Genomic DNA, 115,343 nt, shown 5'->3' with positions numbered 1-115,343 from the left:
TCGTTTCCGCCGACGCGAACGCCGATCCCGTCGCCTTCGTCCTCACGTCGTACGTGCCCGGCGCCAATCCCGTCACGCTCGTGCCCGTAATCGCCGTCCACTCGCTCTCGCCGCTGGCCCGATATTCCATCTCGCTCGTGACGCTTGTGATGAAACCGTCGCTCGCACCCACGGCCGTCTCGTCCGTCTTGCCGACGCCGGTCGGCGCGTCCGCACGGCTCGGTACCGCCAGCGATTGCGCCGCGCTGTCCGTCGTCGTGCCGCTGCCGACTTTCACGATGCTCAGCGTCGTGCCCAGCCAGCTGCTGTCTAGGGCCAGCTCGCCGTTCTCATCCGCCGTTTGGCTCTCGCCGCTCACCGTGTAAGCAGCGCCCGGCGTCAGCCCCGTCAGCTTTTCGTTCGCATAATCGACCGTCGCCGCAGGCTTCGCTTCCGGTGACGTCGTGGCCGCGTCGATCGTCACGCTCGTTTCCGCCGACGCGAACGCCGATCCCGTCGCTTTCGTCCTCACGTCGTACGTGCCCGGCGCCAATTCCGTCACGCTCGTGCCCGTAATCGCCGTCCACTCGCTCTCGCCGCTTGCCCGATATTCCATCGCGCTCGTGACGCTTGTGATGGAACCGTCGCTCGCACCCACGACCGTCTCGTCCGTCTTGCCGACGCCGGTCGGCGCGCCCGCACGGCTCGGCACCGCCAGCGACTGCGCCTCACTGTCCGTCGTCGTCGTGCCGTTGCCGACTTTCACGATGCTCAGCGTCGTGCCCAGCCAACTGCTGTCAAGGGACAGCTTGCCGCTGACGTCCGCCGTTTGGCTCTCGCCGTTGATCGTGTACGAGACGCCCGGCGTCAAGCCGATCAGCTCTTCGCTCGCGTAGTCGATGCTCGCCGCGGGCGTCGTCTCCGGCGTCGCCGTGGCCGCGCCGATCGTCACGCTCGTTGTCGCCGACGCGAACGCCGATCCCGTCGCTTTCGTCCTCACGTCGTACGTGCCCGGCGCCAATTCCGTCACGCTCGTGCCCGTAATCGCCGTCCACGCGCTCTCGCCGCTTGCCCGATATTCCATCGCGCTCGTGACGCTTGTGATGGAACCGTCGCTCGCACCCACGACCGTCTCGTCCGTCTTGCCGACGCCGGTCGGCGCGTCCGCACGGCTCGGCACCGCCAGCGACTGCACCTCACTGTCCGTCGTCGTCGTGCCGTTGCCGACTTTCACGATGCTCAGCGTCGTGCCCAGCCAGCTGCTGTCAAGGGACAGCTCGCCGTTCTCATCCGCCGTTTGGCTTTCGCCGTTGATCGTGTACGAGGCGCCCGGCGTCAAGCCGATCAGCTCTTCATTCGCGTAGTCGATGCTCGCCGCGGGCGTCGTCTCCGGCGTCGCCGTGGCCGCTGCGATCGTCACGCTCGTTGCCGCCGACGCGAACGCCGATCCCGTCGCCTTCGTCCTCACGTCGTACGTGCCCGGCGCCAATTCCGTCACGCTCGTGCCCGTAATCGCCGTCCACGCGCTCTCGCCGCTTGCCCGATATTCCATCGCGCTCGTGACGCTTGTGATGGAGCCGTCGCTCGCACCCACGACCGTCTCGTCCGTCTTGCCGACGCCGGTCGGCGCGCTCGCGCGGCCCGGCACCGCCAGCGACTGCGTCTCACTGTCCGTCGTCGTCGTGCCGTTGCCGACTTTCACGATGCTCAGCGTCGTGCCCAGCCAGCTGTTGTCAAGGGACAGCTTGCCGCTGACGTCCGCCGTTTGGCTTTCGCCGTTGATCGTGTACGAGGCGCCCGGCGTCAAGCCGATCAGCTCTTCGTTCGCGTAGTCGATGCTCGCCGCGGGCGTCGTCTCCGGCGCCGCCGTGGCTTCTTTAATATCCTTGATCTCAAAGTCTTGCAATTCAACATAACCACTAGCCGTAATCGTTACTTGGCTTACATCGTTAACCGAATGATCAAAGTTATTTATAATGGAGTATCCGCTCGAACCATCCTGGGTTACCGGATATTCAGGATCGTAAGCCACTCCCCCGGATGTATAATTTACTTGAATATCATCAACTTGTGAATCAGCAGCGTATTTGAAACTCGATAAATCAAACGTGTAACCGTCCTGCGCCTGAATAGTCAGTGCAACCGAATTGCCGTCTTCGGATATTGCATATAAACCGCCGGGAAAAGTCCCCGCATTAACACCAACATCAACGACTTCAAGATATACAGGTGATTGGAAAGCAATATCGGCGGTTTCGCCGTCTGTCACCGACCTCGTAAGGCTGTAAACCCCTGTATCCGAATCTACTTCAATATTCCCGTTATCCTCCAAGGTCGAAAAACTGACATCGTTAATGTCGGTTACGGTAATGGAAACATCTTGAACCGCGCTTCCGTTGCTATCGGTTGCCGTTATCGCAACCTCATATACGTTATCTCCATTCGCATCCGCAGGCTGTTCATAATTAGGAGCGCCTTTGAAAACCATATCTCCGGTGGCAGGATCAATCGAGAACTTGTCCTGATCGTTCCCGCCGGTGATGGCATAAGTGACGGCTCCGGTGCCTGTTGCTGCTGCCTCGTAAACTGTTCCGGATTGATTCTCGGCAAAATTCGCCGCAGCCGCAGAGGTGAACACAGGCGTGCTGTTCTGCGGCGGTGCGTCCGAGGAATAATCGTTCGAAGTTACGGTAACGCGTCCAACTCCATTGGTGTCCGTAACGTCAACCCCGACTTTTCCCAAAATGCTGGCAGAATAGCTGGTGATGACCAAATCATATTTAGACCCTGCTTCCAGAGGAATCCCGCTAAGCGAAGATCGATAATCTGCGACATCGATGTCATCGTTCGCATAGAGCAAGCCTTCCGTCGGGTCCGCCGGATGAAACGGATAGGAATAAAGAAGCATCACCGTATCGTTGGGATTGTTCCAATCTTCGTCACCATCAACGTACGACGGTAAATTGGTGCGTTCCGAATCGGAAGACACTTCAATCGTATAGTTGCTTGTCGTATCGGGTTCTAAGGTACGGGTAAAAAACGAATAGCTGTCGGTCATTGTCTCTTTTTGATTATTACCATCCAGAACAATGTTGCTAGCTGTTTGTAAATTCGTGTAATCCGTTGGTTCGGGTGAAGCCAAATCAAACGGAAATTTGGGTCTCTTAAAGGAATAATCCGCACTATCGGCCACTAATTCGCCATCTATCTTCTGTGGCGTCGCGGCAGACTCTGCCTCCGTATGACGAGCGAATAAAATGAAATTGCCCATACTGAACATGCTTAAAAAAAGAATAACGGCAAAAAAAGCGCTTAGTCTCTTCAAAAAACAATCCTCCCTTGCAAACAAAATATAGATTCTTCCAACCCCAGCCATATATCGTAATTGAATCTAACTGCTAATTTTCGATTCCAAATCCAAGGAAGCTGTAATTTCTTCAAAACCCTCTTTTAGTCTCGGATAAGAAAATAAATTGGTTCTGCAATAAAGTTTCCTGCACTTCCTTCATGCCTTCAGAGGATAGACACCCTCCAGAGCAATAATAAAATGAAGAGCCACATAAGGCTGCATATTGTTATGAGACTGATTACCTCCAACCGCATTCAAAGCAATTGGGTTCATCGGAACGGATGGCGTTGCCGAATAAGCATCCGGCCCCGGCTTTTTACCCGACCTCGGAGTCGCAGCCCAAACCGCCCCTGTCGGGCTCTCGGAGTCGGCGACCGATTGGGCGTTCGGCGTATGGCTATGGACCGGCATCTGATCCATGGTCAGCGTAGCGGTCGCATCCCCGCCTGCCTTCCCCAGGTTGCGGGGAGTCAATCCGTTGCCGGGTCCCCAGTGAATCGGCACTCGGTTTTGCATATCCGGGAGATTAAACACGGTCTTCCCATCTCCTCCGTATGTCGTCCCGATAATGGTAAATAAGGCTTGATTCCCTACTACGTTCAATTGCTGTCCATTGCAAAGCGCCCATCCGGACGGCGCATAATCGCCCGCGAACAAACGGATTTCACCAATATAAGGATCCATATCGTGTCGTCCTCCTCTTAATTTTTCGGGGGGAAAATTCCTTGAATGGCAATGCAATAATTGATTGTGAGATACGGCTGCATATTGGAATGCGCCTGACTTCCGCCTGCCGTGGCCAGAGCATTGGCAGACATCGTCGTGTTCGACTTGGCGTCATAGGAAGAAATGGTCGAGGAAGTTCCCCACGAGGCGCCGCTCGGACTGGAAGCCGTCGCGTCGGCGCCGGCCGAAGCCTGATGGGTATGGTTCGGCATTTCGTTGATCGTCAGGATATGGCTCTCTTCGCCGCCGGCGGTGCCGACAGCAACGGTCGGACTTGCGACGAACGGAGCGCGGCCTTGCAGATTGGGCAACGCGAAAGTCGTCTTTCCGTCGCCGCCGAAGCGAGTGCCGAGAATCGTATAAAGGGCCTGGTTCTGTGTAATTTGCAGCAGTTGCCCGTTGCACGCCGCCCAGCCGGACGGAATGATCCCGAAAGAGAAGGAACGGATTTCGCCGAGAAAAGGTTCTGCCATCTTTCATTTCCTCCTTAAAGTAAATTTTAGCCTTGCGACGGATACAAACCTTGAGTGGCAATGATAAACGTCACCGGAAAAAAAGGCATCATATTGTCATGCTCCTGGTTGGCGCCTTCGTACGAAACGGCCGCTGCGCTCATCGTCAAGTTCGGAGCCGCTGTCGAATACTCCTTAACCGTGCTCGTAGCCCAGAAGCTGTTGGTGGGGTTCGTGTTCGTGCCTGGCGCCGATTGGGCGTTTACTGTATGCGTATGCGCAGGCAACTGCGCCTCCGTCAGAGTGACCGTCTCCGTTCCGCCCTTCTGGCCAATGGCAAATTTGGTTCCGGACTGCGGGCTCGTCCCGTTGTGGATCGGGACACGTCCGCGAAGATCCGGCAGGGCGAACGTCGTCTTCCCGTCTCCGCCGTATGTACCGCCGAGTATAGAAAATAAAGCCTGGTTTTCGTTGACGCTCAAGATCTGCCCGTTGCAGAATGCCCATCCTTGCGGCGCATAATTGCCGGAAAACATGCGAATCTCTCCAAGATACTGGTCGCTCATTCGGAGATCTCCCTTCTATATTCTTATTTCTTACTTCAACGAGTTTGGCAAATATTGTCGAACTATCATTCATGATACTTGCCCCCGCTTAACAAACACTGAAAAATCACCTACAAAAGTCCCGCAATAAGACCAAAAGACCTATAAAAACGCAAAAAAACCGCTCTCCTTTCGGAGAGCGGGAAGTCGAGAAACCCTGGAGTTCAATCTAGACAATAATACGGACTGGCGTCATATCGAACGCTAGTCCGTTTCTGTTTGTTCATTTTTCGCCTCCTTGAGCCGCTTGCGCTCGACATGGGCCGCTCCCCATTGATGCAAGGATTCCAAAATCGGAGACAGGCTCTTGCCGTATTCCGTGATGGAGTATTCCACTTTCGGCGGGATTTGCGGATAAATGACCCGCTTAACGAGCTCTTCCTCCTCCAATTCGCGCAGATGGAGCGTCAGCATCCTTTGCGTGATATCGGGCAGCAATCTTCTTAGCTCATTGAACCGCAGCGGTTCGCCCTGCAGCAAATGATAAAGGATCATCGGCTTCCATTTGCCGACGATCGAATCCAGCGCCGCAACGAATTGACATTGGACAGGGTTCTTTTGCATTCGTTGGCCTCCGTTACAGTACCTTTTTTCATACTATACCACATTATTGTGCGTACTTCACATTGAATTTTATATACGCTAAGATCAACCTAGAAACTGTATTAAAACCAATTACAGAAGGGAAGTTTTGATTCATGGCAACGGTACTGTACATCACCGCACATCCCCTCGATCCTCAGGATTCTGTTAGCCTCACGGTAGGCAAACAATTTATTGAAGCTTACCGCGAAGCAAATCCAACGGATGAAGTTGTTCATTTGGATCTGTACAAAGAGAATATTCCGCAATTAGATGCTGATGTTTTAAAAGGATGGGGAAAGCTCCGGTCGGGTTCGTCTTTCGATCGACTGACGGATGCGGAGAAATCCAAGGTGGCTCGTCTTGAGGAAATTGTCGATCAATTCGTGGCTGCCGATAAGTATGTATATGTTTCCCCCATGTGGAATTTCTCGATCCCGCCGGTGTTGAAGGCATACACCGATGCAACTTCAATTCCGGGCAAGACCTTCAAAACGACCAAAAGCGGATATGTAGGTCTGCTGTCCGGCAAGAAAGCCTTACACATTCAAGCTAGCGGTTCCGTTTATTCGGAAGGTCCTCTTGCTGCAGTCGAAATGGGATACAGCTATCTGAAAAAGATTTTGCGGTTATATGGGATTCCATCTATGGAGGCCATATTAGTTGAAGGAACGGCATCATCGGAGCACGCTCCGGCTATTAAAGAAAAAGCAATTGCACATGCCAAGGAAGTTGCCAAACGTTTCTAACAGGAGGTTCCCAAAATAAAAAGCCTGTTGAAGTTTCTCAACAGGCTTTTACCATTCAGTGCCCCGCCGAAGCTCCGCCGCTTTCCGCCGAAGCGTCCAGCTTCTGGCTGCCCATGAAGATCGAGGCGAGCAGCGCCAGAACGACGGGAACGAGCGCCCACGCGAACGTGTAGACGATAGAAGAGGACAGCAGCTTCGAGATCGAAGCGAGAATATCCGGCGGAAAAAGGGCGCGGGTGGCCGGCGACAGCAGCGCATGCGGATCGCTCAAGTCGAGTCCGGCGGGAAGCTTGGCCGCATCCGCGGCTCCCGTATCGCCGCCGGCCGGCAGCACCCCGGCCAATCGTCCGGAGAATCGGTCGCTCTGGAGAATGCCGAACGTCGTAATGCCGATCGTCATGCCGAGCGAGCGAAGGAAATTCATCGTCGCGCTGGCCGAACCGCGCTGCCGGTAAGAGAGTCCGTGAATGGCGGCGCTGCTGAGCACCGAGAACGACGCTCCGATGCCGAGCCCGATCAGCACCATGTAGAAGGTGACGATCAGCCGGCTCGAATCGGCCGTCAGCGTCGTGACCAGCGCCGTGCCGACGGCGAACAGCGCCATTGTCGGAACCATAATATTACGGTACGGGATCTTGTTCAAGAAGGCACTGCCCACTGAGGCGGTGATGACCGAAGCCACCATCATCGGCAGCAGCACCAGACCGGAATTGGTGGCCGAGCCTCCCAATACGCCCTGGATGAAGATCGGAATGTAGACGGAAGCGGCGATAAAGGCTGCGCCGCTGAACAGAGCGCATAGAACGCTGGTCGTGTACAGCCGGCTTTTGAACAGAGCGTACGAGATGATAGGTTCCTTCGCCTTGGTCTCCGTGACGAGAAAAGCAGCCAGCAGCACGGCGAAGCCGGCGAACAAACCGAAGCTGGGCGCGGAATTCCAAGCCCATTCCTTGCCGCCGAGCTCCAGCGCGAACATGAGGCAGACGACGGCGCCGAGCAGCGTAAACGCCCCCAGCCAGTCGATCGGCTGCTTGGAGTGCTCATGCGACTCCCGGTAGAAGAAAGCGACCATGACGAAGGCGATGACGCCAAGCGGCAGATTGATATAGAATACCCACTGCCACGCGATATGATCCGTAATGTAGGCGCCGAGCAGCGGGCCGAAGATGCTAGACAGTCCGAAGACGGCGCCGAACAAGCCGCCCATTTTTCCGCGCTGCTCCACCGGAATCGCGTCGAACATAATGGCGAACGCGATCGGCACGAGCGCGCCGCCGCCGATTCCTTGCACCGCCCGGTAGAGGGCAAGCTCCGTGATGGTGTGCGCCGTTCCGCACAGGGCGGAGCCGGCCATGAAGACGATGATGCCGAAGACGAAAAACCGCTTGCGCCCGTACATGTCCGACAGCTTGCCGAAGATCGGCATGCCCGCCATCTCCGCCACCATATAGGCGGACGTGACCCAGACGAATTTATCCATGCCGCCTAGTTCACCGACGATATTGCCCATGGCGGTGGCCACGATCGTATTGTCCATCGACGCCATCAGAATGCCGAGCAGCAGCCCTGCGACCACGATGGGAAGACTCTGTTTGCGAGAATTCAACTTTTGCACGCTCCTCGATTTCTCTTTTTACTCCTAGCATCAGTATAGACAAAAAAGCATGACAACTAGGTGTCATACTTTGGCGTAAAGAGATAATGTTTTTTGCAATTGTTCTCGCAGCTCCTGCCGCAGTTCGGCCGGCTCCAGCACTTCGACCCCGCTGCCGAAGCTTAACAGAATCGGAACGATCCATTTCGCCTCCGGGTAATGGTAGATCCGTGCCTTGACGATCAGCGAGCCGTCGGGGTTGAAGCTTTTATCGAAGCGGTGAAAAAAATCCAGCGCCCGGGCCAGCGAAGCGACCGAGAAATGCAGGACGGCATCGATGTACGGAGCGTCCCGGGGCATCTCGCGCGGCGAATTTGCGGACGAAGGCGGAAGAGGATGCTTGTGGCGGAACGGCTCGGCCGTGGCGGACAGCTCCACCATACGCGGCACCTTGAATTCGCGGTAATCGCTGCGCGTCCGGCAGTAGGCGTACAAATACCAGGCATCGTACCGGTACGTCAGCTTGACCGGCTCCACGACGCGGTCCGTTTTCTCTCCCTTGGCACTGATGTAGACGAACTTCAGTACGCGCGAATCCTTGATCGCGGCGCGCAAAGTCCGCAGCGCTTCCGGATCGGCTCTGCCGATTCCCATCTCCATGGACAGTCCCGGCTTCTCGTGCCGGCCCTGGATCGTCTGCAGCTTGTAGGCCGTCTCCATCGCCTGCTCGTCGCCAAAAACGGCGGACATGCTCTGCAGCACGGAGACCAGCGCTCCGACATCGTGGGCGCCAAGCAAGCTTCTGTCCATCTTGTACTCATCCATGATGCCGAAGCCGCCGTTAACTCCCTGGTAGGAGACGACGGGAATGCCGGCCGCGCAGATCGCCTCGATGTCCCGGTAGATCGTCCGCGGGGAGACGTTGTATCGCTCGGCCAGCGCCGTGGCGGACACCACTTCGTGATTGAGCAGCATGTATACCATGGAGATCAAGCGCTCCAGCTTCATCCGGTTCCTCCTTGCGGCGCCTCCGTGCTTGTCAACCCGCGGGCAATCCAACGGGCCAACAGATTCATCGCTTGATCGAACAAGCCCGGATCGAAATGGCTTCGCTGATCATTAAGCAAGAAGAACAATTGCATAATCGTGATCAGAACTTCGGGGTCGGCCGGAATGACCTTTCCTTCCTTCTGCAAACTCTCGAATGCGGGCGTGAAGTTCCGATATCCGGACCGAACGTGGGCGTTGATGTCGGCTTCGGCAATGGAGAGCATCAATTGGTTCAAGTCGCTTCCCAGAAACAGCCGTTCCAGAAACGGCTCCTCTTTATAGAGATTCATCATCGTGGCGAACGCATTTCGAAAGCTGGTCTCCGTCGAATCGGAATCCGGGTCTCGGACCTGCTCCAAAATCAAGTTTTGCATGTTCAATGCTTCTTTTTCAAAAATAAAGAAGTAAAGCTCTTCCTTGGATGCGAAAAATTTATAGAACGCCGCGGGCGAAATGCCCGCCGCTTCGGTGAGTTGGGCGATATTCGTTTTCTTTAGTCCATACTTGCCGAACAGCCGCTTACCTTCTCGAATCAATTGATTCCGGATGGCTTCTTTCTGGCTTTCCGTAAATCCGCGCGCGATAACAATCCCTCCCCCTACCACTGTAATCGAAGGTCCATTTCAATTCAACATAAAAATAAATGAATATTTTATTTTTATATTTATAATTTTTTTGTATAATCAAAAATGCAACCCGCCGTCAAAGGCTCAATTCGAAAGGAGATGCATCGATGGAACCGACGACCCCGCTTCCCGACATTTGCAAGACCCGCACGCTGGACGATCCGATCCAGAAGGTGTGGGAGGCGATCGCCACAAAGGATGGAATCGCGCTTTGGTTCGTCCCTAACGATTTTCTGCCGCGCCAGGGGCATGAGTTTCATGTGGAGATGGACGAACCTCAGGGCAGGACCGCCTGCAAGGTGACGACCATCCTTCCTCCTGCCCGCTTGGCTTACCGAGTAGGCGAAGATTGGACGTGGTCGTTCGAGTTGAAAGAGCTGGATGGTCGGACGGAGCTAACGTTCCGGTGGTCCGGATGGGATCCAAACAAAGCCACGCCGTTCGGCATGCCGTACCCGACGCTGCACGCTCATTTGGTAGACGGAACGAACGTCCTGATCAAACGCTTGACCCGATCGATCCGCAAGCTGCCGGCCTCGACGCCATCCGAAACAGGGGAGGAATCGCGTTGAAAGAAACGACCTTGCACATTATCGGAATGTCATGCGGCCACTGTATCGAAAAAATCGAGAACGTTTTGAAGGAGTCGGGCGCAGAGGGGGAAGTCAAGCTCGGACGCGCAACCTTCCGATATGACGAGAATCGAGTATCGTTGGAGGAAGTGAAGGCCGCAATCGAAGATCTGGGATACGATATCGCTTAGATCGGTAACGAGGCCGCTCCCCAGGTCCCGTCGACCCGGCGGAACGGCCCCGACGGCCTTTTCCCGCTTAGCGCATGATCTTGCAGATATTGTTCGTGAACTCCACCGGATCCTGAACCGGCAAGCCCTCGATCAGCAGCGCCTGATTGTACAGCAGGTTCGTGTACAGGCTCAGCTTCTCCCGGTCATTCTCCTGGGCGTTCTTCAGCGATTGGAACACGTCGTGATGGACGTTGATCTCCAGCACCTTGTCCGCTTGCACGTTCTCGCTGCCCGGCATGGCGCGAAGGATCTTCTCCATCTCGACCGTCAGCTCGCCTTCCGAAGACAAGCAGACCGGATGCGTCTTCAGCCGCTTGGAGGCGATGACGTTCTTCACCTTGCCGCCGAGAAGCTCCTTCATCTGCTCGAACAATTCCTTGTTCGCGCTCTCTTCGGCTTCCGACGGCTTCTCGCTTGCCTCCTCTTCGATGCCGAGATCGCCGCTGGAGACGGAGCGGAACTCCTTCTCCTTGTAGTTCATCAGCATCTTGATCGCGAACTCGTCCACGTCGTCGGCGAAGTACAGAATCTCGAAGCCTTTGTCCAGAACGAGCTCGGTCTGCGGAAGCTTCTCGATCCGCTCGATCGATTCCCCGGAAGCGTAATAGATGTACTTCTGCCCTTCCGGCATTCTCTCGACGTACTCGGCCAGGCTGACCAGCTTCTTTTCCTTGGAGGAAGAGAACAGCAGCAGGTCTTGAAGCGTGTCCTTGTTGGCGCCGTAGTCGCTGTAAACCCCGAACTTCAGCTGGCGGCCGAACGACTTGAAGAACTTCTCGTATTTCTCGCGGTCGTCCTTCAAGAGGCTCTGCAGCTCGCTCTTGATCCGGTTCTTGATATGGCCCGCGATCTGCTTGAGCTGGCGGTCCTGCTGCAGCATCTCGCGCGAGATGTTCAGCGACAAGTCCTCGGAATCGACCATCCCTTTGACGAAGCTGAAGTAGTCCGGCAGCAGATCGGCGCATTTGTTCATGATCAGGACGCCGTTGGAGTAGAGCTCCAGGCCCTTCTCGTATTCCTTGGTATAGTAGTCGAACGGCGTATTCTCCGGAATGTAGAGGATCGCGTTGTAGACGACGGCTCCATCCGCCCGGATATGGATATGCTTGATCGGCGTGTCGAAGCCGTAATGCTTCTCCATATAGAAGTTGTTGTAGTCCTCGTCCGTCAGCTCGTTCCGGTTCTTGCGCCAGATCGGAATCATGCTGTTGACGGTTTGAACTTCGCTATATTCCTCGAACTCATTGTCCGCGCCTTCCTTCGGACGGCTGCTCGTTACTTCCATCTTGATCGGATAGCGGATAAAGTCCGAGTACTTCTTGATGATCGCCTTCAGCCGGTACGGCTCGAGAAAATCGTCGTACCGTTCTTCGTCGGCGTTTTCCTTGATTTTCAAAATGATGTCGGTACCGATCGTCGCCTTCTCGCAGGGCTCGATCGTGTAGCCGTCCGCTCCCTCGGATTCCCACTTGTACGCGGTGTCGCTTCCGAGCGCCTTGCTGATAACGGTTACGACATCCGCGACCATGAACGCCGAGTAGAAGCCGACGCCGAACTGGCCGATGATGTTGTGGCCGTCCTTCGCTTCGTTCTCGTTCTTGAAGGCGAGCGAGCCGCTCTTGGCGATAATGCCCAGGTGCTCTTCCAGCTCTTCCCGCGTCATCCCGATGCCGGTGTCGGAGATCGTCAGCGTGCGCTTGTCCTTGTCCGGCGTCACTTGGATGTAGTAATTGTCTTTATCGAACACCAACGCGTCGTCGGTCAGCGCCCGGTAGTAGATCTTGTCGATCGCGTCGCTGGCGTTGGAGATGAGCTCTCTAAGGAAAATCTCCTTCTGCGTATAAATGGAGTGGATCATCATCTCCAGCAACCGCTTCGATTCCGCTTTGAACTGCTGCTTGACCATCGGCCGAACTCCTTTCGGGTATCATGTTCCTGACATTTATTTTAGCACTCTATCCTCATGAGTGCTAACTGTTTTTTATATATCATATCCCGAAAAGGCATGTCAACCGAGCAATAATACGACGTGCGGGTTTTCTGCTTCCGTTCGTACCTTCGTTGAGGGAGCGGAGGTCACGATTTGCGCCTGCCGTTTGCGGGTAGCCTTCGTATTCGAGACATCCGCCCCATTCATCTCGCGCATTCCGCTTTGCTTATGGAAAATATCTACCAGAATCTGCGGACGAATTTGAGCGTCGTCTCCAGCGCATGCCCGATCTCTTCATCGGACGCCCGGTAATTGAACAGCGCGAAAGCATGATCGCTCCCGGGCAGCAGCTCCAGCCGGACCTCGACTCCGAGTTCGCTTACCTTATCCGCGTAGGCCGCGCTGTCCTCCGGAAGCACGACCGCATCCTCCAGTCCGTGCATGATCAGCAGAGGCGGATGCCGTTCCGTCAAGCTCCAGAGCGGCGACAACCGGCGCGCCCTCCGGAAGCGGGCCAGCCGCCGGGCGGCTTCTCCTTCCGCGACGGGAGGCTCGTCCGGAAGCGGCGCGTCCTGCACCCAATGGCCCCATTTGCCCGCAAGCTGAGTGATCGGATTATAGGCGACCAGCAAGTCCGGCACGCAAGAGACCGTCGTGTCCTCTCCCGGCGCTTCCAAATCATGAAGGGCGGACACCGCGCAGGCGAGATAACCGCCGGCCGATTCCCCGGCAAGGACGATGCGGCCGGGATCGATTCCCCATCGGTCGGCGTGCCTTCGAACGAAGCGCACCGCCGCCTTGCAATCGGCGATACACTCGTCCAGGGTCACGCTGTCCGCGGCCGGCCGTTCCTCTTCCATCTTCATGAGGCGATAATCGGCCGTTACGCACGCAAAGCCTCGCTTCGCGAACCAGCGGCATTGAGGCAGCAGCATCTCGGCCTCCCCGCCCGTGAAGCCTCCGCCGTGAATGAAAATGATGCAGGGGCTCGAACCCGGCTCGCTTTGATCCGGCCGAAGCAGCAGCAATCGCAAATCATAGCCGCCGATACGGCGATAAACGATCGTTTCCGCCCGGTCTTCGGGCAGCAATTCCCACTCTCCGGATACGTCCAACCTCGTTCCTCCGCTCCCGGCTTACGAATGCTTGTCCGCCGAATGATAGAACTCGCAGTCCACGGTATGGTCGTTGACCATTCCGCACGCCTGCATATGGGCATAGCAAATCGTCGACCCGACGAACTTGAAGCCGCGCTTCTTCAAATCCTTGCTCATCGCGTCCGATTCCGGCGTCGTCGCCGGAACCTCGCGTATCGTCCGCCGGCGGTTCAGGATCGGCTCCCCGCCGACGAACCGCCACATGTACGCGTCGAAGCTGCCGAATTCCTCCTGCACCTTCAAGAAGCATTGCGCATTCGCGATCGCCGCCCGGATCTTCGCGCGATTGCGAATGATCCCGGGATTGTCCATCAGCTCCGCCACTTTGGCCTCGCCGTATTCGGCCACCTTGCGCGGATCGAACCCGTCGAACGCCTGCCGGTAATTCTCGCGCTTCTTCAGCACCGTGTACCAGCTTAATCCGGCCTGCATTCCTTCCAGCACCAGAAATTCGAACAGCTTCCGGTCGTCGTGAACCGGAACTCCCCATTCGCGGTCGTGGTAATCGATGTACAACGGATCGTCGTTGACCCAGGCGCAGCGTACGGTCATCTTGGCAGCTTCCTTTCCGATCGGGGATGGTCTATCGTTAATCGGATTATACCATACGCGAGATTTTAAGAGGTTGCCGGTTCCCCCTCCCGCTCCAGGCTTCCGTCCAGAGACTGTCCCAGCGACGCGATTTCCTCCCGAAGCCTCGGCTGTCCGGCGAGCGCGGGAAGCTCCGGCATCGGCAGCGGATGCCCCCAGTCCGCGCTTTGCGCCATCCTCTCCAGCGCGAGCAGCAGCAAGGCGAGCTCCCCGTCCTCCATCGTCTCCCGCCACGGATCGCGGGCGTAGGCATTCAACAGATAGCCGAACTGATCGATCGACCAGACCGTCGGCAGCAGCCGCTTCAGCTCCTTCTCGTTCCTTGGAATTTCTCCCGTCGCCGTAGCGTAGACCGTTGCCAGATTGGACAGATGGGTTTTCATGTCCCTCGTCTCCCTGCTGTCCGAGGGCGGCTTCCCCGCCGGCCGCTGCGTGAAGATCAGCGCCAGGAGCCGTGCCTGGCTGCGAAGCGTACGGGCCATCAATTACGGGATTCGGCTGGAAGCGGACCTCCTGCCGATCAAGAGAACGCCGGCGAGCCCGATCAGACTTCCGACGAGCACGTCCGTCAGCCGGGCGCCGGCGAAGCAGACCGTGTCTTGGATACGGCTGTTCGCTTCCGCCATGAGCAGGGCGTTCGGGGTAACGAACAGCACCGTAATCGCGTAATTGCGAACGAGAAACAGCTCGGCCCCGAAGGTGAACAGCATGATGGCAAACGAGACGACGTACCCTTCGGGTCGGAGCGACAAAATGGCGCTCGCCGCCAGGATGCCGATCATCGTGCCGATCGAACGCTGGATCGCCCGATGAAACGTGGCGAGGACGGTCGCCCCCAGCATGACCGACGCGCAGGATAGCGGCACCCAGTAGGAGCGGTTCAACTCCAATCCGCGGGCGATCAGCGCGGCGAAGGCGAGAACGGCGGCGAACCTTAGCGATAGCAGGAGCACGATGGAGTTGCGGTCGAGCGCGCCGAGCAGAATGGTCCGCAGCGGCGTCCTTCTCGCGCAGGGTTTGCTTCTCTCCTCCGGGGGCGCTGCGCCGTTCCAGATGCGCGCCGACTGTCGAATGCTTCCCGTCAGCTCCAACCGTTCCAGGCCGTCCGCTTCCGGAAGCTCCCTCACCCGATCGGCTCTTCCCCGCCGAACCGCATTCGCGATCGCGCCGGCCGCCTGTCCCAAAGCAGGCGGCAGCGTCCCCCGGCTCGCCGAAGCGAAGCGGTTCATCTCCAGGTAGATGGCGTTCGCCTGCCGGAACAGCGCCTGCAGCTTCCCGAACGTCTCATTGGCCCTCCGGGGCACCCATGTGGAGACGAATATCGCTTCCGTCTCGTACAGCTGGAGCAGAGCGTCGTGCCTCGCTTCTTCATAAGAGGCGGTTCCGACCGCATTCAGCGCCTGCGCCAGTCGGCCGTATAGTCTCGAGATCGCCTGTTCCTCCGGCGCGCGGGGACCGGCGAACCAGCCGAGCATCCCGATCGCCCAGGCGAGAAGCCCGCCCGCAAGCGCCAGCCCTCCCCGCTGGAAAGCTTGAGAAGAATCAACCGGCATGGCGGACCCCAGCAAAAAGGCCATGACGAAAAACAGCGCCCCCGGTCCCTTATAGGACAAAGCGCCGAACAGAAACGTGACGAAGCCGCCGAACGCTCCGAGATAAAGAGCCGCCAAAACCGGATTCGAAGCCAGCAGCGTTCCCGACGCAACCGACAAGGCCAGGCCGAGCGCGGCCCAGAACAGCTTCTTGGACCGGAGGGCATACGGTTCCTTGCCGGCGTACAAGTAGGCAAAGCCGCCCGTTCCCGCCAGCATGCCGGACGGAAAATCCCCCAAGACGCAGCCGACCAGCGACGGCAAGCCGAGGCTCAACCCCGCTCCGATCGCCCGGCCCCAGGGCAGAGCGGCTCTCTTCAGCTCGAACGCTTGCCGTATGATCGATGCCCAGGCGGCGACGCGCCCCGCCCTTCTCTCCATCCCGCCAGCCTCCCTGCCCGAACGGCGAAACTCCCGCCGACAAGGCGGGAGCGATTCCAATTGTTAGGTTGTCCTCGCCGGGATCATGATGGCGATTTTCTAAGACTTTTTACGCGGATCGAGCACATCGTTTTTTTGCTCCGCGTTTTGATCAACCCGCTGTTTATCGCCTGAGAAGAGAAACTTCGGGCGTCGCCACATCGATCTTAACGGCGCACGGACGATCAGGTCCTTCATGCCCTGAAAGCTGCCGGGAGTGTATGGGGCTAAGTAGGGAACGCCGAACGATTTGAGCGATAACATATGGTTGAGGATGAGGATGAGCCCGAGCATAATCCCGTACAAACCGAATGTCCCGGCCAGAATGACGAGCGGAAACCGCAGCAGCCGCAGCGCCAAAGCTGCATTAAAGGCCGGAGTCGCGAAGGATCCGATCGTCGTCAGAGCGATGATGACGACCGTGATCGGGCTGGCAAAGCCGGCCGATACCGCGGCTTGGCCCACGACAAGCACGCCGACGATGGAGAGCGCTCCGCCGACTTGCTGAGGCAAGCGAATCGTCGCTTCCCGCAGCACCTCCATCGACACTTCCATCGCCAGCACCTCGATGACGGCCGGAAACGGCACGCCGGCGCGCCCCCCCGCCACCGCGACCGCGAACTCCGTCGGGATGAGCTCCGGGTTGAAGGAAATGATCGCGACATATAACGACGGGAAGATGAGCGAGAACACGAGCGCAAGCATCCGTGCCAGACGAATCGCGCTCATCAGCAGAAAGCGTTCCGTATAGTCCTCGACCGTCTGGTAGAACTGGTTGAATACGGTCGGAACGACCAGAGCGAGCGGCGATCCGTCGACCATTATGGCGACTCTTCCCTCCAGCAGATTGGCGACGACCTTGTCCGGCCGTTCCGTATACTGCATCTGCGGAAACGGAGAAAAGTGATTGTCCTCTATGTACTGTTCGAGATAACCGGAGTCGAGCACCGCGCCGATATCGATCTGGGAGAGGCGATGATTCACTTCCTTTATCAGATCGGGGTTGGCAACGCCCTCCAGGTAGCAGATGGCCACTCTGGATCGAGTTTCGCGGCCGATCGTCATCGATTTGATTTTCAAGTCGCTGGTTTGCAGTCGATACCGAATCAAGGAAAGGTTCGTATCCAGCAGCTCGATGAATCCTTCGCGCGGACCCCGAATGACTTGCTCTGTCGCCGGGGTTTCGATGGCCCGCCTCTCCAGGCTCCGCGTATTAATAACGAAAGCTTCATCCACCCCTTCGACCGCGACGACTGTCTTGCCGCGCAGGATTCCGTCGATAAGGGAGTCTAACGAACGCTTTAAAGTTACCTCGGTATGAGAAAGCGAGTCCAGAAATATGGCTTCCTTTAGCCGTTCTCCCGAGATGTCGTCCCGTAACCGCGGCGCAGGGTACATAAGCGCTTTAAGCACGTCTTTATTGATTTCCAACTGATTGACCATGTTCGTAAAGTAAAAAATCGCAGCGGGATAACGGCCGAACACGTGAAGACGGCGAATAACGAAATCATCGTTTGCCCCCAGCAGACGCTGGATCGCTTCGACGACTTCCTCCAGCCTTCCGCTCAGTTTGGCATCCCGGAACTCCTCCTCTTGACGGCGATTCGAAGAGTCCGCATGGGAAAAAGTGGTCTTCTTTGGGGCTCTTCGTCTGAACATTCCTCGTCTGAACACTCCCGACCACTCTCCCTTGTTGAATGAGCTAAATGGTTTTATGATGCACGTCCTTCATTGTTTGGTTTAACACGATGATTTAAACTCTCCAGAATGGATAAAGCCATCGACGGTGTCAAAAACTAAGAAAAACAGGAGGAGGTGCGGCTTCCGTGATTAAGCTTGAATCCTTGCGCGAAAACCTGACGACTGAAAGCATGTCCTCTAAATTAACCTCGGCCGAAATCGGGAAGTTATGGGCGACATACATGGGGAATAACATGGCCTGCCGGATTCTGCCTTATTTTCTCCAAAACGTGGACGATCGCGACATTCGATCCGTTTTGGTCGAGGGCCTTCGGGTAGCCGAATGGGCCACGCAAATCGTCGCGGACCTGTTCGACCGCGAAGGCTATCCGCTTCCGGCCGGCTTCAGCGAGCAGGACGTGAATATGGGAGCGCCCCGGCTTTTTGACGACGAGTTCTATCCCCATTACTTGAAATATACGGGCAAAGCCGGGCTCAGCGTGTACGGAATTGCCATACCTTTGGTAAGCCGGCCTGACGTTCGCGACTTTTTTACCGATCTCCTCGTGGCGACCATCAAATTGATGAACGATGTCAACCAATTATTGGAAGAGAAAGGTTATTTGATTAAACCGCCCCTCATCCCGACGCCCAAAACAATCGATTTCGTCGAAAAGCAATCGTTTATGAACGGTTTTTTCGGGGATGTTCGACCGCTTCAGGCGTTGGAAATCACCCATATTTACGACAACGTCGAGAACAATGCGATCAGCAGCGCCATTCTGACCGGCTTCTGCCAATCGGCCAAAATCGAACAAGTCCGCCATTACTTCCAAAGAGGAAAAGGGATCGCCTCCAAACACATCGTGGTTTTAAATAAAGTGCTGCAGAAAGACGACTTGCCGTCCCATCCGAGTCTGGACCACTTGGTCACGGACTCCACCTTCTCCCCGTTCTCCGATAAAATCATGCTGTTCCACAAGATCGACATGTTCATGGTACGGATCCGGTCTTACGGCAACGCCCTTTCGTTCAGCGCGAGACATGACTTGGCCATGATCTTCGCAAGATTTATGGCGGAAGTGGGAAATTATGTCGAAGACGGCGCGAACACCATGATCGACTTCGGTTGGATGGAGCAGCCGCCGCAAGCGGCGGACCGCGAAGCTTTGTCTTCCAAATAACCGGCGAGGCGAGGGAACGCCCATGCATAAATCTTCTCGCGTCGCCGAAGCGATGTTGTGGAGCATCGCCCTGCCCGGATTCGGCCAGTTCCGCAACGGCAAATATATCAAGGGGACGCTATTGATCGTCATGGAATTTCTGATCAACGCCCAGTCCAACTTGAACCTGATCATTATTTCCAGCTTTCATGGGGACATCCGGGGAACGATCGACCAGACGGATTATCAATGGCTGATGTTCTACCCCTGCGTTTACATGTATGGGATCTGGGACGCCTTTAAGGATGCAGGAGGGGGCACGAAGCCTTATGCCGTGTTCCCTTTTGTTTTCGGGGCATTTTTCGCTACGATCGGAGTCATTTATTCGCCCTACTTTCTTGGCGCGATGTGGTTGGGGATATTGGGTTTGGCCGTGGGAGTGGCGGTCGGCATGGCGCTTCAATACGCGTTTCGGAACCGATTCGCGACAGATCGGAACGGTTCCTGAATTCGTTATCCAATGATGAACCCGCGAAGAGCTCCTCCGCCCGCCCCCCGTTCCTCCAGCCATCGCGCCTGTCCGCGGGTACGCCTCAATCGCCCGGCGGTTTCGGGGCGGACAGCGTAACCGGTCCGAGCAGTCCGGACGGAGCGGGCTTCTCCCTGCGGAAATGGTCGTCCCGGAAGGAGCTGCCGAGCGTATTGGTCACCGCCACGCGGATCCGGGCGCCTTCCCGGAGAAGCGAGACCGGAAGCTCCCAGCGGTAAGGCGGACAAAGAAGAGGAAGGAACGTCTCGTGCACGCCTTCGAGGGTCAAGACGGCGATTTCCCCGACCTCGCCAAGATTCAGCTCGACGGGCGAGTCGTCCTGCGGCAGCGACCGAGCCTGCTCCGGGGCGAGAGTCGTCTCGTAGACGACGGTGCCCGAGAACCCGGCGAGCTCGGAACGCTCCTGCCAGTCTCCCAAGCCGAATGCGCTCAGGTCGTCCGGCACGGAGACCGAGTCCAGCGGCGTGCGGATGTCTACGACGTCCCACTTTTCCAGCTTCGGCGCCGAAGCCGTCTTCGCAACCGCTGCCCGATGCGAGGACGAAGGCCGATCCGCGGCCGAGAACGCCGTGCGCGGCGATGAACCATTCGCGGCAGGGGCCGCGGGACGCACGACCGCGAATACGGCCTCGTAAGGCTCAAGCCGAAGCGGAACGACCGTGCGGCCTTCTTCGATCCGGTAATCGTCCGGCTCCTCGATTCGCCCCGTCATCGGATGCCAAAGTTCAAGATTGCCTGCGGCAGGCAAGACGATGGCATCTTCCAAGACCGCCGCCATGCCCTCGTTGCGCAAGAAGAAGACGTCGCAGTCTTCATGCCGGTAATGGCAGTACCGCAATTCCGGGAAAAACGACCCGGCGGCGATTCCGGGCTCCAGCTTCCCGCGAAGCTCCCGGCCGAGTTCGGCGATCGGAACGGGTCGCTTCGGGAATGCCGGACCCGACAGCGCCGCGGCCAATTCCGCGTGGCGTCCGCCGCATTCGAATTTCGCCGTCTCTTCTACCTCCAGCACGTGCCCTCCCGTTTCCGCGAATTCGGCGATCCGCACGGCCGCCTCCAGCGGCAGCGTCTCTAAGCCCGGCAGCACGACGGCCCGGAAAGTCTCTTTGCCGATGCGAAGCGCGCCGTCTTGAATCTTGCACCGCTCGCGATCGGCCAGCAGGTCGCACGATAAAATATCGAAATCGTACTGATGCTCGGCAAGGGCCCGGCAGACGTCGTCAAGACGATCCCGATCGCCGCACCAATGCGATTCGGCCGGATACAGCACGGCAACGGAGGCGATATGGTCCGCACCCTTCAGCATGAGGCACGAGCGGTTCGCATAGTCCGCCCATTGGCGGAAAAAGGGCCACTGCGGATTGCGGCCTCCCGCATAGAAATGCGGGGGGCAGTCGGAATCCGGAAACAACGGCGAGAAGGCATGGGGGACGTACCAGTTCGTTCCCCGGGCCGTCATCCAGTCGGTCAGCCATTTCATCTCGCGAAGGCCGAGGTCCCAGCCGTAAGCGCCGAAATTCTCGCACATGACCAGATCGGTCCCGAGCTCCAGATGGGCCGCGGACTGCGCCAGCTTGGGCAGCGTGAAGTGGAAGAAGTTCCGGTAGGGCTCGTCCCGGTACGTCTGGAATTGCGGATAACATTCCTCGTACGGCGCCCGTTTCTGTTCCGAGTCAAGCTGACGCAGCACGAAGTCGTAGCCGCCCATATCGAACCGCTTCGTGCTGCGAAAAAAGTGGCCGACGCCGAACCCGTGGTGCATATGCGCATGATTGTCCTCGACCACATGGCCGATGAACGCGACGCCGTTGCGATGGCACCACGATTGGATGCGTCCGAAGAAATGATCGGAGAACAGCTTCGTCATCCGGTCCATATAATCGAAGCGGACCGGCCGGTCCTCTTTGCCGTCGACGTCGTACCAGAGCAAGTCGGCCCAGTCGAGCAGATCGTAGCCTTTGGCGTCGCGGAACGACGACTCCAGCAGACGGGTCCAAGGGAAGCAGGGCGTCTTCTCTCCGAACAGCATGTCGTAGGAGGCGAAATTTTCGAAGCTCGTCTCGTCACCGAAAAAGCCTTTGATCGTCGTTCCCCAATAAGGAGCCAACCGGCGCTTCGTCTCCTCGTAGGTGATGGAGATGAACCGGTCGGTCACCTCCGGATCGATATAATCGACCATTTTCTCGAACATGCGGCCGCTCCACGACGAGGTCAGGCCGATTCGATGAACGTTCCAAGCCCGCCCGGGTTTCCCTTCCTTGCGAACGGCTTCCCGCCAGGCGCCGAACTCCTCCTCCGTCCGAAAAACGACCCGCTCGTTCTCCCCGGAGCCGCCGGTCGCGCAGACGATTCGAAGCAGCTTCTCCATCGGACGCTCTTCGGCCGGCGGCGCCCAGTCTTCCGCTTCGCGCCACTCGGCGCTTTGCTTGATCAGCACCTTCATCCGGCTCTCCGGGTGCCCTTCCAGCACTTTGCCTCCGGCGATGCCGGACGGGTAATATTCCTCGTCGAATATCCAGACGTCCAAGCCGCGCTTCGCGGCCTCGTCCAGGCAAAAGCCGACGTCGCGCCACCAGCGCTCGCCCAAGTAATCGTTGTGCGGCCGCGATTCGATAACGAAGCCGCCGGCGCCGCCATCGTCCATGGCCGCCACTTCCGCCCGGATCGCCTCTTCGGTTTCCCTTTCGTCTCCATGCAGCCACAGCAGGGGAAACAGGCTTCGCGGCGGATGGGCGGATGCGAACGAGGCTCGCAGCTTCTCGTATTCGGACATGGAGAACTCACTCCTTGTTCTAAGTCGTCTTCCTCAGGTCGAACCCGAGGCGCGTTTCCGGTAATCGAGCGGCGGAGCGCCCGCATGCTCCAGGAATAAGCGGGAGAAATAGCGCGAATTGGGAATGCCGACCCGCTGAGCGATCTCGTATACTTTCAGATCGGTTGTTTCCAGCAGCTTGCGGGCTTGATCGAGCCGGTATTGCTGTACGTAGTCATGGAAGCTGCGGCCCGTCTCGTTGCGGAACAAGGCCGCGAACCAGCTCGGGCTCAAGTTCACCCGGCGCGCCGCCTCGCCAAGCTCGATGTCCGCATACTGCCGCGCGATCAGGCGCAGCGCCTCCTTGATCTCCTTGCGCATGCTGCCGCCCGGATACCGGCGGGCGAGCAGATCGGCGAGCGCGCCGGCTTCTTCGAGCAGCGCTTTGGCGTGAAGAGCCTCGTTCGCCTTCCGCCTCAGGCGCTCCGTCAGCCCGGGGGCCGGCCCGGCTTCGTCCGGTGACGCCTTCGCGAAGCCGTCCAGCCGGTCGGCCAGCTCGAGCGCCATCTGCCGCGCCTGCCCAGGCTCCGGTCTGTACGCCTCGGAGACGGCTGCCATCCATTGGCGCAGCAGGCCGGCCGCCTCCTCGCCGTCGCCGGCCGCCGCGGCGCTGCCGATATCCGCCAGGAGACGGCGAAAGGATTCCGCCGGGTAGGGAACCCACGAGCGGCCGGGATCGCCCTCGATCCATTCGCCTTGCTCCTCGTAGAAGCCGGCCTCGCTTCGCTCCCAAGCGCACCGATACGCGGACGGAAGGTCCTCCGTCCGATAACAGATGCCGCTCGCCGCCGCAACGAAGCCGCCGGCCGGCTGCTCCTTCCGCAGCCGCGAGCCGATCCGCGCGCATTGCGCTTGATACCGGCCATAGAACTCGCCGTCCCGGACATGCGGGGCGGACCGGAATACCAAGCACCATACGCACGCGGACATTTGAACCGGCAGACAGCGCCCTTCCCCCGCGGCTTCGGCGAACAGCTCTTGTTCGGCGTAGCCGGACGGCAGCGGCCGCTCCGTGCGAATCACCGCGATCGCCGCCTGCCCGGCGTCGAATCCGGCCCGCTTCAAGGAAGCGGCGTTGTCCTCCGAGGGATACAGGAGCAGCTCCCGCAGCTGCAGCCGCAGCAGACGTTCGGAGCCGGCCATTTCCTTGCGCAGCGATTCGGCCGTTTTTTCCAACGACTTCACGAACTCCTCCTCGCTGAGCAGCACTTTGGTCAAGTAGTCTTCGGCGCCGTAGCGAATGGCCGATTGCGCTTTGGCGAAATCCTCATAGCAAGTGAGCAGCACGACCTTGGGGGGAGCAGGCTTGTCTTGAAGCCTCCGCAGCAGCTCCAGGCCGTCCATGACCGGCATGCCGATGTCGGTGACGACGATGTCCGGCCGCAGCCGGTCGATCGCCTCCAGCGCCTGAAGTCCGTTCTCCGCTTCGCCGACGACGACGAAGCCGCGGGAAGCGAGCGAGAAACTGCGCAGGCGCCGCAGCGCCAGCGGCTCGTCATCGACCAGAAGCAGCTTGAAGGCTTGATCCATCGTATCCATCCTCCGTTTCGATGATTCTCAGCCGGACGGTTACGGTCGTTCCGACGTCCGGCTCGCTATGCACGCTAAGCCCGTAGCCGGCACCGTAATACAGCTGGATGCGTTCGTGCACGTTGCGCAGACCGATGCGGAAGCCCCCGCTCCTTTCCTGTCCCGCTTCGGAGCCCTCCCGCCGCGAGCTTGGCCGCAGCCGCAGCAGCTCGCCGATTCGGCGCTTGGTCATGCCGACCCCGTTGTCCGCGACGGCGATGATCAGATCCGAACCGCTTCGCACCGCCTTCACGCTCAGCCTGCCGGGCCGACCGGTCAGCGAATGCAAACCGTGAAAGACGGCGTTCTCCACGATCGGCTGGAGAATCAGCTTCAGGATCCGGGCGGAAGCCAGCTCCGGCGGCGCGTTCTCGACCTCGAAGGAGAAGCGGTTGTCGTAACGGGCGGACAGAATCGTCAGGTAATCCTTCACATAGGTCATCTCGTCGCCCAAGCTGCGCAGCACCGACGTCCGGTCCAAACCGTATTTGAGCAGCCGGATGAGCACGGCCATCATCCGATGGATGTCGTCCTTGCCTTTGAAGTCGACCATGATGTCGATCGTATTGAGCGTATTGTATAGAAAATGAGGGTTGATCTGCGACAGCAGGCTTTGAAGGTCGGCCTGCCGCTTCTGCTCCTCCGTCTTTTTCAACGTCTCGATCAAATCTTGGATCGTCCGCATCATCCGGTTGAATTCCCGGGCCATCTCGCCGAATTCGTCCGGGCGGGCCACTTCGAACTGATGGTTCAAGTGCCCTCTGGCGATGTGCCGGATGCCGCGCGTGAGCGAGACGATCGGCTTGGTGAACCACCACGAGACCGCGAAATAGAGGACGATCAGTCCGGCCGATCCAAGCACCAGGATGAGGATGGCGAACCGGACGATCGGCCTGTACTTGTTCTGCAGCGTCTTGACGTCGCCGACGACGACCGCCTTCCAGTAAGGCGCCTGCTTCATGTCGGAGATGACGTAATACTGCCCGCTGCGATCGAAGTAGGATTTGGCCGCTTCCAGCGTCTCCGTGTTGCGCTCGGCGTATTCCAGCGTCTCGTAGCTGTTGCGGGCCACGATCGTGATCGAATAGATAAGCCGGTCGTTGCGGTCGTACAGCAGCGTTCGGGTATCGTAATTGCCCGCGAACGCCGCGCCGCGCTGCACGATGTTCGTGACATCGGTCACGAACGCGAGCACGCCCATGCTGCGGCCGTCGTCGTCGGCGACTTGCTTGGTGACGATGCTGACCAGGCTGTTGAGACCGGTCGCGCCCATCGTGGAGGAGAACGGTTCCGACCAGACCACCCCGTTGTTCGGATCCTTGGTCTGCTTCCGGATGATGCCGATCTCCTTGTCGGCGAAGCTGTCCCAGAAATATTCGGGGTACCCCGCCACCAGACCGTCGTTCCCGAGGTAGACGATCCCCCGCACCAGCTCCGGGCGGGTCATGACGGCCGTCTCCATCGTCCGAATCCAATCCTCCGGCTTCGTTCCTCCGTATACGATTTCTTTCTCGATGCCCAGGACGTTGAGCACCAGATCGTTCATCTGGCTCTCCATCATCCGAACGGACTGCACGACCATTCCGTCCAAGGCGCTGTTCTGCGTCTGACGCAAAAAGGACGTCGTATTCGACTGCGCAAGCCAGATCACGGCGGCTTCCAAGATCAGGCTGGGCATAATGAGCCAGATCAGCAGCTTCGTCCGCGCACCGATTCGTCCTCTTCGCATCCGCATCCCTCTTCCCTTCATCAGGCGGAGCCCGGAGCCCTCCCGCTCCGCATCGATTCGGAAGAAGCCCGAGGCACGGATTATTTCCGTGCCCCGGGCCTTTCCTTCGTCTGCGGGGAAGGCCGCCCGCAGCGTCTTCCGGCGGCGAGCGTTACGGCATGGCGACCTTCAGCTGTTCAGCCGCCTGCTCCATTAATTTCTGGCCGCCCGTTTTCTTCCATTCTTCCACGTACTTATCCCAGTCGTCAAAGCTTCTTTTGCCGAGCGCGAAGGAGATTTCGTTTTTCTGCATGAAATCTTTGAGTTTGGAGGACGTCGGACCGTCCAGATTCAACAGCATGTCGTAGTTCGTGTAGCGCGGATACGACCGCACTTCGTCCTGATATTTGTCGCCCGGCGCGTTGTACGGCGCGTCCGGCGTATCCTTATGCCGTTCCCAGAGGAGCGTATAGCCGAGCGACTGCCAATCCATCATTCCTTTCAGCTCCGGCTTCATCTCGTTCTGCAGCTTGACCATGTCGGAATCGTAGTAATAGGTTCCGTCTTGCGGATTCTGGACGACCTTCGTGTAGTCCGGCCAGATCTCCGGGCCGCCGCCCTGGTTGCCGACCCAGTAATACTTGTTCGGATACTGAACGGCATCGAGGAAGTGGGCGAGCCGCTTCAGCTTGCCGGGATCGTCCCCGACTTTCTTGGAAATGATGTACAGGCCGCCCGGCGCGCCTCCCGCCGCGAGCTTGGCGTCCGGGTTCTCCGCCGACGTCAGCGGCGGCATCGGTTTCCAGTAATCCAGCGTGGCGGCGTTGTTCTGCGAAGCCGAATACTGCTCCTGCAGCAGATTCCAGCCCGGATAGTTGACCATGCCGATCTTGTTCTGCAGGGTATACGCCTTGAACTGCTCCCATTGGACCGTATACCAGTCGGGGGCCAGCAGCTTGTTGTCGTTCAGCTTCTTGACGAACTGCAGGAAGTTCTTGGTCGTGCCGTCCAGCATCGGGTGGTTGATCTTGCCGTCCTTCACGTTCCAGCCGTTCTGGCCGAACATGTCGATCAGCCCCGCCAGCATGCCCCATCCTTGACCGCCGCCGGCCGCGCCCATGAACCAGGTGTCGGCCTTGCCGTTGCCGTCGGGGTCTTTCTCCGTCACGGCTTTGGCGTACTCGAACAATTCGTCGGCCGTCTTCGGCATCTCCATGCCGAGCTTCTGCAGCCAGTCTTGCCGGATGAAGTTGCCCCATACGTCGGGGAACGTCGGAAGGCGCGGAATGCCGATCATATGGCCGTCGTCGGTCGCCCACTGAGCATATTCTTTCGTCACGTAGTTCATGATTTGGGGCATATACGGGAGAACCTCGGTCGCATCCAGCAGCTGGTTCTGCTTGAACAGCGTCTGGGCGACCGAACGGTCCCCGATCAGCACGAGATCGGGCGCGTCGCCCGAAGCGAAGCGGACGTTCGTCTTGTTGACCAGATCTTCTCCCGTCAGATTGGTGAACGTGAGCGATACGTTGAACGTTTTCTCGTAAAATTGCTTGATCATATCCTGGGTCGCCGGCTGGTTGATAAAGCCCGACAGCATAATATCGAGCGAATATTTCTTGCTCATGTCGTCGTAAGCGTAGCTCGAATCGTAATCCACCGCTTTCGGCGCGCTCGGGAACGCATCCGGGAACTGAAGCCCGGCTTGAGCCGAATCGCCGCCGGAACCGGCCGATGCGGACGCTGCGCCTCCCGAGCCTTCCGAGCCGCCCCCGGTTCCGGAATTGGCGGATTTGTCGCTGTTGCATGCGGATAAAAACAAGGTGGCGGCCATCAGCAGGGAAATTGTCACGGCGGTACCTTTACGGATCATATTCATCCCCTTTTCCTTCATCTTGTCATCATCTATGCCAAGAAGCCCGCGGTGCTTCGTCAGCATCAATCGGAAGCTGGGTCAGCCTTTGACGGCTCCTACATAAACGCCTTGCACGAAATACTTCTGCAGGAACGGATAGACGAGCAGGATCGGCAGCGTGCCGACGACGACGGTCGCCATCTTCATCGATTCCGGCGTTACGGCGTTGCCGTTCAGAATCAAGGACTCCATGGCGTCGCTGGAAGCGGAAGCCAGCATATTTTTCAAGATCAGCTGCATCGGGAACAAATGGGCGTTGTTCAAATAAACCATCGCGTCGAACCAGCTGTTCCAGTGGAACACGATGCTGAACAGCCCGATGGCGGCCAGCGCCGGAGCGGCCAGCGGGATGACGACCCGCGCAAGCATCTGCAATTCGCCGGCTCCGTCCATTTTGGCGGCTTCGATCAAACCGTCCGGCAAATTCTCGATGAAGATTTTGATGACGAGCAGGCCGAAGCTGTCCACCAGATAGAGCGCGATCAGCGACCAGAGCGAATTGACCAGGCCGAGCTGCTTGACGACCAGATAAGTCGGGATCAGGCCGGCGTTGAACAAGATGGTCGAGACGACCAGCAGCAGCAGGAAGTTGCGTCCGGGCAGCGTGCGAACGGACAGCACGTAAGCGCCGGTGGCGGTCAGCATCAGCATGAGAGCCGGGCCGACGAAGCTGCGGAAGACGGAGATGCCGAACGACCGCCAGATGAGCGGCGAGGACAGGATCCGCTCGTAGGCGGCCCATACCGGGTCGTGCGGAATGATGACAAAGTAGTTGCGGCTCATCATCTCCGCCGGACCGGTCAGCGACATGCCGAGCACGTAAAGCAGAGGGAATACGGCGGAAGCGACGACCAGCAGAACGATCGCGTGAATGACGATCTGATAGGTTCGTTCCGATCTGGAGCGGTACATCATGAGTCAGCCTCCCTTTACCAGATGCCGCGGCCGGACAGCCGCTTGGCGACGAAGTTGGAGCCGATGACGAGCCCGAGGCCGATCACGGATTGGAACAGCCCGACGGCGGTAGCCAAGCTGAATTGCAGGCGGGCCAGCCCTTCGCGGTATACCCAGGTGTCGATGACGTCGGCCGTCTGGAAGACGGCATCGTTGTAGAAAAGCAGAATTTGCTCGCCGCCGGCGCTGAGCAGGGAGCCCAAGCTCAGACAGAGCACGAACGTCACGACGGACAGAATGCTCGGGATCGTAATGTGGCGCATTCGCTTGAGCGGCCCCGCGCCGTCGATGACCGCCGCCTCGTAAAGCTGGGCGTCGACCGTCGCCAGCGCGGCCAAATAGATGATCGTGCTCCAGCCGATCTCCTTCCACAGCGCCGAACCGATGAGAATGGGACGGAACCAGGCGGAATCGAGCAGAAATTCATGGCGCTCCATTCCGAGGCCGCTCAGCACGTTGTTCACGAAGCCGAACCCCACCGAGAAAAAGCCGAACACGACCCCGTATACGATGACCCAGGAAAAAAAGTGGGGAATGTAGACGAACGTTTGAAGCCACTTTTTCAACCGCCGGGTCGCCATGTCGTGGAACAGGATCGCCAGAATGATCGGCGGCAGGAAGCCGACCGCCAGCCGGAGCAGGCTGATCTCGACCGTATTGCGAATCACGTTCGGAATGTCCGGCGAATAGAAAATATCCTTGAAATTCTGCCAGCCGATCCATTCGCTCCGGAAGACGCCCGAACCGAGCTGCAGATCCTTGAACGCGACTACCCATGCCAGCAGGATCGGCCAATACTTGAACAGAACGAAATAGGCGAATACGGGAATGAACAGAAAATACAAGTTCCGATGACTGTGTATGCGTTTCCAAATCGACGCGCGAAGCACGGCGTCGGTCGGCCCCTTGCGAAGCGGACTTTCGGCCGTCGCCGCTTCCGGCCCTGTCTTTCCTCCTTTGACGGACATGCGCCGATCCCTCCTCATCCAATCGTTCGTTTGATATGACAGCGCTTTTTTTATTCTAGCACGGCTCCGTCGGGCCGATGTTCATTAGGCGATTGAAAATGTGCACCGTGCGACTTTCCGGTAGTAACCCCCCAAAAAAAGTGACGTGATGCTTTGAAGTTAACTCCGATTACTTTTGGGGGAGCCCCCGGATATCCACAGGAAATTAAATCGTATCATTTCCTAAGCAGAAAAAAGGCTGTACCGGGACCTTCCTCAAGGTCGGGGTACAGCCTCTTCCTTTTAGCGCGCACTGCCGGCGATTCAGGCCAGCACCATCGGATACGGATGATCCTGCACGACCGGAATCGTCTTCTTGATCGTTTTCTCGATATCCTTCAGGTAAGGAAGCTCCTCCGTCTCGCAGAACGAGATCGCGACCCCGCTCTGGCCCGCCCGTCCGGTCCGCCCGATACGGTGGACGTACGTCTCCGGGACGTTCGGCAAGTTGTAGTTGATGACATGCGACAGCTCCTCGATGTCGATGCCCCGTGCGGCGATGTCGGTCGCGACGAGCACCCGCACCGTTCCGTTCTTGAATTGGTTCAGCGCGTTCTGGCGGGCGTTCTGCGATTTGTCCCCGTGAATGGCCTGGGCGGGCACGTTCGCCCGGTTCAGGCCGCGCGCCACCCGGTCGGCTCCGTGCTTGGTGCGGGTGAATACGATAGCCGACACGATGGACGGATCCTTCATGAGATGAATCAGCAGTCCCATCTTGTTCGGCTTATCCACCAGGTAGACGGATTGCTCGATCCGCTCTACCGTCGTCGCGGCGGGAGTCACTTCCACCTTGGCCGGATTCGTGAGCAGCGACTGAACCAGCTTGGAAATTTCGGGCGGCATCGTGGCGGAGAAGAACAGCGTCTGCTTCCGCGCGGGCAGCTTCGCGATAATCCGCTTCACATCATGGATGAAGCCCATGTCCAGCATGCGGTCGGCTTCGTCGAGCACCAGAATTTCCACGCTCGTCAAGTCGACCAGCTTCTGGTTCATCAAGTCCATCAGCCGGCCAGGGGTGGCAATCAGGATGTCCGTTCCCCGCTCCAGCGCTTCCTCCTGCGGCTTCTGGGAGACGCCGCCGACGATCGCGAGGCTTCGCAGGCTGAGAAACTGACCGTAAGCTTTGACGTTGTCCAGAATCTGCAGCGCCAGCTCCCGCGTCGGCGTCAGAATGAGCGAGCGGATGGGCCGCTTGCCCTTGCCGGCGGGCGGGCGCTCGCTGAGCAGCTGCAGAATCGGCAGCGAGAACGCCGCCGTCTTTCCGGTGCCGGTCTGGGCGCAGCCGAACAAATCCCTTCCGGCCAGCACGACCGGGATCGCCTGCTCCTGAATCGGAGTCGGCTGCGAGTAATTTTCCTTGCGAAGTGCTTTTAAAAGTTCCGGCTTCAGCGCCAGTTGTTCGAATGTCATTCGTTCTCCTCGTTCCGTTCGGTTTGCATACAAACTTAAATTATAGCATAGTTGCTTCCATTCTCCAATTCTGCCTGCACCAGTCGGTCAGGACGCGAACGAATTCCCGGGTCGCCGGCGCAGCGTCCGCGAACGAACGCGCGATGACGGCGATTTCGCGCGCAACGGGCGGGTCGATCTCCTTCACCTTCAACCCGTGCGCGGCGACGGACGCGAGCGTGAACCTCGAGACGACGCCGATCCCCAGACCTCGCTTCACCATATGAACGAGCGTCTCGGCCGTCTGGACGGTCAAATTCTCCTCGTAATCGATGCGATGGTCCCGGAACGTACCCTCGATGGCCGCTTCATGCCCGCCTTTGCAGAAAATCAGCTCGCTCCGGTTCCGTTCCAGGCCGATCCGATCCGCATTTTCCAGCGAATGCCCGGGCGGCAGGGCGGCAACCATGCCGTCTTGGATCAATACCTCGGCTTCATATTCTCCGAATGGGGATGCGACGATTCCGACGTCGACCGAATGGGCGTCGACCCAAGCCTTGATCTGGTCGGAAGTGCCCTCGGTCAGCTCGATTCGCACGTTCGGATACCGGTTCCGGAAAACGGCGATCGTCTCCGGAAGCAGGTTCGCGGACGCGGCCGGAAAAGAGCCGATGGTCACCTTGCCCCTCAGCAGCCGGTTCTCGCCGCCGGCGACCTGATAAATTTGGTTCTCGATCGCCTTCATCTGCCGGGCCAGCCTCAGGATGTCCTTGCCCGCTTCGGTAAGCGCCAGGCCATGCGGTTTATCCCGGACGAACAGCTTGACCGACAGCGATTCTTCGAGGCTTTTTACCGCTTTGCTGACGGCAGGCTGGGAGATGAACAGCGCTTGGGACGCTTCGGTCATATTCATTTTGTCCGCCACCGCGATAAAGATCCGGAGATGGTTCATGTTCATCGCGGATTCGTTCGGCATAACCATTGTGTTATCTCCTAAATAAAAAATCGGTATTTCAGTTATATCACAAAATCCCCTAAGATGACATTGCTCGGATCTACAAACGTAAGGAGGAGTTGCATATGGAAAAAGTGTCCGCGGAACGGGCCGTTCGTCCAAGATCCGTCTGGGTCGCCGCCTGGATGGTGACGGCCGTGTTTATCCTGTCCAATTCCGCCACGCCGCTCTACGTGCATTGGCAGCGCGGGATGGGCTTCTCGAACGGAACGCTGACGCTTATCTTCGCGGCCTATATCGCAGGGCTGCTCGCGGCGCTGCTCGTCGCGGGGCAGCTCTCCGACCGCTTCGGCCGGAAGCCGGTGCTGTTCCCCGGGCTTGCCGCCGCCGCGCTGGCCTGCCTTCTATTTATTTTCGCGACGTCCGTAGCCGAACTGGTCGCCGCCCGGCTGCTGACGGGCATCGCCGTCGGCGCGATCGTCTCGGCGGGCATGGCCGCGGTTGTCGACGTCGGCGGGCCGCAGCGCCGGTCGCTGGCTTCGCTGGCCGCTTCCGCGGCCATGGTGCTCGGCGCCGGACTCGGCCCGCTGCTCGCAGGCGCGTTGGCGCAGACGCTCGCGCATCCGATCCTTCCCGTCTTTGCCGCCGAGCTCGCCATCCTGGGCAGCGCCTTCGCCGTCGCCGCCTCCCTGCCTGGGCGGCAAGCCGGTTCGCGGGCGGCGGATCGCTTCCGCCTGCGATTGCCAAGCGTGCCTGCTGCCAATCGCCTGCACCTGATCTTTGGCATCGCCGTCTTCGCTCCCGGCCTTACGGCGACTTCCTTCATCCTGTCGCTCGGCCCCTCGCTGCTGTCCAAGCTGCTCGCCGTGAACAGCCCGCTCGTCGCGGGAGGCACCGCCTGCCTGATGTTCCTGACCGCGACCGGCATCCAGTTCGCGTTGAAGAGACTGCGCATCGGAACCCAACTGCTGGCCGGCGCCGCCTCCACCGTCCTGGCTATGCTCGCGGCGGCCGCCGCCGTCCGGGTATCGTCCGCCCCTCTGCTGGTGCTGGCCGCGATTTTCGCCGGGGCCGGGCAGGGGCTCGGCCAGCTCGGCGGGCTGACGCTGATCGGCCTGCGCGTCCCGGAGCGGCGGAGAGCCGAAGCGAACGCCGTCCTCAACATGGGCGGATACGTGCCCGCCGCCGTCCTGCCGGTGTGCGCGGGATACCTGATCGACGCCGCGGGCTTGGCCGCCGGTACTACCGCGTTCGCGGCCGTCCTGACGGCCGCTTCCCTCGCGGCTGCGGGGTTCGTGTCCGTTCGGCTGCGGGAGAAGGATTAAGCTTGCTTTCGTCTAACGCGCAAGCAAAACGGGTTTGCGGCGATTTCGCCGCTCCCGGATTCGTTCGAAAAAAGAAAAGGCTGCCCCGCTTACGGGCAGCCTTCGCCTTAGAAACCGTTATGCTGCACGAGATCGAACCGGTTGCCGTACAGATCCTCGAAGACAACCTCCACTCCCCAAGGAACGTCGCGCGGTTCTCCGAAGAAGCGCACGCCGCGCTCCTTCATCGCTTCGTAATCCCGACGGCAGTCGTCGGTATGAACGACCAGGAACACATGGTTTGCGGCTTGGCTTCCCACCCGCTCCCGCTTCTCCGGCGTATCGGCGGCGACCAGCACGATCGCCGTCTCGTTGCCGCCGGCCGGGGCGAGAGCGACCCACCGCATGCCGGGACCGAACGTGTTGTCCGCGAGCAGCGCAAACCCCAGCTTCTCCGTGTAGAACGAGATCGCCTCGTCGTAGTCGTTAACCAGCACCGTCACATGACCCAATTTCGTGAGCATTGGCCTCAACCTTTCGTTGACTTGTCCCCTTCATTATAGAGGGTTGCCTTCTTGATCGTCTTGTAAAAAACCGATGCTTATCGCACATAGAGAGCCGAAAGCGAATCCGGATTCCGAAAGAAAGAAGCCGGCGTCGTCCCCGTCAGCCGCGAGAAATGCTTCGGAGACACGCCGACCCAGCGGAGGAACTGCCGCTCCAGCGATCTCTCGCTAAGCTGCGCTTCTTCGGCCAACCGGCGTATCGGCACACGACCTCCGCCGGATGCCGGCACTTCCGCGGCGTATCGGACTTCCGCCCGGACCGGCGGCGCATCGGACATCCGTCGTCCATATTCCAGAACGACCGCGAAACCTCGCGCATCGATATTCCCGGCAGGAGAGCGCGCTTGATCGCGGTCGGCTTCATCGCTTGTGCAGAGCCCGGCTGCAGTTGGTATAATTCAGAAGGAAGGAGTGATGATCGGATGCGCATCATGGACCGATATATCCGCAATGAACAAGAGCAGGCTCGGGCCGATCGGATCGAGGCGCTCGCCGCCCGGTTCGCGGAACGGGCCGCGGAGCATGACCGGGAAGGATCGTTCCCGTTCGAAAATTTCGCCGACCTTCGGGACGCCGGGTATTTGAAGCTGACGGTTCCGCAAGCTTACGGCGGGGATGAAATCTCGCTGTACGAGCTTGTCCAGCTGCAGGAGCGGCTGGGCTACGGCGACGGCTCGACGGCACTCGCCGTCGGCTGGCACATCGGGCAGGTGCTGCACCTGCGAACGAGCCGGAAGTGGCCGGAGGAGCTGTTCGCCGAGCTGTGCCACGATATCGTGCGCGACGGCGCGATGATCAATACGTTCGCCAGCGAAACGGGGTCCGGCAGCCCGAGCCGCGGCGGCAAGCCGGAGACGACCGCCGTTCGCGCGGACGGCGGGTGGCGGATAACGGGCCGCAAGACGTTCAGCACGCTGTCGCCGATTCTCGACCGCTTCGTCGTTTCGGCTTATCTTCCGGAAGAAGACCAAACGTCGGACTTTCTCGTTCGCCGTTCGGAGCAGACGACCGTCGTAGAGACTTGGGATACGCTCGGCATGCGGGGAACCGGCAGCCACGACATGGTGCTTAGCGGCGCCTGGACAGCCGATAACATGCGGCTATCCGGCAAAGGGGAAGACGACGGCGGCGGCTGGCTGCTGCATATTCCGGCCTGCTATGTCGGCATCGCCCTCGCCGCGCGCGACTTCGCGCTCGAATTCGCGCGCACGTACCGGCCCAACCATCTGGCCGATCCGATCGCGGCCCTTCCCGCCGTCCGGCAGTCGTTCGGAGAGATCGAAGCCGAGCTGCGGACCGCACGCTCGCTGCTTTATGCCGCGGCCGACCGCTGGGACCGCGAGACGATGGCGAACCGCCCGTCGCTCAAGTCCGAGCTGGGGCTGGCCAAGTATGTGGCCGTTAACGGCGCGATCCGCGTCGTCGACCTGGCGATGCGGATCGTCGGCGGAGCCAGCCTGTCGCGCAAGCTGCCGCTCGAGCGGTATTACCGCGACGTTCGCGCCGGCCTGCACAATCCGCCGATGGACACCAACGTCCTGCAGACGCTCGCCGCGGAAGCGTTAAGCGAGCGAGCCGAGCGTTAAACGCCGCGGGCGACGCTCCATTGACCGCCTCAACGTTTCAGAACAACCCGCGCGCGCCGCGTCCCGCCGCGTCCGATGCCGGCGCGGGAGCGGCGCGCAAGAAATACTCATGCGAGCCGAAGCGGCTGAGCGCCTCCCGGTCGGAACGCCATACCCATTCGTCGATCTCGGACTGGCAGCGGTGCGCGCGGAAAGCCGCCAGCTTCGCCGGCAGATGCGCGCTCACGTCCACCTTGACGACGTCGCGTCGGGTATAGCCGTACCGCTCCGGCTGCTCCATCATGCCGCCGAACGAGATGAAGTAGAGAGACTCGAGCCTTCCGGCGCGTCTGCATGCTTCCGTCGTCGCCCATCCGATCGCGCAATGGTCCGGATGTCCGCCCAGCTTCTCGTGGAACGTCAGCATGACGTCGGGATCGAGATCGCGAATCAGCGCTTCGATCCGCGCCACGAGCGCTTCGCGGTCGACGAATTCCACCGTCTTGTCGCGAATGTCGAAAAACCGGAGCTGCCGGATGCCGAGACAGTCGCAGGCGTTCTTCAGCTCCTGTTCGCGCGCGGTGGGGATCGTCTCCCGGTTCAGGTAAGGCGGATTGCCCATGCGACGACCCATCTCGCCGCGCGTGGCGCTAACCAGCGTAATGTCGACGCCCTCGGCGGCGTACTTGGCCAGCGTCCCGCCGCAAATGAACGATTCGTCGTCCGGATGCGCGAATACCGCCAACAGCTTGCGTCCTTGGTTTTGCCCCTTGTCGCTCATTCCGGAAACGGCCCCCTTCCCAGATGCAGGGCGACGTCCATCCGCCCGCGATCGTCGAATCCGGCCAGCAGCAGCCGGCCCGCCTCGTCCGTCTCATAATGGGTAAGCCCTTCCATCCGCAGCCAGCCGTGCCCGTCAAAGCGCAGCGCTACGCGATAAGAAGGGCCGTCTCCGGCGACGAAGGCTTCGGTCAAGCGAACTTTGAAATTGCGAACGAACACATAGGACGTCGCTTCGCTGTGTACGTAGACGTCAGAGCCGACGAACTTCCGCAGCTCCGCCTCCGTTTGTTCCCTGTTGATTCGGATCATCGTGCATTCATCCCTTTTCCGATTGGTGGACGGTTCGGCGGTAATATTCGATCCCTACGCGGTCGATATGTTCTTTCAATTCCCGGTGCCGCAGGGAACCGTAATCCGCGACATCGGCCATATAGGGAACAGGCAGCTCCTCGTCGATAAGCGATTTTACTCTACCCTATTCTGCATTCTGCCTTTGACCTTCTTTTCCTCTTTTCAAACCGAGAAAAAAAAGGCCGCCCCGCCGTTCATCCGAACGAGCGAGGCAACCCGCACAATTCAATCGAAACGATAAGTCCAGAACCGCTCGGTTCCGAAACGCTCCTGCATGGCTTTTTCCAACGGAACGTCCCCGCTGACCCATTCGGCCACCTGGAATTGCGAACGGTGCGCCTGGATGGACGCCAGCTTCTGCTTCAAATTGGCCGAGACGTCGCGAACGACGTCGGGTTGGCCGATGCCTTGCTCCAGATTGTTGGCGAAAGCCAGGCACAGCACGACCGGCCGCTCGTTCCGCGGCAGCCTCCCGATCGTCCGGACGACGGCGGCGCCGGTCGCGTCATGGTCCGGATGGACGCTATAGCCCGGATAGAACGTATAGACGGTCGTCGGGCGAAGCTCCTGAAGCAGGGCGTCAATGTCCGCGTCGAGCTTATCCTGGTCCTCGAACTCGATCGTTTTGTCATGGTAGCCGAGCATTCGCAAATCCCGGATGCCGATCGCGCGGCAGGACTCTTCCAGCTCCGCCTTGCGGATCTCGGGCAGCGTCACCCGGTTCGCGAAAGGAGGCACCCCCATGTTCCGCCCCATCTCCCCGAGCGTCAGGCAGGCGTATGTTACCGGATCTCCGTTGCGCACGTGTTCGGCCAGCGTCGCGGACAGACCGAACGCTTCGTCGTCCGGATGCGGCAGCAGCACCAATACTCTTTGCTCCATATCTATCTGCTCCTCTCTCTAAGATTATTCCGGGGTCCCCGCAAAGTACCTGAGCAAGCTTCGAAGCTAAGCCCCGCTTTGCGGAGAAATGTTCAGAAAGGTTGAGGGCTTAATTGCAAGGCGACGACCAGCTTGCCTTCCCGGTCATGCCCCGCCATGATGAGCCGCTCGGAATCGGTCTCCTCGTAATGCGTCAATCCTTCGGAATAGACCCATCCGTGCGGCATTTTCAAGCCGACCCGGAACGGACCGCCTCCCGAGACCGAGCCGTGGGAGAATCGGATGAGCGCGTTGCTGATAAAAGTGGCGGCGGGATGCTTGGAGCTGTCCCGATGAGCCGCGTAGGCTCCGGTCGTCATCTCCAGGTGGATATAGAGATCCCGATCCCGCAGATTGTCGATTCTGTTCTGAATGACCGATGGATCGATGGGTTGCATAGCTAGCCTCCTGTCCGGCTTTATTCAAACCGTTGCTTCGTTCGAGATTTCGATCAGGTTCCGGTCCGGATCGCGAAAATAGACGGAGTCGATCGGACCCATGGCTCCGGTTCGGCGAACCGGCCCTTCTTCGACGGCTACTCCGCAAGCGGACAAATGACGGACGACCTCGCCTAACGGCGTGGAAACGAGAAAGCACAGATCCGCCGACCCGGGCGTCGGCCTTTCCGCTTTCGGTTCGAATTCGCGCCCCTGCTCGTGCAGATTGATTTTTTGCCGGCCGAATTTCAGGGCGTAGCGCCCGCCGGCGAATCGGATCGGCTCCATGCCGAGCACGTCCGCATAAAAACGAACCGTCTTCTCCAAATCCCGCACCGTCAGCACCAGGTGATCCAGACTTTTCACTTCAATGGGCGACATCGGTTTAACCTCCGCAATGACCGACGTGGGCGACAAATGCTGCATGTCCAGAAATTATACCTCAATCTCGGCCGCCTTTGAAGCGCCGCCCTTCTATCCGCCTCCCCATCGTACCTGTTATAGTGAATTTATTGATACGGTCCTTTGGAAAAGGAGCAGGAAAAATGGATGCCTCCCAAGAAGAGCAGCGGCAGTTGGTCGAACGTTCCCGAGACGGGGACCGCGAGGCGTTCGGGGAACTCGTCGGCCGGCATCGGCTGCAAGCCGTTCAGTGGGCCCGCGCGATCATGAAGGACGCTTATTGGGCGGAAGACGTCGCTCAGGACGCGTTGATCCGGTCGTACTTGCAGCTGGAAAAGCTGGCGGACCCGGAGCGCTTCATCCCGTGGCTGCGGACGATCGTTCGCAACAAGGCGCTGGACGTTCTTCGAAGCGGCAGGCGCCGCGGCGGACTCGAACGGAGCCTCGCCGGAGCGGAAACCGCCCCGGATTCGGACATGCCGGAGATTGTCGCTCTCGGCAAAGAGTGGCTGGAATCCGTGACCGCGATGATGGACGCTTTGCCGGTGCGGAATCGCGGCATCGCCGAGGCTTTCTTCTTCCGTCGGCAGACTCCCGAGGAGATCGCGGAGACGTTCGGCATCGCGGTCGGCAACGTCTACAACATTCTATCCAGATCCAAGCTGAAGCTTCAGGAGGAACGCTTCCGCAGGGCGGCCGCGCGAAACGCGCAAAAGAGCAAGGCGACGGGCCGGGAAATTCGCCGCGTCCTGCCTGTTCCGCCCTGCCGGTCGGCCTACGCCTCCCTGGGCCATGCCCTTCACGAATCGTTTTACGGCGAATATGAATTATGCGACGTTCTGGGATTCACGGGCCAGGCGTTCCGAATTCAGACGACGGCCGATTGCGGCTTGAGCGGCAGCCTGATCTACGACTGGGGATGGGCGCTGGAACGGTCGGCGGCGGCGCTCGGAGGCAAGGCGATGCGGATTGGCCGGCCGGGCCGCGCGCCGACCCCCGATCTGCTGGTTCAAGCACTCGATATGATCCGGCAAGCGATCGGGCAAGGGACGCCCCCGATCGTCTGGAATCTGAACCCGGCCGAATTCGGCTTGATCTATGGCTACGACGACGAGCCGGAGTGTTTCTTCTACCGGGACGCCGCGGGCCGCTGCTCGGCCATCCCTTATTCGAAGCTGGGCCGCACGCTGGATAATCCCGAGCTGTTCGTCGGCTTCATCGAACGCCCGAAGCGGCCGGCCGAGCCGTCTTTGGCAAGCGCGCTGGAGACGATCGTCCGCCATGCGCGGGGACGGGAGCCGGCGGTGCCCGGCTATACGGCCGGATTGGCCGCCTATGCCGTTTGGTCGGAAGCTTTCGGCCGGGAACGGGCGCAGCCTGTCGGGCATGCCTATCAAGTCGCGCTTCTGACCGAAGCCCGCGAGCAGGCCGTCGCATTTCTATGCCGCTGGGAAAAGCATCCTTCCGTTAGCGCCGATCCGGAGACCGCCCGTCTCTGGCGGGAGGCTGCGGATGAGTATCGGACGCTGCTCCGAACGCTGGGCCTGCTGTATCCCGCTTTTCCCTACGGCATGCCCGGCGCTCGCCTCGACATACGCGAGCGCTCCGTGCAGCTGATCGCGAAGGCGCGGGAAGCCGAAGAACGGGGCATCGAACGGCTGGAGCAAATTTTCGCCGGAATGGCGCCTCGCCTTGATAGATTTCGCAGCGCCCGGACGTCATGATAGGGAAGGCGTCCAACCAAGGGAGGAATCGAAAGATGAAAACGTTGACGGAGCAAGGATCGGGAATACGGGTAGCGGGGGGCGTCATCCTGCATGTCTCCGATTTGCCGGCCATGACGGCCTGGTACGGAGACGTTCTGGGCATCCCGGTCGGGGAGACGGATCCGGAGCGGCCTTTTTACGAGTTCGATATGGACAACGGAGTCAACCTGATGCTGGACGATCACCGCAACGTGCCGGGGCGTCCGCATCCCTTCTGCATGTTCAAAACGCCGGATATTCGCCGATCCTACGAGTGGGCGCAGCGCAGCGGCATCCCGATCGAGCTGGACATCCGGCACGTTCATGAGGGGCTCGACTTCTTCCATATTCGCGACTCGGAAAATAACGTATTGATGATCGTTCAATCCGACTGGAAAAATCCGAATCCGATCCGCCCGTATCGGAACGACCTTCCGATTCGCAACCGGATTCAATCGATCGTCGTGCCCGTGGACGATCTGAAGCGGGCGACGGAGTGGTATGCCCGCCTGCTGGGGCACGCCATCAAGCCGGAGCGCCAGGACGGCGGTCCGATCTACTGGTTCGAGCTGGAGAACGGAACGCACATCCTGCTGGACGACAACCGCCACCATCGGGAGTGGGAGAAGTATCCCACCTTTATGCTGAATGCTCCCCGCATCGAAGAAGCCTATCGCTTCATGAAGGAGAAGAACGTCCGCATCCTCCACGAGATCGAGTTCGACCATCATTTTTTTGCCGCCGATCCGGAAGGCAATGCGATGATCGTCTGCATGTAGTCCCAGGGCGCTCGCCTTGTGCGATTCGTCGAAGAGGGTAACCAGTTTGCTCTCATGGAGGGGAGAGCGGCGAAGCGGGCGGAAGAGAGCAACCGGTTTACTCACTTGAGCGAGAAATCGGCGAAGCGGGCGGAAGAGAATAACCGGATTACGTACATGAGGCGGAACTTCGAAGGAATGGGATGAAGGAATGCACGCAAAGACGCGCACCCTGCGACGAATATCATCGCAGGGTGCGCGTTTGGTTGCAGTCGGCCTAACCGAGAAGCCGGCGCCGACCGTCAGTTCGCCAAAATGCGATGAAGAGCGGCGGCGTCTTGCAGGAACTGCTCCGGATCGTCGTCCTTCACGAACTCCATGAGCGCATAGCGGGCCCCGCCCGGCTCGGCTTCGGAAGCGGCGGCGAAGTATCGCCGCCATTCCTCCTGCCCGTCCGCCAACGGACAGCGCAGGTTCGGCAGCCACTGGAACACGTGCAGATTCGCCAGCCAGGGCAGCGCTTGGCGGAGCGCCTGCTCGTTCTGTTCCGGGGTCAGGCTTGTCTGGGGCTGCCAGTGGCTGCGAACGTTCGGATGGTCGATGGCGCGATACAGCCGGACCGCCGATTCGGCCGTGTCCGTCAACGTGTTGCCATGGTACTCGAAGCCGATCGAGATTCCTTTGGCGGCAGCCAGATCGGCGATGCGCCGGGCATCCTCGGCGACCAAAGCGCGCCACTCTTCATCCGCCGACGCCGAACCGCGGTCGCCCGCCCAGACGCGGATGGCCGGAGCGCCGAGCGCTTCCGCCGTCTCCAGCACCCGTTCGAACTCCATCGGTTCTCCCTGTCCGACATGCCGGTTGCCGACGCGGTAATACGAGCCGTAGGAGGCCGTTTCGAGCCCCGCCGCGCGGGTTCGGAAGCCGACTTCCTCCGCGCGCTTCGGGTCGCCGTGGGGAACGTGAATGTCCCCGCCCCATTCGATCGCCTTCAGGCCGGCTTGAACGGCCAACTCGATAATCCGCTCCGGAGGAAGCTGTCGGAACGTGATGGAGATCAGACCAGGTTTGAACATGTCCTCGCTCCTCCCGTCTAAGCCATGGTGGCCAGCATGGCCGGCGTCACCTGATAGTTCACGGTCTCTCCCGCCAGATAGTGCCGGCACTCTTCGACCATGAATTCCGCCATCCGGACGACCTCCCGTTGCTGGCTTCCCGCCACGTGGGGAGTCAGCCACACGTTGTCCAACGTCAGCAGCTCGCTGTCCGGAAGCGGCGGCTCGGGGTAAGTGACGTCGAGAAGCGCGGTTCGGGTCGGCACTTCCCTCATCGCCCGGATGAGATCTTGCTCCGCCACTTGCGCGCCTCGTCCGGTATTGATGAACGTCGCGTACGGCTGCATCCGGCCGAAATGGGCCTTGTTCAGAATGCCGACCGTTTGCGGGTTGTTGGCCAAGTGATTCGAGATCGTCTGGCACTCGGCGAAGATCGTCTCCAGATCGGTTTGGCGCACGCCGGCCGCCTTCGCGCGCTCCTCGGTCAGGAACGGATCGTATACGTAAACTTCCAGCTGGTAAGGACGGAGCAGCTCGACGACCTTGCTGCCGATCATGCCCATCCCGAGAATGCCTACCTTGGTGCCGTAATTGCCCGGATAGTTCTGGGCGAAGCGGTCGGCTTCCCCGCGATCGTGCTTGCAGCGGGACAGCGTCGGCAAAATCCCTTTGTTGGCCAATAGAATTTGGGCCACCGTATATTCGGCGACCGGGATGCTGTTCGCGGCCCAGGCGCTGACGACCATAATCTGCCGGTCCAGGAACGGCCGGGCGAAATATTGCACGGAACCGGCGGCATAGAACACGGCTTTGAGATTCGGCAGATAGCGCCCGATCTCGTCGGGCGTCAGCTCGAACATTCCCCAGGTGGAGAAAGCGATCTCGGCCTCCCGCAAAAGATCCCGATGCTCTTCCAGCAACCCGCGGTCGATGATGTCCGGATGGAGATCCACCAGCTCGTTCAGTTGCCGCATCATATCGTCGTTATACACTTGCTGAATCGAATTATGGTTCCGGTTCGCCAGAAATACCGCTTTCCTGCCCATTCGTTTCCCCTCCGTACACCTCGAACGAATAATGTCCCGCCGACACGCCGGGCGCCAGCCCGTTGTAGACGATCCGGACAAACCGCGCCCGCTCCTCGAAAGGATCGATCCGGATCTGCCCGCTGTCCGTCTGGCCGGTCTGATTGACGGCTACCCGCCAATCCGCCCCGTCGTCGGATACCTGGATCACGTACAAGTAATGGGCCGCGTGCGAGAATTGCACCCGGGTGCCGGCAATGTGCCGGACGTCCCCCAGATCGACCTGCCACCAATGTCCCGGCTGATCGTCCGCCGCGCGCCATAAGGTATGCCCGATTCCGTCGTTGCCCTTGCCGGCCGAGTAGCCGGCGCTCATCTCGCTGGATGCGGCCGCTTCGCGGCCGGTAGCCAGCTCTTCGCCGATCAGCTTCCGGGCCTGATCTTCTGCCCGCTCGCGCCCCTGCAACAACCGTCGCAGTTGCTCCGGCGCAAGCTCCGCGTCCGGCATGAAAGTCTCCCGCTCCATATAATCGAGCAGGCTTGCCCGCAGCTGGCGCGCGGCCGGACGGGCTTCCAGCCGGCTGGTCAGGTCGATGGAGCAGACGAGCGCTTTGCCCTTGCCCACTCTGCATTCGAACAGGTTCGCGAGCCGCTGGTTGTGGTAGAAGTTCGGAACGACCTGAACGATCGGTTGTATGTCCGCATCGATGATATCCAAGCTCAGCGAGGACGAGTTGTCGAGCAGGTCCTTCCACGGATAGCTGGCGTAGGCGCCGGTCGGAAACAGCCGGAACGCCGGATGGCCGGCCTGCGCATAAATGCCGCACGGATCCTCGCTGGAGAAATGCACCGGACTCCAAAACACCGGTACGAACTTCCCGGGATTCGCAGCCTCCCGCCCCGATTCGAACGGCAGCAGCAGCGCGCTTCCTCCGCGTTCCAGATGGGCCAGCGTCGTCTTGTCCAAGGTCCGGGCAACGATCGTGCCGCCCTCGCCGGAGACGGCTTCGGCATCGCTTACATAAGCCGGGTACACCCAGATCTCCCAAGCGTTCGCGATGTCGGTTCCCGTCACGCGGACGTCCACGCGCAGCTTCTCCGGCGCCGCCGCTCCCGCGAGCGCATCCGACGAGACGTCGCCCAGCTTGACGGTGCTGCCTTGAGCGACGGCGGAAATGTACAGCTTGCCTTCGTCCAACGTCATCCCGCCGGCCGTGCGAATGGACCATACCGCTTCCGCATCCGCGAGATCTTCCGCGCCGTAATGAGATATCTTGATCGCAGCGCGCCATGTCTCTTTCTGAGTATAAATTCGTTTGGGCATTTCTAGCAAGACAATTGTCGGTCCGCAGAACTGCCGGAACTCCCCGGGTTCGATCAGTCCCTTCGAGTCCCAGAAGGCGTCGAGGATGCCGACGGTCGCCGTGCTCTGGCCGGGAAAATCGTGCAGGTCGAGCAGTTGAAACCCGCCCATGCCGGGCGTCCGCAGCGCCGCCTCGATCTCGTCCCGGTACAGCTGCACCGCCAGTTTCCCGGAGCCTTCCGTAAACTTGGGAGCGTCCTGCAGCAGCCGGCGGGCGGTCAGATCGCGCCGAATCGCTTCGAGATTGGTCGGCTTCAGGCAGCCCGTATACTTGGCGATCTCGTCCATATTGGGATACACCGTGTACTGGCCGACTTCGTGAGAGATGACGGGCACGGGCCGCTTCGCCACCGCCTCGCCGTATTCCAGCTCCGTCGTATCCGTCAGCCGGTCCGGGAAATATTGGCCCCGCACGCCGACCCCGTCCACCGTCTGGGCGATGAAGTAATCGTCCGCCGGATCCAGCGGGCGGTCCCAGTTGGCCGTAAGCGTAAACAGCTGTCTCGGCCTGGGATGCCGCCCCTTCAACGCGACGACGATGTCGTGCAGCAGCGTAAAGTCGCCGTTCAGTTCGTTGCCGTTACTATAGAGACAGAAGGAAGGATGATTCCCGTACGTATCGATAATCCGCGCCGCTTCTTCCGGCAAATAGCGGTAATGCTCGGGATGACTGCCCACCGGCAAATTCCAATTGTCCATCCACACCGGGCCCTCTACCTGAAGGTAGACGCCGAGACGGTCCGCCGCCCGGAAGGCGGCCTCCGGCGGACACCACGAATGGAAGCGAACATGGTTCAAGCCGTAATCCTTCACGATTCGGAAAATACGATCCCAAGGAGCCTCCTCCATCGGCGGATACCCGGTCAGCGGATAGATGCAGCAATCGAGCGTGCCGCGCAGGAATGTCCGCCGGCCGTTGACCGCGAACTGCGTCCCTTCGGCCGCGAACGTTCTCATCCCGAACGAGACGGTCCGCCGGTCTTGCAGCCGCCTGCTCTCGCCGTCTGCTTCCAGCGATACGGTCAGTTCATGCAGCGCGGGCGAAAATTCATCCCACAGCGGGCAATCGTTCCCCAACGCGAATTCCAGCTCGAAGGATTGCGACGCCGACGGCGTCAACGCAAGCCGGAAAGAGGCGGATTGCGCCTCCGATCCGCCGCGGCGCACCGACAGCTTCACGTCCGCCTCCGCTTCCGTTCCCGTACGATTTTCCGCCTTGACGTTCACCAAGAGAGTCCGGGCCGCCGCATCGGGATAAACCTGCACGTCTTGCAGCCGAATCCGTTCGGAAGCCTGCAGCTCCATTCGGCCGACGATTCCGTTCCAGATCGTCTGGGTCTCGTCCGTATAAGCGCTCGGGTAAGGCCCGATATGCCGGCAGTCGCGGTTGTCGACGCGAATCGTCAGCCGATGCGTACCGCCCGGCCGAAGCAAGCCCGACACGTCGAACCGATGGGGGACCGACAGACTGTCCTGCATGCCCGCTTCCCGCCCGTCGATCCAGACGCGCGATTCGAACATGACCCGCTCCAGGAAAAGCGTCGCCAGCTTATCGGACCAGTCGTCGGGAATCCGAATTTCCCTTTGGTACCAAACGGCGCCTACGTAACGGTGCCGCTGCCTGAGCGAGCGTACCGTCTCTTTGTTCAGCTCGGCCGGGAAAACCGGTTCCTCGCCCACTCCGTTCTCATTGGTCGTTCCGGGCAGGCGAAGCCGATCTTCCTCGTGAAAAGTATCTTCGTACCATCCTTGCTCCAGTCCGGCATCGGCGGAATCCAGGCGGTACCGCCACTGCCCGGATACATCTAAAGTTGTAGGAATCGGCTGCGATAAAGTTGTCATACGGAACCTCCAAATCGTGCCATTGGTCAATTTTTCAACATGCAAATGCCTATTATCTATTGATATTTCTTCTTTCCCGGTTGTAGAATGAGACCGAGCGAAAGGAATGATGAAGATGCCGATTCACCCTCACGATCCGGCTATTCGCGAATCTTGGACGCACCCTCCGGGAATTCTCGTGGCCGAGTACTACAACCAGCCGTACGGGTATACGTGCTTTCGTTCCGCGGGAACGAAGGATTGGCTGATCATGTATACGCTGTCCGGGAAAGGCCTGATCGAGAATAACGGCAGCGTGCTGGAGAGCAAGGAAGGGGACATCACCGTCATCCCGCCCGGTACCCCGCATTATTTCTACACGGCTCCGGACAACGCGTGGGAGAAGCTGTGGGCTCATTTTATGCCGAACGAGCGATGGCTGGATTGGATTCGGCTGCCCAAGGCGACGCATCCGCTCATCCATATGCCCATCCGGAACAAAACGCACAAAACGTACATTCAGCACGCTTTTATGCGGACCATTCGCTATAATCTGGAACCTCTTCTGTCTCATCGGGAAGAACTGGCGATGAATGCGCTTGAGGAGATCATCCTGCTCATCTCCAACGAGGATACGAGCGACAAATATATGGACCCGCGGGTCAAGGAAGTGCTGACCCTGCTGTCGCAGCGGTACATGGATTCCCACCAAATCGAGGATTTGGCCCAGACGGTATGTCTGTCTCCGTCCCGCCTGACGCACCTGTTCAAGGAACAGGTCGGGGAATCCATCATCGACACGCTGCTCAAATACCGCCTGAAGCAGGCGGAGAAAAAGCTTGCTTTTACCGAACGAACGGTGACCGATATCGCGCTGGACGTCGGCTTTAATTCGCCGGACTATTTCACGAGGCAGTTCACCAAGTATTTCGGCATGAACCCGTCGCAGTACCGCAAGTCTCTCAAAGAGAAAAGCCGGCTCCCTCCGGAAGACTCCCGTGAAGCGTAACGATAGACCGGCCCGGGACGGCGAGCGGCTCGGACGGACGAACGGCGCCGAAGCTGCGCAGATCGTCCCCTTCGCGGTCCGACGTCAAGTACCCGGTCATCTCGTCCGGCCAGCCCGGCTCGCCGGCCAAATCCACGTCCGCTGCTTGTTCCGCGTAATTGAGCAGGACGACCGTCAGCGTCCGGTTCGCGGGATGCGCGTAGGCGGACGCCATCAGCCCGTCCTTGTCGGACGGGCCGGCCAGCTCCACCCTCGCCGCTCCCGGACGAACGAAGCGGCTGTAATGGCCGAGCGCCCACAGCGTTTTGGAAGGCAGCACCGTCTCCGGATCGCCGCGACGGGCGAAATCGGTGTAGATCAGCCCGTCCTTGAAGTCGTGCGGGGACAGCGCCAGCCACCAGCTCCACGCCGACGCCCGGGCGACCGTCAGATCGTGATGGATGACGCGGGCGGTGAACAGCGCGAGCCCCATCCCCAAATCGCGGACCGCTCCGTCGGCGTTCAGGTTGCAGTACTCCGTCTCCCACAGCTTCGCCGCCGGCGCATGCCGGTCCAGCGCCTGTCTCAGCCGCTCCCGATACGCCAGCAAGCGATCCCCGTCGTTCGCATGATCGGCCCAATAGGAATGATAAGAGAGCTTGTTGCCGATCATGAGAGCGAAGTCCGAATCCCCGAGGAAGTCCTTGATATATTCGCGGTATTTGCCCCCGTGTTTGGCTTCGTTGCCGTGCCCCTTATAAAAAGAAAGCCGCGGGTCGAACGCCTGCACGTCCTCGTCATCCAGCAGGGCGGCAATCTCCGCGGTTTCGGCGATATCGATCTCGGTCGGCAGGTTGCGCCTCCGCAGCTCCCCGTGCAGCGCGCGCACGAGCAACTTGATCTGCTCGTTCGTGTAGCGATTGCCTTCCTGCCGGCTATCGTCCCAGCACCAGGAAGGCTCGTTGACCGGGCTGATGACGTCGAACGGAATCTCTTCCTCGGCGAAATGCCGGACGATATCCGCCAGGTAACAGGCGAATTCGCCGATCCGGTCGTCGGCCAGATTGCTCTGTCCGACGCTCTCGTCCGGCGCGATCCGCCCGTTCTTGGCGAGCCATCTCGGCGGGGAATACGCCATCGCCACGATTCGATCGACGCCGCGAAGCTTCGCCGCCTTCAAGAACCAGCGCTGGCCCTCGTGCGTGCTCCAGTCGTACGGCAGATGCGACGTCGGCTTGAACGTGTCGGAATGCCCGCGCCACAGCAGCGGCTCCGGATAGTCCGGGTTGCCCTCGCCGCCGCCCGACCCGATCGCGAAGCGCCAGCCGCTGAGCCCGATTCCTTTCTCTTGCGAGAAAAGGAGGTCGGCGACTCGGGTTTTGCTCTCCTCCGACCACATCTTCCCGATCGGATCCATCGACCAGGCGCCCGAAGCGCCGAAATGGTCGATCGTCTGATACGTCCGGCCGAGATCCAGCGAATACCGGTTCGTTGTCTTCTCTGTCATCGTACGCTCGCCTCCTATCGGCTGCCGGCGAACCATTCGCCGAGCAGGTCTTCGGTCCACTCCGTCCGGGGATCGAACCGGTCGGACTGCGCGTAGCGGAGCAGGCTGGCCATCAGCTGCTTCGCCTCCGGCTTGTTGCGCAGCGCCGGGAGATCGATCGTGCAGACGAGCAGCTTTCCGGGGCCGGCCTTGCCTTCGAACAGGACGCCCAATTTATGGTTCCGCCCGAAGTTGTCGATCGTCTGGACGATCGGGCGGTACCCCGCCGGCGCGCGGTCCAGAATGACGGAAGGCGCGAACGGAAGCAGCCGCCCCCACTGCCAGTCGGCGTGCGAATCGGTCGGAAAATCGGCGAGCGCCGGATGCGCCGGGTCGCAAAGGATGCCGAGCGTGCCGGGCGCGACCGGCATCCGCTCCGCTTCGGCGATCGACTTGAACATCGAATAGTTCCAGAAATCGGAGGCGAACGTCCCTTCCACCCGTTCCCGGATCGCGTTCCGTTCCGGCAGCAGGAGGACCTTCTCGCCCTGCCGGAGCAGATCGAGCGCCGCCCGGTCCAGCTTCCGGCGAACGTGCACGCCTTCCGCCGACCACTCGCCCGGACGGTCCGGATAGATCCACAGCGGATAACGGTTGCGGAAGCTCGCACTCGTGCCTTTCAGGCGAATTTCCACGAACCGCTTGGCCGGCGCCGTGAAGCTGCGCAGATCGAGTTCGATCAATCCCAGCGTTGTAAGCTGCCCTTGAGGAACGTTCCGCGACTGAAGCGTTCCCGACGCCAGCTCGCGGCCGTTCTCGTCCAGCAGCGCCCACTCCGGAACGGCGCCCGAGACCGCCGATTCCCCGTAATTCGCGATCTTAAACGACGCCTTGAACGTCTCGCCCGTATGCCATACATACTTCTCCATTGTCAGCAGAAGGACGGTGGCCTCGCAGAACTGCCGCCATTCCGAAGGTTCAATAAGCCCTTTGGAATCCAGGAAAGCGTCCAGGATTCCGACCAGCGCCGTTCCCTGCCCCGGGAAATCCTGCAGGTCCAGCAGCTGGAACCCGCCGAACCCCGGCGTGCGCAGCGCCGCTTCGATCTCCTCGCGGTAGCAGGCGACCGCCAGCGCCCCCGAAGCGCGGAAGAAGCCGTCGGCTTGATCCGCCATGCCGGCCCGCTCGAGCCGGTCCCGGAACTCCCGCAGATTGCGCGGCTCCAGCACGCCCGTATACTTGTCGATCTCCCGGTAGTTCGGATAGATCTGATACTGGCCGATCTCGTGTCCGACGACGGGCCCTTGGACGCGCTCGATGCTGCTCCGATAGTCGATTGCCGCGGACGGTTCGTTCACCTGGACGTGTCCGAGCGGCGGATTCGCCGTCGCGAACGAGCCGCGAACCGGGAAGCCCCCGATGCCGGTTCTCATCGTCACCCAGAAATCCTGGCCCTCCGCCCAATCGGGCGTACTGTAATTGTTGTTCGAACCTTCCGCGTATAGATGTCTGCTGTCGAACTCCCGGAATCGCCTCACCAGGTCCATCAGCTCCCGGCGGCTGCCGATCAATTCGTTGCCGAGCGCGAACATCGCGAACGACGGATGGTTGCCGTATTCGGCGAGGATGCGTTCGCCTTCCCGCAGCAAATACGCCTTGACGGCGGGATCATACCCTTCTTCGCCAGGTTCGAGCAGCGGGTACCAGAACGGCAGCTCCGGCTGCAGGTAGATGCCGGCCCGGTCCGCCGCCGCGAACGCCGCCTCCGGCGGGCACCACGTATGGAACCGGTAATGATTGATTCCATACGATTTGGCGATCTCGAACACGCGCGTCCACGCCTCCATGTCCATCGGCGCGTAGCCGGTGAGCGGGAACACGCAGGCGTCGTTTTTTCCGCGCAGGAAGACCGTGCGGCCGTTCGCCGCGAATTGGGTGCCCTCGGCGCGGAATTCCCTGACGCCGAATTCGGCCTCGAGCGCGTCGGCAAAAGCCGCCCCTCCCCTACGCGCGGATAAAGACGCCGTCAGCCGGTACAGCTGCGGGCGGAACTCATCCCAGAGCCGGACCTCCTCCGGCTTCAGCTCGCAGTCGATCTCGAATGTCTGCATCCCGCGGGCGCAGACGATCTCCCGCTCGGCCGGGAGGATGCCGCCGTCGCTGCCGCCATCGCCGTTCGCGGCGGCAAAGCTCAGCGTCACCCGCCCCGCCGCCTCCGCTCCGGACTCGTTCCCGATGCGCAGCCGGACGCGAACCCGGTTCTCCCGAGGCTCCGCGTACACCTGCGCATCGTCGATCCAGAAACGGTCGGTGGCCCGCAGCTCGATCCGTCCGACGATCCCGTTCCAGTTCGTCTGCGTATGGTTGCTGATCTGGTGCGGATCGCCGATGGACGGATGGTCCGCGTTGTCGATCCGAACGCTGAGGCGGTGCTTGCCGGGCGTCAGGAACGGAGTCAGGTCGTACTCATGAGGGGTCGTCAAACTGTCGCCCTCCCCCGCCCGCCGTTCGTCGACCCAGACCGTACTGCTCTTCGTGCGTTCCATGAAGAAGACGATCCGCTTGCCGGCCCACTCCCGCGGAATGTCCACGTCCGTCTGGTACCAGGCCGGCCCTTCGTACGTCCATTTTCGGCTCAAGTGATTCGTCTCGATCTTGTCGTTGCGTTCGCCCTTGGCGTTCTCGTCCGTCGTCCCCGGAAGACGAACCGCGTCTTCCAGCTTCCGCGCGTACCACTTCTCCCGGACCCCGGCGCTGCCGGGATCCGGGGAGAAGCTCCACACGCCTTCGAGGGGGAGGACGGAACGACCGGGCGCTGCGGTCGTCGTCATCGGCGAATCCCCTTACTGCTGGCTCTCGATCAGCTTTTTGTAATCGTCAAGCTGTCTTTGCAGTTCGGCCATCACCTTGTCGTAACCGGCCTGCTTCAGCTTGTCGCGGAAATCCTGCACCGCTTTCTCCGGATCCTTCATCTGGCCGAACGACAGCGACGGGCCCATCTGGCTCGACACCTGCGAGATCGCGGCCAGCTCCGCCTGGACTTTCGATTTGTCGAAGACGAACTGCCCGTAAATATAGGGCTTCTTGTACGAATCGTATTCCTGGTACAGCGTGTCGATCTTATCCCACGTCTGATCGGACGGGATCTCCAGCTTGTCGTTGCGGCCGCCCCAGAAGTCGGAGTAGAACGCGTCTCTCGTCTCGTCGTAGCCGGCGGGAAGCACGCGCTTGTTGTCCTTGATCTCGTACTGAGTGCCTTCGATGCCGTAGTTGATCAGGTCGTAAATCTCTTTGTCGTTGCGCAGCAGGTCGTAGACCATGAGCGCGCGCTCCGGGTTTTTGCTGTGCGCGCCGATCGAGGTGCCGCCGTGCGTGATCGACGTCGCCATCAGATTCTGGTTCGGACGCGCGAACGGGAAGAACTGCAGATCGGAGCCCGGCTGCTTCTTGTCCATGGTGGGGCGAAGCCCCGAGAATTGCGAAGTATGGTGGCTCATCAGACCGGTCAAGCCGGCTTCCAGCTGCGTCGTAATGTCGACCTTGTTATTCAGCACGTCCTCGCGCCAGAAGCCTTTGTCGGCCCATTCCTTCATCTTCTTCACATAATTCATGAACGTATCGTCGAAAATCGGGGACACCGCCGTGTACGGCTCGTCGTAGGACTTGGCGTAGAACATCGGCAGGAACCCGGATGTGACCGGCAACGGCAGATTTTTCGTGAACGACTGGTCCCAGCCGTCCCAAATCATGTTCAGGCTGCCGCCGGCCGCGACATCGAACGGGACGACGTCCGGCTTGTTATCCTTGATATATTGCAAATACTTCTCGATCTCGTCCCAACTGGTGAGTTTATCGGGCAGGCCGGCTTCCTTCGCCCAATCCCCGCGATAAATAAAGCCGTGATTCACCCATTGCGTAAATTGATTCTCCGGGAGGATGACGACCTTGCCGTCGTACTTGGTCTGCGCCCATTCCTCCGGCTTCACGTTGGCGTAGGTCTGCGGAGCGTATGTTTTCAGCATGTCATCGCTCAAAGGAAGGAACGCGCCGCGCTGGGCGTTGCTCCACGTATCGAGCCAGTCGGTGCCGACGGTGATCAGATCGAGCTGTTCGCCGGACGCCAGCAGCAGGTTGTACTTCGTCTGCCAGTCGGCCCACTCCACCCATTTCCACTCGATCTGGGCGTTCACTTTGGCCTTCAGCAGCTCGTTGACTTTGGCGAGCACTTTCTCGAACTGGCCGTTCTTCGGCTTGTCGCCGAGAATGACGTAATTGACCGTCACGAACTTGGACGTGTCCGGCTTGCCCGCGTCCGCCGACGCCGATGCCGAGCTTGCGCCGCTTGCCGGCGCCGTAGCGCTGCCGCTTGCCGAATTTCCGCCGTTGTTGTTGCCGCCGGAGCACGCCGCAAGCGCAACCGTCAACGCGGATGCCAGCAGCAGCGTTCCTGCTTTCTTGGTCTTTACCACGGTAAAACCCCCTTAGGTATGGATAAATCCGGTTCGGACTCTCTCGCGAGAGCCCGTATATATGCGATCAGGCCGGAACAAGCGCCTGCACATATCACCCTTTGACCGCGCCGACCGTAATGCCCTTGATGAAGTAGCGCTGCACGAGCGGGTAGAACAGCATGACGGGGCCCGTCGCGACGATGGCGGTCGCCATCTTCATCGTCTCCAGCGGCACGTCGCGGAGCGGAACGTTGGACATCGCCGCGGAATTTTTGATGAAGTCCGAGCTTGTAATGACGTTGTACAGGAACAGCTGCAAGGGCCTGTACTTCACGTCGGGAGACAGGAAAAGCATCGAGTGGTACCATTCGTTCCAGTAGCCGAGCGCCAGGAACAGGCCGATCGTGGCCAGTGCCGGCGTCGTCATCGGCAGAATGAGCCGGAGGAAGATGGTGAAGTCGCCGGCGCCGTCGATCTTCGCCGATTCCGTAATGGCGTGCGGGATCGAACGGACGAAGCTCTTCATCATGATGATCAGGAACGGCGTCATCAGACCGGGAAGGAGCACGGACAGGTAGTTGTCCTTGAGATGCAGGTACTGTGTAATAAGCAGGTAGAACGGCACCAGTCCGCCGGTAAACAGCGTCGTAAAGTAGATAAAGAACGACACTTTGTTGCGGTATTCGAAGTCGGGGCGCTGCAGGGCGTAGCCCGTCATGGCGACGATGAGCAAGCCGACCGCCGTGCCGACGACCGTCAGCCCGATGGTGACGGCATAGGCGCCGACGATCTGGCCCGGATTCTCGAACACGATCTTGTAAGCGAAGCCGCTAAACTCGCGGGGCCAAATATTGAAGCCGTGCTTCTGCACCGAGGATTCGCTTGTCAGCGAAGTGCCCAGCACGAACAGGAACGGGAGCAGGCAGCTCAGCGCGAACAGGCTGATGGCTGTGTAGCCGATGGTTTTGACCGTGATCTCCGACGCGTCCATGCGGATTCGCCGGTTTTTGACGCTATTTTCCACTGCGCACCCCTCCTAGAATAGCGAATTGTCCGGCGAGACCTTCTTGACCAGCCAGTTGGCCGTCAGGACGACGAGGAACCCGAACACCGATTGATACATGCTGACCGCGCTGCCCATCGAGAAGTTGAAGTTGGTCATCAGCGCCCGGAAGACGTAAGTCTCGATAATGTCCGTCGTCGGGAAAAGCGACGAGTTGCTCGCCCCCACCAGATTGAAGAACAGCCCGAAGTTGCCCCGGAGAATGCCGCCGAGCGAGAACAGCAGCAGGATGACGAACGTCGGCTTGAGCCACGGCAGGATAATGTGCCGAATCCGTTGGAACGCGTTGGCCCCGTCGATCTGCGCCGCCTCGATCATCTCGTGATCCATTCCCATGATGGCGGCGAAGTAGACGATCGAACCATATCCCGTCGACTGCCACAAGTACGTTAGGACGATAATGAAAGGCCACACGTTCGGGTTCGAGTACACCTTCGCCTTGTCGAAGCCGAGCGACTGCAGAATGCTGTTCAGCACGCCGTAATCGTAGCTGAGAATGTTGTAGGCGATGAGGCCGACCAGAACCGCCGAGATAAAATACGGCAGGAACATGAGCGTCTGCGCCGTCTTCTTGAACCACTTCGCCCGCATCTCGTTGAGCAGGATGGCGACCGCGATCTGGACCACGTTGCCAAGCAGGATGAAGGCGATATTATAGGCGATCGTATTGAACGTCAGCCGCCACAGGTCGCCGGTGATGACCAGGAACCGGAAGTTGTCGAAGCCGACGAATTGGCTGCGGAAGATGCCGTCGGTGTAGTTGTAGTTGATAAACGCCAGGTAGAGCCCCGGCATCGGGAGATACGCGAAGATCAGGAAAAAAACGATCGCCGGCAAGCACATGAGCAGCAGGCTGCGATTCCGCATCAAGCGTTGAAAGCCGGATCGTTTGGGCTGCGCGGGCAGCGATGGATGAAGGGAGTCCAATGGGGTAACCTCCTGCGAAATGAAAGCGTTTGTATGTTTCCATTATAGATCGGGCACCTGTCCCGGGGATTTCACAAAGTCGCTGATTACCCGCACGATCGCGCTATATTCGATCGCCAATATTTGGCCGTCGGGACCCCGTTCGGAAGTAGGATTCCACTCCCTGGACAGGAAAAATCCGGACGCCTCCTCGTCGGAACGTCCGGATTCGGATGAGAAACGGCGTCAGCCGCCGGTAGAAAAGCAGATGTCAAGCGTCCGCCCGCCGGCCTCGCGCGCATCTACGGCGAGCCGGATGACGGGCGCGAGGCTCAGGACGGAGATGGCCGGGTCGCGGGACAGAACGGCTTCCGCTTCCCGGGCGATCTCGAGACCGATGATCCCGTCCTTGCGGAACGTCGGGTCCGAGATCGCCACGTCCAGACGCCCCTCCCGCTCTATCGTCAAGACGGACGATGGCCGGTCCGCCCGGATTCCGCCGGCTTCTGCGCCTCCGTCGATCCAGCAGTTCATGCCCGTGACGCGCAGCTTCCGATGCCGGACGGCATGAACCTCGGCGGTGTTGGCGAGCACCTCGATGGCGGGCGCTTGGGCGTAACGCTCCGTCTCGTCGGCCGAACGATTCGGCAGCAGCACGTAAGCGTAAGACGCGTGCCTCGGGGCGGCGCCATGCTCCAGCCAAAGGGCGAGATAAGCTCTCGTCAGCGCAGGGTCGCTTTCGGGCTCGAAGCGGTTGATGTCGTGCCATCTTCCGCTTCTGGATTCGCGAAAGCCATGCACCGTCGCCGGTTCCGGGAAAAAGTAGCCGATGTCGGACCCGGGGACGCTGCCCTGCAGGTGCATCCATCGGGCGCCGTCCATCCGTTCGGACCATCCCGCACGATCCGGCTTCGGCTCGCCGTCGACCGTCAGCCGGTTGTTCCCTTCTCGGTTCAGCATGCGGTTCTCGACGATCGTCTCCGCCATGATCGGCTCTTCCGCGGAAATGTCCGAGCCGAGCGCCGCGATCTCGTCGTCGAACAGGAACCAGGACTTCCGGGCGGCGAGCGATTGGCCCGGAGGATGAAGCTCCATCCCTGCCGCGCCGTATGCGCCCAGCAGCTCCGTCCCTCCCGCCCAACTCCGATCGCTTGGACGGTTCGCGGGGACTTCCGTCCCTCGCAGCACGGTCGTCCCCGGCAGACGAAAGCTGTCGACGGTCGGCCAGAAGGCGTCGGCGTATTGGCCGAGATCGCCGTTGTACAGATACGTCATGCCGTCCGCCGTATGCCATCCGCGCAAATGCTCCCGGTTGATCGACTCGTAATTGGAGATCCGATCGGAATGCATGCTGATCGCGAACGCGAATCCCGGCCGATGGTGAACCGTCCGCGCCATCCGAGCGAACGATTTGTGCATGCGAAGCTCGCCTCTCGGCGGCACGTCCGCGTCATTCTCGATTCGCTTCGCAGCGACGGCCGTGCTCAGGCCGGCCGCGGAATAGAAGTTCAGCCACTCGTTGGCGCGTATCCATTCCTTGGCCATGCTCTTCAGCGCGACGGCGTCGGAACCCTCGGCAACCTGCGACAGCTTGACGACGGAGCTGACGATGATGTGCCCGACATTGTGGTTCTGCTCCTCCTTCCGCGAGACAACCCGACCCATCGCCATGTCCATCATGAGGCCTTTGTACATTAAGGGCTCGTAGGAGTCGAAAATCCACCGGTACGCCTGCTCCCGATCGTCCTTCCCTATCTCCCACGGCGAGCCGTCGAGCAGGACGATCAAGCTGCTCAATTCTTGCAGCAAGCTCTGGCCGTATCCGCCCGTATAGGCGAACGTGTCGTGCTGGATGTACGAGCCGTCCCGGTAGAAGCCGTCCTTCTCCTCCGCGTAAGGGAACACGGGCCGCAGTTCGTCCCGCGCTGCGGCAAGCTTCCCGCCGTCCTTGCCGACGATCCCGCGCACGGCGATAATCCGGCACTCCCAGACGCGGTTGGCTCCCGTTGCCGTAGGCGCCACATGCGGCTTGAAATGGTCGATCGCCGCCAAATAATCGGCCCGCTGCCGTTCGCTCAAGCGATCGTACAGCAGCGTCATGCAGTCCAGCAGCTTCATCGGCACGCCGATGTGCCAGTCCCACCAATTGCCGTACATCTCGGCGCCGGCAAAGTAATGGTTCGCGCGCATCCAGTCCAGCGCCTCGATAACGTCGCGCTCCCATTCGGGACGCCGGTACAGCGGCGAGCCGAACGTGCGGCAAGCCAACGCCATCTGCCAGATGCGCGTATAGTTCGAGGTCAGCGCGGCCGTGTTGCTCCAATCGTTCAGGTCGTCCCACAGGCAGGAGCAGTCTTCCTCCCTTCGCAGCGACGTTCGCCAAGCTTCGGCCGTCTCCGTGATTCTCTCGATAATGCCTGCGAATTCCGGCACGAGGGGATCGAAGTCCGTCCCCCCGGTCAGCAAGCCGCTCCACCTCAGACGCAGCTCGTCATAACGGTCGAGCACGCCGCGAACCGGCTCTTTCTTCCCGTTCCTCTCTTCTTCCTCCGCTCGGTCGCTCACTCGGCAGCCCCTCCTTTCGAGTCCGGTGCGATGCTAATCGAACAGACGCAGCAGTTCCGCCGCGACCAGCTCGTGTCCCCGGCGGTTCGGATGGTTCGGCCACGACAGCAGGTCCGACAGATTTCCGGCGCCCGATACGTACGACTCGAAGGCGGCAAAGCTGTCGGCCAGTCCGACCCGGTACCGGCGAGCCAGCCGCCTGATCTGCTCGGCGTGCTCGCACAAGGCAATCCATGGTTCCGCATCCGCGGACTCCGTTCCGCTATTGTCGTGAGTCGGCGTGAGCAGCACGACCGGGATGCCGCGGGACAGCGCCGCCTCGATCATGCCGCTCCAAGCGTCTTCCGCCGCCTTCAGACCGATCCCCCTGTCGTTCAGCCCGTAATCGATCGTGACCGCGTCCGGCCGCAGCAACAGGACGTCCCGTTCGAAACGTTCGTGCCCGCTCGCGGAATGCTCCCCGCCGATGGCTGTCACCGTCACGTTCAGGACCGCGTTCGGGTAGCGTTCTTTGAGTCCCCTGTGCATCAAATGCGGATAAGCGTCGAACGTCTGCACGGCCGGCGTCGCGAAATATCCGGCCGGCACGCTGTGCCCGTGGCAGACGATCGTGACCGTCCGGTTGTCCGGCCATTCCCGCCGCAGCTCTTCCCCAAGCCCGGCCAGATAGGCCCCGCCTTCATTGGACATCTCTGCCCCTCCCTTTCGGATGTAAGCACTTGCAAAACTTATTATAGCTCTTCCCGGGCGAAGCCGCTCGATATATGGAGCCGGCCATCCGCACGATCGCGCTGCCGCATGAATTTAATTCCAGCTTCCTGCTCAGAATAGGAGATGGTCTTTGCAGCCGTAGGGCATCTCGTTTATTACCGGAGGAGACAAAATGAAGCAGGACCCGATCGGCGGCTCCGTTGCGAATGCCTTGAACGATTTGACGCGTCGGTTCGCGGATAACGACTTGTTCGTGATCCGGGACCTTGATATAGAGGAAGGCCGGCCCACTGCTTCCTTTGCCTATTTAAGAACCATTGTGGACGAAAAGAACCTCAATCGGGAACTCGTCGGCGTCTTGAGCGATGGCCATAAGTACGAGGAAGGCCGAAAGGATGCTTTTTATATAGAGTTCATGAACCGTTTAGGCTCGGCTAAGCAGTTACGGCATATGGAGGAAGTCGAGCAATTTATTTCGGCGGCAGGAGTCGTTTTTTTTATTGAAGGCCGCTTCATGGCGTATGGAATCGTCATGCCGGGCTATGAGACGCGTGCGATCGAGGAGCCTAAGATCGAGGTGAACGTGCGCGGACCGCGCGAGGGGTTTACCGAGGACATTCAGAAAAATTTGAGCATGGTGTACCGGAGACTGAAGACGTCGGAATTAAAGTCCGTGCCGTTCCAGATCGGTCGGCAAAGCCAGACGACCGTCATGGTTCTCTACCTGAAGAACCGGGTAGACGAACCGGTACTCGCGGAAGTGTTGAAGCGGCTCCGCGACGTTCAGATGAATGTTCTGATCGACAGCGCCCAGCTGGAGGAGTGGATTCAGGACAGCAAGTATTCGCCGTTCGCCCAAATTCTGAATACGGAGCGGCCCGATCGGATCGCCTCCGCCCTGAATCACGGGAAAACGGCCATTCTTATCGACGGATCGCCGAACGCCCTGATCGCCCCTTCTTTGTTCACCGATTTCCTCCACCCCAGCGAGGATTTGTACGAACGGTTTTATTTCGCCAACTTTTTGCGGATGCTGCGGTTGATTACTTTGATCATTTCCTTGTTCGGGCCGTCCTTGTATATCGCGCTGACCACGTTTCACCTAGAGATGATACCGACGCCGCTCATGCTTGCTTTCCTCTCGTCCAAGGCGGGAATCCCGTTTCCCACCTTTATCGAAGCCTTGATCATGGAGATTGCTTTCGAAATTCTACGGGAGGCCAGCCTTCGCCTGCCTCGCGTATTGGGGCAGTCCGTAAGCATTGTCGGCGCTCTCATTATCGGGGAAACGGCGGTCGATGCCGGCGTCGTCTCGCGGCCGATGGTCATTGTGGTCGCCATGACCGGAATCGCTTCGTTTACGATCCCGCAGTTCAGCACCGCCATTTCGCTCAGGCTGCTGCGCTTTCCCCTTATGTTCACGACTGCCGTGACAGGCGTATTCGGCTTGTCTCTCGGGATGTTCGTGATCTTCCTGCATTTGTGTTCGCTGAAATCGTTCGGCAAGCCGTATGTCCCTTTATTCGACGGGAGAGAGTGGCGGAAGGTGATCGAAAATTATGTTCTGCTTCCCATTCAGCACAGGAACATCCAATCCTCAGGGTCTAACCGGCGCGATGATGAGACCGGTTAGATGGGCGCTGCTGTTTGCCGCCTTCCTGACGATCGCGGCCGGATGCTCGACGGACATAACGGAGATCAGCGACGTCGCCTTGGTGATGATCACCGGCGTCGATTATGACGAGGAGCGCGGCAAATTCATCTTCACGGCTTACTGCATCCTGCCTTCGGCCACGAGTACGGAAAAAACGGACAAGCACCACGAATGGGTGGCTAGCGCGCAGGGCGACTCCATCCTGGACGCGGCCCGCAATCTGCGAAGCCGTGCGGGGAAGACGATGAACTGGCAGCACGACAAGTTTTTTGTTATCGGCGAGGAAGCGGCGAGACATGCCTTTTATGAAATTGTCGATTATATGACCCGATCGCGCGATATCCGCTTGACCAGCTATATCTTGGTCAGCGAAGGCAAGGCGCTGGATACGCTTAAAAATAAATCCGAGACCAACGACCTGTTGGCGAACGATTTGCTCGGAAGAACGATCAACCAGCATTTATGGGGCAAGAGCATCTCCCTCACTCTGAAGGACATTTCGAACTGGTTTGCCGATCCGTACCGCGGCTTCGTCACGGGGAGACTCCGCACGAATCACGGGGCCGGCCGCTCGGAGGCCGGGCTCGTCCTTAGCGGCGGTTCCGCCTTCCATAAAGGCAAATTCATCGGCTGGCTGAACGGACAGGACACATTAACCGTTTATATGCTCTCGAAGAGAAAAGAATGGAACAAGCTGGAGTTTGCGCTTCGAGTTCAATCCCGCTCCGCTAATGTGACCCTGCTCATGCACGCTCCGAAAAAAAAGTTTCATTTTCGCCAATCGGATCAAGGTCCGGCGATGGACGTCGACATGAACCTCAAAGCCACTCTAATGGACATGGACCGGCCTCTGCAGATCCAATCGCCGGAAACCTTGGAGCAATTGGAGCGAGCGGCCGGCCGGGAGATCGAAGAGATGATCGAGGGCAGCCTGAGACGATTTCAAAGAGATTTCAAGGCCGATCTGCTGGGCTTATCCGATTTTATCCGCCAGTATCATTCCAAGGAGTGGAGCCGGATGAAAGACAAGTGGGACGAACTCTATCCGGCCATGCCCGTGAAGATTCATGCGAACGTGAAGCTGACGATTATCGGAATGAATCAAAGTCTGGAGGGGAATTGACATGATATCCGTTCTCGTCTGCATCGCTAACCTGGTTTACGGGACAAGTCAATCGATCCGGATATGGAAAAAAAGGAGGAGATCCGACGCGGTGTTTCTTCTCGTCTTAACCCTCTACATCACGGGGTACTTCGTTCCGTTTACCGCCCCTTACTGGCCGACCGTGCAAAAAGTGAACCGCGCTCTCTTCCAGCCGATATCCGATTTCCTGCTCCACTTTCTGCAGATTCGAACGGAGAATCCATAATGGCGGATACTTTGAAAATAAGCAACTTCCAATTCGGATGCATCTGCTTTACTTATTTGTCCGGCTTCTCGACTTTATTCTTTAATGAAGCGAAGATCCTGCAGCAGGATGTATGGATGGCGAACGTCTCGGCGATTGTCCTCAGTATTTTGATTCTGTGGCTGATGAAGCATGTGCAGGTTCAATACCCCGACAAAACCATGACGGAAATCTACCAGGTTTTACTCGGAAAATGGCTCGGAAAGGCGGCGGTCGTCGGCACCCTGCTCTACGCCGTCAGCATTACGGTTTTGACCCTTCGGGCGTTGTCGCTGTTTTATACGACGGCCATTCTTCCGCATACCTCGCCGGAGCTTATTATGCTGATGCTGGTGCTGACGACGTCTTATTCCGTTTACCTGGGGCTGGAAACCATCGTTCGTACGGTGCAGGTGATGCTCCCGCTGTTCCTGATCTCGATTACCGTCATTTGTTTGCTGATGATCCCCAACGTGGAGACCAACCCGTTCCTGCCGGCGTTTCACAGCCGCTTGCCGGAGATCGCTTACGGCACTTTGCTGTCTTATGCCTTCCCGTTCGGGAAGGGGACCCTTCTCATCTTCCTGTTCCACCGAATCGGCAATAAGAAGAGGCTCATGGCCGGCACCTCTATCGGGCTCGTCCTTTCGTGCGCTTACCTTCTGATTGCCACCTATCTGGCCATCGGATCGCTTGGCACGAACCTGATGAAGTCGGCGACGTTCCCCTTCTTCTCCTCCATTCAATTGGTGAAAATCGGCCTCTATTTGGAGCGGATCGAGATCGTCATCATCGGCATTTGGACGGTCTTCACCTTGTTCGAAACCATTGTTGCGCACTATCTGTTCACGACGATCGTCAGCGAATTGTTTCGGATCCAAGAGCCCAAGCGATTCATATTGCCGTTTGGGCTGCTGTTTTTCGCCATCGGCACCCGGAGCTATGTCCGTCCGACGGAACTTGAATTGTACAACACGACGATCCTCCCCTTTTCCACCCTTCTGCCTACGTTGATCCTGCCGCTTATTCTCGGGTTCTTGACCCTTTTCAGGGGGCAAAACGGCAATCGTCGTCTCCGTGACGATCCCTAAAATCGGGGAAAGTCTGCGAGCGGGTTCATGAGCTTGAGTAAGGAGCAGCTCTCTATTATTACGTCGGTAATGATCTCTTCCGGCCAGTCTGCCAATTGACCAGGAAGATCCCAAGACAGATGAGCGCGCCGCCCGCGGCGACGTACCAATGCATCGGCTCACCGATCATCGCCCAGCCGCCGAGCACCCCAAAGAAAGGCGCCAGAAACAGGAATGCGCTCGTGCGGGCAGGATCCGTTTTCTTCAGCAAGTAGAACCAAAGCGCAAACTGGACGATCGAGCTGAAAAGAACCAGATACGTCAGGACGCCAAACGACGTCGCATCGGCAGGCAGGCGCGGATGCTCGGCCATCGCGCTTAGGCCAAGCAATACGAGGCCGCCGACAAGCATTTGGTAACCGGCCAGCACGAACGTATCGAACTCGTCGCCCCAGCGCTTCGCCAGCAGTGTCCCCACAGCGAAAAACAACGCGCTCAACAACCCGATGAACGTTCCCGTTGACACGTTGAGGCCGGTGCCAAAAGTGATGACGACGCCGGCAAGACCGAGCACCGTACCGATCCATTGCCGAGCCCGATAGCGCACGGCCAAAAAGAGCGCGCTGATCACGATCACCAGCAGCGGATTGGTAAACGTCAGAATGGCCGACTCTCCCGATGTGATCCAACGCATGCTAAAGGATGCGGAGCCCATGACGCCGGCCATGTTGACTACTCCAAGCAAGACGATTTTCCCCCATTGCTTCGCGCCGCGGGGTTGCGGTCTTCGCATCATGGCCAGCGCCATGATCCCTCCCGCAAAGAGGAAGCGAACACCCATCAGCATAAATGGGCTCGCGCCGTCGTTCATGCCGATGCGGACAATCGGAAACGAAAGTCCCATCATCAAGGTGATAGCGATGATGAAAACCGAGTATGTCATACGATTCATATCTGTTTCTCCCATTCGTCGAGGATCTCTAAGCTGCCCTGTTTCATTTATCGCTTGCGACACCCAGATCATACTGCACTTTTATACATAAGTAAAATAAATGTTTGGAATATACATGATACCATTTTTGATATGACAACCTTTCGATATCGTCAATCGTGAATTCTGTCCGCAATATGAAAAGCAGGCGCCGCGGCGCCTGCTTTATATTTTGTGATCGGGCTGACGTTCTTCCGTTTCGTTTCCAGCCGGCAAATTCCGTTTATCAGCAACTGCGCCGTCTGCGGGACTGCGAAAAAGTCGCAATGCGGTTTCGATAAACATTTTAGCGGCTATCGAGCTTTCATCGAATGACGATACCGCCAAGTAAATATCACGATAGCCGGGAGGATCAAGCCTGCGTATCTCCATATTATCGGGCAAATTCATAAGCGACAGCTCCGCCATCACGGATATTCCCATTCCCTCTTGAATGAATTGAAGCGTGGTCATGTTGTTGTAGAGGCTATATTTCGCTTTGATCGATTCTCCTGAACGGTCAAACCACCCCATGACCGGGGACTCATATCCTGCCGTGCAAACGATTAGCGATTGATCCAGAAGATCGGCAGCTTGAATGACCGTCTTTGCGGTCAAAGGATGGTCGTTTCTAAACACGGCATAAAGCTCCTCGCGATGCAGATGAAAGGCATCGAACTCGTCAATCGGCGGAATAATAAACCCGACGTCAATTCGGCGGCATTCGATCCACTCTTTAATTTCCGCGATGGTGCCTTCTAAGATTTCAAATTTGATATTGGGATATGAATTGGCGATTTGACTCAACAGTTTAGGAACAAAATAAGTGGAGGCAACGGGAAACGCCCCGATTCGAACCGTTCCGGTTTCGAGTCCCTTCTCGCGGGCCGCCTCCTGATCGACTTTCTCGTATCCATCCAATATTCCCCGGAAAAGACGAACGACTCGTTCCCCAATATCCGTCAGCATAACCCCCTGGCGCCGATTCCGAATCAACAAGGTTACGCCGAGTTCCGCTTCGAGCATGTTAACCGCACGGCTAACGGCAGGTTGAGTCATATTGAGTTCTAGACCGGCTTTCGTGAAACTGCCCAATTCGCTGATTTTAACGATAAGCTGCAGCGTCGATCTGTTCATAACAATATTGTTATGCCCCCTCGTAGTGAACCACGGAATGGTTATGTTTTACTCATTGTAGCTATATTATTAAGCGAAAGAAAGAGACAGCCCGATCCCGGACTGCCTCCATTATCCTTATCTCGCGGTATCTCCAAAGACGAGCACAATTTTTATCGGCCCAACCGGCGCCATGCTTCGATGAATTACCACGCGTAAGCGCGCGGAGCATCTCCTCCCGGTCCGGGGAAAATTTCATCGAGCCGCTTCAATGTCGATTCGTCCAGTTCCAGTTCTACCGCACGAAGCGTGCGCTCGAACTGCTCCATGGTCCGGACGCCGGTAATCGGCGCGGTCACTGCCGGGTTGGCGAGCAGCCATGCCAGCGCCACAACGTCCTCGCGCTCCCCAAGCTCGCGACACAGCTTTGCGAAAGCTTCGAGCTGCGGCCGGTGCTTCTCGACCCGCTCATTATCGGCGCTACGTTTGCCTGATTCGCCACGCAATGCGTTACCTGCAAGCAGGCCGCCGTCAAGCGGGCTCCACGGAATAACCCCCAGGCCAAGGCTTTGAGACGCAGGCAGCACTTCCAACTCCGGCAACCGGCAGAGCAGATTGTATTTATGCTGCTCGGATACCAGACCGATATTACCGCGCGCTTTTGCTTCGCCCTGCGCGACCGCGATATCCCATCCGGCAAAGTTGCTCGAGCCGACGTAACCGATTTTCCCCTGATAAGCGGCAATTTCAAACGCGTTCCACAATTCGGCCCAGCTAACGGTCCGGTCGATATGGTGCATCTGATACAACTCGATATGGTCCGTTTGCAAACGGCGCAGCGAGCCTTCCAAGTGGCGGCGGATTTTATAGGCGGACAATCCGGCTTCCCGGTTCGGTCCGTCGTTCTCGTCGTGAATATCGTTATAAACCTTCGTTGCCAGAACGGTACGCTCTCGACGTCCGTTGCCCTGGCGAAACCACCTTCCGATTATTTCTTCCGTTTGACCCAAAGCGTATTGGTTCGCCGTATCGAAGAAATTGATGCCGGCGTCGAGAGCGGCATCCATGATGCGGAAGGCTTCCTTTTCTTCCGTCGTCCAGCCGAAATTCATCGTGCCCAGGCACAGCCGGCTGACCTTTAGACCCGATTTGCCCAAAGTCGTGTACAACACTTACTCATACCTCATTCCTTGTTGTAACCTTTTTCCGTACAAGGCGCCAAACTTATTTTCCAACGTTCACTCCCAATCCTTACACCCTAACATTATACAAATCGGACACCGCGGCTTTCAAGTTGAGAACAAGGTTCACGCCTGAAGCTGCATGATTACCGGTTAGCCGATATTCGGGGCTTGAACCTCCTAGCGGCCAGCACCAGCGATACGACGATCGATGCGCCCGTTGCCGCGGCCAGGAAGATGAATGTCTGTCGGCTCGACGAGAACGCAAAGAACTTCGGAACGGCGTTCATGAAAACCGGACACAAAAACTGGAACAGGTAAATGGAAGCGAGCAGATACGAGATGGCCTGTGTCAACCGTTCTTGCGGCACGACGGCTGCCGTCTTGCCGAACGACATCGGGAAAAACAGGCCTTGCCCGAATCCGATCAGAACGACGGCGGCAAATACCGGAAACGCCGAATGCGCCGTACCAACCAGCAGAAAGCCCAGACCGTATAGCAGCAGGCCAACCGTCACGAGCGCGCCCTTCAGACGCTTCGTCAGCACCGGGAAAACAAGACCGGCGATAAAAATGCTCAGTAGCGACAGCGCCGACAAATAACCGACCGTCTGGGCGTTGCCGATGCCGCTCTCCGTCAAAAACAGGGGAAAGCTCGTCGGAATCGTAAAGTAAAGCATGACGTGAAGCCCGCTTAGCAAGGCGATGACGTAGAAGGTGCCCGGCAGTCTGGTTGCCCCCGCCGTGACGCGCCTTCCCGCAGGCGGAATCCGCGGAAGGAACAGGACGACCAGCGCCAGCAGCACAAGCGCGTACAGGTAGCATAGAAAAACGCTTCGCCATCCGAACGAGGCGATGAAACCGCCGATCGACAGGAAAACGGCGCCCCCGATCCCGTTGATGGCCGTTACCAGTCCGTTCATTCGGGCACGCGCTTCCCCCCGGAAATGCTCGGCGATGAGCGAGTTGAACGTCGGTGACACCAGCCCGATGCTCAGTCCGAGAATCGCCCGAAATACGAGAATCCAAGTCATGGAATTCACGAACGACGGTCCGACTCCCCCGATCAGGTAGCCAATCAGCCCGACGATCAGAATGCTCTTCTTCGAAAAACGCTCCGACAAATACGAGACCGAGAACAACGTCGGCAAAATAAAAATCGACGACAGCGTGATAACCCACTGAATCAGCAGCGGACTGACATCCGGAAAGTCCGTCGACAGCAATTTGACCGCCGGCGCCGCCAGCATCGGGGCGAACGTGGCGGTCACCGCCAGAGACAGCAAGGCGATGCGAAAGCTGAGTTTCATACCGTTCCCTCTTTTCGATCATCTGTTTGGCCTGACGGGAACAGAATAACATGCGCCGGAGTCAATGTAAACACTTTTTATATATTATGTCTATTATGACTTTTTTGTTTGTCCTCACAAGACGATCGTGTATAATGATAGAAAAGCCTCTAATAGGGAGGGAAACGAGACATGAGCCCGCAGGAAGAACTCGGCCAAGTGCAGGCGAAGACGAAATTATTGAAAAAGCTGAACGCCTATGTGACCAAGGAAGGGTTTCAGCATTTGCGGATGGAAGATATAGCCAAACGAATGGATGTCAGCCGGGCTACGATGTATAAGCACTTCTCCTCCAAGGAGGACGTGATCGAAGGAGTCGAGAAGCTTTACGAGGATTACATCGCGCAGCTCGTTCTGCAGCCCGCCGAGCGGGACCCCTCCTCCTTCGGCGAGCGGTTTCAGAAGCTTTTCGAACAGTCGGTGCAACTGGTGGGCAACATTACGGACATCTTTCTGAAGGATCTTCAAGCGGCGTTCCCCGTTCTGCACGAACGTCTCATGGAAGCGCTGCGACGGCGCGACCGGGAAGCGGCCGCCTTTTACCGGGAAGGCATGGAGCTCGGGTTGTTCAACCAAGTCAACGAGAAGCTGATCGTCACACAGGACAATCTCCTGCTTCGCGAAATTGTCGACGTCAAATTTTTGATGCTCAACCAAGTCACGCTGGAACAGATGCTCCGCGATTATTACACGTTTAAAAAAGTTCAGGTGATCAGGGCGGATCAAATGTCCATTGTCGACGATACGAAGATACTCCCGGTGATCCAATACATCGTAAAAAAGTTTAGCCAATCTCTGTAAGAGCCCGGCAGGCTGCATTTTGTTAAGCCGAGTCTGACGGGCGGCTTTCACCTTCCGCGGCATGAAAACGGGAAACGGCTTTCGCCTGCGAAAGGCGAAAGCCGTTGTAATGACTCCCCGACGATTACTCGTCCCATTTGGAATGAAGGACCTGGTGGCAAAAGTTGGGGCGCTTATATCCCGGAAGAAGCAGCTCGCATATGTCGGCGTTAATCGTGCCGTAAGTCGTTTCCGGTTTGTGTCGGAAGCCTTCCAGGAATGCGTGCAAGATGTCGTGTTTGAACCTTTCGCGAGGAAAAGCGTCGACGACTTGCTGCCGCGCTTCCGCCGTGATGAGATCGAAGTTCTTTCCCACCACGTCATAACCGACGCCAAAATTCATAAGCGCCGCTTCGGTTTCTTTATATTCGACGATTCCGACGGTTGTATGCAGGGCAACGGCATCCCATACAAGCCGAATGGAATCTTCCGGGACGCCGCGGCTTTTAAGAAAATCGCGCGCAGCATTCGCCCCGTCGACTTCAAAGCGTTTGTCCGGGCTTCGGAATGCGGGAGTAAGGCCGATATCGTGGAAAAGCGAACTGATATAAAGCAATTCAGAATCATATTTCATTTGATTCTGGTTGCCCTTCATAGCCGCAAACAGAAAAACCCGGTTCGAGTGATTCCACAGGAGGTCGTCGCCATGCTCACGCAATAATTCGGCGGCTTCAACGGCTAATTTACTATCGGGAATCTTTATATCGGCAATGATATTCGTCATCTGCAATTACCCCCTTCTTCAATCGATAGCTTACATTATCGGACTTGGCCATTGAGAGATCAATACGCCAGTTTCTATTATAACGATAGAACAATTCAATGAAGCTGGGCAATTTGCTCGCCACCTTTTATACTTTCCACTTGCGGGACCGAATAATCGGAACGCTTCATGCAAGTAATTCCCATTCAATCAAGGACCACAAAAGGCCGCCCAAACGGACGGCCTTCATGATTCGATGCTTCTGTAATTAAAGCATTTGTCCGCCCGATACTTCGAGGCGCGTCCCATTTACCCAACCAAATTCATCCGTGCACAAGGAAGCGACAACGCCGCCGATATCGTCGGCTTCCCCAACCCGGCCTAAGGCGATATTCGAGGCGACAAACTCCCTCATGTGTTGATTGTCCCTTACCGAACCGCCGCCGAAATCCGTCGCAATCGCTCCGGGGGCGACTACGTTGACCCGTATGCCCCGTTTGCCCCATTCCTTGGCCATGTATTTCGTTAACACTTCGATTGCGCCTTTCATCGCCGAGTAAGCGCCGAAGCCCTCGATCACGAAGCGGGTCAATCCCGTCGAAACATTGACGACCCTTCCGTTGTCGGCTATACGCGGATATAGCTTCTGGGACAGGAAAAATACTCCTTTGAACTGAACGTTCATAAGGCTGTCGAATTGTTCCACAGTCGTATCCGCAACGGAAGCGTGAATCCCGAAGCCCGCATTGTTGACCAAAATATCGATTTGCTCCCGATTCCATTTTTCGTTCAGCAGTTCCGCCAACGATCTCGTTTATTCGGGATCATTCGCCATTTCATTTTACTGGCTGTATCCAATTTTCCAGTCTTCCAAGCTTTAGAACAGGCTTCCCGCACTTCAGCATTTCACTTGCCGCTTACTAGAGATACAGGCTCCGGTCTTCCGCCTCTCGAATCCACACCTGCATAAAGCCTGCCTCCCGGTTATCCCAGGCATAGTAAGGAATCAAAACGCATGGTTTTCCGCTATGCTCTTTGCCCGCCAAGACCGTTACCCCGCCAAGCAGATCGGGACGGTAATGAAGATGCAGCGGTTCTCGGGCGGAAAGGGTGAAGTCGTCGTAGGTCAAATCCGGATTGTCGGCCTGCTCCACGCAATAAACAACGGGTCCGCGTTGAACGGCCATTCGGCCGCGATCGGCCTCGACTTCCGCCCTGGCGCGCACCGCCTCCACAGGCATATCCAGCTCAAGAACGATGGAATCCCCCGGCGACCATTCCCGGTCCAGAACAAGGTAGCCCCGATCCGTCAGCGCTTCGGCTCCGGAGACGCTCTCGCCGCCGACCTTTAGCTTATAGCCTCTGCACCACCCCGGCACGCGCAATCGAACGACGAATGATCCCGTTCGTTCAGGGTTCACCGCAAGCTCGACTTTGCCGTCCCACGGGTAATTCGTCGTCTGCTTCAGCTTGACGCGAAGCCCGCCGCCCGCCTCGAATTCCGCCTCGCCGTTCAGGAATTGATTGACGGCGAGTCCGTCGTCGGTCCTCGCATAAGCATACTGGCCGATGGAAGGCAAATACCGCACCAGATTGGTCGGGCAGCAGGATGTGCCGAACCATTCCACGCGATGGTGATCGCCCTTCGAAGCCAGCGGATTGACGTAGAAAAACTTGTCTCCGGACAGCGAAATGCCGGCCAAAGCGCCGTTGTACATCTCCCGCTCCACCACATCGGCATACTTCGCATCGCCGAACAGCAGGTTCATGCGATGGTTCCAGAACGCCATGGCGATGGCGGCGCAGGTCTCGCAATAGGCGGTCTCGTTCGGAAGATCGTAGTCGTGAGTAAAGCCTTCATTATGCCTGGAAGGCCCGATCCCGCCCGTCACGTACATGTTGCGCTCCACGGTGTGCGCCCACACGCGATGCAAAGCGTCGACATAGGCCGGATCGCCGGAAGCGTGAACGACATCCGCCATGGCCGTGTACAGATACATCGCGCGGACGGCGTGTCCGGTCACCCTCTCGATGTCCCGAACCGGAACATCGTCCTGACAGTATGCAGGCCCCCATTCCTCTTTGTCCCAGATCATGCCTTTCCCGAGACCGCGGCCGCGCTCCTCCAGCAGCCAGAGAGCGAGCTTCCAGTAGCGCTCCTCCTGCGTCACGCGATACAGCTTCACGAGCGCCAGTTCGATCTCCTCATGTCCTTCCACCCAATGCCGCTTTCCGGGTCCGAATACGCTGTCGTAATGGTCTGCCAGCCGGCAGGCCGTATCGAGAAGCTTGCGTTTGCCCGTCGCCTCATAATAAGCGACCGCCGCCTCGATCAAATGGCCGCCGTTGTACATCTCGTGCTTCTCCATATCCGTCCACTTGCTCTCGGGCGCGACCAGCGTATAGTAAGTGCACAGATAGCCGTCCGGCTCCTGCGCGGCGGCGATGAGCTCGATGATCCGGTCGGCCTCCGCCTCCAGCTCCGGATCCCGGTTCGACATCAGGAGATAGGCTGCGCCCTCCAGCACCTTGTACACGTCGGAGTCGTTGAAGTAGATGCCTTCGAATTCGCCTTCCATGAGACCGGCGGCCTTGGCGAAGTTCGCGATGCGCCCGGTTTCTTCGCATTGGGCCAGGCAGGCTTGGATCGTGACTTCGCGGAGCACGTCGAGGCGCGGACGCCAGAAGACATCGTCGATCTTCACTTTCGTAAAAGGGACGGTCTGCCAATTCATCAACGGGGCTTCATCCTTTCAATCCAGTCAAAGTAATTCCTTCAAGGAAGTAGCGCTGCCCGATGAGGAACACGACGACGCAGGGGAGCACGACAGCCGCCGAGGCCGCCATGAGCAGATCCCATTGCGCGGTATAGGTTCCTTGAAACATCTGCAGCCCGAGCGCCAGGGTAAAGAGCCGGTCGCTTTTCAAATAAATGAGCGGCCCCATAAAATCATTCCACGTTCCCAGAAAGCTGAACAGGGCCACCACGATCAGCACGGAACGGCTAAGCGGCATGATGATTCTCCCGTAGATCTGAAAATAATTGGCTCCGTCCACGAAGGCCGCCTCGTCGAAATCCCGCGGAATGGTCAAATAGAATTGGCGCAGCAGGAAGATATTGAAGATGCCGCCGCCGAAATAGGCCGGCACGATGAGCGGGTAATACGTATCGTAGAAGCCGAGCGTCTTCCAGCCAAGGAAGCTGGGAATCAGGGTTACGGCCGCCGGCAGCATCATGCCGGACATCAGAATGCCGAATATGGCGTCCCTTCCTTTCCAGCGAATCCGCGCGAACCCGAACGCCGCGATGCTGCTCGTCACGACCGTGCCGATCAGCACGCCGACCACGATGATGAACGTATTGGTGAAAAAAGTGCCGAACGGCAGCGTCGTGAGCGCCCGATGGAAATTGTCCCAGTGGAAAGGCCTCGGAATCCACTCCGGCGGCATGGTGAAGATCTGCGACAGATCCATGAGCGAGCTTCGCAGCAGCCAGACGAACGGGATGATGAACAAGGCCGAGATCAAGAACAAGGCCGCATATCCCGCCGAAAGCGCAAGCTTCGATTGCCTCATGCGCGCTCCCCTCCTTCGTAATGCACCCAGGATTTCGAGGTTTTGAACACGATAAAGGTGAAAAACAGGATGATGATGAACAGCACCCAGGCCAGCGCGGACGCGTATCCCATCTCCGTATCCTGGAAGGCCGTTCTCCAAAGATAAAACACGTAAAACAAGCTCCGGTTATTCGGTCCGCCCTGCGTCAAGATGTACGCTTCGTTGAACACCTGGAAGGAACCGATAATCGCCATGATGGTATTGAAGAAGATCGTCGGCGTGACCATCGGAATCGTAATGTGGCGCAGCTTGCTGTACCACCCGCCTCCGTCCACTTCGATCGCCTCGTAATATTGCTTGGGAATGCCCGACAGCCCCGCGAGGAAAATGATGACTGTTCCGCCGATTCCCCATAGCGTCGTCAGGACGACGGACGGGATGACGCTGCTCTCCGAATACAGCCAGTTGCTGGTCGGCAGGTGAAGCCATCGGAGAGCGGAGTTGATCAGCCCCAGATCGGGATTGAGCAGCCACATCCAGATCATCGCCGAGGCGACCGCCGGGACGATGCTGGGCAGGTAGATGATCGTGCGGAATACGGCTCTTCCCTTTACATTCATATTCAGAAGGAGGGCAACGACAAAGGAAATGATAATAACGGCGGGTACCCTCAGAAGGACAAAATAGAACGTAATGCCGAGCGATTTATAGAAAAGGTCGTCTTCCCCCGAAAACAGCCGGGAATAATTGTCGAATCCGACGAAGGCGGTGTGCGCTTTGAATACGTTATAATCCGTCAGGCTCAGCCCCAGGCTGGCCGCCATGGGACCCAACGTGAAGATGATAAATCCGAGGATGGCCGGCGAAGTGAACAGCAATCCGTACAACAGTCCTTTTCTCATGCATGCCTCCGATCTGAAAGCTTTCCCTTCGGGAGAACGGCGTTCTGAAGGAAGAACGCCGTTCGGTCCCTTAACCCTTCACGTCGCGGCGGCCCTGAACTTGAGCTTGCGCTTTGGCCGCGATGGAATCCAAGGCCTCCTGGGCGGATTGTTGCCCGAGCCATACCTTATCCAAAGCCGGATTCACGATATCCATGATCTTGTTGAAGTTTTTCACATAACCCGTCGGCGTTTGATGGCTGTCGTTCAAGAGAATGTCTACGACCGCGTCTTTATAGCCCGACGGCCGGGAATCAAGGTTTTCCGTCCATTTGGCGAGCAGGGTCGGGTCCGTATACCAACTTTTGTAAGAAGGCATCCAGGTCCCGGCGGTCAGCAGGTCGATCGCCGCATCCGGGTCGAGCAGCGCCTTTTCCAGCTCCCAGGCTTCCTTCGGATGCTTGGTGGATTTGAAGATGGAGAACATCCCGGAGACGACGGTCGTCATCGGTTCCTTCATGACGGGAAGCACGCCCACGTTGAAATGGACTTTCGATTGCGCCAATCCCGCGGTCGCCCATTGCCCGTCGATGGCCATGGCCACCTTCTTGGTCTGCAGCGCGATATTGGTCGCCGGAATGTTCTTGGCTTGAACCGGAGAAGGCGCCACATGATAAACATTGATCAGATCCGCCATTTTCTGAATGGCTTCAACCGCAGCCGGTTGATTCAGAGCGAACGTTTTCCCGTCTTCGGAGACGAAGTCCCCGCCGTTCGAGTAAACGAAGTTGCTGTAGTTGCCCCACCAGGTTCCGATGTTGACGCCGTACTGCTTGATGTTCTTAGGGTCAAAGCTGGGATCGGAGGCGTTTCGGCCCTTGGAGTCGATCGTCAGCTTCTTGGCGACTTCGACGAACTCGTCCCATGTCCACGCTTCCGACGCTTTGGACGGAGGAGGCGTCAAGCCCGCGTCTTTGAAAATATCTTCGTTATAGAACAAGGCGAAGGTCTCCGGTCCCGGCCCCAAGCCGATGACGTTGCCCGGCTCGAGCGAATACGTAATATTCGGAACCAGATCGTCCTGCTTGATCTCCGGATCGGACGAGAGGAAGTCCTGGAGATTGTAGAATTTGCCTTGCTCGGCCAACGGATAAGCTATGCTGGCGGACTCCATCTGCGCGACGTCCGGCTCGTCGTTGCCCGCTACCATGGTCGTAAGCTTGGTGTCATAGTCGGTGGGAATATGCTGGAGATTGACCGTGATGTTCGGATATTTCTTCTCGAACTTGGCGATGGCCACCTTGTAGGCAGCCACTTCCTCCGGCGCTCCCCATACCGTCATGCGAAGCGTGATCGGTTCATTCGATTTCTCCCCGCCGGCCGAATCCGAGCTCGCCGAGCCGGATGGAGAGGCGGGAGAGGCGGAATTGCCGCTGTCGGCCCCGGAGCCGGAGTCGGACTTCGTGCACGCGGATAGGATGGCGACCGTCATCAGAAGAAGAGCAATCAGAACGGATACGGATTTCTTTTGTCGTGACATCTTTGGACCCCTTTCGAATTCAACCCTGATTCATAGCTGCAGTCTATGATGCTCCCATTATAAGACCGCATGCAGCGCTTACATAACCCGAGTCACATTGGAATGGTGGACTCCTATTGGGTGTTTACAGCGGAAGCGTGATGGTCACTTTCGTTCCGGAACCCGGCACGGAGGAGATGACGACTCCATATTCCTCTCCGTAGGTCATCCGAATCCGGGCGATCGTGTTCTTAATGCCGATGGAAGACGATTCCCGGTATAAAATCGCGTGTACCGTATCGCTGGTCATGCCCCGTCCGTTATCGGCGACTTCATAATACCGGATGCCTTCGTCGATCCAGCCGCGGATGCGGATCCGTCCGCCCGATTCCGTCTGATCGAACCCGTGCAGGATGGCGTTCTCGACGAACGGCTGGAAGAGAAGCCTTGGCATCTTGTAGTCGTAGAGCGCCGAATCGATCTCGTAGCTGACCGTGAATTTGTCCTCGAACCGGACGGACATGATATAGAAGTAGTTTTTCATCCATTCGATCTCCTCGGACAGATGAACGGCCCCCCAATCCTTCCGCGAAGTATAATGAAGCATGTTCGAGAGGCAGACCAGCATTTTGCTTAGTTCCTTCTGATCGTTCTCGATGGCCGTCCAATTCATCACGTTTAACGTATTGTAGAGGAAATGAGGGTTCATCTGCATGTTCAGCGCCTGAATCTCCGCTTCCTGCTCCTTCAATTTGATCTCGTAATTTTCCGATACCAGCAATCGAATCCGATCGTTCATCCGGTTAAATCGCTGCAGCAGAATGCCGAATTCATCGTTGGTGCTGACCGCAACCTGAGTCTGGAAATCCCCTTCGCCCACGGACCTCATCGCGCCGAGCAGCTTTTTGATCGGATTCGTAATTTTGCCCGAAATAAAATAAGCGAACATCAGAGAGACGATTCCCATAATGACGGCCAAAAGGGTGGTCGAAGCCCGGATGATCGGAACCAGATTGCCGGCAAGCGCGGATTCCGGCGTCATGACGATGGACATCCAACCGGTCACTTGCGAGCGGTCGAAGCAGACGATCGTATTCACGCCGTCAAGCTTTATTCGCATGGTGCCGCTGCCGGTCCGTTGAACCTGATCCACCCACTTGTCCTTAAAAACTTGCGTGATTCTGCCTTTCTCGCTGCCGGCCACGATTCGGTCGTCCGGATCGAGAACCAAGTAACGGGAACCTTCCGGAATGCTTTTCTCGTACAGGGAATTCAAGGTGTCCGATTTGAAGCTGATCGTCAGCACGGGCCGCTCGACTCCGGGATCCAGCTTCTCCAGGGTCGTATTGCTTAAATAGGAGAAATCCAGGACGCGAGTCGCGGAGAACAAATAGCGGAAATCGATGGTTCCCTTCTCCAAGTACGGTTGATCGAACATGTCGACGAAGTCGTAGGTCGGATACCATACCATCTTGCCTCCCGCCTGGCGTGCCTTGCGGTAAATATCCGAACGCGTCGGATCGCCTTGGGGCAGCGACTGGCCGAACGTAAAATAAGACGTCCAGATCTGATAAACGTACACATCGTCGATTTGCGAGAAATATCTTCTCAAAGCGTCGGACACCAGACGATCGGCTTCGAGCAGGTCCGCCTTGTTCTCCGGCTTCAAGCCGTTGAAGACCCGGAACAAATCCTTGTCTACGAACATGGCCGCGCTGTTCTGGTCGATAATCCGCAGCTTGTTGTCCATAATCTCGTTATTTTTCTTGACGATCTCGTATACGTTCTTCTGCGCTTGTTCCGTCACGACGCGCAGGCTGGTCCGATAGAAGAGGGTCCCCAACACGATAAGCGGGATCGCAATCAGAAAGATATAGCTGGCCAGCAACCGGGAGCGGAAGGTCATCTTCATCCCTCGCCGCTCCTTTGCGGGAAGGAAGTGTGCTTGTACGCTTCGGGAGACATGCCGTTCTGCTTCTTGAACACTCTGCAGAAATACTTCGTATCCTGATAGCCGCATTCGGCGGCGACCTCGTATATTCTCCTGTTCGCCGCAAGCAGTTCCCTTGCCCTCCGCATTCTGGCCTCCGTCACATGATCGGAGAACGTCTTTCCCGTACGGCTTTTGATCAGGGTGCTGAAGTAGGAAGCATTAAAGAAGAAGTGTTCGGCAGCCCGCTCCAGCGTCAGTTCTTCCTTGGCGTTCTCCTGAATCCACCTCAAGCACTCGTCAACGATCCTCTCGCTTTTATCCGACTGTGACTGCCTGATCGCATCGTGTACTTCCCGGAGACGAGTCTCCAGAATCGCCATCAAATCCGTATAAGCGCGGCAGCTTGGGACCTCATCCAGAGCCGAATGGGTGAGAACGCTTCCAATCCGCCGGTCGACATAATCGCGAATTCTGCTTTTAATCTTCATGAGGGTTAGCGCGGCGCATTCCTTAATCAGATTCGGAGCCGCATGTCCGTCGGCGGCAAGTTGAACGAACGCAGCCCGGCACATCTCTACGGCAGCTTCCGCATCTCTTCCTTGCAGCGCTTCGAACAGCTTCTCTCCGTCCGGAAGGACGGGATCGCGGACGGACAGCAGTTCATCTTGAAACACAATGCCTTCCCAGCGATCATGGAAATTATATTGATGGGCCGTTTGCGCCGCCCGGTACGCTTGAGGCGCCTCCATCCATAAGGACCGGCAATCCGGGCCTATCCCGTGGGTAAATCTTCCGTACTTTGCCCACTCCGTTCCCAAGGATGCGGCCATTTGGCGAATTTCAAGCTTTCTTTCTTGGGCAGGCCGGGAGGTTCGGACGATCGTAACCGCTTGGCAAACATCCTCCCGAGGAGCGTTCAAGGAAAACGTATTCGCTTCGCCGAATTCCGCCCATGCCTGCTCCAGGCGCCGCAGCCAGGCTGCGGGATCCCATTCCGCTTGAGGCCCCGGTTCGAATCGGAATTCCGAGAAAACGACCATTCCGCTTCCTTGCATCTCTTCCAATGCTTCGAGCTCTTGACGCTCCGTATCCGTCAAGCTCCCATTCAACCAGGACAGAAAAAGGCCGTTGCGATAGGCGGAGGAAGTGAGGCTTAACCGATGCTTTAACGCTTCCGATTCCGAATGCTGCCGGAATTCCGCGGCAAGCTGATCTTCCAGGCGGCGCAATACGTCTTCGACTTTCTCGGCATCCACAGGTTTCAAAAGATAGTCATAAGCCCCGTGACGAATCGCGGTCTGCGCATATTCAAACAGATTGTAAGCCGAGATCATGACAACCTTGGTCCGAAGGCCTTCGTCTTCCAGCAGCTTCAGGAAGGAAAGTCCGTCCAGATTGGGCATTCGGATATCGGTCAACACGACATCGGGCTTCTCGGATCTGACGAACTCCAGCGCCTCTGCCCCGTCTTTCGCGACAAGAACTTGATCTTCGGGCCGCAGGGCATGAATCATGTTCGCCATTCCTCTGCGGTGTCTCGGCTCGTCGTCCACGATCAATACTTTCATCCCGCTCAGCCCCTTCGTCTATGCATTTATGATTCAACTATAGTCTGTAATCCGCATGCTTGGAACCCATAAGATAACCCCACAAAGCGGGGCTTCGCTTCGAAGCTTACTCAGGTACTTTGCGGGGACCCCGGAACTTATATATATTGATAAAAAAAAGCCCCCCTTATTGTGAACAGGCGGCTTGGATTTCTCGTTTCGTTTATTATAGACGAATACCCGGCTTGCGAAAAAGCGGATAATGATTGGATAAGTGGACTATGATTGGGAGTTTCGGGAGCAGAGTCCCTATTCCGCGATAAGCCGTTTCAGCTTGTCCGCCGTATCGGTGCCCGGCCGAGGCGTGAACACGGCCATCATCAAGTTGCGATCGTCGCCAGCCGCGAAGCTGTTGTATTCCAGACTGATCTCTCCGAGCAGAGGATGGCGCATTTTCTTAAAACCTTCCAGCGATTCCAACACTTCGTGCCTCGGCCACCATTCGGCGAACTCGGGGCTCTTCTCCTTCAGCTTCTCCACCAGTTCGACGTACCATGGATTGTCCGCATAGTTCCCGTAGTAATTCCGGAACTGCGCGAGCAGCAGCTTGCCCAGATGCTCCCATTCGCAGAACAATTGTTGATGGGCCGGATTGGCGAACAAGCGCCAGATTAGATTGCGCTCCAAGGCGTCTTCTTCCTTCCGGTAGCCGAACACGGCGGAGGCCAGCCGATTCCAGGCGACGACGGTAAACCGGCCGTCCGCGATAAAAGCGGGATAGTCGCGAATCCCGTCCAGGACGAGCCGCAGGGAAGGCGGAAGGCGATCTTCCTCCGCGGCGGCGGGCGAAGCATCGTCCGGCGGACGCTGCCCGGCCATCTTAAACAGGTAATCGCGCTCGTCCCGATCCAGCTTCAAGGTGCGAGCCAGACTGGACAGCACTTGTTCGGATACGCGAATCAGCCGCCCCTGCTCCAGATACGTGTACCAGGCCAGAGAGACGCCGGACAACGCCGCGACTTCCTCCCTCCGCAAGCCGGGCGTGCGACGCCGAGCCCCGTCAACCGGCAGACCCGCCTCCTGAAGGGACATCCGCATTCGCCTCGTCTTCAGGAAATCTCCTAATTCTTTATGCTTTGCCGAGTTCGCCATAAGGTGAACCTCCTGCCGGAAGACTATTATTCTTACTCCCACGATAAACGCCCTACTCTTTATTATACAAAAATCGGCTTACAATAAATACGTTGGCGGGTGACTTGAAAGCATAAGGAGCGTGAGTTTGAAATGGCAAATAACGCTAATGAGCGGGCCGTGTTGATCACAGGCGCGAACGGCGGTATCGGCATGGAACTGGCGAGAGCGATGACGGGCAGAGGATGGCGCGTTTTCGCGGGAGTGAGGGACCTGGAGCGGGGAGCGATGCTGAAAAAGACGATTGCCGGCAAGATCGTTCCGATCCGGCTCGACATCACGAGCCCCGATTCGGTTCAGGCGGCGGCCCGTGAGATTGCGGCATCGCTTGGCGCCGGCGGATTGGACGGACTGGTCAACAACGCGGGCTGCATCGTAAAAGGACCGCTGGAACTGATCCCGCCGGATGAATTCAAGCGTCAGTTCGACATTAACGTCTTCGGGCAGATTGCAGTGACCCAGGCCATGCTCCCGCTGCTGCGCAGGAATCGCGGCCGGATCGTCAATATCGGCGCGACGTCCGGCAAGCTGGCGTTCCCTTATTTCGGAGCCGTCTCCGCATCGAAGCATGCGTTGGAGGCGATAACGGACGCGTTGAGGGTGGAGGTGAAGCCGTGGGGCGTGAGCGTCTCGCTCATCCAGCCCGGAGCGATTCAAACCTCGATCTTCGAGAAAGCCAATGCGGAATACGACCGATCCCTGAGCGGAATTCCGGCGGACAAACGGGCCTTGTACGAAGAGGCCATGGCGGCCTTCGACTCCGCCATGGCCAAGCAGTCCGCTTCGCCCGCAAGCGTCGTCGCGGATGCGGTCGTTCACGCCTTGACGTCCGCCAAACCGCGGACGCGTTATGCTGCGGGCCGGGTAGCCCGCATGATCGTGATGCTCGGCCGCAGATCCGACCGCCTGCGGGACTGGCTGCTGATCCGAATGCTCGGCCTCTCCAAGCTGATGCGGGAGACTCGGTAGAAGCGCTTGCGCGGCGATACGCCCGGCCGCTCCGCCGGCTTCCGAAGGATGCCGCTTACCCGACCGGCGTCGCCGTGATCTCCACGATAGCAGGGTCCAGAAGCTGGACGGTCTTCATCGAAAAGCCGATGTTGAAGTGCTCATTGTTGCGGAAGATCGTCTCCAACTCTTCATCCGTTCCGGTATTGGCGTTGCTGCCCTGCGCCAGCAATTCCTGATGAATCAGCACCCTGTCCTTATTTTTGGGCTTATACGAGTCCGTTTTGTAGGCCGGAAAAGTTTTTTCCAAAATTTTCATCAACTTTTTCTTGTCCACTTTAAAACGAACGATCACTTCCTTGACCTCGACCCCGGAGTGGACGACGTCTTCGTTGGTGAAGGCGAAGGAATGGGCGTTGCTCGTCGACAGCCACTTGCGGCTGTTATTATCGGGGGTCACTTTCTCCAGCTTCTTCTTCTCGTTCACCTTCCCAAGGAGGTTGTATTCGTCGACCGACATTCGGCGGTACAAGTAAGCGTAATGATCGTCCCATTCGGTAATCGTCTTCGCCCGCTCCGGCTCCTTGTAGGAAGCCTTTTGTTTTTCTTCCTTATAACCGTTCAACTGGTTTCGGCTCTCCAAAGTGAGCTGGTGAACCTCCAAGGAGCGGTTCAATTCATTGCGCATGTCCCGAAGCGAGACCATGGCTTTCCTAAAATATTTTTGGGCGTTGCTGCCAAGGGCGCTGAAGTCATTTACCGCGATGGCGAATTCCGACGGATCGTCCGTATCGGATTTCTCCTTTTTAATTTCCTCAAGCAGCTTGGTGTAGTTCTCCAGAAATGTACTGCGCAATTCGGCCAACAGCTTGGAGTTGGCCGTCTCCTCATCGTGAAGCTCTTCGAGTTGTTCGTCGATCCGGTCCAAAAAACCCATGAGTTGCGCAGGGGTCACGATGGATTCCTTGTTAACGAAAGCAGCTAACGTGTCTCTGACCCTCTGGATCGGAGCCCCGGCCCCCGGATAAGCTGCCGGTTCGACCGGCGGGAGGGCGCTCTTCGGATCGGGAAGCACCCGGCGCTGCCCTTCCGACGCCAGAAGCTGCAGCACCGCCTGGTTCCCGACGGCGCTTTGCAGCTGCATCAGCTGCCCTGCGGGAGTTGGCGCGCCTTGCGGCCCGGCCATTCTCTGCAAGGCCGCCCCGGCTCTGGCGGCCGGAGCTTGCGACCCGCTTTTCGACGCGGGCGATGACGTCTCCCCCGACTTGGGAGAAGAGAAGGATCTCATCATGAACCTCCTTTCCGTAATCGTTCTTTTTCTATAAAATTCGGATCCGGTTTCCGAAATTCCTTCCGCCCCTTTCCAGAAAGTGCCGCCGAACGACAAAAAGCGCCCGGATGGACGACCCCCGGCACGCTCAGAATGCCCGTCGTCCGCAGCGAAGGCGACGTCGAAACCCCGCTTCCTTGCAGCGGCGGATCTGCCATTCGATCGGACGATCGGATCAAAAACGTTCAGGGATGCGGTGAGGTTCATGGCAGCCATGCCCGTCCAGTCCGTTCGGGCCGATGTAACGCCGATACGGCTGTATGACTTCACGATTCCGCTGAGTTGGGCTCTGTGAACGTTCCGGGGATGCCAAAAAAATAAGGCAGACAGTCTTGACGACTGCCTGCCTTATCGTAATTCCGCTATCTTTCCGTCTTCGCTCGTCGACCGGCGGCGAGCTTAGCGCGTCGCGCACCATTCCAGACATCCGCCCAGAAGCTTCAGGAACGACGGGTCGAGCAGACCCTCCCGGCGGTGCGCCGGCGTCAGGCAGAGAACCTTGCCCTTGCCGTACGCGTGGCGCCAACCGGCGATCGAGGAGCCGTCCTCGGATTCCGAACGAAGGAATACTTCGGTATCGTTCTCGTCGCAGGAGACGAAATAATGCTCGTCCACGAACCCTAACGCTTCGCCGGACCGGCCGGCAGCTTCCGTATGAACGGGAACATACCGCACCGGCTTATTCTGCGCCGGATGCGACAGGAAAAAACCTCTGAGCATCTTCACATACTCGTACTCCTCGGGATACGACGCGAGGCCTGCGTGCCACGCCAGCCAAGCGCCGCCTTCCCGGACGTAGCTTGCGATCGCGGACGACACCGCTTCGTCCATCCACAGCTCGACCTTCTCGTCCTGCGGGTTCAGCCGGTTCTCCTTGAACAGCACGACCGCATCCGGACGCTCTTCGAGCACGCGAACCATGTCCTTCGTCCCGACAAATTCGAGCGCGCGCTCCTCATCCGGCGGAATCGCCTCGAACGCTTTGACGAGCGACTCCCTGGCCAGCGACTCGTCGTGATAGTAATCGCCGACGATCGCCACGATTCGCTTCATGCTCACAACCGCCTCCTCTTCTCCTTGACGACTCCTTCTTGATTCTACTCCTTAACCGAGCCGAGCGTAATCCCGTGAATGAAGAAGCGCTGCAGGAAAGGGTAGACGACGAGAACCGGAATCATCGCGATAAAGATCTTCGCCGCATTCAGCGTGCGGTTGGACAGCTGGCTCATCCGCTGCAGCTGATCCTGCGACATGGTCGACGGATCGAGCATGACGACCACCTGCTGGATATAGGTTTGCAGCGGGTAAAATTCCTGGCGGGTCATGAAGACCAGGCCGTACAGGAATTCGTTCCAGTGGTACACGATGCTGAACAAGGAGACCGTGGCCAGCACGGGCGCCGCCAGCGGGACATACACTTTGAGGAGAATGTACCAGGGTCCCGCTCCGTCCACGAGCGCCGCCTCATCCAGCTCCCGCGGAAGATTGCGGAAGAAGTTCATGGCCAGAATGACGTTGAACACGAGCGTCTGCGCGCCGCCGACCAGGACGAGCGACCAGATGCTGTTGAACAGATGGAGCTGCTTGACGGTCAGATACAAGGGAATGAGGCCGCCGTTGAACAGCATCGTGAAGATGAGTACCCACATCAGAACGTTGCGAAGCCGAAAGTCCTTGATCGTCTTCGACAGAGGATACGCCATCAGCGGGACGATCAGCAGGTTCAGGCCGGCGCCGAGCAGAACGCGCTTGACCGAAGTCCAGAACGAGACGAAGAACTGATTGTCCTGCAGCAGCTGCTTGTAGGAATTCAAGTTGAAGCCGACCGGCCACAACGAGACCTGACCCGCCGCAGCGGCGGATTTGGTGCTGAGCGACATCGCCAGCGTGTACCATAACGGAAGCACGCAGGTGATCGTGACGGCGATCAGGATGACGATAATCAGAATGTCAAACGCTCGGGAGCCGATCGTGGTATCTCGAACCATGTCCCTCCCTCCTCTCTGTTAGAAAATCCGATAGTTGGTCCATTTGTAGGCCGCGAAGTAAGAAATCCCGATGAGGATGAAGCCGACGACCGATTTGAGCAGACCGACGGCCGTCGCCAGCTCATACTGCATGTTGAGCAAGCCTGTACGATAGACCCACGTGTCGATGATATCCCCGGAAGAGTAAACGAGAGGGTTGTACAGATTGAAAATTTGATCGAAGCCGGCGTTCAACACGTTGCCCAGCGCCAGCACGGCGAGCAGGGAAGCCGTCGTGCGCACGCCCGGCAGCGTGACGTGCCAGATCCGCCGCATTCGCGACGCCCCGTCGATCCCTGCCGCCTCGTACAAGGCCGGGTTGATGCCGGTGAGCGCCGCCAGGTAAATAATCATATTGAAGCCGAATTCCTTCCAGACATCGGTGCCTACCGCCAGGAACGGAAACAGCGACGCTTTGCCGAAGAAATTGATGGCGTCGATTCCGAACACATGTAAGATCTGGTTCGCCGGGCCGTCCAGGGAAAACAAGTCGAGGACGATGCCGCCGAGAATAACCCAGGAAAGAAAGTGGGGCAGGTAGACGATCGTCTGCACCCATTTTTTCATCACGACGATGCGCAGCTCGTTCAGGAGCAAGGCGAAAACGAGAGGCACGACCAGATTCGCGATAATTTTCATGATCGCGATAAAGATCGTATTCACGAAGATGCTCTTCGTATCGTTCAGCGAGAACATGTAGCGGAAGTTTTCCAAGCCGACCCAATCCGAACCGAACATCCCTTTAACCGGACTGAAGTGCTCGAACGCGAGCACGATGCCGAACATGGGAAAAATACCGAATACGGCAAGCCATGCGAACCCCGGCAGGAGCATGAGGTAGTAATGCTTGGCAAAACCTTTTGTTTTCACGAATCTTCCCTCCTCCCCGCAACCGTTATCCGTCAACCGAAGGGTGATTGATCGGTTGTCGGGCTTTATGGCCGGGAACAGAGAGGCGCTTGCCGCCAAGCGCCTCTTGTTATTCCTTCATTCGGTCTTACTTGATGGCCTCGGCCACTTCGGAGGTGATTTGATCTCCGCCTTGCTGCTTCCAATCGGACACGAATTTGTCGAACGAATCGAGCGGCGCGGCGCCGACGATGATCTTGAGGAACGCCTCGTCTTCCAGCTTCTGCAGGTTGACCCAACGGCTCTCCATCGTAGGCGTCTGGGAGTAGATCAGGCTGCTGACTCCGTTCCCTTCCAGATCCATGAAGGGAGAGACGCCGACCATCAGCGAATAGAGACGGGTCCAAGCCCCCAAATCCGCATTCGGATTCCAATATTGGATATCCATCTTGTCGTAAGGCTCCGTCTTCACTTTCTTAATGTTGGCCAAGTCGCCCGCGAGCAGCTTGTACTCCGGCTTGTCGCTGAAATCCTCGGGCTTCTTCGTGCCCGCGAGCACGTCTTGCAGCGCTTTGACCGTGAATTCCGACTCGTCGGAAGGACCGAGCGCCAGACGGACGGGATAGAAGCCGATCGATCCCTTGGACAGATCGAACTTGCTCTCGTCGCGAAGCAGCAGGTTCTCCAGCTTGACGACCGCCTCCGGATTTTTGTACCCTTTGCGGACGACCAGGAATTGCCCGGCCGGCGCGCTGAGGTGCGGCTTAAATTGGCCGCTCGCGTCCAGCGGCAGCGCATAGGCTTGCCAATCCGCCTTCGGGTTCTGCTTGACGGCGTCGGTCAACGGGCCGTACCCCATCCACCACGGTGCGAAGAAAATGCCTGTCTGGCCGCTGATGACCGGCTCGCCGGAATCCTGACGAACCGAAATTTGCTGGTCGATCAAGCCTTTGGAATACATCTCGGCCAGCTTGCCGAGCGCTTGCTTCGTCTCCGGCGTAGTCGAACCATATACGGGGTTGCCGTTGGCATCCTTCACCCAATAACCGGGATACGCGTCAAACGCCGCGAAGACCGGATCGAACCCGTACAGGTTGTTCGCGGACTCCAGGAAATTCGCGTACAGCTTGCTGGCGTCGCTGCTGTCGGGAGCGGCAATGCCGATCGTGTCCTTCTTGCCGTTGCCGTCGGGATCCTGATTGACGAACGCGTCGGCGACCTTCTCCAGATCGTCCACCGTCTTCGGCGGCTGCAGGCCCAGCTTGTCCAGCCAGTCCTGGCGAATCCACATCTCGTGGACGCCGGCGTCTTCCGCTTGCGGCAGCGCCATGATTTTGCCGTCGACCGTCACCGTATCCATCGCCCGCTTGTTGGAATCCGCAAGCACGCGCTTCAGCTCCGGAGATGCGTATTGATTGAACGCGTCGGTCAGATCTTCGAGCTGACCGTTATCGCTCATCTCGCGGAATTGCTGGGCGTTCACGATCATGGCGTCCGGCAGATCGTTGCTGGAGATCGAGAGGCTGACCTTCTGGTTGTAGTTGGTCGGCGATGCCGTGAACGCGTCCTTCACGTCGATATTCAAGTTGTCCTTGATATATCGAGTGTACTGGTTGCTGTCCGGCGTATCTCCGGCAGGCAGCGTCGTATCCGACGGATCGACCTGCTGGCCGACGCTCAGCGTGACCGGATCGGCATATTTCCCGAACGGATCCGCGGGCGCCGCAGAAGCGGATGACGAACTGCTTCCGGATGGAGCCGCGTCGCTCGCAGCGGAATTGTTGTTGTTCGAATTTCCGCAAGCGCTGACGACGAGCGCCAGGGTCGCCATTGCGATCGCGATGCTTTTCTTCTTGTGTCTCAAAGAGTCCCCTTCTCTCCAAGTGTTTTCGCTTCCTCGTTAAATGTAACACAGCCCCTTTGGCCGTTAGACGGAAATCGGTTGCGTAATAAGGGGGAGAGATGACTCCCCGCTCGCCGAATCGGACGTTTGTCCCCACGACTTTCGGACTACTGTCTCCCCGAACGCGCGTTTACAACGAAAAAAGTCGGTTGGTGTCCGATTCGAGATCGGCTATTTCCCGTTCTCGCGACGGTATGCCTTGCGGAAGGCGCTGGGCAGCAGCCCGGTCTGATCGCGGAAGACGCTGCTGAAGTATTTGCCGTCCAGGTACCCCGTCTTCTCCGCAATCCACAGAATCGGCCGATTCGTATGAACGAGATACTCTTTCGCCTTGTCGACCCTTGCCTGACGGACATACTCGTTGAACGTCTTGCCCGTAATGTCTTTGAAGCATTGGCTGAAATAACTCCTGCTGATATTGACTCGCTTGGCGATATCGGCGACGTGCAGCTGTCCGCTTAAGTCCTCCTGGATGAACCTCTCCGCCTTCTTGACCGCATCCCGGACGTCCAGGGAATATTGCGGGCCGTCCAGCAAACGGCTCAGCGCGCCGCGCGAGTCGACGAGCCAGCTCTCGGCCTCATCCCAAACGTCGACGGTCCGCGGCGGGTTCAGTCTGTCGGCCGCCTCAAGCCCGTACTGCTCGTTCCAGCTCTCGGCCAGATCGGCCAACACGCGGGCCAATGTCTCTCCCGTCAGCCCGTACGTCTTAAGCCGCTGCAATCGCTCCTCGAATTGGCCGTCATCATAGATCCAGCCCAGGGCCGACCACCGTTCGGTCTCCTCGTCGACCCCTTCCGCTGAGGCCGGCTTGGCATCGTCCGCAGCCGGGGTCATTCTTGGACCGGACTCCGCTTCAACGGCGGAAGCGCCTTGCGTCAGAGGTCCCCGCTTGCTCTCTTCTTCCGTAATCCGCGCATGGATTCGCTGCAGGATTTCGTGGAATCGGTCCTGCACCAGCTCGACTTTGGCGATATAATCGATCGCTCCGAGACGAAGCGCCTCCTGGATGTACTCGAAGTCCTGGTGCAGCGTCAGGACGATGATGTACAGATTGGGGTAGCGTTTGCGAACGATCCGCATCAGCTCGATGCCCGACATGACCGGCATCGCCAAATCGGTCAGCATGAGATCCGCTTCGTTCTGCTCCAGAAACTCGACGGCCTTCTCCCCGTTCTTGGCTTCCCCGACCACCTGCATACCGAACGCTTCCCACGGCAAAGAAGAGATGATGCCCTGTCTGACCAATTTCTCATCGTCGACGATCAGTACCCGAATCATTGCAAGTCCTCCTTTTTTAGTATGGACAAAGTTAAATAAATGGAGGTGCCCTTTCCGGGCTCGCTCTCGATTCGGAAACGCGCTTTGCCGTTATAAAAAACCTCCAGCATCCGTTTCACGTAATTCATGCCGATGCCCATCCCGACCTTCTCCCGATCGAGCTGCTCGCTGTTCAGGAGCTTATCGATCTCCGCCTGAGACATGCCGGAACCGTTATCCTGAATCGAGATTTCGATCATTTCCCGCGCCACGATGCGCACCTCGATCATGCCGTTGTCGCTAAAGCCGTGATAAAGCGAATTTTCCACCAGCGGCTGCAGGATAAACCGGGGAATCGGCGTATCGAGAATGCTCGGGTCCACCTCGATATTCACCTGGAATTCGAAGTCGTACCGGACCTTCTGCAGGGTCAAATATTGCTTGAGCGCGTCGACCTCATCGCGGATCGTCGAGGTCTGGCCGAGCTTGCCCAGATTGTAATGGAGCAGCTTGTTGAGCGAAGAGACGATCCGGTCGATCTCTTGCTGTCCGTTCATGACGCTCAGCCAGTGAACCGTGTCCAGCGTATTCATCAGAAAGTGGGGATTGATCTGATAAAGCAGCTTCTCCACTTCCAGATCGGCTCTTCGTTTCTCCTTCTGCTGAACTTCATTGAACAAGTCCCAGATCTGTCCCTTCATATCGCGGAACTTGTCGAGCAGTTGATCGAATTCGGGAATGTTGGTTTTGATCAGCGGGGAAGGAGCCTCGTTGCTGGTCAGCAGCTTGATCTCCTTGTTGAAGTTCGAGAGCGGCCGGTAGACCATCTTCCATAACAGCCAAGCGAGCAGCAGGCTGACCGCCAGGAAGAAAAGCGACGACCCGATAATTTGCAGAAACCATTTGTTCATCTCCTTGTCGTACTCGGCCTTGGAGATAATGGAGACGATGCTCCACCCCTGATTGCTCGTCTCGTTGAACCAATAGTAATCCCGCTGCAAGCCATGGGAGACGTTCGCGATGTCTCCGGCAAAAACCGAGCCGGCCGGGAAGGTGTCCGGGATTTGGCTGTAGGTGATCTTGTGGCTGTTGTCGAGGAACAAGTATTGAACGTTCTGAACCTGCTTGCCTTTGTCGAAAATCGCCTGGGTGAGCTTATCGCTGCTCTCCAGGTAGACATAGACGTCGTTGCGTCCCGGCAGCTTGACCTGCTTCATGGCGGACATCACCAAGTTGTTGTTGAAACGGTCGAAGCTGGGATGCGGGCCATAATAGGTAATGCCGTAATATTGGGCGAACAGCGGCAAGCCCGTGGGATCGAAGTTCGGCTTGACGCCGGAATTGGGAAACCGGATCTGGCGGTCCTGCTGGAAATAGTACATCGTCAAGCCTACGTTCGGATTGGTGAACGTGATCAAGTTCATCTCGCTGTTGATCTCGTCGTTCATCTGCGAACGGACGTAAGGATCTTTGGACGTAAACAGCGTATCCAGCTCGCGTCCGATCGTTCCGCTGTAGGCGAGCTGCTGGGAGACCGAATTCAAGTTGCCGATCGCGTTCTCCATCGAAAATTCGGCCTGCCTCAGGTTGCTTCGGATGCTGTCCTGAATTTTGTTCGTCAGAATCGAGTAAATGGTGTGGTACGAAATAAAAAAGACAAAGACGAACGGGATCAAAGAGCTGATGGAGAACAGAATCATGATTCTCTTCTTCAGCGTCAACGTTCCTGCGTTCGCGAAACGATTCCAAAAAGAACTTCTGTTCATTGCGGTGTCCTCGCTTCGGTTGGGAGTGCGTCCCCTTTAACATGCCACGATTCGACAAAAGGCGCAACTCGGCAAAAAAAAACCTACCCGGAAAGGTAGGTTTTTCGGCGCTTAATCCTCCCAGACGCTGGCGTACGCATAGTTTCGAATCGTGCCGTGCCAGCGGTACCAGGGGGAGCCGTTCTCTTGCTGGGCGTAGAACAGCGCCACTTCCGCCTCTGGATCGATGACGACATAGCAGCCGCGGGCGCCGTCCCAGCCGAATTCGCCGTTCCGGCTGAGCGAGTTGTTCTCCTCCCGGTCGACGAGCGTCCGCACGCCAAGACCATAGCTGTAGCCGCTCTTGCTCACGCCGCCGAACTGGGCGAAATCCCGCTGCGCCGCTTGGTTCAAGCGCTTTTTCCTCATCTCGTTCACGGTCTCTTCCCGGAGTATGCGCTCGCCGTTGGACGCCAAGCCGTAGTTGCACAAAGCCTCGGCAAACCGGATGTAATCGGGTACGGTAGAATACAGCCCGCCGCCGCCGCTCTCATAAGATTTCCCCAGCTGGATCGCGATGGTCTCGCCGACGCTCTCGGCCGTATGCGTCTTTCCGTTGAAACGATTGTAAAGCTTGCAGAACCGCTTCTCGTCCTTCAGAACGAAAGAAGTGTCTTTCATCCCGATCCGGTCGAAAATGTTTTCCTTTAAATAAGCGCCGAACGTTTTGCCCGACAGCACCTCGACCAGCGCTCCCAACACATCGTGGCACGCGCCGTATTTGAAGCGGGTCCCCGGCTCGAAGAGCAGCGGCTCCTTGGCCAGCGCCCGGATCACCTCGACCGTCGGGGCCTCCCCCCTCGTCGTCTCGAGCACTTTGCGCGTCTCTTCGGTATCCCGTCCGTCAATCCCCGCCGTCATGCTGAACAGATGCTCGATCGTAATGGCGTTCCGCGCGGGGCGGATTTCCGCCGAACCGTCGTCCCGAACGTGCCGAACGGTCATATTCTTGTACTCGGGGATGTACAAATACAGGGGATCGCTAAGTTTGAACATTCCGGCCTCATACAATTGAAGGAGCGCCGCGCAGGTAATGACCTTGGTGGCCGAATAGAGCCGGAAGATCGTATCCGGTCCGAATTCGATCCGATTTTCAACGTCGGAATACCCCGTATAATGCTCCAAAACAGGCTCATGCTTGGAATACATGGCGAGCCCCGCGCCAGGAATGTTTTTCTCGACGTAAAAACGATCCAAATAAGCCTTCAGCTTCGAAAAATTCATCATTTCCTCCTCCTTCCGCATTGTTTTGATCATATCCTTTTTCCAGTAATAAAAAAACAAAAATAGGGGCTTTACCCGCTGATAATTATGGTATAATCACGTCTGTTTGATAAGAAGGAACCATGCGAACAGAACGAATAGACCCTACGAAGACAGGTGGACCCCATGTTCGAAATCAAATGGTTGTGGCAGAACTTGCAAGGAAACCGAACGCGATATATTTTGGCGTTGTGCCTCTCGGTCATAGGCTCTTCGCTTACCATCGCGAATCCCTATCTCGGCCAGCGCATCATCGATACGTTCATCGCCGGCGACGACGCGCGCCAGAATCTGATTGACCAGAGAGGACTGCTGATCGCGCTCTGCCTCGGCATGATCGGCTTCTCCCTGCTGCGCACCGGCCTAGCTTACTTGACGACGATGCAGTACGAGCGATCCTCGCAAAATACGCTGTACAACGTCCGCATCTATCTGTACAACAAGATCCAGGGCCAGGATATGGAGTATTACGACCATAACCGGACCGGAGACCTGATGACCAAGATGACCGGCGACCTGGAAATGGTTCGCCACTCGATGGCGTGGATCATCAAGACGATCATCGAATCGCTTACGATCTTCGTCGCGGCGCTCATCTATTTCTTCTCCATCGATGCCGTCCTGACGCTCTGGCTGCTCATTCTCGCGCCGCCGGTCTTTGTCGTGGCCTTCCTGTTCGCCAAGCGGGTCCGGCCGATGTATATCGACCTGCGCGAGCGGCTGTCGCAGCTTAACTCGACGACGCAGGAGAACATCGCGGCCAATCGCGTCATCAAGGCGTTCGCCCGCGAGGAGTTCGAGATCGAGAAATTCACGGCCAAGAACGCCAATTTCTCCAAGGCGAACAAGACGGCGGCGCTCGTCTGGCTGGATTACTTTCCTTATCTGGAGACGTTCGCGCAGGCGTTCAACGTGATCCTGATGATCGCCGGGGGCTATCTGGTGATCAAAGGCCGGATCACCTTCGGCGAATATGCGGCCTTCTCTTCCCTGATCTGGGCCGTCTCCAACCCGATGCGCAATATCGGCATCATTATCAACGACATTCAGCGGTTCTTCGCCAGCCTGGCCAAGATCGTGGAAATCTACTATGCCAAGCCCGGCATCGTCAACGAGCACCGTGCCGTGGAAAAACGCCGCTACGACGGAAACATCCGGTTCGATCATGTCAGCTTCAAGTACGATGGCACGACGGTGCTGCACGACGTCAGCTTCAGCGTACAGGCCGGCGAGACGATCGCCATCATGGGTTCGACGGGATCGGGCAAGACGACGATCGTCAATCTGATCCCGCGCTTCTACGACGTGTCCGAGGGACGGGTGCTGATCGACGGCGTCGACGTCCGCGAGCTGGAGCTCGACGAGCTGCGCGGCAACATCGGCATCGCGACGCAGGACGTCCTGCTGTTCTCCGATACGATCGACGGCAACATCGCCTATGGCGACCCCGAGCTTCCGGAGGAAGAGACGGTCCGGTATGCCGAGCTCGCTGCGGCGCACGATTTCATCCGCAAGATGCCGGACGGGTACGACACGATCGTGGGCGAACGCGGGGTCGGCCTGTCGGGCGGCCAGAAGCAGCGGATCGCGCTCGCCCGCGCCATGGCGGTCCGCCGTCCGATCCTCATTCTCGACGACACGACCTCCGCGGTCGACCTCGAGACGGAGACGCACATTCAGCAGAGCCTGCGGAGTCTGGATCACGACTGCACGAAGATCATCATCGCCCAGCGCGTATCCACGACCGCCAAAGCCGACCGTATCCTCATTCTGGACAACGGCCGCATTATCGAGGAAGGAACCCACGCCGAGCTGCTGGCGAAGCGGGGCTACTACTACGACGTATTCATGCTTCAGAACGAAGGCCTCGGAAGGCAGGTGGCCGTGAGTGGCTAGAAATAAATTCGACGTCGACGAGAACCTGGAATCCCCGTTTGATATTAAGCACTTCAGGCGGGCCATGGTCTATATCAAGCGCCAGAAGAAGCCGATGCTCATTGCGTTCGCGCTTAGCGCCCTGTCGGCGGCCATCGGGCTGTCGGCTCCGCTCATCATGCAGCACGTCGTCGACGTGACCATTCCCGCGAAGGCCTACGAGCCGCTCGTCGGCTGGTCGGCCTTGATGCTGCTGACGATCGTGGTCAGCGTCGTTCTGGCGACGATTCGCTCCCGCATCATGACGAAGGTCGGACAGGACATTATTTCCGAGATTCGCATCGATCTGTTCAAACACTTGCAGCAGTTGCCGTTCAAATATTACGACGACCGTCCGCAAGGCAAGATCCTCATCCGGATCGTCAACTACGTCAATGCGGTCTCGGACGTGCTGTCCAACGGCATTATCAACTTTATCCTGGAGATCGTGAACCTGATCTTCATCGCCGCGTTCATGTTCGCCGTCGACGTTCGGCTCTCTTTCGTCACGTTGGCGGGCCTGCCCGTGTTCCTCGGCGTCATGCTGCTGATCAAGACGCGTCAGCGCCGGGCGTGGCAAGCGGTCTCCAACAAGAGCTCCAATCTGAACGCCTATACGCAGGAGAGCATCAGCGGAATCGGCGTCACCCAGATGTTCTCCCGGGAACAGCGGAACGAAGGCATCTTCACGCGCCTGGCCGCCAATTATCGGTTCGAGTGGATGAAGGCGATGCGTTTCAACGCGCTGATCCCGTTCTCCGTCGACAATCTGTCCACGATCGTGACGGCGCTGATCTATCTCGTCGGGCTGCTGGCGCTGGGTCCCGCGGACATCACCTTCGGCGTCATTCTGGCGATGAGCAGCTACGCGGCCCGCTTCTGGCAGCCGATCCTGAACCTGTCGAACCTGTACAACAGCTTCATCAACGCCGTCGCCTACCTGGAGCGCATCTTCGAGACGCTGGACGAGCCGGTCACCATCCGCGACAATCCCGGCGCGAAGGCGCTGCCCCCCATTCAAGGGCAGGTGACATTCGACAACGTCACGTTCGGCTACGATTCCGGACTCAACATCCTGGAGAACCTCAGCTTCGACGTGAAGCCGGGCGAGAGCATCGCCTTGGTCGGTCCGACCGGGGCCGGCAAGACGACGGTCGTCAACCTGATCTCGCGCTTCTACGACGTCAGCGGCGGCAGCATCCGGATCGACGGCCACGATATCTCGCAGGTGACGCTTAAGTCCTTGCGCAGCCAGATGGGCATCATGCTGCAGGACAGCTTCATCTTCTCCGGCACGATTCTCGACAATATCCGGTACGGCAAGCTTGACGCGACCGAGGAAGAGATTATCGCCGCCGCCAAAACGGTTCGCGCCGACGACTTCATCCGCGAATTCGAGCAAGGCTACCTGACCGAAGTCAACGAGCGCGGCTCGAAGCTGTCGCAAGGACAGCGGCAGCTGATCTCGTTCGCCCGGACGCTGCTCGCCGATCCGCGCATCCTTATCCTGGACGAAGCGACCTCGTCGATCGACGCCAAGACCGAGCGGCTGCTGCAGGAAGGCTTGAACGAGCTGCTCAAGGGCCGAACCTCGTTCATCATCGCGCACCGGCTGTCCACCGTGAAGAACTGCGACCGCATCATGTACGTCTCGAACAAAGGCATCGCCGAAGCCGGCTCGCACGACGAGCTTCTCGCCCGCAAAGGATTTTATCACCGGCTGTATACGGCTCAGAAGATGGAAGCATAACGATATGTCCCCGATTGCGTTGGAATCGGGGGCTTTTCTTTGCAAAATTTCCGTTACCCTTTGCCGCATCGGCCCTGGCGTCAGTTTGCCTTCGAATGTAAACCGGCGCTCGAAACGGAACCGATTTCAAAGTTCAACGTATTCCTCTATGGACGACTCCGGCAAATGACTTCAAATGACTTCAAACGGCTCCAATGCCTTCGCACAGGGGAGTCCGAATCCTTCTAAATTTATTTACATGAATTTAACATTTCTAGGTTACGATCATTATAGATCCTGGGACCTTAGGAGGAAGTTCATTAATGAAAATCGTTGTGGCAGGCGGAGACGGGTTTTGCGGGTGGCCGACCGCATTGTATTTATCGAATAAAGGGCATGACGTCACGATCGTGGACAACTTGATTCGCAGAAAGTGGGATCAAGAGCTCCATTCCAATTCGCTGACCCCGATCGCCGGGATCGAGCAACGGATCGCCCGTTGGCGGGAGCTGACCGGACGCTCGATCGGTCTTTACGTCGGCGATTTGAATCAATACGATTTTCTGCGCACGGTGCTCCTTCAGACCAAGCCGGACGCCTTCGTGCACTTCGCGGAGCAGCGTTCCGCCCCGTATTCGATGATCGACCGCGAGCATGCCGTATTTACGCAAGTGAACAACGTTGTCGGAACGCTAAACGTCATCTACGCCATCAAAGAGATCGTTCCCGACTGCCATATTATCAAATTGGGCACGATGGGTGAATATGGAACGCCGAACATCGATATCGAGGAAGGATACATCAAGATCGCCCACAACGGCAGGGAAGACGTTCTCCCTTATCCCAAGCAGCCCGGCTCCATGTATCACCTTTCGAAAGTCCATGACAGCCACAACCTCATGTTCGCCTGCAGAGTGTGGGGCCTGCGCGTAACCGATCTGAACCAAGGAGTCGTGTACGGATTGCATACGGAGGAGACGCTGCTCGATCCGGTGCTCGTCAACCGCTTCGATTACGACGCGGTATTCGGTACGGCTCTCAACCGCTTCCTGATCCAGGCGGCGATCGGCCACGACCTGACCGTCTACGGGGAAGGCGGCCAGACGCGGGGCTTCCTCGATATCCGGGATACGGTTCGCTGCATCGAGATCGCCGCGGAGCATCCCGCCGACATCGGGGAGTTCCGGGTGTTCAACCAGTTCACGGAGGAATTCTCCGTGCTGGAGCTCGCCGAGAAGGTTCGGAAGGTGGCGTTGGACGAGGGTCTGGCATGCCATGTCTCCCATCTGTCCAATCCGCGCGTCGAGAAAGAAAAACATTATTATTACGCCAAGAACACGAAGCTCAAGGATTTGGGACTGGAGCCGCATCTGCTGTCCGATGAGACGCTCCGGGGCATTCTGCAGACCGCCGTGGAGCATCGAAGCCGCGTTCTGACGGAGAACGTGCTGCCGACGGTCACTTGGAAATAAGATAGGGAGCTTGTTTACATGAAGATTGCCATCGTCACCGAAACGTTCCTTCCGTCAACGGACGGAATCGTCACCCGGCTGTGCGCGACGATCCGATGGCTGCGGGAACAGGGCCATGACATTGCCGTCATCGCTCCCGATTTGGGCGTTTATGATTTCGAAGGCGTAAGCGTCCTGGGGATTCCGGCTCGGACATTCTTTCTATACCCGAGCAAGAAGCTGTCCTTTCCCAATCGGCGGGTAGGCGATCTGCTCCGGAAGCTTCGGCCGGACCTGGTTCACGTGGTCAATCCCGCGATGCTGGGCGTTGCGGGAATTTATTATGCCCGCCGCCTCCGTCTGCCCTTGGTCGCCTCTTATCACACCCAAATCCCGAAGTACGCCGACTACTATCGCCTTCCTTTTCTGAAGCCGATCTTGTGGCGGTACTTCCGGACGCTGCACAATCGGGCCGACCTCAATCTATGCACGTCCCAATCCGTGCTGACCGAGCTAAGCGACAAAGGCTTTCGCCGTGTTCACCTATGGAAGCGCGGGGTCGACGTCGATCAATTCGGGCCGCACCGTCGCGATTCCGAGATGCGGGACAGGCTCTCGGGCCGCCGGCCCGAGAAGACCGTTCTGCTGTATGTGGGACGGCTGGCCCCGGAGAAAGGGATCGAACAAATTCGCGACGTTCTCGCTTCGTCCCCCGGCATCTGCCTGGCGCTTGTCGGAGACGGTCCGCACCGGGCGCATCTGGAAAATTATTTTCAAGGAACGAATACGGTGTTTACCGGCTTTCTGCACGGCGAAGAATTGGCGAAGGCCTATGCGTCCGCCGACCTGTTCGTGTTCCCTTCCACGACGGAAACGCTCGGTCTCGTGATCCTCGAGGCGATGGCCTCGGGAGTGCCGATCGTCGCGGGCCGAAGCGGTCCGACCTGCGAGCAGATCGAGGACGGCGTGACGGGGCTTCTGTTCGATGCCGACCGGCCGGGCGGCTTGGCCGAAGCGGTAGCCCGGCTGACGGACGAAACCGTTAGGGAGCGGATCGCCGCCCAAGCGTACGGGGCCGTTCAACGGTTAGGCTGGTCCGAACCGTCCGCGCAGCTGCTCGGTTATTATCAAGACGTTCTGCAGGAGAAGGGGAAGCTTTAGCGGCGAGCGGCAAATGTTTTGTGCCGGCAGCCTCTACTCTGAGAGTCGAGACGGCTCAGCGAACGGGAAAATCTCCCTTTAATGACGCCAAAGTACGCCTCCTGAACCGGGTGAACGGGAAATGCTCCCCCTATTCGGGTCACAGACTGCGATTTTGCGAATCGAGGGCCGATTAAAGGGAGCTTTTCCCTCTCAGACCCTGAAAACGCACTTTCATGAGCCAATAAAAGGAGAAAATCCCGTTCATCGGGCGCTTTGAGAGGATGGAGGCGGTTGGCGATATAGGCGAGGAGCAGAAAGGACGGGAGCCTCCTCCCGTCCTTTCCTTTTATTGGCCGGCGCTGCGCTGCTCGTACGCCGCGGTCATTTCCTCGCTCATCTTGGCCATATTCGGATCGTTCTTCAGGTCGTTCACGAAGCTGTCCCACGCGGTGATCGGTTCTCTGCCAAGGATGATCTTCGTCTTCATATCCTGCACCTTCTTGTCGATCTCGGGCAGCTCCTGCACCGCCGTCGCCGAATACAAGCCGATGCTGATGTCCGCCACGCTCGATTTCGCCCGGTCGTCCTGAATTTTCTTGTACAGATCGTTGACCTCTGCCGGAAAATAGACCTTCGTCGAGCTCGCATACGGGTCGGCCACGTACACGATCTGATTGAAGGACGGTCCGCCGTCTTTCTGCAGCTGATCCGTATCGATCACCTTTTGGCCGTTCTCCACCTTATAGTCCGTGCCTTCAAAGCCGTATTGCTGAATATCGAACACGTCTTCGTTCATCCAGGTGTCCATCATCTTCAGAATCCGCTTCATCTTGTCTTCCGGCACGCTCTTCGGAATCGCCATCATGCCGGCGAAGCCCGCCCCCTTCGGGTTGTAGCCGTTGATGCTCGTGACCGGATAGAAGTCGGTCTGCTTGAAATTCGGATCCACGGTCTTTAAAGTGTTGTAATGGTCGGACATCGTTCCGGCCTTATCGACGATAATGCCGGCCTTGCCCGAATCGAACAAGTCTTTGGATTGCGTCAGCTTCATCGAAGCGACGTCCTCCGGAATGAGCTTCTCCTTATACGCTTTGGCCAGATACTCCAGCGCCTGGCGGGTTTCGGGCAGCAGAGCGGAGTAAACGAGCTTGCCGTCCTGCAGCTTCCACTTGCCGTTGACGCCGGTGAAGCTCTGCTCGACCTGGCCTAGCGGCCCCATGTCGCTCGGATTGATATAAGCCGTCAGCGGAATCGTATCGTTCTTGCCGTTCCCGTCCGGATCCTTCTCCGCGAACGCTTTCATGACATTGTAGAGCTCGTCGGTCGTCGTCGGCACTTGGAGGCCCAGCTTGTCGAGCCAATCCTTGCGGATGATGAAGAACGGGTCGGCTTCGGACGGCCGCGGGCGGGGAACGCCGTAGTTTTTGCCGTCGGCCATCTTCGTCAGGTTCCAGGCGGTCTCCGATATTTTCGAGCTCAAATTCGGATAGTCCTTGATGTAAGGGGTAAGGTCCCAGAATGCGCCTTGCGACACCGCGTTGCGGAATACCGAGGAGAACGGGTCGTCGATGTAGGTGAGGTCCGGAATGTCGCCCGAAGCGAGCGCCACGTTCAACTTGTCCGTATAGTTGTTGCCGGACACCCAGTTGATCTTCATCTTCGCATTGACGGCTTTCTCGATCGCCTGCTTGATCTTGTTGTCGTCCGCCGGCGCCGTCGGCGTCAGCAGAATGGCCATAATGCTGAGCTCGAGAGGCGACTCGGATTGGCCGCTCGCCCCGCTTCCGGCGGTCGACGCATTCCCGCTCCCGCCCGAGGCTCCGTTGCCGCTCGACCCGCAGGCCGACAGAAGCAGCGTCAGGGACAGCAGTCCGGCGAGCGTGACCGCCGCGCCGCGCGATTTCGTCTTTCTTTTCATGGACGTGATCCTCCCTTTGGTTGGTTTCGATGGACGCGATATCTGCTCGCCCGAATCCTTCTCCAACGTAATCGCTGGATAACTTGCGCACAATGACACTCTTTTGCAGCCGGGCTTCCGCGGCGGTTGCAATTTGTTGCACGGGTTGCACTTCTCTGCTTCCTTGCTTTAGAAGGCGTCAGCCGGACGGCCTCCGAGGAGCGAGCGCGGACGCTAACGAATCTCGGCGGCTCTATTCCGGCAAAATCAAGGACGGGCCAAACGTAACGAACCGTATAGACTTCTAGACCCGGTTCAGCTCGCGGTAGTGACTAGGCGTGATGCCCTCGTACTTCTTGAAGATCCGGTTGAAGTACGTATGCCGGTAACCGACCTGGTCGGCGATGTCGTTGATCCGCAGCTCGCTCTCGCGCAGCAGCGATTTGGCCTGATCGATCCGGATCTGGGTCAAATAGTCGATGAAGTTGATGCCCGTCACCTGCTTGAACGCCCGGCTGAGCGTGTAAGGGCTCGTTCCGAACCGTTCGGCGCAGGAATCGAGCGACAAGGCTTCCATATATTGCGTTCTCAAATAGGCGACGACCTTCTCGACCATCTGCTTCAAAAAGAAGTCCTGGCGGCTGATCAGCTCCTGCACGAACACGGCGACGACCTTATGCTCGAACCAGCGCAGCATTTGCTCCGGCTCCTTGATCTGCGCCAGCTGGTCGAACAGGTTGACCCCGCCGAACAGCTGCACCGGGTTCAAGCCGGACTGGAGCGCGGTATAGCGAATCCCGGCGAGCAGCTGCAGCATCCCCTGCTGCACGCTCAGCTCGGTCGCGCCCCCTCGGGACAGCTCCTCCAGAAACTGCCCGATCAAATCCACCGCCTCCGGCTCCAGGCCGTTGCGGATCGCGTGAATGATCTCTTTCTCCAACGAAAACGGGTAATGGCTTGCCATCGCGCTCGCCTCCGATGGTTGTCCCGCTTGAATGATCTGCAGGTCGTCGGACAAATCCCGGAACTGGAGCGCTTGCTGCGTCTCCTCGAAAATGCGGGGGATCTGTTGGACGAATTCGGTCGGGCGGCTGAAGGAAGCGGTGACCTGCATGCGCAGCAGCCGCTTCAGCGTATGAACGACGTTCGTGCAGAACGCGTCCAGATCTTCCGTCAGCCAACCTGCCGGATGATCCGCCGGGAACGACAGCAGCAGACCTACGGAAAAGTCGTGAAAATTGATGACGCCGACCTGCTCGTACTGCTCTCTCGCCAGCTCCTCGACGATGTTGGCGGCGGCGAACGTGACCAGGTCCTCGTCGTCGGCCGAGAATCGGCCCTGCAGGCTGGAGAAGCCGTTCAGCTGGAACAGGATCGCGATGAACTGCCGCTCGTCGGATTGCCACCCGTACATCCGCAGCTTCTCGCGAAGGCCGCTCTCCTCGTGCGACAAGAAATGCCCTTGCACGAGCTGCAGGAAAAACCCTTCCCGCAGCAGCGGCAGCTGTTCGTCCAGCCTCGAACGCATCGTCTCCCGCTCCCGCGACAGCTCGGCAAGCTGCTGCTCGAACAGGCCGAACTCGTCCTGTTGGGAATCGTTCCTGGCTCCTCCCGTCAAATTGCGCACGAGACGCTCGATCGGCACATAGATGCGCTTGGAGACGAGCCAGGAGAGAATGAGCGCCAGCGCCAGTCCGGCCAGGCTGATATAAATGATCGACTTGGACATATTCATGATCGGAGCCGTAATCGCCGTCAGCGGCACCGCCGAAATATAGCTCCACGTTTTGCCGAGCCGCTTCAGCTGGCCGTAGGAGACGGAATACGTCTTCCCTTTGTAGGAATACAGGAAGGAACCGGCGTCCGTCCGCTTGTCTTCGACCTTCTGGCGAAGCGCCTGATCCAGAGGAGACAGCGAGCCCGCTTGCCCGCCGCTCTCGGACATCGCCCAGCTGCCGTCCTCCGCGGCGACGATCGTGTCCCCCTCGTTGTACGGGTTCAACGTGCCGAACATCTGCATCAGCTTCGCCGAATCGACGGTGGCCACCAGCAGGCCGAACGGCTGAAGGCTGCCGCCGGGCAGCTTGTTCACGAGGGAAAGGGAACCCTTCTCGCCGCCGCCCGGAAGCGAGTCGTCGGTCCAGAAGACGGCCCGGTTGCTCCCGCTCATCAGCGCTTCGTACGCTTTGATGTCATTCGCCGCGCTCAAATACCGGTATTCCGATTTGTCGAACACGAGCGGCTTCGGCTTGTCCAAATACAGCTCCACCTTGTTCAGCAGAGGGTGCGAGCTTTCCATGATCAGCAGCATCCGGTACAGCTCCTGCACCCGCTCGAATTGCAGCGAGATGTTGAGATGCTTCAGGTTCTCGTCGAAGGTCGGTTCGAACTCCCAATGGGAGAAAGTCAGTTCCAAATAGGACAGCTGGCTGTCGATATTGGCGGCGCGCTCCTCGATCTGATTCCGGTGCAGCCGCTGGAGTTCGCCCTCCAGCTTGCTCCCGGACACGACATAAATGCTGGTGCCGATAATCGCGCCGGGAATGCTGGCGATCAGCAGGATCAGCACGAGGCTTTTGCGGAAAAAACGCCGGTTGTATTTATACTTCGCCAGATCCCGAAACCAACTTTTTACGAATCCGCCCATCGGAGTTCCCCGCCTTTCAGCCGAAATAGTTCTTTACCCTTTCGACATCATTCGTCAAATCCCCTGCGAAGTCGGCGTTTTACCCTTTTACGGAACCGACCATCGCCCCTTTGGCGAAATGCTTCTGCAGAAACGGATACACGCACAGAATCGGAACGGTGGCGGCGACCACGGCCGCCATCTTGAGCGTCTCCGCGGGCGGAGGAGCCATGAACGCGTCGGCCTGCAGCTCCGTGTTGTCGGCGTTCAGCAGCATGTTCTGCAGCATGACCTGAATCGGCCATTTGGCGGCGTCGTTCAAATAAATCAGCGCGTTGAAGAACTGGTTCCAGTATCCGACGGCATAGAACAGACCGAACGCGGCCAGCGACGGGAGCGACAGCGGCAGAATGATGCGGAAGAAGGTCGACAGATCGTTGCTGCCGTCGATCGCCGCCGATTCTTCCAGCTCGGCCGGGATGCTGTCGAAGAAGTTTTTCATCAGAATGACGTTCCACCCGCTCGCCAGCGCCGGCAGGATGAGCGACCAGAGGCTGTTGATCAGATGCAGCTGGCGGACGAGCATATACTGCGGAATCATTCCCGGATTGAACAGAATGGTGACCAGGATGAGCAGCAGGATGACGTTCCGCCCCCGCAGCCGCTTGCGGGAGAGCGCATAGGCGAGCGAAGCCGTGACGACGAGGCTGCAGATCGTGCCGACGACGGCCAGAAAAGCGCTCACGCCGAGCGAGCGCGCGAACGCGTCGGTCGACAGCAAGTAGCGATAGGAAGCGAGCGACCATTTCTCGGGAAATAAAATGAAGCTCTTCCGGATATATTCGGCCGGGTCCGTGAACGAAACGACGACGACGTAATAGATCGGAAAGATCGTCAGAATGGCGACAATGCCTAGAATCAGCCAATTGGCGACGTTGAAAATCCGGTCTCCGACGCTGGATCTCATATCGGCTGTCCCTCCTTAATAGATGCCTTCTTCGCCCATTTTTTTGGCGATTCGGTTGGCGATGACGACCAGGACGAGTCCGACGACGGATTTGAACAAGCCGGCCGCCGTGCTGTAGCTGAACTGTCCTTGCTGAATGCCCACCCGGTAGACGTACGTATCGAACACTTCGGCCACCTCCGACACCGCGCCGTTGTACATGAGGAACACCTGTTCGAAGCCGACGTCCATCATATGGCCGAGCCGCAGAATGAGCAGGACGACGATCACGCTGCGAATGGCGGGAAGCGTGATGTGCCGCATCTGGCGCAGGCGGCTCGCTCCGTCGATCCGGGCCGCTTCGTACACCTGCGGATCGATGCTCGCCATGGCGGCCAGGAACAGAATCGTTCCCCAGCCGCATTCCTTCCAGATCGACTGGATCGTCAGCATGATCCAGAACAGATTCGGGTTGGTCAGCACATCGACTCGGCCCGCTCCGGCCGCTTCCAGCATGTTGTTGACCAGACCGTCGCCCTTGGCGAAGATGATGAACGTAAGCCCCGAGATGATGACCCAGGACAGGAAGTGCGGCATATAGACGATCGTCTGCACGGCCCGCTTGTAGAACAGGCTGCGAACTTCGTTGAGCAGTAGCGAGAGCACGATCGGCAGCGGGAAAAAGCAGACGAGACTCAGCAGGTTGATCCCCATCGTGTTGCGGAACAGCATCATGAAATCGGGATTCTCGAAGAAGCGGCGGAAGTTGTCCAGCCCGACCCACGGGCTTCCGCCGATGCCGGCGAACGGCGAATAATTCTGGAACGAGATGACGATGCCCCACATCGGGACGAATTTGAACAAGAGGAAAAAGACGAGTCCCGGCAGCGCCAGCACGTACAAGTATCTGTCGCGCTTCAGGTCGAGCGCGAGACGCCGGAGCCGGGAGGTTTCGCCCCCGGGGCTCCAGGCGCGCGGGACCGCCCCCGCGCGCGGTTCATGGGCCGGCATCGGCTCACAGCTCCTTTCGGTCGCGGACCGGCCGGACGGCGTGCCCGCGATAGTCGAAGAATTGGCCCTCCAGCAGGCCGATCAACGTGTTCGTGACGCGAACCTCGAGGCGATTGGCTCCCTTGCGGATCATCGATGCGTCGCCGATCCATCGATAAGGCGACCAGGCACGGACGCCCAGGGACCGGCCGTTGATCAGCACCTCGGCGCAATCGTGGAAGTCGGGATCGAGATCCGGGAACGTCAGCTCGAAGGCGGAACCTTCCGGCGCGTCCGGCCATTCGGCCGTCTTCGCGAACGAGAAGTCTCCGGCGTAGTAGGGGTAGCCCGGATAAGGCCCCGCTCCGAGCGCCGGTACGGGCTGAGCTTCCTCCTCCGTCTGGATGGCGCTTAGAACGGGCTGCGCCTGCGGGTCGAACCGGACGCGGAACGGCCCGGCGAGATACAGCGCGTCGACGACGCCTTCCCAGTCGTTCTCTACGTCGACCTCGACCGTTAGCGTGTTGACGGTGCCCGGCAGCAAGCGCCGGGAGACATCGGCGGCGACGTTGTTGTGGTCGTACAGGAAGGCGGGGCGGAACTCTTCGCCCGCTACCGTATGGCCGTTCAGCCGGATGACGGCCGTTCCGCCGATGGCGCTGCGGTCCATCAGCAGCTCTGCGCTCCGCGGCGCCTCTTCGACCGCGAACTCGGCCGTATAAACGGCCTTGAGCGGGTAAGCGATCCCGACGCGCATCGGCGTCCCGAACGTCTGCCGCATCTGAACGGGAAGACCGCCTGCTTCCGCCAAATCCGCGCATTGGTCGATGAACGTCTTGACCATGACCGTTCCCTCGGCGATCGGCGCGTGATCCGCGGCAGCCGGCCCCGCGGCGCCGTGTCCGTAAACCGCGAGACGGAACGTGTCCAGCCGCAGCGCGTTCGGTCCGAGCGCCTTCATCTCCCACGGTCCGGCAGCCGACACTTCCCATCTCGGGCACTCGGCGCTTGCCGGATCGGCCACCTTCGCGGCGGCCGTTCTGTCGAGCTTCAGCTCGAACAGCCGGGCCTCATAAGGCGCAAGGCGCAGCGGGAAGATTGCGGCGGCGCCGTCCTGCCGAGCGTCCGCCGGCCGCAGCGGCTCCCCGGCCTCTCCGCTGTCCAGCGACAGCTCGCAGGCGCTCAACACGGCGGAGGAGGCGGGCGATTCGGCTTCCTGCACCTTTAACCCGAGCAACTGCGGGTCGACGTACAATTCGGTCTCGCGTTCCTCCCCTTCCTGGTTGCTGACGAATACGAGCGCCGTATCGTCCTGGACAAGCCTCGTTTGCATCAGCAGCCCTTGCTCCCCGCAAGCGGGCGAGAGGCGGACCGGCAGCGGATTTACGCGGTCCAGCAGCTCCGTCATCGCCGGCAGCACATCCTTGGCGTCCGCCTTCGCCGGGAACGGCAAATAGTAGGCCGCTCGCTCGCCTTGCCGCCAGGCCGGCCGCTCCTCTTCGCGAGCCTCCAGCCAGAAGCGCGCCTCAGGCTCCTCCATGTTGAACGCCGCGGCGGCCGAACGCGGGTCCCAATCCGCCTCGATGCGCTCGTAAGGCAGCTGCCCCATGGCGACGACGGTTCCGCCGCTCCTCAGGAACGACTCGATCCGGCGCCAGGCGGCGCCTTCCAGATTCGTCATCGGCGGCAGGATCAGCACCGAGTAGCGGGCCCGGCCCAGCTTGATCCGCCCGTCTTCGATCTCCGCTTCGGCCAGCAGCTCCGGATCGAGGTGATCGAAATCCCGGCCCGCCATCGTCAGCTCCTTGCAAATTCCTGCCCACCACGAGAGCAGATGCTCGAGCCGCTCCTTCTCGTCCGCGCGGCCGCCGCCATAATCGAATCGGTGCAGCGGGTTGCCCATCTGCGTCCACAGCGAGGTGGTCGGCTGCAGCACCGCCGTCTCGATGACCGCTTGGCCCGTACTCATCGCGAAGCCGATCCGTCCCGCGTAGTCGGCCAGCCGGCCGAAGTGCTTCCAGTACGGATTCTGCCAGAACTGCGACGGCGGAGCGTCGTGCTGGGCCAGCCCGTCGACGGTATAGAAGAAGGCGTGAAAATTGAAGAAGTTCGTCCCGAACGCCGCCATCCGGTCGATCATCCAGCGGGCGTCCTGCAGCGTCATCGACCAGCCGACGCTATGGAAGCACTCGATCAGATTGCGCTCGCGGCCAAGCTGACGGGCGAGCGAGCTGACCATCTTCGGGTTGCTGCGCAGGTTGACGGCGTTCTTGTCGAGAATCCACTCGAGGGAACGTCCCAGCTTCTCGTGCGCGCTGTCTCCCCCGGGCACGTGGCTGTACAGCTGCGTCGTATGGCGAACGGCCGGCACCTCCGCCACGTATTCCAAGCCGTGCCGCTCGCACCAATCGTGCACTTGCTTGTGGTAGGAATCCCGCAGCAGCAGGTGCACCGACTGGTAATAATCGTAGCGGATCGCCGCCGCGTTCTCGGCGTCCGGATCGAACAAGGCGTGCAGATGATCCCGCAGGTCGTAGCCGCACCGCTCCCGGAAAAAATCGACCAGCCGCGGGGACCACGGAATGCGGCCGAGCAGTCCGATCTCGTCGGTGAACATCCCCTTGATCGTGGTGCCGAAGTATTCGCCGAACCGTTCCGCATACTTGTCGTGGGTCAGGCGGATGAACGCCGCCATCGCCTCGCGGTTGCACGGATCGACGAACGTGCCGTAATATTTGAAATCGTCGATTTCCTTCTCCTGCACGATCAGAAGCTCCCACTCGCCGGCCGGCGCCGTCCAATCCAGCTTTTGCACCGTTCGATAGGTAAAGAAGCGCTTCTGGTTATACGCGGTCAGCCCCGTCTTCTGGAACACCGGCTCCGCCTGGTAGTTGCCGATCGCCGAGCGGACCGGGACCGCTTCGTCCCACAGCCGCCGGCCGTCCGGCGCCACGGGTACCGCTTTGGCGTACAGGATCTTGGCCCACGGCAGTTCCAGCGACACCCTGTCTCCGCCGGCGACGGCCTGCGAATGGGAGACCAGCGTGCGGTGCTTCGCCTCCGGATATTCCAGCGTTACTTCGCCCCCGGCGATGCCGCTCGGGTACGGATATTCGTCGTACAGCCAGACGTGAAGCCCGTGCCGCGCCGCCGCTTCGACGGCCACCCGGACTTTGTCGAACCATTCGTCGGACAAGTAGGAGAGCTTCATTCCCTGCCGGGCGCAGATAAAAAAACCGCCCAGTCCTTTGTCCGCCATCTCGTCGATCTGACGGCGGATTTGCTCATCCGCCATTTCTCCGTTCCAGAACCAGAACGGATGAATGCGGTCGGCCTTCAGCGGCCGGCGAAATCGTTGACGATCCAACATATCGTTCCATACCTCCCGGTCTTGGTGTCTTGGGATGCCGCACCGAACACCTTCACTGTAGGCGGCGGAAGATTTCCCGGCAATGACACTCTTTTGCTTCGCTGGGCGCAAGCGCCTTGCACATCGTTGCAGAGCTTGCACTTCCTGACGGGAACCGCCGCAGAGGCCCTACAGGTCCGCCTCGCCCGGGTCCACCCTGCGCTGACCCGACGGACGGGAAGCGGCCGGTTCGACGACCGGCGCCGTTTCCCCGGCTTCGGTCATGCGGCGGATGAGCCGCTCGCGAAGCTTGCCGGCGACTTCCCGGTGCGATTCCATCCCCGCCAGATTGGTCAGCTCGTACGGGTCCGCGTACAGGTCGTACAAGAACTCCTCGGCGTACCTCGCGGCTCCCGGGTCCGCGATCGCGTCGCCCTCCGGCGCCTTCACGCCGTACTTCCAGCGCTTCGTGCGAACCGCCCGGCCGATCTGGCTCTCGCTGATCTGCACGAAAACCTCCTCCGGCCAGTCGTCGTCGTCTCCCCTCAGCAGCCGCAGCACCGACCGCCCTTGCATGTGGGGCGGCACTTCGATGCCGGCGGCATCGAGCAGCGTAGGGGGCAGATCGATCAGGCTCGTCAGCTCGGTCACTCGGCCACCGCGATTGAAGCCGGGGCCGCGGACCGCGGCCGGAACCCGGATCGAGCTCTCGTGGCAGGAGCGCTTGTATTCTCCGTTGCGGGTTTTGAAATGGCAGCCATGATCCGACGCGAACAGCACGATCGTGTTCTCGTCCAGAGACAAGCTTCGGAGCGCGTCCAAGAGCCGGCCCAATCCTTCGTCGAGGCGCTTGACCATCCCGTAGTAACCGCCCAGGTGCTGGTGGGCCGTGCCTCCGAGCGCCGCCAGATCGGGCGGCACGTACCGGCCATGGTAACTGTCGCGATAGACGTCGGGCGCCGGATAGTCGTCCCGGTGGTTCTGATGGTGCGGCTCCAGATACGACAGGAAAAGAAAGAACGGCCGATCCTTGCGCTCGGCGATATAACGGATGGCCGCGTCCGTCAGCGCGTCGGTCCGGTAGCCGGGCAGCTCCACCGGCCGGTTATCGTTGTCGTACAGCACCGTCCGGTAGGCGTCGGACGTATGCTCGAGCGCGTCGGCCGCCAGCCAATGCTTGTAGCCGCCGCGCAGCCGCTCCGGCACCGGCTCCGTGCGGGTCGCGGCCAGATGCCATTTGCCGATATAGCCCGTCTCGTATCCCGCTTCGTTAAAATATTGCGCGATCGTCGGAACGTCCTCCGGCAGCGGAATTCCGTTGCGGTAGCAGCCCGTCTCCGTCGCATATAGCCCCGTCTGCAGGCAGGACCGCGCCGGCCCGCATACCGGCTGGCAGGTGAACGTGTTGTACAGATGCGTGCCCTCCGCCGCCATCCGGTCGAAATTCGGCGTCAACCCGAGCGGATTGCCGTGAACGCCGGTCGTGTCCCAGCGCTGCTGGTCGGTAAAGAACACGACGATATTCGGTCTCTTCTCCGCCATGCGTCATCCCTCCATCCTCTTTGCTCCCCCACCATAGCCGACGTCCCGCTTGCAGGCAATGACACTCTTTTGCAGCGAAAAAAGCCCCCGCCGGCCGTTCCGGCCGGGGGAGCTATCCTTTGTTGCGCGAGTTATCCTTTCTTGCCGTCACACATCCGTGTACTCCACCTTGCGTATCGACCGATAAGCGATGAAAACCCAAATATAAGCTCAGAAAATCACGAAATAGATCCATTAGCCGGTCTTTAAGATGCCCTTCGCGATGTTTCCGAACCATCTCGGTCAGCAGCCCGTTATAGGAACTGCCAACGTGCAGCAGTACATGCTCCTTCTTAGGAAAATAATCGTCCCTTTCGCGATTCCGCATAATTGGGTAATCTCCTCGACCGTTACGTTGTCATATCCTTTGTCTTTGAACAGTTGGACGGCGGTGCGTACGATCAATTCCTTTGTCTTCTTTTTTCGGGGTTCTCTCAGCATGCCAAGCATCATCCTTCTCTATCAACAAAAATGACCTCGGTCATAAATGACCAAGGTCGTTTTACGCGTGTTGCAAACAGTAAGCAGGGATTAACCCAAGAACGCAATAGAACGTTTTACTTTTCTCGCAAAGGCGACGGGATTATCGATCGATTCCCAGTGGATATACATGAGACGCGGGTTCTCGAACAGCCAGTGATTATGGACCGCCGTTACTGTAATTCCGTTTTTGCGAAGATTAGAAAGCAACCGATTGACCTGGTTTTGGAAAAGCGCCGTTTCCCCTAGACAGAGCGCGCGTCCCGAACTGTCCAACGATTCGAACGAGAACAGTTGGTATCGGACTAAAGGAGACGTGGTGCGTCTTCCTAATATTGAGGCGTTGACCCTCCTGTTTCTAGTGACAAAACAGACCGGACCCTTTGTAATTTCATGCTCCGTTGCACCTAAAATAGATGAGAATTGGTTGCATAGCCGTATAAAGCGCGGGCTAGCTTTCACCGCCATATCGATCATCCTCTCCTTATTTCTTAATCTATACAGTCATTGCTCAGCCATTAACCCAAGAACGCAATGGAGTCTTTGGTTCTTCTGGCGAATACAACAGGATTCATGATGGCTTCCCAATGCATATACATTAAGCGAGGATTTTCTTTCAGCCAGTGATTATGAATCGCGGTCACTTTTATCCCTCGGTTACGGAGATTCGTAATCAAGCGATTCACCTGATTTTGATGTACGGCCGTTTCGCCCAGACATAGAGCGCGACCCGAACTGTCGAGAGATTCGAACGAGAACATCTGCATTTGAACAAGAGGAGATTGCGTTCTCCGACCCAAGATCGTTTCCCTGAGATTCGTCATCCGCGTGACAAAACAAACCGGGCCCTCCTCGATTTCCGATTCGCCGCCTAGAATTCTTCCAAATTGGGTACAGAGCCTTCTGAATTGCGGGCTTACCTTTACTTGCTCTGCCATATGGCTCCTCCTTTATTCGCATTCTGGATAACCTATGTTCAAGGCAGGAAATTGAATTGGGCAAATCACTAGTTTCCAAAAAAACCTCAACCGGGCGGAAGCATTCAAGAAAAAATAGGAAGGCAGCCGACCAGACGGTCGGCTGCCTTTTCGTTCCGATAGGTTTCTATCTAAATCCCGCGTCCCCGGGCCGTCGTCCGCTTCGCCCCTTTGGCTGCGGACGCTGCATGCGCGATCAGCGTGATCACGGCAACGATAAAGCAAGCAATGGCCATGGTCGTCATCGCGTAGGCGTCGCCGCTCTCTTCCTTGAACCATAGGAGCATGCCCAAATTGATCAACATATGAAAAGCGGCGGCTGTCGGCAGCTTCAGCCCGTGCGGTCTTCGCAGCAATTCGCCAAGTATAACCGAGATGGAGACGGCGAACAGCAGGAAGGAGCCGGCATACCGCCACCCTTCGGCGAATACGCCGATATGCCAGACGCCCCATAGCAAGCCCACAAGGACGGAAGAAGCAAGCACGCTCATTCGGGTCTGCAGCGCGGGCTGCATGAAGAGCCGCCAGCCGATCTCTTCGCCGGCCGCGCCGATGAATTGAGCTATGACGATGAGCCAGAACGGATGGGATAGGCTGGTTGGCTTGGTGAAGTCGGTGGAATGGCCGGTCATCCCATACCAGAGCAGCGAGAGGGCGATTACCGCAACGGGGAGCAAGACAGCCTCGGCCAACCGGCGGGGACCCTCCGCCTGAGAACCGGCCGTGATCATGGAGGGGGAATGAAGGCTTCTCGACCGGGGGAGCAGCCACAGAACGGCCAACACGGCCAGCGTCGGCCCGAACTGCGTAAGCTGGACGACGACCTCGGGGATGCCGGTCACAGGCTGCACGAGCCCCAAGAGGAACGCCAATAACGAAGCCAGAAGATAATATACGATAACGATTAGAGATACACGATTCCTGTTCATGCGCTTGGATTCCAACATGATGAATGCTCCTCTTCAACTCATTTCCTTCGATACCATCATAAGAGGAGAAGAAAATGGTCGAAACAGACAGAGGTCGCAATCCCGTTAGACCTGCGTCCAGGCATGAGTTAGCCGTAGAGCGTTCTTGAGCTGTCGCACCCATTAGTGCCGTCAGCCAATTGGTCGACTAGATGTGCGGATCCTGATCGGACGCCTCGTCATAGGAGATGTTGCTTGATGAAGAGCGCAGCACGGTCTAGGGCTTGATCGGCTTCATCGAGGACACCGGCAAACGCCTGGAAAACATGTGGGACGTCGGCGGTAACGTCGAGAACCACATCCACGCCTGCCTCCCTTGCACGGTCGGCCATCTGAGTGGAATCGTCAAGGAGTACCTCGTTGGTTCCGACTTGGAGCAGAAGCGGCGGGAATCCGGTGAGATCGGCGAACCTAGCGGGACTCGCGAGCTCATGATTGGGGTCCTGCCCGGCGAGGTAAATCGCATCCGTGTAGTCGAAACTGTCACGGGTGAAGTAGGGGTCGATCCCTGCTTTGCTATCCATACTCGCTCCGGAGTGCGTTTTATCCAAACCCGGCGAGAACGCAAAAAGCTAACTCCCCCCTAAAGAGAGTCAGCTTTTTTTGAGTAAGCGCCTTGCATCACTTATTGAAATTATATCCGCTACATTGCCTTCTACTTGTCATGCTTCAATATAAAATCCACGATCGGCTTGGGATCCGGCAGTCCGTGGGGGTGGTGCCCGCACCCTTCCTTGCCGAACACGGTGATGATGTCGCTCTTGCCGTGTTTTTCGTAGAAGTCGGCCAGGAGTTTGCCGTTTTCCTCATAGGGGACGCTGGTGTCGCTGTCGCCGTAGAGCAGCACCACCGGGATGTTGTGCTCGGCAAGCGTGCCCATCTTGTCCATGGGATGGCCGCGGAAGCTCAGCATCTCCGACGCGGTCAGGCCGAGCGCGTCCAGAACTTCCTTTACCGTCTCCTCGTGCCTAGCGGGCTTGTTGTAGCCAAGCGGGGCGCTCAACAGATTCATGGCCGGCGCGTCGAGGTAGAGCACCGACACGTAGTCAGGGTACAGGTGGGCGAAATTTACCGAGGTCACGCCGCCCGCGCTCATCCCGATTGTCACGAACCGGCGGGACAGGCCATATTCCTCGGCCAGGAAATCCACAAAATCCCGGCGCATGTGCTGATCATCGTCGGTGCCCCATCGGTTGCTGTTCTTTATGTAGGAGAGGTGGTAGCCGTGCTCGACGAGCGAAATCGCGGTGTTGGGGAAGGCTCCGAAATACTCCATGTACATGACCATTTTGCCGCCGTCGGGCTTGTCCGAGCGCATTTTAGGCTGTATAAGGATGCACTCGCGGCCCTTAAACGTGAAATCCAGCCGGGCGAAGCCCTCCCATTCGGACGTTTTAACCTCTGCCGCCATATGAACCGTCCTTTCTGTCGTGTGATGTTGTTGTTGTTGATAGGAGTAAATTGCGATTGGGAATTATTTCCGTAGAGTGGTTTTAGTATAACACTTTATGCGAAACAAGCCCAAAGCCGTAATCCTCATATTATTCGTTGCAGCGAGGGAATGAACATATGGTGAAAAACTGACTTTGAAGTTATCATATTAATGAAAGAAAAAATGTCATCGGACGGGACCATCTATGAATATTCCGGTTTTGGCAAGCAAGCTATATATCCCCGTGCCCAGAACGAAGGTTGTCTTCCGCCCGCGTCTGATCGAGCGGCTGAACGAGGGGCTGGAACGCAAGCTGACCCTCGTTTCCGCCTCCGCCGGCTTCGGCAAGACGACGCTGGTTAGTCAATGGGCCGTCGGTTGCGATCGGGCTGTCGCCTGGTTGTCGCTGGACGAAAGGGACAACGACTTGACGCGCTTCTTCCTTCATCTTATCGCTGCCGTGCAATCTATTGCGGAGAGCGTCGGAAAAAGCGCGTTCGCCGCTTTCGAATCGTCTCAATCCCCGCCGATCGAATCGATTCTCACGGTTCTGCTTAATGAAATCTCGGCTCTCCAGTTCAAAATCGTCCTCGTCCTGGACGATTACCATCTCATCGATTCGGAACGGATCGACGATGCCCTGCTCTTCCTGCTCGAGCACCTCCCTCCGCATATGCACCTGGTTATCGCCACTCGCGAAAATCCGCAGCTGCCCCTGGGCAGATTGCGCGCCGGAGGACACTTGACCGAGCTGCGCGACGCCGATCTTCGATTTACTCCCGACGAAGCTGCCGCTTTCCTTCATCAGGCGATAGGCCTGGATCTGACGGCCGGCGAAATAGCCGCGCTGGAATCCCGGACCGAAGGCTGGATTGCGGGACTCCAGCTGGCGGCTCTCTCGATGCAAGGCCGCGAGGACATTCCCGGGTTCATTCGGGCATTCTCCGGAGACAATCGGTACATTGTGGACTACTTGGCCGAAGAGGTTCTGCAGCGCCAACCGGAGCCCGTCCGAAGATTTTTGCTGCAGACGTCCGTTCTCGACCGTTTGCACGGCCCGCTGTGCGACGCCGTCACCGGCCAGGCGGAAGGCAACGTACGGTTGTCCGATTTGGAGAAGGGCAATTTCTTTATCGTGCCGCTGGACGACAGACGCCAGTGGTATCGCTACCATCACCTCTTCGCGGATGTTCTCTCCGCGCATTTGAAGGCGGATCAGCCCGATCATATCGGCTCGCTGCATCGGCGTGCAAGCATTTGGTACGAGCGGCACGGCTCCGCGGACGATGCGATCCGCCATGCTCTCGCGGCAGAGGATTTCACGCGAGCGGCGGACCTGATCGAGCCGGCCTGTCCGACGATGGCCAAGCTTCGACAAGAAGCTGCGACGCTACGCTGGTTAAAGGCGCTGCCTGACGAGTTGGTTCGCCGTCGGCCCGTGCTCAGCGTTTGGTATGCCGGGGCGCTGCTGACCCTCGGCAAGTCGGAGGGGGTAGAAGAACGGCTTCGGGACGCCGAAAGCGGACTGGAGTCGACGGCAGACTCGCACGAACGACCGGATGTCCGCTCGGCTTCGGCCGAGAAGGTTTTCGTGGACGAAGTCGAATATCGCCGTCTCCCTGGATCGACCGCCATGTATCGGTCGGCGCTTGCCCTCATGACGGGCGATGTAATCGGTGCAATGAAATACGCCCGACTGGTGCTCGACCTCATGCCGAAAGATGCCTATCTCAAGCGCGGACCGGCATCCGCTCTCCTTGGACTCTCCTCTTGGACAAGCGGGAACCTCGACGAAGCGTATCGTCTGTTCGCCGATGGCATGGCCGACGTGCAGCGAGGCGGGTACATCTCCGACGCGATCGGGGGCACGAACGCCCTTGCCGATATCCGAATCGTTCAAGGCCGTCTCCGTCAGGCGATGAGCCTATACGAGCGGGGATTGCAGCTTGCGATCGAGCACGGCGATCCTGTCATGCGGGGAACGGCGGACATGTACGTGGGAATGGGCGAAATTCATCGCGAGCGCAACGATCTGCAGACCGCTATGCAGCTTCTGCAGAAAAGCGAGGAACAAGGCGAGCATACCGGATTTCCGCAATACCGGTATCGCTGGCGCGTCGCGATGGCTCGAGTACGCGAGGCGCAAGGAGACTTGCAAAGCGCGCTCGACCTCCTCGGCGAGGCGGAACGCTTTTATGTCGGCGATCTTTTCCCGAATGTGCGTCCCGTGGCGGCGATGAAAACAAAGGTGCTGATCGCGCAGGGGAAGCTGCGCGAAGCGCTCGAATGGGCACGTGCCCATGGCCTGACCGCCCGGGACGAACTGAGTTACCTGCGCGAATTCGAGCACATCACCTTAGCCAGATTGCTTCTTGCCCGGTTTCGAAGCGATCGTGAATACAGCTTTTGGCATGAGGCCATCGGACTTCTTGAGCGACTCCGTCAAGCGGCGGAAGAAGGCGAGAGGGCGGGAAGCACGATCGAAATCCTGATCTTGACGGCTCTTGCGCATCATATGAAAGGAGACACGCCTGCTGCGCTTGGGCCGCTGGAACGCGCTTTGACTTTGGCCGAACCGGAGGGCTGCTTCCGTATTTTCGTAGACGAGGGCCAACCTATGGAGATTCTGCTGAGAGCAGCCTCGAAACGAGGATCCGCCCCCAAGGAATATGTTCGCAGGCTCCTGACAGCCTTTGGCCGGACCGAGGGCAAAACATCTGCCAAACCGGCTCCAAACCATTCGCTGCGCGAACCGCTAAGCGAACGTGAACGCGACGTGCTTCGGTTGCTCGGAACCGAACTAAGCGGACCGGATATTGCCCGCGAGCTCATGGTTTCCCTGAACACCCTGCGAACCCACACCAAAAACATTTACGACAAGCTCGGGGTGAACAACCGCCGTGCAGCCGTCCGACGGTCCGAGGAGCTCGATTTGTTCTAACGTAAGCGCATCCCCCCGCCCTGGCAAAATAGCCGGGCTTTTTTTCGTTTCCCCATTAAAAATTCACCACATCAATCACCACATGTGGTGATGCGGTCTCCCCACATGAACACCTATCATTGGATCTAGCAAGAACACGCGAAGTCAGGAGTCGAATCCGCAGGAAGGAGATGCAGGTGGCTCATAATGAGTGAAACGCAAGGGTCAACGGAAAGCCGACACGACGGATTTTACGAAATTCGCATGAAGGGGCACTTGGATGCCAGATGGGCTTATTGGTTCGAAGGAATGAGCCTTACGCGCGCACGCGACGGAACGACCGTCCTCTACGGCCCGGTGACCGATCAGGCCGCCTTGCATGGCATGCTGAGAAAAATACGGGATCTCGGTCTTCCATTAGTATCGGTCATTCAAAAAAAGAAGGGGACAAACCCATGAACAAAGAGAATAAAATGACAG

The 115,343-nt window shown here is 58.4% G+C and carries 96 protein-coding genes and 1 pseudogene (2 of these 97 running past the window's edge); 24 read left to right on the top strand and 73 right to left on the bottom strand.

Translation table 11 applies throughout. From position 1 onward, the window contains the following. From H7C18_RS25320 to H7C18_RS25300, 5 genes are all read right to left on the bottom strand, one after another. Window positions 1-1,885, bottom strand: the 5' end (the start) of a protein-coding gene (locus H7C18_RS25320) for an S-layer homology domain-containing protein (RefSeq protein ID WP_238357945.1). The gene continues 2,546 nt to the left of window position 1, outside the view; only the first 1,885 of its 4,431 coding nucleotides appear in the window; the start codon lies at window positions 1,883-1,885; the stop codon falls past the left edge of the window. Window positions 1,886-3,484: 1,599 nt separating this feature from the next. After that, window positions 3,485-4,012, bottom strand: a complete 528-nt coding sequence (locus H7C18_RS25315) for a phage tail protein (RefSeq protein WP_185131887.1) — start codon at window positions 4,010-4,012, stop codon at window positions 3,485-3,487. 17 nt (window positions 4,013-4,029) lie between these two features. Further along, on the bottom strand, window positions 4,030-4,527 hold the full coding sequence (locus H7C18_RS25310; protein ID WP_185131886.1) for a phage tail protein: 498 nt from the start codon (window positions 4,525-4,527) through the stop codon (window positions 4,030-4,032). Window positions 4,528-4,553: 26 nt separating this feature from the next. Then, window positions 4,554-5,072, bottom strand: a complete 519-nt coding sequence (locus H7C18_RS25305; RefSeq protein ID WP_185131885.1) for a phage tail protein — start codon at window positions 5,070-5,072, stop codon at window positions 4,554-4,556. 243 nt (window positions 5,073-5,315) lie between these two features. Then, the gene (locus H7C18_RS25300) at window positions 5,316-5,675 is read right to left on the bottom strand and encodes a winged helix-turn-helix transcriptional regulator (RefSeq protein WP_185131884.1); all 360 of its coding nucleotides are present in this window, start codon (window positions 5,673-5,675) and stop codon (window positions 5,316-5,318) included. Window positions 5,676-5,809: 134 nt separating this feature from the next. On the opposite strand from H7C18_RS25300, the gene H7C18_RS25295 reads away from it, so the two are divergent. Continuing rightward, window positions 5,810-6,442: an FMN-dependent NADH-azoreductase gene (locus H7C18_RS25295; RefSeq protein ID WP_185131883.1), complete on the top strand. Its 633-nt coding sequence runs from the start codon at window positions 5,810-5,812 to the stop codon at window positions 6,440-6,442. A 55-nt stretch (window positions 6,443-6,497) separates the two neighbouring features. Here H7C18_RS25295 and H7C18_RS25290 read toward each other — a convergent pair whose 3' ends face one another. The 3 genes from H7C18_RS25290 to H7C18_RS25280 all read right to left on the bottom strand — a co-directional run bounded on the left by H7C18_RS25290 (window position 6,498) and on the right by H7C18_RS25280 (window position 9,622). Further along, window positions 6,498-7,988 carry an MDR family MFS transporter gene (locus H7C18_RS25290; protein WP_238357956.1) on the bottom strand — a complete coding sequence of 497 codons (1,491 nt, stop codon included), beginning with the start codon at window positions 7,986-7,988 and terminating at the stop codon, window positions 6,498-6,500. A gap of 132 nt (window positions 7,989-8,120) precedes the next feature. Next, window positions 8,121-9,044 (bottom strand): helix-turn-helix transcriptional regulator, encoded by a 924-nt coding sequence (locus tag H7C18_RS25285; RefSeq protein ID WP_185131881.1) that lies wholly within the window; start codon window positions 9,042-9,044, stop codon window positions 8,121-8,123. Then, window positions 9,041-9,622 (bottom strand): TetR/AcrR family transcriptional regulator, encoded by a 582-nt coding sequence (locus H7C18_RS25280; RefSeq protein ID WP_185131880.1) that lies wholly within the window; start codon window positions 9,620-9,622, stop codon window positions 9,041-9,043. The genes H7C18_RS25285 and H7C18_RS25280 overlap by 4 nt, the downstream gene beginning before the upstream one ends. A 197-nt stretch (window positions 9,623-9,819) precedes the next feature. On the opposite strand from H7C18_RS25280, the gene H7C18_RS25275 reads away from it, so the two are divergent. Together H7C18_RS25275 and H7C18_RS25270 are read left to right on the top strand one after the other, a co-directional pair. Further along, entirely contained in the window at window positions 9,820-10,284 is a 465-nt protein-coding gene (locus tag H7C18_RS25275) for an SRPBCC family protein (RefSeq protein ID WP_185131879.1), read from the top strand. Next, window positions 10,281-10,475 (top strand): heavy-metal-associated domain-containing protein, encoded by a 195-nt coding sequence (locus tag H7C18_RS25270; RefSeq protein ID WP_185131878.1) that lies wholly within the window; start codon window positions 10,281-10,283, stop codon window positions 10,473-10,475. The genes H7C18_RS25275 and H7C18_RS25270 overlap by 4 nt, the downstream gene beginning before the upstream one ends. Before the next feature lie 67 nt (window positions 10,476-10,542). Here H7C18_RS25270 and htpG read toward each other — a convergent pair whose 3' ends face one another. From htpG to H7C18_RS25240, 6 genes are all read right to left on the bottom strand, one after another. Then, on the bottom strand, window positions 10,543-12,423 hold the full coding sequence (htpG, locus tag H7C18_RS25265) for a molecular chaperone HtpG (protein ID WP_185131877.1): 1,881 nt from the start codon (window positions 12,421-12,423) through the stop codon (window positions 10,543-10,545). Window positions 12,424-12,686: 263 nt separating this feature from the next. Then, a complete protein-coding gene (locus H7C18_RS25260; protein ID WP_185131876.1) occupies window positions 12,687-13,562 on the bottom strand; it encodes an alpha/beta hydrolase in 876 nt (291 codons plus the stop codon). Between the two features lie 21 nt (window positions 13,563-13,583). Further along, window positions 13,584-14,156: a DNA-3-methyladenine glycosylase I gene (locus H7C18_RS25255; RefSeq protein WP_185131875.1), complete on the bottom strand. Its 573-nt coding sequence runs from the start codon at window positions 14,154-14,156 to the stop codon at window positions 13,584-13,586. Window positions 14,157-14,221: 65 nt separating this feature from the next. After that, the gene (locus tag H7C18_RS25250) at window positions 14,222-14,578 is read right to left on the bottom strand and encodes a hypothetical protein (RefSeq protein WP_185131874.1); all 357 of its coding nucleotides are present in this window, start codon (window positions 14,576-14,578) and stop codon (window positions 14,222-14,224) included. Window positions 14,579-14,680: 102 nt separating this feature from the next. After that, on the bottom strand, window positions 14,681-16,168 hold the full coding sequence (locus H7C18_RS25245) for an FUSC family protein (RefSeq protein WP_185131873.1): 1,488 nt from the start codon (window positions 16,166-16,168) through the stop codon (window positions 14,681-14,683). A gap of 99 nt (window positions 16,169-16,267) precedes the next feature. Beyond that, a complete protein-coding gene (locus H7C18_RS25240; protein WP_185131872.1) occupies window positions 16,268-17,866 on the bottom strand; it encodes a spore germination protein in 1,599 nt (532 codons plus the stop codon). 212 nt (window positions 17,867-18,078) lie between these two features. Here H7C18_RS25240 and H7C18_RS25235 point away from each other — a divergent pair, with 212 nt between their 5' ends. Together H7C18_RS25235 and H7C18_RS25230 are read left to right on the top strand one after the other, a co-directional pair. Further along, on the top strand, window positions 18,079-19,071 hold the full coding sequence (locus H7C18_RS25235; RefSeq protein WP_185132015.1) for a DUF3231 family protein: 993 nt from the start codon (window positions 18,079-18,081) through the stop codon (window positions 19,069-19,071). A gap of 22 nt (window positions 19,072-19,093) precedes the next feature. Next, entirely contained in the window at window positions 19,094-19,558 is a 465-nt protein-coding gene (locus H7C18_RS25230; protein ID WP_185131871.1) for a hypothetical protein, read from the top strand. An 85-nt stretch (window positions 19,559-19,643) separates the two neighbouring features. Here the strand turns inward: H7C18_RS25230 and H7C18_RS25225 are convergent, their stop codons facing one another. The 8 genes from H7C18_RS25225 to H7C18_RS25190 form a co-directional block, all read right to left on the bottom strand. Beyond that, complete coding sequence (locus H7C18_RS25225) at window positions 19,644-22,373, bottom strand: glycosyl hydrolase (RefSeq protein WP_185131870.1); 2,730 nt, start codon at window positions 22,371-22,373, stop codon at window positions 19,644-19,646. Window positions 22,374-22,406: 33 nt separating this feature from the next. After that, window positions 22,407-23,942: a response regulator transcription factor gene (locus tag H7C18_RS25220; RefSeq protein WP_185131869.1), complete on the bottom strand. Its 1,536-nt coding sequence runs from the start codon at window positions 23,940-23,942 to the stop codon at window positions 22,407-22,409. Then, window positions 23,908-25,710, bottom strand: coding sequence for a cache domain-containing sensor histidine kinase (locus tag H7C18_RS25215; RefSeq protein WP_185131868.1), 1,803 nt, complete (start codon window positions 25,708-25,710; stop codon window positions 23,908-23,910). Before H7C18_RS25215 ends, H7C18_RS25220 begins: the two co-directional genes overlap by 35 nt. Window positions 25,711-25,861: 151 nt before the next feature. Then, window positions 25,862-27,568 carry a type 2 periplasmic-binding domain-containing protein gene (locus H7C18_RS25210; RefSeq protein ID WP_185131867.1) on the bottom strand — a complete coding sequence of 569 codons (1,707 nt, stop codon included), beginning with the start codon at window positions 27,566-27,568 and terminating at the stop codon, window positions 25,862-25,864. A gap of 75 nt (window positions 27,569-27,643) precedes the next feature. Continuing rightward, entirely contained in the window at window positions 27,644-28,519 is an 876-nt protein-coding gene (locus tag H7C18_RS25205) for a carbohydrate ABC transporter permease (RefSeq protein ID WP_238357943.1), read from the bottom strand. A 14-nt stretch (window positions 28,520-28,533) separates the two neighbouring features. Continuing rightward, the gene (locus H7C18_RS25200; RefSeq protein ID WP_185131865.1) at window positions 28,534-29,526 is read right to left on the bottom strand and encodes an ABC transporter permease; all 993 of its coding nucleotides are present in this window, start codon (window positions 29,524-29,526) and stop codon (window positions 28,534-28,536) included. Between the two features lie 303 nt (window positions 29,527-29,829). Next, window positions 29,830-30,975: a DEAD/DEAH box helicase gene (locus tag H7C18_RS25195; RefSeq protein ID WP_185131864.1), complete on the bottom strand. Its 1,146-nt coding sequence runs from the start codon at window positions 30,973-30,975 to the stop codon at window positions 29,830-29,832. Window positions 30,976-31,015: 40 nt separating this feature from the next. After that, the gene (locus tag H7C18_RS25190; RefSeq protein ID WP_238357942.1) at window positions 31,016-31,936 is read right to left on the bottom strand and encodes a LysR family transcriptional regulator; all 921 of its coding nucleotides are present in this window, start codon (window positions 31,934-31,936) and stop codon (window positions 31,016-31,018) included. Window positions 31,937-32,034: 98 nt separating this feature from the next. Here H7C18_RS25190 and H7C18_RS25185 point away from each other — a divergent pair, with 98 nt between their 5' ends. Beyond that, complete coding sequence (locus H7C18_RS25185; RefSeq protein WP_185131863.1) at window positions 32,035-33,234, top strand: MFS transporter; 1,200 nt, start codon at window positions 32,035-32,037, stop codon at window positions 33,232-33,234. Between the two features lie 107 nt (window positions 33,235-33,341). Here the strand turns inward: H7C18_RS25185 and H7C18_RS25180 are convergent, their stop codons facing one another. Together H7C18_RS25180 and H7C18_RS25175 are read right to left on the bottom strand one after the other, a co-directional pair. Further along, a complete protein-coding gene (locus H7C18_RS25180; protein WP_185131862.1) occupies window positions 33,342-33,737 on the bottom strand; it encodes a VOC family protein in 396 nt (131 codons plus the stop codon). 77 nt (window positions 33,738-33,814) lie between these two features. Beyond that, entirely contained in the window at window positions 33,815-34,057 is a 243-nt protein-coding gene (locus H7C18_RS25175; protein ID WP_185131861.1) for a hypothetical protein, read from the bottom strand. Between the two features lie 144 nt (window positions 34,058-34,201). Between H7C18_RS25175 and H7C18_RS25170 the strand changes: the two genes are divergently transcribed. Next, the gene (locus H7C18_RS25170) at window positions 34,202-35,365 is read left to right on the top strand and encodes an acyl-CoA dehydrogenase family protein (RefSeq protein WP_185131860.1); all 1,164 of its coding nucleotides are present in this window, start codon (window positions 34,202-34,204) and stop codon (window positions 35,363-35,365) included. A gap of 37 nt (window positions 35,366-35,402) precedes the next feature. Here the strand turns inward: H7C18_RS25170 and H7C18_RS25165 are convergent, their stop codons facing one another. From H7C18_RS25165 to H7C18_RS25145, 5 genes are all read right to left on the bottom strand, one after another. Beyond that, window positions 35,403-36,125, bottom strand: coding sequence for a PIG-L family deacetylase (locus H7C18_RS25165; protein WP_185131859.1), 723 nt, complete (start codon window positions 36,123-36,125; stop codon window positions 35,403-35,405). Beyond that, a complete protein-coding gene (locus tag H7C18_RS25160) occupies window positions 36,122-36,436 on the bottom strand; it encodes a DUF1806 family protein (RefSeq protein WP_185131858.1) in 315 nt (104 codons plus the stop codon). The genes H7C18_RS25165 and H7C18_RS25160 overlap by 4 nt, the downstream gene beginning before the upstream one ends. A gap of 267 nt (window positions 36,437-36,703) precedes the next feature. Continuing rightward, complete coding sequence (gene bshB2, locus H7C18_RS25155; protein WP_185131857.1) at window positions 36,704-37,360, bottom strand: bacillithiol biosynthesis deacetylase BshB2; 657 nt, start codon at window positions 37,358-37,360, stop codon at window positions 36,704-36,706. A 92-nt stretch (window positions 37,361-37,452) separates the two neighbouring features. After that, on the bottom strand, window positions 37,453-37,797 hold the full coding sequence (locus H7C18_RS25150) for a YojF family protein (protein WP_185131856.1): 345 nt from the start codon (window positions 37,795-37,797) through the stop codon (window positions 37,453-37,455). A gap of 24 nt (window positions 37,798-37,821) precedes the next feature. Next, window positions 37,822-38,217 carry a VOC family protein gene (locus tag H7C18_RS25145; RefSeq protein ID WP_202887430.1) on the bottom strand — a complete coding sequence of 132 codons (396 nt, stop codon included), beginning with the start codon at window positions 38,215-38,217 and terminating at the stop codon, window positions 37,822-37,824. A gap of 164 nt (window positions 38,218-38,381) precedes the next feature. On the opposite strand from H7C18_RS25145, the gene H7C18_RS25140 reads away from it, so the two are divergent. From H7C18_RS25140 to H7C18_RS25130, 3 genes are read left to right on the top strand one after another with little or no spacing between them, the layout of a single operon-like run. Continuing rightward, window positions 38,382-39,962, top strand: coding sequence for an RNA polymerase sigma factor (locus tag H7C18_RS25140; RefSeq protein WP_185131855.1), 1,581 nt, complete (start codon window positions 38,382-38,384; stop codon window positions 39,960-39,962). Between the two features lie 35 nt (window positions 39,963-39,997). Then, window positions 39,998-40,762: a VOC family protein gene (locus H7C18_RS25135; protein ID WP_185131854.1), complete on the top strand. Its 765-nt coding sequence runs from the start codon at window positions 39,998-40,000 to the stop codon at window positions 40,760-40,762. Window positions 40,763-40,780: 18 nt separating this feature from the next. Continuing rightward, window positions 40,781-40,948 carry a hypothetical protein gene (locus tag H7C18_RS25130; RefSeq protein WP_185131853.1) on the top strand — a complete coding sequence of 56 codons (168 nt, stop codon included), beginning with the start codon at window positions 40,781-40,783 and terminating at the stop codon, window positions 40,946-40,948. Window positions 40,949-41,043: 95 nt separating this feature from the next. Here the strand turns inward: H7C18_RS25130 and H7C18_RS25125 are convergent, their stop codons facing one another. From H7C18_RS25125 to H7C18_RS25115, 3 genes are read right to left on the bottom strand one after another with little or no spacing between them, the layout of a single operon-like run. Continuing rightward, window positions 41,044-41,817: a sugar phosphate isomerase/epimerase family protein gene (locus H7C18_RS25125; protein ID WP_185131852.1), complete on the bottom strand. Its 774-nt coding sequence runs from the start codon at window positions 41,815-41,817 to the stop codon at window positions 41,044-41,046. Between the two features lie 17 nt (window positions 41,818-41,834). Continuing rightward, a complete protein-coding gene (locus H7C18_RS25120; protein WP_185131851.1) occupies window positions 41,835-42,842 on the bottom strand; it encodes a hydroxyacid dehydrogenase in 1,008 nt (335 codons plus the stop codon). Next, window positions 42,802-46,026 (bottom strand): discoidin domain-containing protein, encoded by a 3,225-nt coding sequence (locus tag H7C18_RS25115; protein WP_185131850.1) that lies wholly within the window; start codon window positions 46,024-46,026, stop codon window positions 42,802-42,804. The genes H7C18_RS25120 and H7C18_RS25115 overlap by 41 nt, the downstream gene beginning before the upstream one ends. A gap of 115 nt (window positions 46,027-46,141) precedes the next feature. On the opposite strand from H7C18_RS25115, the gene H7C18_RS25110 reads away from it, so the two are divergent. Continuing rightward, a complete protein-coding gene (locus H7C18_RS25110; protein WP_185131849.1) occupies window positions 46,142-47,014 on the top strand; it encodes a helix-turn-helix domain-containing protein in 873 nt (290 codons plus the stop codon). On the opposite strand, the gene H7C18_RS25105 is transcribed toward H7C18_RS25110, so the two are convergent. The 7 genes from H7C18_RS25105 to H7C18_RS25075 all read right to left on the bottom strand — a co-directional run bounded on the left by H7C18_RS25105 (window position 46,968) and on the right by H7C18_RS25075 (window position 58,154). Then, on the bottom strand, window positions 46,968-48,500 hold the full coding sequence (locus H7C18_RS25105) for a glycoside hydrolase (RefSeq protein ID WP_185131848.1): 1,533 nt from the start codon (window positions 48,498-48,500) through the stop codon (window positions 46,968-46,970). The genes H7C18_RS25110 and H7C18_RS25105 overlap by 47 nt on opposite strands. A 14-nt stretch (window positions 48,501-48,514) precedes the next feature. Beyond that, a complete protein-coding gene (locus H7C18_RS25100) occupies window positions 48,515-51,310 on the bottom strand; it encodes a sugar-binding domain-containing protein (protein WP_185131847.1) in 2,796 nt (931 codons plus the stop codon). Between the two features lie 12 nt (window positions 51,311-51,322). Beyond that, the gene (locus H7C18_RS25095; protein WP_185131846.1) at window positions 51,323-52,948 is read right to left on the bottom strand and encodes a DUF3502 domain-containing protein; all 1,626 of its coding nucleotides are present in this window, start codon (window positions 52,946-52,948) and stop codon (window positions 51,323-51,325) included. 94 nt (window positions 52,949-53,042) lie between these two features. Then, window positions 53,043-53,921: a carbohydrate ABC transporter permease gene (locus H7C18_RS25090; protein ID WP_185132012.1), complete on the bottom strand. Its 879-nt coding sequence runs from the start codon at window positions 53,919-53,921 to the stop codon at window positions 53,043-53,045. Between the two features lie 45 nt (window positions 53,922-53,966). Then, window positions 53,967-54,860 (bottom strand): ABC transporter permease, encoded by an 894-nt coding sequence (locus H7C18_RS25085; RefSeq protein WP_185132011.1) that lies wholly within the window; start codon window positions 54,858-54,860, stop codon window positions 53,967-53,969. Window positions 54,861-55,145: 285 nt separating this feature from the next. Then, complete coding sequence (locus tag H7C18_RS25080) at window positions 55,146-57,464, bottom strand: polysaccharide lyase family 8 super-sandwich domain-containing protein (RefSeq protein ID WP_185131845.1); 2,319 nt, start codon at window positions 57,462-57,464, stop codon at window positions 55,146-55,148. Window positions 57,465-57,497: 33 nt separating this feature from the next. Beyond that, window positions 57,498-58,154: an SGNH/GDSL hydrolase family protein gene (locus H7C18_RS25075; RefSeq protein ID WP_185131844.1), complete on the bottom strand. Its 657-nt coding sequence runs from the start codon at window positions 58,152-58,154 to the stop codon at window positions 57,498-57,500. 193 nt (window positions 58,155-58,347) lie between these two features. On the opposite strand from H7C18_RS25075, the gene H7C18_RS25070 reads away from it, so the two are divergent. From H7C18_RS25070 to H7C18_RS25055, 4 genes are all read left to right on the top strand, one after another. Next, window positions 58,348-59,808: a spore germination protein gene (locus tag H7C18_RS25070; RefSeq protein WP_185131843.1), complete on the top strand. Its 1,461-nt coding sequence runs from the start codon at window positions 58,348-58,350 to the stop codon at window positions 59,806-59,808. Then, window positions 59,792-60,952 carry a Ger(x)C family spore germination protein gene (locus H7C18_RS25065; protein WP_185131842.1) on the top strand — a complete coding sequence of 387 codons (1,161 nt, stop codon included), beginning with the start codon at window positions 59,792-59,794 and terminating at the stop codon, window positions 60,950-60,952. Before H7C18_RS25070 ends, H7C18_RS25065 begins: the two co-directional genes overlap by 17 nt. 91 nt (window positions 60,953-61,043) lie before the next feature. Next, window positions 61,044-61,199, top strand: a complete 156-nt coding sequence (locus H7C18_RS25060) for a hypothetical protein (RefSeq protein WP_185131841.1) — start codon at window positions 61,044-61,046, stop codon at window positions 61,197-61,199. Then, window positions 61,199-62,308, top strand: a complete 1,110-nt coding sequence (locus tag H7C18_RS25055; protein ID WP_185131840.1) for a GerAB/ArcD/ProY family transporter — start codon at window positions 61,199-61,201, stop codon at window positions 62,306-62,308. The genes H7C18_RS25060 and H7C18_RS25055 overlap by 1 nt, the downstream gene beginning before the upstream one ends. Window positions 62,309-62,366: 58 nt before the next feature. Here the strand turns inward: H7C18_RS25055 and H7C18_RS25050 are convergent, their stop codons facing one another. The 4 genes from H7C18_RS25050 to H7C18_RS25035 all read right to left on the bottom strand — a co-directional run bounded on the left by H7C18_RS25050 (window position 62,367) and on the right by H7C18_RS25035 (window position 66,864). Beyond that, window positions 62,367-63,239, bottom strand: coding sequence for a DMT family transporter (locus H7C18_RS25050; RefSeq protein ID WP_185131839.1), 873 nt, complete (start codon window positions 63,237-63,239; stop codon window positions 62,367-62,369). Between the two features lie 204 nt (window positions 63,240-63,443). Then, entirely contained in the window at window positions 63,444-64,394 is a 951-nt protein-coding gene (locus H7C18_RS25045; RefSeq protein WP_185131838.1) for a LysR family transcriptional regulator, read from the bottom strand. A gap of 185 nt (window positions 64,395-64,579) precedes the next feature. Next, window positions 64,580-65,545 carry an aldo/keto reductase gene (locus H7C18_RS25040; protein WP_185131837.1) on the bottom strand — a complete coding sequence of 322 codons (966 nt, stop codon included), beginning with the start codon at window positions 65,543-65,545 and terminating at the stop codon, window positions 64,580-64,582. 155 nt (window positions 65,546-65,700) lie between these two features. Beyond that, window positions 65,701-66,864: an MFS transporter gene (locus H7C18_RS25035; protein ID WP_185131836.1), complete on the bottom strand. Its 1,164-nt coding sequence runs from the start codon at window positions 66,862-66,864 to the stop codon at window positions 65,701-65,703. A 171-nt stretch (window positions 66,865-67,035) separates the two neighbouring features. On the opposite strand from H7C18_RS25035, the gene H7C18_RS25030 reads away from it, so the two are divergent. Beyond that, on the top strand, window positions 67,036-67,704 hold the full coding sequence (locus H7C18_RS25030) for a TetR/AcrR family transcriptional regulator (protein ID WP_185131835.1): 669 nt from the start codon (window positions 67,036-67,038) through the stop codon (window positions 67,702-67,704). A gap of 124 nt (window positions 67,705-67,828) precedes the next feature. Here the strand turns inward: H7C18_RS25030 and H7C18_RS25025 are convergent, their stop codons facing one another. The 9 genes from H7C18_RS25025 to H7C18_RS24985 form a co-directional block, all read right to left on the bottom strand. Beyond that, on the bottom strand, window positions 67,829-68,467 hold the full coding sequence (locus tag H7C18_RS25025) for an HD domain-containing protein (RefSeq protein WP_185131834.1): 639 nt from the start codon (window positions 68,465-68,467) through the stop codon (window positions 67,829-67,831). 247 nt (window positions 68,468-68,714) lie between these two features. Continuing rightward, window positions 68,715-69,251: an SDR family NAD(P)-dependent oxidoreductase gene (locus H7C18_RS25020; protein WP_238357941.1), complete on the bottom strand. Its 537-nt coding sequence runs from the start codon at window positions 69,249-69,251 to the stop codon at window positions 68,715-68,717. Window positions 69,252-69,366: 115 nt separating this feature from the next. After that, window positions 69,367-71,181: a glycoside hydrolase family 127 protein gene (locus H7C18_RS25015; RefSeq protein WP_185132010.1), complete on the bottom strand. Its 1,815-nt coding sequence runs from the start codon at window positions 71,179-71,181 to the stop codon at window positions 69,367-69,369. A 10-nt stretch (window positions 71,182-71,191) separates the two neighbouring features. Further along, window positions 71,192-72,022 (bottom strand): carbohydrate ABC transporter permease, encoded by an 831-nt coding sequence (locus tag H7C18_RS25010; RefSeq protein ID WP_185131833.1) that lies wholly within the window; start codon window positions 72,020-72,022, stop codon window positions 71,192-71,194. Continuing rightward, window positions 72,019-72,906: a carbohydrate ABC transporter permease gene (locus H7C18_RS25005; RefSeq protein WP_185131832.1), complete on the bottom strand. Its 888-nt coding sequence runs from the start codon at window positions 72,904-72,906 to the stop codon at window positions 72,019-72,021. Before H7C18_RS25005 ends, H7C18_RS25010 begins: the two co-directional genes overlap by 4 nt. A 70-nt stretch (window positions 72,907-72,976) precedes the next feature. Then, the gene (locus H7C18_RS25000) at window positions 72,977-74,425 is read right to left on the bottom strand and encodes an ABC transporter substrate-binding protein (protein ID WP_185131831.1); all 1,449 of its coding nucleotides are present in this window, start codon (window positions 74,423-74,425) and stop codon (window positions 72,977-72,979) included. A gap of 124 nt (window positions 74,426-74,549) precedes the next feature. Further along, window positions 74,550-76,316 carry a sensor histidine kinase gene (locus H7C18_RS24995; RefSeq protein WP_238357940.1) on the bottom strand — a complete coding sequence of 589 codons (1,767 nt, stop codon included), beginning with the start codon at window positions 76,314-76,316 and terminating at the stop codon, window positions 74,550-74,552. Continuing rightward, a complete protein-coding gene (locus H7C18_RS24990) occupies window positions 76,313-77,905 on the bottom strand; it encodes a response regulator (RefSeq protein ID WP_185131830.1) in 1,593 nt (530 codons plus the stop codon). Before H7C18_RS24990 ends, H7C18_RS24995 begins: the two co-directional genes overlap by 4 nt. Before the next feature lie 288 nt (window positions 77,906-78,193). Beyond that, the gene (locus tag H7C18_RS24985; RefSeq protein ID WP_185131829.1) at window positions 78,194-79,036 is read right to left on the bottom strand and encodes a helix-turn-helix transcriptional regulator; all 843 of its coding nucleotides are present in this window, start codon (window positions 79,034-79,036) and stop codon (window positions 78,194-78,196) included. A gap of 132 nt (window positions 79,037-79,168) precedes the next feature. On the opposite strand from H7C18_RS24985, the gene H7C18_RS24980 reads away from it, so the two are divergent. Continuing rightward, entirely contained in the window at window positions 79,169-80,044 is an 876-nt protein-coding gene (locus H7C18_RS24980) for an SDR family oxidoreductase (RefSeq protein ID WP_185131828.1), read from the top strand. A 55-nt stretch (window positions 80,045-80,099) separates the two neighbouring features. Here H7C18_RS24980 and H7C18_RS24975 read toward each other — a convergent pair whose 3' ends face one another. From H7C18_RS24975 to H7C18_RS24940, 8 genes are all read right to left on the bottom strand, one after another. Beyond that, window positions 80,100-81,311 (bottom strand): hypothetical protein, encoded by a 1,212-nt coding sequence (locus H7C18_RS24975; RefSeq protein WP_185131827.1) that lies wholly within the window; start codon window positions 81,309-81,311, stop codon window positions 80,100-80,102. 441 nt (window positions 81,312-81,752) lie between these two features. Then, a complete protein-coding gene (locus H7C18_RS24970; RefSeq protein WP_185131826.1) occupies window positions 81,753-82,406 on the bottom strand; it encodes a ThuA domain-containing protein in 654 nt (217 codons plus the stop codon). Window positions 82,407-82,450: 44 nt separating this feature from the next. Then, window positions 82,451-83,341, bottom strand: coding sequence for a carbohydrate ABC transporter permease (locus tag H7C18_RS24965; protein WP_185131825.1), 891 nt, complete (start codon window positions 83,339-83,341; stop codon window positions 82,451-82,453). A gap of 18 nt (window positions 83,342-83,359) precedes the next feature. Then, window positions 83,360-84,250: an ABC transporter permease subunit gene (locus H7C18_RS24960; protein WP_185131824.1), complete on the bottom strand. Its 891-nt coding sequence runs from the start codon at window positions 84,248-84,250 to the stop codon at window positions 83,360-83,362. A gap of 127 nt (window positions 84,251-84,377) precedes the next feature. After that, window positions 84,378-86,093 (bottom strand): extracellular solute-binding protein, encoded by a 1,716-nt coding sequence (locus H7C18_RS24955; RefSeq protein WP_185131823.1) that lies wholly within the window; start codon window positions 86,091-86,093, stop codon window positions 84,378-84,380. Window positions 86,094-86,303: 210 nt separating this feature from the next. Then, window positions 86,304-87,413, bottom strand: coding sequence for a response regulator transcription factor (locus H7C18_RS24950; RefSeq protein WP_185131822.1), 1,110 nt, complete (start codon window positions 87,411-87,413; stop codon window positions 86,304-86,306). After that, the gene (locus tag H7C18_RS24945; protein ID WP_238357939.1) at window positions 87,410-89,158 is read right to left on the bottom strand and encodes a sensor histidine kinase; all 1,749 of its coding nucleotides are present in this window, start codon (window positions 89,156-89,158) and stop codon (window positions 87,410-87,412) included. The genes H7C18_RS24950 and H7C18_RS24945 overlap by 4 nt, the downstream gene beginning before the upstream one ends. Before the next feature lie 111 nt (window positions 89,159-89,269). After that, a complete protein-coding gene (locus tag H7C18_RS24940; RefSeq protein ID WP_185131821.1) occupies window positions 89,270-90,421 on the bottom strand; it encodes a serine hydrolase domain-containing protein in 1,152 nt (383 codons plus the stop codon). 165 nt (window positions 90,422-90,586) lie between these two features. Here H7C18_RS24940 and H7C18_RS24935 point away from each other — a divergent pair, with 165 nt between their 5' ends. The 4 genes from H7C18_RS24935 to H7C18_RS24920 all read left to right on the top strand — a co-directional run bounded on the left by H7C18_RS24935 (window position 90,587) and on the right by H7C18_RS24920 (window position 96,715). Further along, a complete protein-coding gene (locus tag H7C18_RS24935) occupies window positions 90,587-92,356 on the top strand; it encodes an ABC transporter ATP-binding protein (protein ID WP_185131820.1) in 1,770 nt (589 codons plus the stop codon). Beyond that, window positions 92,349-94,124, top strand: coding sequence for an ABC transporter transmembrane domain-containing protein (locus tag H7C18_RS24930; protein ID WP_185131819.1), 1,776 nt, complete (start codon window positions 92,349-92,351; stop codon window positions 94,122-94,124). The genes H7C18_RS24935 and H7C18_RS24930 overlap by 8 nt, the downstream gene beginning before the upstream one ends. Before the next feature lie 302 nt (window positions 94,125-94,426). Then, window positions 94,427-95,575 carry an NAD-dependent epimerase/dehydratase family protein gene (locus H7C18_RS24925; protein ID WP_185131818.1) on the top strand — a complete coding sequence of 383 codons (1,149 nt, stop codon included), beginning with the start codon at window positions 94,427-94,429 and terminating at the stop codon, window positions 95,573-95,575. An 18-nt stretch (window positions 95,576-95,593) separates the two neighbouring features. Continuing rightward, window positions 95,594-96,715, top strand: a complete 1,122-nt coding sequence (locus tag H7C18_RS24920) for a glycosyltransferase family 4 protein (protein ID WP_185131817.1) — start codon at window positions 95,594-95,596, stop codon at window positions 96,713-96,715. A gap of 328 nt (window positions 96,716-97,043) precedes the next feature. On the opposite strand, the gene H7C18_RS24915 is transcribed toward H7C18_RS24920, so the two are convergent. The 13 genes and pseudogenes from H7C18_RS24915 to H7C18_RS24860 form a co-directional block, all read right to left on the bottom strand. Continuing rightward, window positions 97,044-98,615, bottom strand: coding sequence for an extracellular solute-binding protein (locus H7C18_RS24915; RefSeq protein ID WP_185131816.1), 1,572 nt, complete (start codon window positions 98,613-98,615; stop codon window positions 97,044-97,046). 283 nt (window positions 98,616-98,898) lie between these two features. Further along, window positions 98,899-101,241 (bottom strand): helix-turn-helix transcriptional regulator, encoded by a 2,343-nt coding sequence (locus tag H7C18_RS24910; RefSeq protein WP_185131815.1) that lies wholly within the window; start codon window positions 101,239-101,241, stop codon window positions 98,899-98,901. Window positions 101,242-101,320: 79 nt separating this feature from the next. Continuing rightward, a complete protein-coding gene (locus tag H7C18_RS24905) occupies window positions 101,321-102,187 on the bottom strand; it encodes a carbohydrate ABC transporter permease (RefSeq protein WP_185131814.1) in 867 nt (288 codons plus the stop codon). A gap of 15 nt (window positions 102,188-102,202) precedes the next feature. Continuing rightward, entirely contained in the window at window positions 102,203-103,177 is a 975-nt protein-coding gene (locus H7C18_RS24900) for an ABC transporter permease (RefSeq protein WP_185131813.1), read from the bottom strand. Between the two features lie 4 nt (window positions 103,178-103,181). Further along, on the bottom strand, window positions 103,182-106,526 hold the full coding sequence (locus H7C18_RS24895; protein WP_185131812.1) for a glycosyl hydrolase: 3,345 nt from the start codon (window positions 106,524-106,526) through the stop codon (window positions 103,182-103,184). Window positions 106,527-106,694: 168 nt separating this feature from the next. Then, window positions 106,695-108,047 carry a sulfatase family protein gene (locus tag H7C18_RS24890; protein WP_185131811.1) on the bottom strand — a complete coding sequence of 451 codons (1,353 nt, stop codon included), beginning with the start codon at window positions 108,045-108,047 and terminating at the stop codon, window positions 106,695-106,697. A 112-nt stretch (window positions 108,048-108,159) separates the two neighbouring features. Next, the gene (locus H7C18_RS36115) at window positions 108,160-108,414 is read right to left on the bottom strand and encodes a hypothetical protein (RefSeq protein ID WP_420481887.1); all 255 of its coding nucleotides are present in this window, start codon (window positions 108,412-108,414) and stop codon (window positions 108,160-108,162) included. Continuing rightward, complete coding sequence (locus tag H7C18_RS35320; protein ID WP_420481884.1) at window positions 108,330-108,527, bottom strand: TetR/AcrR family transcriptional regulator; 198 nt, start codon at window positions 108,525-108,527, stop codon at window positions 108,330-108,332. The genes H7C18_RS36115 and H7C18_RS35320 overlap by 85 nt, the downstream gene beginning before the upstream one ends. A gap of 90 nt (window positions 108,528-108,617) precedes the next feature. Continuing rightward, complete coding sequence (locus tag H7C18_RS24880) at window positions 108,618-109,043, bottom strand: DUF1259 domain-containing protein (protein ID WP_420481883.1); 426 nt, start codon at window positions 109,041-109,043, stop codon at window positions 108,618-108,620. 41 nt (window positions 109,044-109,084) lie between these two features. After that, a complete protein-coding gene (locus H7C18_RS24875; RefSeq protein ID WP_185131809.1) occupies window positions 109,085-109,504 on the bottom strand; it encodes a DUF1259 domain-containing protein in 420 nt (139 codons plus the stop codon). A 170-nt stretch (window positions 109,505-109,674) separates the two neighbouring features. After that, window positions 109,675-110,490 (bottom strand): CPBP family intramembrane glutamic endopeptidase, encoded by an 816-nt coding sequence (locus H7C18_RS24870; protein WP_185131808.1) that lies wholly within the window; start codon window positions 110,488-110,490, stop codon window positions 109,675-109,677. A gap of 200 nt (window positions 110,491-110,690) precedes the next feature. After that, window positions 110,691-111,065, bottom strand: a pseudogene (locus H7C18_RS24865) (alpha/beta hydrolase fold domain-containing protein); the annotation flags it as partial. Window positions 111,066-111,166: 101 nt separating this feature from the next. Then, window positions 111,167-111,922 (bottom strand): alpha/beta fold hydrolase, encoded by a 756-nt coding sequence (locus H7C18_RS24860; protein WP_185131806.1) that lies wholly within the window; start codon window positions 111,920-111,922, stop codon window positions 111,167-111,169. Window positions 111,923-112,148: 226 nt separating this feature from the next. Between H7C18_RS24860 and H7C18_RS24855 the strand changes: the two genes are divergently transcribed. From H7C18_RS24855 to H7C18_RS24845, 3 genes are all read left to right on the top strand, one after another. After that, window positions 112,149-114,884, top strand: coding sequence for a winged helix-turn-helix domain-containing protein (locus H7C18_RS24855; RefSeq protein WP_185131805.1), 2,736 nt, complete (start codon window positions 112,149-112,151; stop codon window positions 114,882-114,884). A gap of 186 nt (window positions 114,885-115,070) precedes the next feature. Next, window positions 115,071-115,322, top strand: a complete 252-nt coding sequence (locus H7C18_RS24850; RefSeq protein ID WP_185131804.1) for a hypothetical protein — start codon at window positions 115,071-115,073, stop codon at window positions 115,320-115,322. Beyond that, a protein-coding gene (locus tag H7C18_RS24845) for a hypothetical protein (protein ID WP_185131803.1) crosses the window boundary here: on the top strand, window positions 115,319-115,343 show its start. The gene runs 674 nt beyond the window's last position; the window shows 25 of its 699 coding nt (coding positions 1-25); it begins with the start codon at window positions 115,319-115,321; its stop codon lies off the right edge, out of view. The genes H7C18_RS24850 and H7C18_RS24845 overlap by 4 nt, the downstream gene beginning before the upstream one ends.

It is taken from the genome of Cohnella zeiphila (assembly GCF_014212055.1).
In the GTDB taxonomy this organism is placed as follows: Bacteria; Bacillota; Bacilli; order Paenibacillales; family Paenibacillaceae; genus Cohnella; species Cohnella zeiphila.
Note: the sequence above shows the minus strand (reverse complement) of the source record. Positions and strands in the feature narration are given on the sequence as shown.

Excerpts from the sequence above, each read along its gene's own strand:
- H7C18_RS25315 (WP_185131887.1), bottom strand. The coding sequence starts at position 4,012 with ATGGATCCTTATATTGGTGAAATCCGTTTGTTCGCGGGCGATTATGCG.
- H7C18_RS25310 (WP_185131886.1), bottom strand. The coding sequence starts at position 4,527 with ATGGCAGAACCTTTTCTCGGCGAAATCCGTTCCTTCTCTTTCGGGATC.
- H7C18_RS25305 (WP_185131885.1), bottom strand. The coding sequence starts at position 5,072 with ATGAGCGACCAGTATCTTGGAGAGATTCGCATGTTTTCCGGCAATTAT.
- H7C18_RS25300 (WP_185131884.1), bottom strand. The coding sequence starts at position 5,675 with ATGCAAAAGAACCCTGTCCAATGTCAATTCGTTGCGGCGCTGGATTCG.
- H7C18_RS25295 (WP_185131883.1), top strand. The coding sequence starts at position 5,810 with ATGGCAACGGTACTGTACATCACCGCACATCCCCTCGATCCTCAGGAT.
- H7C18_RS25290 (WP_238357956.1), bottom strand. The coding sequence starts at position 7,988 with ATGGCGTCGATGGACAATACGATCGTGGCCACCGCCATGGGCAATATC.
- H7C18_RS25285 (WP_185131881.1), bottom strand. The coding sequence starts at position 9,044 with ATGAAGCTGGAGCGCTTGATCTCCATGGTATACATGCTGCTCAATCAC.
- H7C18_RS25275 (WP_185131879.1), top strand. The coding sequence starts at position 9,820 with ATGGAACCGACGACCCCGCTTCCCGACATTTGCAAGACCCGCACGCTG.
- htpG (WP_185131877.1), bottom strand. The coding sequence starts at position 12,423 with ATGGTCAAGCAGCAGTTCAAAGCGGAATCGAAGCGGTTGCTGGAGATG.
- H7C18_RS25255 (WP_185131875.1), bottom strand. The coding sequence starts at position 14,156 with ATGACCGTACGCTGCGCCTGGGTCAACGACGATCCGTTGTACATCGAT.
- H7C18_RS25250 (WP_185131874.1), bottom strand. The coding sequence starts at position 14,578 with ATGAAAACCCATCTGTCCAATCTGGCAACGGTCTACGCTACGGCGACG.
- H7C18_RS25245 (WP_185131873.1), bottom strand. The coding sequence starts at position 16,168 with ATGGAGAGAAGGGCGGGGCGCGTCGCCGCCTGGGCATCGATCATACGG.
- H7C18_RS25240 (WP_185131872.1), bottom strand. The coding sequence starts at position 17,866 with ATGTTCAGACGAAGAGCCCCAAAGAAGACCACTTTTTCCCATGCGGAC.
- H7C18_RS25235 (WP_185132015.1), top strand. The coding sequence starts at position 18,079 with ATGTCCTCTAAATTAACCTCGGCCGAAATCGGGAAGTTATGGGCGACA.
- H7C18_RS25230 (WP_185131871.1), top strand. The coding sequence starts at position 19,094 with ATGCATAAATCTTCTCGCGTCGCCGAAGCGATGTTGTGGAGCATCGCC.
- H7C18_RS25225 (WP_185131870.1), bottom strand. The coding sequence starts at position 22,373 with ATGTCCGAATACGAGAAGCTGCGAGCCTCGTTCGCATCCGCCCATCCG.
- H7C18_RS25220 (WP_185131869.1), bottom strand. The coding sequence starts at position 23,942 with ATGGATCAAGCCTTCAAGCTGCTTCTGGTCGATGACGAGCCGCTGGCG.
- H7C18_RS25215 (WP_185131868.1), bottom strand. The coding sequence starts at position 25,710 with ATGCGAAGAGGACGAATCGGTGCGCGGACGAAGCTGCTGATCTGGCTC.
- H7C18_RS25210 (WP_185131867.1), bottom strand. The coding sequence starts at position 27,568 with ATGAATATGATCCGTAAAGGTACCGCCGTGACAATTTCCCTGCTGATG.
- H7C18_RS25205 (WP_238357943.1), bottom strand. The coding sequence starts at position 28,519 with ATGATGTACCGCTCCAGATCGGAACGAACCTATCAGATCGTCATTCAC.
- H7C18_RS25200 (WP_185131865.1), bottom strand. The coding sequence starts at position 29,526 with ATGTCCGTCAAAGGAGGAAAGACAGGGCCGGAAGCGGCGACGGCCGAA.
- H7C18_RS25195 (WP_185131864.1), bottom strand. The coding sequence starts at position 30,975 with ATGACATTCGAACAACTGGCGCTGAAGCCGGAACTTTTAAAAGCACTT.
- H7C18_RS25190 (WP_238357942.1), bottom strand. The coding sequence starts at position 31,936 with ATGGTTATGCCGAACGAATCCGCGATGAACATGAACCATCTCCGGATC.
- H7C18_RS25185 (WP_185131863.1), top strand. The coding sequence starts at position 32,035 with ATGGAAAAAGTGTCCGCGGAACGGGCCGTTCGTCCAAGATCCGTCTGG.
- H7C18_RS25180 (WP_185131862.1), bottom strand. The coding sequence starts at position 33,737 with ATGCTCACGAAATTGGGTCATGTGACGGTGCTGGTTAACGACTACGAC.
- H7C18_RS25175 (WP_185131861.1), bottom strand. The coding sequence starts at position 34,057 with ATGTCCGATGCGCCGCCGGTCCGGGCGGAAGTCCGATACGCCGCGGAA.
- H7C18_RS25170 (WP_185131860.1), top strand. The coding sequence starts at position 34,202 with ATGCGCATCATGGACCGATATATCCGCAATGAACAAGAGCAGGCTCGG.
- H7C18_RS25165 (WP_185131859.1), bottom strand. The coding sequence starts at position 36,125 with ATGAGCGACAAGGGGCAAAACCAAGGACGCAAGCTGTTGGCGGTATTC.
- H7C18_RS25160 (WP_185131858.1), bottom strand. The coding sequence starts at position 36,436 with ATGATCCGAATCAACAGGGAACAAACGGAGGCGGAGCTGCGGAAGTTC.
- bshB2 (WP_185131857.1), bottom strand. The coding sequence starts at position 37,360 with ATGGAGCAAAGAGTATTGGTGCTGCTGCCGCATCCGGACGACGAAGCG.
- H7C18_RS25150 (WP_185131856.1), bottom strand. The coding sequence starts at position 37,797 with ATGCAACCCATCGATCCATCGGTCATTCAGAACAGAATCGACAATCTG.
- H7C18_RS25145 (WP_202887430.1), bottom strand. The coding sequence starts at position 38,217 with ATGTCGCCCATTGAAGTGAAAAGTCTGGATCACCTGGTGCTGACGGTG.
- H7C18_RS25140 (WP_185131855.1), top strand. The coding sequence starts at position 38,382 with ATGGATGCCTCCCAAGAAGAGCAGCGGCAGTTGGTCGAACGTTCCCGA.
- H7C18_RS25135 (WP_185131854.1), top strand. The coding sequence starts at position 39,998 with ATGAAAACGTTGACGGAGCAAGGATCGGGAATACGGGTAGCGGGGGGC.
- H7C18_RS25125 (WP_185131852.1), bottom strand. The coding sequence starts at position 41,817 with ATGTTCAAACCTGGTCTGATCTCCATCACGTTCCGACAGCTTCCTCCG.
- H7C18_RS25120 (WP_185131851.1), bottom strand. The coding sequence starts at position 42,842 with ATGGGCAGGAAAGCGGTATTTCTGGCGAACCGGAACCATAATTCGATT.
- H7C18_RS25115 (WP_185131850.1), bottom strand. The coding sequence starts at position 46,026 with ATGACAACTTTATCGCAGCCGATTCCTACAACTTTAGATGTATCCGGG.
- H7C18_RS25110 (WP_185131849.1), top strand. The coding sequence starts at position 46,142 with ATGCCGATTCACCCTCACGATCCGGCTATTCGCGAATCTTGGACGCAC.
- H7C18_RS25105 (WP_185131848.1), bottom strand. The coding sequence starts at position 48,500 with ATGACAGAGAAGACAACGAACCGGTATTCGCTGGATCTCGGCCGGACG.
- H7C18_RS25100 (WP_185131847.1), bottom strand. The coding sequence starts at position 51,310 with ATGACGACGACCGCAGCGCCCGGTCGTTCCGTCCTCCCCCTCGAAGGC.
- H7C18_RS25090 (WP_185132012.1), bottom strand. The coding sequence starts at position 53,921 with ATGGACGCGTCGGAGATCACGGTCAAAACCATCGGCTACACAGCCATC.
- H7C18_RS25085 (WP_185132011.1), bottom strand. The coding sequence starts at position 54,860 with ATGCGGAATCGCAGCCTGCTGCTCATGTGCTTGCCGGCGATCGTTTTT.
- H7C18_RS25075 (WP_185131844.1), bottom strand. The coding sequence starts at position 58,154 with ATGTCCAATGAAGGCGGGGCCTATCTGGCCGGGCTTGGGGAAGAGCTG.
- H7C18_RS25070 (WP_185131843.1), top strand. The coding sequence starts at position 58,348 with ATGAAGCAGGACCCGATCGGCGGCTCCGTTGCGAATGCCTTGAACGAT.
- H7C18_RS25065 (WP_185131842.1), top strand. The coding sequence starts at position 59,792 with ATGATGAGACCGGTTAGATGGGCGCTGCTGTTTGCCGCCTTCCTGACG.
- H7C18_RS25055 (WP_185131840.1), top strand. The coding sequence starts at position 61,199 with ATGGCGGATACTTTGAAAATAAGCAACTTCCAATTCGGATGCATCTGC.
- H7C18_RS25050 (WP_185131839.1), bottom strand. The coding sequence starts at position 63,239 with ATGAATCGTATGACATACTCGGTTTTCATCATCGCTATCACCTTGATG.
- H7C18_RS25045 (WP_185131838.1), bottom strand. The coding sequence starts at position 64,394 with ATGAACAGATCGACGCTGCAGCTTATCGTTAAAATCAGCGAATTGGGC.
- H7C18_RS25035 (WP_185131836.1), bottom strand. The coding sequence starts at position 66,864 with ATGAAACTCAGCTTTCGCATCGCCTTGCTGTCTCTGGCGGTGACCGCC.
- H7C18_RS25030 (WP_185131835.1), top strand. The coding sequence starts at position 67,036 with ATGAGCCCGCAGGAAGAACTCGGCCAAGTGCAGGCGAAGACGAAATTA.
- H7C18_RS25025 (WP_185131834.1), bottom strand. The coding sequence starts at position 68,467 with ATGACGAATATCATTGCCGATATAAAGATTCCCGATAGTAAATTAGCC.
- H7C18_RS25015 (WP_185132010.1), bottom strand. The coding sequence starts at position 71,181 with ATGAATTGGCAGACCGTCCCTTTTACGAAAGTGAAGATCGACGATGTC.
- H7C18_RS25010 (WP_185131833.1), bottom strand. The coding sequence starts at position 72,022 with ATGAGGCAATCGAAGCTTGCGCTTTCGGCGGGATATGCGGCCTTGTTC.
- H7C18_RS25005 (WP_185131832.1), bottom strand. The coding sequence starts at position 72,906 with ATGAGAAAAGGACTGTTGTACGGATTGCTGTTCACTTCGCCGGCCATC.
- H7C18_RS25000 (WP_185131831.1), bottom strand. The coding sequence starts at position 74,425 with ATGTCACGACAAAAGAAATCCGTATCCGTTCTGATTGCTCTTCTTCTG.
- H7C18_RS24995 (WP_238357940.1), bottom strand. The coding sequence starts at position 76,316 with ATGAAGATGACCTTCCGCTCCCGGTTGCTGGCCAGCTATATCTTTCTG.
- H7C18_RS24990 (WP_185131830.1), bottom strand. The coding sequence starts at position 77,905 with ATGAAAGTATTGATCGTGGACGACGAGCCGAGACACCGCAGAGGAATG.
- H7C18_RS24985 (WP_185131829.1), bottom strand. The coding sequence starts at position 79,036 with ATGGCGAACTCGGCAAAGCATAAAGAATTAGGAGATTTCCTGAAGACG.
- H7C18_RS24980 (WP_185131828.1), top strand. The coding sequence starts at position 79,169 with ATGGCAAATAACGCTAATGAGCGGGCCGTGTTGATCACAGGCGCGAAC.
- H7C18_RS24975 (WP_185131827.1), bottom strand. The coding sequence starts at position 81,311 with ATGAGATCCTTCTCTTCTCCCAAGTCGGGGGAGACGTCATCGCCCGCG.
- H7C18_RS24970 (WP_185131826.1), bottom strand. The coding sequence starts at position 82,406 with ATGAAGCGAATCGTGGCGATCGTCGGCGATTACTATCACGACGAGTCG.
- H7C18_RS24965 (WP_185131825.1), bottom strand. The coding sequence starts at position 83,341 with ATGGTTCGAGATACCACGATCGGCTCCCGAGCGTTTGACATTCTGATT.
- H7C18_RS24950 (WP_185131822.1), bottom strand. The coding sequence starts at position 87,413 with ATGATTCGGGTACTGATCGTCGACGATGAGAAATTGGTCAGACAGGGC.
- H7C18_RS24945 (WP_238357939.1), bottom strand. The coding sequence starts at position 89,158 with ATGAACAGAAGTTCTTTTTGGAATCGTTTCGCGAACGCAGGAACGTTG.
- H7C18_RS24940 (WP_185131821.1), bottom strand. The coding sequence starts at position 90,421 with ATGAATTTTTCGAAGCTGAAGGCTTATTTGGATCGTTTTTACGTCGAG.
- H7C18_RS24935 (WP_185131820.1), top strand. The coding sequence starts at position 90,587 with ATGTTCGAAATCAAATGGTTGTGGCAGAACTTGCAAGGAAACCGAACG.
- H7C18_RS24925 (WP_185131818.1), top strand. The coding sequence starts at position 94,427 with ATGAAAATCGTTGTGGCAGGCGGAGACGGGTTTTGCGGGTGGCCGACC.
- H7C18_RS24920 (WP_185131817.1), top strand. The coding sequence starts at position 95,594 with ATGAAGATTGCCATCGTCACCGAAACGTTCCTTCCGTCAACGGACGGA.
- H7C18_RS24915 (WP_185131816.1), bottom strand. The coding sequence starts at position 98,615 with ATGAAAAGAAAGACGAAATCGCGCGGCGCGGCGGTCACGCTCGCCGGA.
- H7C18_RS24910 (WP_185131815.1), bottom strand. The coding sequence starts at position 101,241 with ATGGGCGGATTCGTAAAAAGTTGGTTTCGGGATCTGGCGAAGTATAAA.
- H7C18_RS24905 (WP_185131814.1), bottom strand. The coding sequence starts at position 102,187 with ATGAGATCCAGCGTCGGAGACCGGATTTTCAACGTCGCCAATTGGCTG.
- H7C18_RS24900 (WP_185131813.1), bottom strand. The coding sequence starts at position 103,177 with ATGCCGGCCCATGAACCGCGCGCGGGGGCGGTCCCGCGCGCCTGGAGC.
- H7C18_RS24895 (WP_185131812.1), bottom strand. The coding sequence starts at position 106,526 with ATGTTGGATCGTCAACGATTTCGCCGGCCGCTGAAGGCCGACCGCATT.
- H7C18_RS24890 (WP_185131811.1), bottom strand. The coding sequence starts at position 108,047 with ATGGCGGAGAAGAGACCGAATATCGTCGTGTTCTTTACCGACCAGCAG.
- H7C18_RS36115 (WP_420481887.1), bottom strand. The coding sequence starts at position 108,414 with ATGCGGAATCGCGAAAGGGACGATTATTTTCCTAAGAAGGAGCATGTA.
- H7C18_RS35320 (WP_420481884.1), bottom strand. The coding sequence starts at position 108,527 with ATGCTGAGAGAACCCCGAAAAAAGAAGACAAAGGAATTGATCGTACGC.
- H7C18_RS24880 (WP_420481883.1), bottom strand. The coding sequence starts at position 109,043 with ATGATCGATATGGCGGTGAAAGCTAGCCCGCGCTTTATACGGCTATGC.
- H7C18_RS24875 (WP_185131809.1), bottom strand. The coding sequence starts at position 109,504 with ATGGCAGAGCAAGTAAAGGTAAGCCCGCAATTCAGAAGGCTCTGTACC.
- H7C18_RS24870 (WP_185131808.1), bottom strand. The coding sequence starts at position 110,490 with ATGTTGGAATCCAAGCGCATGAACAGGAATCGTGTATCTCTAATCGTT.
- H7C18_RS24860 (WP_185131806.1), bottom strand. The coding sequence starts at position 111,922 with ATGGCGGCAGAGGTTAAAACGTCCGAATGGGAGGGCTTCGCCCGGCTG.
- H7C18_RS24855 (WP_185131805.1), top strand. The coding sequence starts at position 112,149 with ATGAATATTCCGGTTTTGGCAAGCAAGCTATATATCCCCGTGCCCAGA.
- H7C18_RS24850 (WP_185131804.1), top strand. The coding sequence starts at position 115,071 with ATGAGTGAAACGCAAGGGTCAACGGAAAGCCGACACGACGGATTTTAC.